This is a genomic window from Shewanella sp. NKUCC01_JLK, assembly GCF_019345615.1.
Lineage (GTDB): Bacteria > Pseudomonadota > Gammaproteobacteria > Enterobacterales > Shewanellaceae > Shewanella > Shewanella oncorhynchi.
Genome location: NZ_JAHKRD010000008.1, coordinates 1 through 115,343 on the forward strand (window position 1 = coordinate 1; position 115,343 = coordinate 115,343).

The 115,343-nt window shown below is 44.9% G+C and carries 91 protein-coding genes, 1 pseudogene and 1 riboswitch (1 of these 93 running past the window's edge); of the genes and pseudogenes, 40 read left to right on the forward strand and 52 right to left on the reverse strand.

Translation table 11 applies throughout. From position 1 onward, the window contains the following. Positions 1-562 precede the first annotated feature (562 nt). The 3 genes from KO537_RS09900 to gbpA form a co-directional block, all read right to left on the reverse strand. Positions 563-2,719: a S46 family peptidase gene (locus KO537_RS09900; protein WP_168824932.1), complete on the reverse strand. Its 2,157-nt coding sequence runs from the start codon at positions 2,717-2,719 to the stop codon at positions 563-565. A gap of 268 nt (positions 2,720-2,987) precedes the next feature. After that, complete coding sequence (locus KO537_RS09905; protein WP_219234465.1) at positions 2,988-4,163, reverse strand: aromatic amino acid transport family protein; 1,176 nt, start codon at positions 4,161-4,163, stop codon at positions 2,988-2,990. A 564-nt stretch (positions 4,164-4,727) separates the two neighbouring features. Further along, positions 4,728-6,173, reverse strand: a complete 1,446-nt coding sequence (gbpA, locus tag KO537_RS09910; protein WP_219234407.1) for an N-acetylglucosamine-binding protein GbpA — start codon at positions 6,171-6,173, stop codon at positions 4,728-4,730. Between the two features lie 123 nt (positions 6,174-6,296). Further along, positions 6,297-6,396, reverse strand: a riboswitch (cyclic di-GMP riboswitch). 410 nt (positions 6,397-6,806) lie between these two features. On the opposite strand from gbpA, the gene KO537_RS09915 reads away from it, so the two are divergent. After that, positions 6,807-7,361 (forward strand): TMEM165/GDT1 family protein, encoded by a 555-nt coding sequence (locus KO537_RS09915; protein WP_131524629.1) that lies wholly within the window; start codon positions 6,807-6,809, stop codon positions 7,359-7,361. A 50-nt stretch (positions 7,362-7,411) separates the two neighbouring features. On the opposite strand, the gene norR is transcribed toward KO537_RS09915, so the two are convergent. Then, on the reverse strand, positions 7,412-9,019 hold the full coding sequence (gene norR, locus KO537_RS09920) for a nitric oxide reductase transcriptional regulator NorR (protein WP_219234408.1): 1,608 nt from the start codon (positions 9,017-9,019) through the stop codon (positions 7,412-7,414). A gap of 226 nt (positions 9,020-9,245) precedes the next feature. Between norR and norV the strand changes: the two genes are divergently transcribed. Then, entirely contained in the window at positions 9,246-10,775 is a 1,530-nt protein-coding gene (gene norV, locus KO537_RS09925; RefSeq protein ID WP_028761590.1) for an anaerobic nitric oxide reductase flavorubredoxin, read from the forward strand. After that, a complete protein-coding gene (norW, locus tag KO537_RS09930; protein WP_219234409.1) occupies positions 10,768-11,934 on the forward strand; it encodes an NADH:flavorubredoxin reductase NorW in 1,167 nt (388 codons plus the stop codon). The genes norV and norW overlap by 8 nt, the downstream gene beginning before the upstream one ends. A 115-nt stretch (positions 11,935-12,049) precedes the next feature. Here norW and katB read toward each other — a convergent pair whose 3' ends face one another. The 6 genes from katB to fkpA all read right to left on the reverse strand — a co-directional run bounded on the left by katB (position 12,050) and on the right by fkpA (position 19,281). Then, a complete protein-coding gene (gene katB / locus KO537_RS09935) occupies positions 12,050-13,525 on the reverse strand; it encodes a catalase KatB (RefSeq protein WP_173246491.1) in 1,476 nt (491 codons plus the stop codon). Positions 13,526-13,848: 323 nt separating this feature from the next. Further along, a complete protein-coding gene (locus KO537_RS09940; protein ID WP_028761593.1) occupies positions 13,849-14,091 on the reverse strand; it encodes a YgjV family protein in 243 nt (80 codons plus the stop codon). 82 nt (positions 14,092-14,173) lie between these two features. Then, positions 14,174-14,611: a PaaI family thioesterase gene (locus tag KO537_RS09945; RefSeq protein ID WP_028761594.1), complete on the reverse strand. Its 438-nt coding sequence runs from the start codon at positions 14,609-14,611 to the stop codon at positions 14,174-14,176. Between the two features lie 105 nt (positions 14,612-14,716). Continuing rightward, positions 14,717-15,172, reverse strand: a complete 456-nt coding sequence (locus tag KO537_RS09950) for a hypothetical protein (RefSeq protein ID WP_168824920.1) — start codon at positions 15,170-15,172, stop codon at positions 14,717-14,719. Positions 15,173-15,282: 110 nt separating this feature from the next. Beyond that, positions 15,283-17,895 (reverse strand): extracellular exonuclease ExeM, encoded by a 2,613-nt coding sequence (gene exeM, locus KO537_RS09955; protein WP_168824918.1) that lies wholly within the window; start codon positions 17,893-17,895, stop codon positions 15,283-15,285. 618 nt (positions 17,896-18,513) lie between these two features. Next, complete coding sequence (gene fkpA / locus KO537_RS09960; protein ID WP_105250047.1) at positions 18,514-19,281, reverse strand: FKBP-type peptidyl-prolyl cis-trans isomerase; 768 nt, start codon at positions 19,279-19,281, stop codon at positions 18,514-18,516. A gap of 154 nt (positions 19,282-19,435) precedes the next feature. Between fkpA and KO537_RS09965 the strand changes: the two genes are divergently transcribed. From KO537_RS09965 to KO537_RS09995, 7 genes are all read left to right on the forward strand, one after another. Continuing rightward, positions 19,436-20,386, forward strand: a complete 951-nt coding sequence (locus KO537_RS09965) for a hypothetical protein (protein WP_219234410.1) — start codon at positions 19,436-19,438, stop codon at positions 20,384-20,386. Between the two features lie 9 nt (positions 20,387-20,395). Continuing rightward, the gene (locus KO537_RS09970) at positions 20,396-20,608 is read left to right on the forward strand and encodes a SlyX family protein (RefSeq protein ID WP_006080410.1); all 213 of its coding nucleotides are present in this window, start codon (positions 20,396-20,398) and stop codon (positions 20,606-20,608) included. 65 nt (positions 20,609-20,673) lie between these two features. Continuing rightward, positions 20,674-21,231, forward strand: a complete 558-nt coding sequence (gene def, locus KO537_RS09975; RefSeq protein WP_105252985.1) for a peptide deformylase — start codon at positions 20,674-20,676, stop codon at positions 21,229-21,231. Further along, positions 21,231-22,634 (forward strand): hypothetical protein, encoded by a 1,404-nt coding sequence (locus KO537_RS09980; RefSeq protein ID WP_113939848.1) that lies wholly within the window; start codon positions 21,231-21,233, stop codon positions 22,632-22,634. Before def ends, KO537_RS09980 begins: the two co-directional genes overlap by 1 nt. A gap of 69 nt (positions 22,635-22,703) precedes the next feature. Next, positions 22,704-23,297 carry a penicillin-binding protein activator LpoB gene (gene lpoB, locus KO537_RS09985; protein WP_173246506.1) on the forward strand — a complete coding sequence of 198 codons (594 nt, stop codon included), beginning with the start codon at positions 22,704-22,706 and terminating at the stop codon, positions 23,295-23,297. A gap of 256 nt (positions 23,298-23,553) precedes the next feature. Continuing rightward, positions 23,554-26,187: an aminopeptidase N gene (gene pepN / locus KO537_RS09990; protein ID WP_105250049.1), complete on the forward strand. Its 2,634-nt coding sequence runs from the start codon at positions 23,554-23,556 to the stop codon at positions 26,185-26,187. Between the two features lie 497 nt (positions 26,188-26,684). Further along, the gene (locus KO537_RS09995; RefSeq protein WP_173246509.1) at positions 26,685-28,577 is read left to right on the forward strand and encodes a methyl-accepting chemotaxis protein; all 1,893 of its coding nucleotides are present in this window, start codon (positions 26,685-26,687) and stop codon (positions 28,575-28,577) included. A gap of 134 nt (positions 28,578-28,711) precedes the next feature. Here the strand turns inward: KO537_RS09995 and KO537_RS10000 are convergent, their stop codons facing one another. After that, a complete protein-coding gene (locus KO537_RS10000) occupies positions 28,712-30,139 on the reverse strand; it encodes a diguanylate cyclase (RefSeq protein ID WP_219234411.1) in 1,428 nt (475 codons plus the stop codon). A gap of 291 nt (positions 30,140-30,430) precedes the next feature. Between KO537_RS10000 and KO537_RS10005 the strand changes: the two genes are divergently transcribed. Next, positions 30,431-31,384 carry a DUF72 domain-containing protein gene (locus KO537_RS10005; protein WP_219234412.1) on the forward strand — a complete coding sequence of 318 codons (954 nt, stop codon included), beginning with the start codon at positions 30,431-30,433 and terminating at the stop codon, positions 31,382-31,384. Between the two features lie 337 nt (positions 31,385-31,721). Here the strand turns inward: KO537_RS10005 and KO537_RS10010 are convergent, their stop codons facing one another. The 3 genes from KO537_RS10010 to KO537_RS10020 form a co-directional block, all read right to left on the reverse strand. After that, complete coding sequence (locus KO537_RS10010; protein WP_219234413.1) at positions 31,722-32,570, reverse strand: isocitrate lyase/phosphoenolpyruvate mutase family protein; 849 nt, start codon at positions 32,568-32,570, stop codon at positions 31,722-31,724. Positions 32,571-32,704: 134 nt separating this feature from the next. Beyond that, entirely contained in the window at positions 32,705-34,174 is a 1,470-nt protein-coding gene (locus KO537_RS10015; protein WP_219234466.1) for an inorganic phosphate transporter, read from the reverse strand. Between the two features lie 246 nt (positions 34,175-34,420). Beyond that, positions 34,421-35,236, reverse strand: a complete 816-nt coding sequence (locus tag KO537_RS10020; protein WP_105252987.1) for a helix-turn-helix transcriptional regulator — start codon at positions 35,234-35,236, stop codon at positions 34,421-34,423. Positions 35,237-35,320: 84 nt separating this feature from the next. On the opposite strand from KO537_RS10020, the gene KO537_RS10025 reads away from it, so the two are divergent. Beyond that, positions 35,321-36,037, forward strand: a complete 717-nt coding sequence (locus KO537_RS10025; protein WP_219234414.1) for a type 1 glutamine amidotransferase — start codon at positions 35,321-35,323, stop codon at positions 36,035-36,037. 77 nt (positions 36,038-36,114) lie between these two features. On the opposite strand, the gene KO537_RS10030 is transcribed toward KO537_RS10025, so the two are convergent. From KO537_RS10030 to KO537_RS10045, 4 genes are all read right to left on the reverse strand, one after another. Beyond that, a complete protein-coding gene (locus tag KO537_RS10030; RefSeq protein ID WP_219234415.1) occupies positions 36,115-37,803 on the reverse strand; it encodes a glucan biosynthesis protein D in 1,689 nt (562 codons plus the stop codon). 370 nt (positions 37,804-38,173) lie between these two features. After that, the gene (locus KO537_RS10035) at positions 38,174-38,608 is read right to left on the reverse strand and encodes a PaaI family thioesterase (RefSeq protein ID WP_028761608.1); all 435 of its coding nucleotides are present in this window, start codon (positions 38,606-38,608) and stop codon (positions 38,174-38,176) included. A 170-nt stretch (positions 38,609-38,778) separates the two neighbouring features. Next, positions 38,779-40,944 (reverse strand): catalase/peroxidase HPI, encoded by a 2,166-nt coding sequence (gene katG, locus KO537_RS10040; protein ID WP_173246531.1) that lies wholly within the window; start codon positions 40,942-40,944, stop codon positions 38,779-38,781. A gap of 311 nt (positions 40,945-41,255) precedes the next feature. After that, on the reverse strand, positions 41,256-42,728 hold the full coding sequence (locus KO537_RS10045; RefSeq protein ID WP_105250058.1) for a carbon starvation CstA family protein: 1,473 nt from the start codon (positions 42,726-42,728) through the stop codon (positions 41,256-41,258). 975 nt (positions 42,729-43,703) lie between these two features. On the opposite strand from KO537_RS10045, the gene KO537_RS10050 reads away from it, so the two are divergent. Then, entirely contained in the window at positions 43,704-44,144 is a 441-nt protein-coding gene (locus KO537_RS10050; RefSeq protein WP_105250059.1) for a DUF2846 domain-containing protein, read from the forward strand. A gap of 231 nt (positions 44,145-44,375) precedes the next feature. On the opposite strand, the gene lysS is transcribed toward KO537_RS10050, so the two are convergent. Both lysS and prfB read right to left on the reverse strand, forming a co-directional pair. Further along, positions 44,376-45,878 (reverse strand): lysine--tRNA ligase, encoded by a 1,503-nt coding sequence (gene lysS / locus KO537_RS10055; protein ID WP_168824901.1) that lies wholly within the window; start codon positions 45,876-45,878, stop codon positions 44,376-44,378. A 28-nt stretch (positions 45,879-45,906) separates the two neighbouring features. After that, positions 45,907-47,005 (reverse strand): peptide chain release factor 2 gene (prfB, locus tag KO537_RS10060; protein WP_168824900.1). Its coding sequence is split into 2 segments (ribosomal slippage): positions 45,907-46,929 and positions 46,931-47,005, totalling 1,098 coding nucleotides; the frame shifts between segments, so codons are not numbered across the junction. Positions 47,006-47,542: 537 nt separating this feature from the next. Here prfB and fdhF point away from each other — a divergent pair. Beyond that, positions 47,543-51,808 (forward strand): formate dehydrogenase subunit alpha, encoded by a 4,266-nt coding sequence (gene fdhF / locus KO537_RS10065; protein ID WP_173246534.1) that lies wholly within the window; start codon positions 47,543-47,545, stop codon positions 51,806-51,808. Between the two features lie 118 nt (positions 51,809-51,926). Here fdhF and KO537_RS10070 read toward each other — a convergent pair whose 3' ends face one another. The 5 genes from KO537_RS10070 to ohrR all read right to left on the reverse strand — a co-directional run bounded on the left by KO537_RS10070 (position 51,927) and on the right by ohrR (position 58,118). Then, entirely contained in the window at positions 51,927-53,591 is a 1,665-nt protein-coding gene (locus KO537_RS10070) for a methyl-accepting chemotaxis protein (RefSeq protein ID WP_105250062.1), read from the reverse strand. A 127-nt stretch (positions 53,592-53,718) separates the two neighbouring features. Further along, complete coding sequence (chrA, locus tag KO537_RS10075) at positions 53,719-54,867, reverse strand: chromate efflux transporter (protein ID WP_173246537.1); 1,149 nt, start codon at positions 54,865-54,867, stop codon at positions 53,719-53,721. 200 nt (positions 54,868-55,067) lie between these two features. After that, a complete protein-coding gene (gene rlmC, locus KO537_RS10080) occupies positions 55,068-56,240 on the reverse strand; it encodes a 23S rRNA (uracil(747)-C(5))-methyltransferase RlmC (protein ID WP_219234416.1) in 1,173 nt (390 codons plus the stop codon). Between the two features lie 109 nt (positions 56,241-56,349). Next, a complete protein-coding gene (locus tag KO537_RS10085; RefSeq protein ID WP_173246543.1) occupies positions 56,350-57,525 on the reverse strand; it encodes an FAD-dependent oxidoreductase in 1,176 nt (391 codons plus the stop codon). A 137-nt stretch (positions 57,526-57,662) separates the two neighbouring features. Beyond that, positions 57,663-58,118, reverse strand: coding sequence for a hydroperoxide resistance transcriptional regulator OhrR (gene ohrR, locus KO537_RS10090; protein ID WP_251071080.1), 456 nt, complete (start codon positions 58,116-58,118; stop codon positions 57,663-57,665). A gap of 181 nt (positions 58,119-58,299) precedes the next feature. Here ohrR and KO537_RS10095 point away from each other — a divergent pair, with 181 nt between their 5' ends. The 3 genes from KO537_RS10095 (at position 58,300) to KO537_RS10105 (ending at position 60,706) form a co-directional block, all read left to right on the forward strand. After that, a complete protein-coding gene (locus KO537_RS10095) occupies positions 58,300-58,725 on the forward strand; it encodes an organic hydroperoxide resistance protein (protein WP_173246549.1) in 426 nt (141 codons plus the stop codon). Positions 58,726-59,000: 275 nt separating this feature from the next. Then, a complete protein-coding gene (locus KO537_RS10100) occupies positions 59,001-60,434 on the forward strand; it encodes a cytochrome C biosynthesis protein (RefSeq protein WP_173497334.1) in 1,434 nt (477 codons plus the stop codon). An 86-nt stretch (positions 60,435-60,520) separates the two neighbouring features. Further along, positions 60,521-60,706, forward strand: coding sequence for a hypothetical protein (locus KO537_RS10105; RefSeq protein ID WP_028759392.1), 186 nt, complete (start codon positions 60,521-60,523; stop codon positions 60,704-60,706). 83 nt (positions 60,707-60,789) lie between these two features. Here KO537_RS10105 and KO537_RS10110 read toward each other — a convergent pair whose 3' ends face one another. The 3 genes from KO537_RS10110 to KO537_RS10120 are packed head-to-tail and all read right to left on the reverse strand — an operon-like array spanning position 60,790 to position 62,096. Next, positions 60,790-61,080, reverse strand: a complete 291-nt coding sequence (locus KO537_RS10110) for a hypothetical protein (RefSeq protein WP_105250069.1) — start codon at positions 61,078-61,080, stop codon at positions 60,790-60,792. Between the two features lie 30 nt (positions 61,081-61,110). Then, positions 61,111-61,680, reverse strand: coding sequence for a methyltransferase domain-containing protein (locus tag KO537_RS10115; RefSeq protein ID WP_219234417.1), 570 nt, complete (start codon positions 61,678-61,680; stop codon positions 61,111-61,113). Positions 61,681-61,685: 5 nt separating this feature from the next. Continuing rightward, entirely contained in the window at positions 61,686-62,096 is a 411-nt protein-coding gene (locus tag KO537_RS10120) for a hypothetical protein (RefSeq protein ID WP_105250071.1), read from the reverse strand. 498 nt (positions 62,097-62,594) lie between these two features. Between KO537_RS10120 and fccA the strand changes: the two genes are divergently transcribed. The 4 genes from fccA to KO537_RS10140 all read left to right on the forward strand — a co-directional run bounded on the left by fccA (position 62,595) and on the right by KO537_RS10140 (position 66,781). After that, entirely contained in the window at positions 62,595-64,388 is a 1,794-nt protein-coding gene (gene fccA, locus KO537_RS10125) for a fumarate reductase flavoprotein subunit FccA (protein WP_173246558.1), read from the forward strand. Positions 64,389-64,647: 259 nt separating this feature from the next. Then, positions 64,648-65,637, forward strand: a complete 990-nt coding sequence (locus KO537_RS10130; RefSeq protein WP_105250073.1) for a 2-hydroxyacid dehydrogenase — start codon at positions 64,648-64,650, stop codon at positions 65,635-65,637. A gap of 68 nt (positions 65,638-65,705) precedes the next feature. Continuing rightward, entirely contained in the window at positions 65,706-66,443 is a 738-nt protein-coding gene (locus KO537_RS10135) for a dienelactone hydrolase family protein (RefSeq protein WP_173246565.1), read from the forward strand. Between the two features lie 50 nt (positions 66,444-66,493). Then, positions 66,494-66,781 carry a hypothetical protein gene (locus KO537_RS10140; protein WP_173246570.1) on the forward strand — a complete coding sequence of 96 codons (288 nt, stop codon included), beginning with the start codon at positions 66,494-66,496 and terminating at the stop codon, positions 66,779-66,781. Positions 66,782-66,917: 136 nt separating this feature from the next. Here KO537_RS10140 and KO537_RS10145 read toward each other — a convergent pair whose 3' ends face one another. From KO537_RS10145 to KO537_RS10155, 3 genes are all read right to left on the reverse strand, one after another. After that, entirely contained in the window at positions 66,918-67,379 is a 462-nt protein-coding gene (locus KO537_RS10145) for a hypothetical protein (RefSeq protein ID WP_173246573.1), read from the reverse strand. Positions 67,380-67,470: 91 nt separating this feature from the next. Further along, complete coding sequence (locus KO537_RS10150) at positions 67,471-67,914, reverse strand: hypothetical protein (protein ID WP_131525118.1); 444 nt, start codon at positions 67,912-67,914, stop codon at positions 67,471-67,473. Positions 67,915-67,930: 16 nt separating this feature from the next. Next, positions 67,931-68,476: a mechanosensitive ion channel family protein gene (locus KO537_RS10155; RefSeq protein WP_106651494.1), complete on the reverse strand. Its 546-nt coding sequence runs from the start codon at positions 68,474-68,476 to the stop codon at positions 67,931-67,933. A 106-nt stretch (positions 68,477-68,582) separates the two neighbouring features. Between KO537_RS10155 and KO537_RS10160 the strand changes: the two genes are divergently transcribed. From KO537_RS10160 to ahpF, 4 genes are all read left to right on the forward strand, one after another. After that, on the forward strand, positions 68,583-69,326 hold the full coding sequence (locus tag KO537_RS10160) for a spermidine synthase (RefSeq protein WP_219234418.1): 744 nt from the start codon (positions 68,583-68,585) through the stop codon (positions 69,324-69,326). Between the two features lie 89 nt (positions 69,327-69,415). Continuing rightward, a complete protein-coding gene (locus KO537_RS10165; protein WP_173246576.1) occupies positions 69,416-70,951 on the forward strand; it encodes a leucyl aminopeptidase in 1,536 nt (511 codons plus the stop codon). A 420-nt stretch (positions 70,952-71,371) separates the two neighbouring features. Beyond that, positions 71,372-71,941, forward strand: a complete 570-nt coding sequence (gene ahpC / locus KO537_RS10170) for an alkyl hydroperoxide reductase subunit C (RefSeq protein ID WP_105250080.1) — start codon at positions 71,372-71,374, stop codon at positions 71,939-71,941. A gap of 162 nt (positions 71,942-72,103) precedes the next feature. After that, positions 72,104-73,675, forward strand: coding sequence for an alkyl hydroperoxide reductase subunit F (gene ahpF, locus KO537_RS10175; RefSeq protein WP_219234419.1), 1,572 nt, complete (start codon positions 72,104-72,106; stop codon positions 73,673-73,675). Between the two features lie 72 nt (positions 73,676-73,747). Here ahpF and KO537_RS10180 read toward each other — a convergent pair whose 3' ends face one another. From KO537_RS10180 to brnQ, 6 genes are all read right to left on the reverse strand, one after another. Next, positions 73,748-74,188 carry a GNAT family N-acetyltransferase gene (locus KO537_RS10180; protein WP_113939821.1) on the reverse strand — a complete coding sequence of 147 codons (441 nt, stop codon included), beginning with the start codon at positions 74,186-74,188 and terminating at the stop codon, positions 73,748-73,750. Between the two features lie 33 nt (positions 74,189-74,221). Continuing rightward, on the reverse strand, positions 74,222-74,551 hold the full coding sequence (locus KO537_RS10185; protein WP_219234420.1) for a hypothetical protein: 330 nt from the start codon (positions 74,549-74,551) through the stop codon (positions 74,222-74,224). 17 nt (positions 74,552-74,568) lie between these two features. Further along, positions 74,569-76,293 carry a single-stranded-DNA-specific exonuclease RecJ gene (recJ, locus tag KO537_RS10190; RefSeq protein WP_219234421.1) on the reverse strand — a complete coding sequence of 575 codons (1,725 nt, stop codon included), beginning with the start codon at positions 76,291-76,293 and terminating at the stop codon, positions 74,569-74,571. A gap of 94 nt (positions 76,294-76,387) precedes the next feature. Further along, complete coding sequence (gene dsbC / locus KO537_RS10195) at positions 76,388-77,113, reverse strand: bifunctional protein-disulfide isomerase/oxidoreductase DsbC (RefSeq protein WP_105250085.1); 726 nt, start codon at positions 77,111-77,113, stop codon at positions 76,388-76,390. Positions 77,114-77,253: 140 nt separating this feature from the next. Continuing rightward, entirely contained in the window at positions 77,254-78,156 is a 903-nt protein-coding gene (gene xerD, locus KO537_RS10200; protein WP_173497326.1) for a site-specific tyrosine recombinase XerD, read from the reverse strand. 120 nt (positions 78,157-78,276) lie between these two features. Further along, the gene (gene brnQ / locus KO537_RS10205; protein WP_219234422.1) at positions 78,277-79,689 is read right to left on the reverse strand and encodes a branched-chain amino acid transport system II carrier protein; all 1,413 of its coding nucleotides are present in this window, start codon (positions 79,687-79,689) and stop codon (positions 78,277-78,279) included. Positions 79,690-80,217: 528 nt separating this feature from the next. Here brnQ and KO537_RS10210 point away from each other — a divergent pair. From KO537_RS10210 to KO537_RS10235, 6 genes are all read left to right on the forward strand, one after another. Beyond that, on the forward strand, positions 80,218-80,934 hold the full coding sequence (locus tag KO537_RS10210) for a methyltransferase (protein ID WP_173246586.1): 717 nt from the start codon (positions 80,218-80,220) through the stop codon (positions 80,932-80,934). A gap of 236 nt (positions 80,935-81,170) precedes the next feature. Further along, positions 81,171-82,430: an ATP-dependent RNA helicase SrmB gene (srmB, locus tag KO537_RS10215; RefSeq protein WP_105250089.1), complete on the forward strand. Its 1,260-nt coding sequence runs from the start codon at positions 81,171-81,173 to the stop codon at positions 82,428-82,430. A gap of 362 nt (positions 82,431-82,792) precedes the next feature. Next, entirely contained in the window at positions 82,793-84,004 is a 1,212-nt protein-coding gene (locus tag KO537_RS10220) for an efflux RND transporter periplasmic adaptor subunit (protein WP_173246592.1), read from the forward strand. Further along, on the forward strand, positions 84,004-87,195 hold the full coding sequence (locus tag KO537_RS10225) for an efflux RND transporter permease subunit (RefSeq protein WP_028761618.1): 3,192 nt from the start codon (positions 84,004-84,006) through the stop codon (positions 87,193-87,195). Before KO537_RS10220 ends, KO537_RS10225 begins: the two co-directional genes overlap by 1 nt. A 228-nt stretch (positions 87,196-87,423) precedes the next feature. Then, positions 87,424-88,131: a TatD family nuclease-associated radical SAM protein gene (locus tag KO537_RS10230; protein ID WP_173497324.1), complete on the forward strand. Its 708-nt coding sequence runs from the start codon at positions 87,424-87,426 to the stop codon at positions 88,129-88,131. A 190-nt stretch (positions 88,132-88,321) separates the two neighbouring features. Beyond that, positions 88,322-90,559 (forward strand): PAS domain-containing protein, encoded by a 2,238-nt coding sequence (locus tag KO537_RS10235; protein ID WP_219234423.1) that lies wholly within the window; start codon positions 88,322-88,324, stop codon positions 90,557-90,559. Here the strand turns inward: KO537_RS10235 and KO537_RS10240 are convergent. From KO537_RS10240 to KO537_RS10250, 3 genes are all read right to left on the reverse strand, one after another. Beyond that, positions 90,540-91,943: a hypothetical protein gene (locus KO537_RS10240; protein ID WP_028761621.1), complete on the reverse strand. Its 1,404-nt coding sequence runs from the start codon at positions 91,941-91,943 to the stop codon at positions 90,540-90,542. The genes KO537_RS10235 and KO537_RS10240 overlap by 20 nt on opposite strands. 95 nt (positions 91,944-92,038) lie before the next feature. Then, positions 92,039-92,593 carry a hypothetical protein gene (locus KO537_RS10245; protein WP_113939813.1) on the reverse strand — a complete coding sequence of 185 codons (555 nt, stop codon included), beginning with the start codon at positions 92,591-92,593 and terminating at the stop codon, positions 92,039-92,041. After that, complete coding sequence (locus tag KO537_RS10250; RefSeq protein ID WP_105250092.1) at positions 92,586-93,335, reverse strand: helix-turn-helix domain-containing protein; 750 nt, start codon at positions 93,333-93,335, stop codon at positions 92,586-92,588. Before KO537_RS10250 ends, KO537_RS10245 begins: the two co-directional genes overlap by 8 nt. Before the next feature lie 429 nt (positions 93,336-93,764). Here KO537_RS10250 and KO537_RS10255 point away from each other — a divergent pair, with 429 nt between their 5' ends. Beyond that, the gene (locus tag KO537_RS10255) at positions 93,765-94,586 is read left to right on the forward strand and encodes a cytochrome C (RefSeq protein ID WP_168824862.1); all 822 of its coding nucleotides are present in this window, start codon (positions 93,765-93,767) and stop codon (positions 94,584-94,586) included. Positions 94,587-94,596: 10 nt separating this feature from the next. Then, positions 94,597-95,115 carry a hypothetical protein gene (locus KO537_RS10260; protein WP_219234424.1) on the forward strand — a complete coding sequence of 173 codons (519 nt, stop codon included), beginning with the start codon at positions 94,597-94,599 and terminating at the stop codon, positions 95,113-95,115. Between the two features lie 193 nt (positions 95,116-95,308). Here the strand turns inward: KO537_RS10260 and nhaD are convergent, their stop codons facing one another. From nhaD to tkt, 6 genes are all read right to left on the reverse strand, one after another. Continuing rightward, the gene (nhaD, locus tag KO537_RS10265; RefSeq protein WP_028761625.1) at positions 95,309-96,778 is read right to left on the reverse strand and encodes a sodium:proton antiporter NhaD; all 1,470 of its coding nucleotides are present in this window, start codon (positions 96,776-96,778) and stop codon (positions 95,309-95,311) included. A 231-nt stretch (positions 96,779-97,009) separates the two neighbouring features. Further along, on the reverse strand, positions 97,010-97,747 hold the full coding sequence (locus KO537_RS10270) for a DUF481 domain-containing protein (protein WP_219234425.1): 738 nt from the start codon (positions 97,745-97,747) through the stop codon (positions 97,010-97,012). 205 nt (positions 97,748-97,952) lie between these two features. Then, positions 97,953-99,020 (reverse strand): class II fructose-bisphosphate aldolase, encoded by a 1,068-nt coding sequence (gene fba, locus KO537_RS10275; protein WP_028761627.1) that lies wholly within the window; start codon positions 99,018-99,020, stop codon positions 97,953-97,955. 223 nt (positions 99,021-99,243) lie between these two features. Further along, entirely contained in the window at positions 99,244-100,419 is a 1,176-nt protein-coding gene (locus tag KO537_RS10280) for a phosphoglycerate kinase (RefSeq protein WP_131525104.1), read from the reverse strand. Between the two features lie 134 nt (positions 100,420-100,553). Then, positions 100,554-101,570, reverse strand: coding sequence for an erythrose-4-phosphate dehydrogenase (gene epd, locus KO537_RS10285; protein WP_105250098.1), 1,017 nt, complete (start codon positions 101,568-101,570; stop codon positions 100,554-100,556). Positions 101,571-101,686: 116 nt separating this feature from the next. Continuing rightward, the gene (tkt, locus tag KO537_RS10290; protein ID WP_028761630.1) at positions 101,687-103,681 is read right to left on the reverse strand and encodes a transketolase; all 1,995 of its coding nucleotides are present in this window, start codon (positions 103,679-103,681) and stop codon (positions 101,687-101,689) included. A gap of 445 nt (positions 103,682-104,126) precedes the next feature. On the opposite strand from tkt, the gene metK reads away from it, so the two are divergent. The 3 genes and pseudogenes from metK to KO537_RS10305 all read left to right on the forward strand — a co-directional run. Continuing rightward, the gene (gene metK / locus KO537_RS10295) at positions 104,127-105,278 is read left to right on the forward strand and encodes a methionine adenosyltransferase (protein ID WP_028761631.1); all 1,152 of its coding nucleotides are present in this window, start codon (positions 104,127-104,129) and stop codon (positions 105,276-105,278) included. 155 nt (positions 105,279-105,433) lie between these two features. Then, positions 105,434-105,919 (forward strand): hypothetical protein, encoded by a 486-nt coding sequence (locus tag KO537_RS10300; RefSeq protein WP_219234426.1) that lies wholly within the window; start codon positions 105,434-105,436, stop codon positions 105,917-105,919. Between the two features lie 77 nt (positions 105,920-105,996). Next, a pseudogene (locus KO537_RS10305) lies at positions 105,997-106,322 on the forward strand (transposase); the annotation flags it as partial. 116 nt (positions 106,323-106,438) lie between these two features. Here the strand turns inward: KO537_RS10305 and KO537_RS10310 are convergent. After that, positions 106,439-108,853 (reverse strand): TonB-dependent receptor, encoded by a 2,415-nt coding sequence (locus KO537_RS10310; protein WP_219234427.1) that lies wholly within the window; start codon positions 108,851-108,853, stop codon positions 106,439-106,441. 796 nt (positions 108,854-109,649) lie between these two features. Here KO537_RS10310 and KO537_RS10315 point away from each other — a divergent pair. Next, a complete protein-coding gene (locus KO537_RS10315; protein ID WP_219234428.1) occupies positions 109,650-110,054 on the forward strand; it encodes a GNAT family N-acetyltransferase in 405 nt (134 codons plus the stop codon). A gap of 38 nt (positions 110,055-110,092) precedes the next feature. Here the strand turns inward: KO537_RS10315 and KO537_RS10320 are convergent, their stop codons facing one another. Further along, positions 110,093-110,443, reverse strand: a complete 351-nt coding sequence (locus tag KO537_RS10320; protein WP_131525100.1) for a hypothetical protein — start codon at positions 110,441-110,443, stop codon at positions 110,093-110,095. Positions 110,444-110,523: 80 nt separating this feature from the next. Continuing rightward, positions 110,524-111,066, reverse strand: coding sequence for a GNAT family N-acetyltransferase (locus KO537_RS10325; protein ID WP_219234429.1), 543 nt, complete (start codon positions 111,064-111,066; stop codon positions 110,524-110,526). Between the two features lie 168 nt (positions 111,067-111,234). On the opposite strand from KO537_RS10325, the gene KO537_RS10330 reads away from it, so the two are divergent. Continuing rightward, positions 111,235-112,251 (forward strand): GGDEF domain-containing protein, encoded by a 1,017-nt coding sequence (locus KO537_RS10330; RefSeq protein ID WP_219234430.1) that lies wholly within the window; start codon positions 111,235-111,237, stop codon positions 112,249-112,251. A 36-nt stretch (positions 112,252-112,287) separates the two neighbouring features. Here KO537_RS10330 and KO537_RS10335 read toward each other — a convergent pair whose 3' ends face one another. Then, positions 112,288-112,518 (reverse strand): hypothetical protein, encoded by a 231-nt coding sequence (locus KO537_RS10335; RefSeq protein WP_219234431.1) that lies wholly within the window; start codon positions 112,516-112,518, stop codon positions 112,288-112,290. Between the two features lie 71 nt (positions 112,519-112,589). Here KO537_RS10335 and KO537_RS10340 point away from each other — a divergent pair, with 71 nt between their 5' ends. Continuing rightward, a complete protein-coding gene (locus KO537_RS10340; RefSeq protein ID WP_219234432.1) occupies positions 112,590-113,006 on the forward strand; it encodes an META domain-containing protein in 417 nt (138 codons plus the stop codon). Positions 113,007-113,080: 74 nt separating this feature from the next. Here KO537_RS10340 and KO537_RS10345 read toward each other — a convergent pair whose 3' ends face one another. Both KO537_RS10345 and KO537_RS10350 read right to left on the reverse strand, forming a co-directional pair. Next, a complete protein-coding gene (locus KO537_RS10345) occupies positions 113,081-114,415 on the reverse strand; it encodes a dicarboxylate/amino acid:cation symporter (RefSeq protein ID WP_219234433.1) in 1,335 nt (444 codons plus the stop codon). Between the two features lie 209 nt (positions 114,416-114,624). After that, entirely contained in the window at positions 114,625-114,921 is a 297-nt protein-coding gene (locus KO537_RS10350) for a hypothetical protein (RefSeq protein ID WP_105250106.1), read from the reverse strand. A 213-nt stretch (positions 114,922-115,134) separates the two neighbouring features. On the opposite strand from KO537_RS10350, the gene KO537_RS10355 reads away from it, so the two are divergent. Continuing rightward, positions 115,135-115,343, forward strand: the start of a protein-coding gene (locus KO537_RS10355) for a GNAT family N-acetyltransferase (RefSeq protein ID WP_105250107.1). The gene runs 235 nt beyond the window's last position; 209 of the gene's 444 nt are visible here — the first part of the coding sequence; the start codon lies at positions 115,135-115,137; its stop codon lies beyond the right edge, outside the window.

The following is a 115,343-nucleotide window of genomic DNA, read 5'->3' on the forward strand; positions in this document are numbered from 1 at the left end:
AGTAATCTTCATAGGTGGACCCGTCCTCTTTCTGATGAGTTTTAGCGACTACATCGTGGCCCATTGCGAGGCCGATTAAAAGTGGATGGGTCCATTCCATTATCCCTGTTTAACTGCCAGTTCGCCGTCCATGGCTCTCGTTCATAAGCTCAGAAACCCTAGGTTTCTATTCACCGTGTCGACGAGTCAATACCATGGCAAGCCTGTATGAGTGGAAATCAGCGAAAACAAAACTCCTAAATAACTGAAGTTACAGGTCCCACTAGACAACTCTCCAGCACTAACCAACATGTTCCAGCCGCAAACCGAGTTACGATGAATCCCCGCAATTAGCTCAAACCCAACCAATTAAAAATTTATATAAAACGGTTTTCTCACCACCAAATTACACAAAACGCTTTCCAACCTCCGAATACAAAAAAAGCGATAAACCCAGTGAGTTTATCGCTATTTTGCTGTCTTGTTATTTCAGCATTCTTAAAGCACTAAATCGCACTTGAATGCTGATAATCCAAATTCACTATGCCACTATAGGCCGCACCATTGCTGATGCGGCAATGGATTACTTAACGATTTCCATCTCGGCTAATAAATTGTCGGCATGATCTAAATACTTCATTACCCACAGCATATAACGGCTGTCGACATGAATAGAACGGTTAATCTCGTTATCAAATGCCCAACCGCCGATAATGCTTTCATACACACCGTCGAACAACAGGCCGACGAGTTCAGCGCGGCCGTTTAAGGTCGGTGAGCCAGAATTTCCACCAGTAGTATCTAAAGTTGATAAAAAGTTTACTGGTACAGAATCTATTGATTTCATATAGAAATCACCATATTGCTTCTGCTTAATCAGCTCTAACTCTTTCTTCGGTGCATCGAATGGGTCAACACCCGTGTCCTTTTGCACTATGCCTTCAAGGCGAGTGAATGGCACGGCCACTAAACCGTCTTTTGGCGAATAGCCTTTCACATGGCCAACTGTGACACGTAAGCTTGAGTTAGCATCAGCATACACTGGCTTACCTTGCTCTAGGTTGTAAGCAATAATGGCATCCATATATTGCGGACGCACCTTCATTAGTTCACCCGCTAATTCTTTTTCTTTCTTTTCTTCAGCCATATCTGTGTCATACATAGCGACAGCGAATTGAATGAAAGGATCTTTAGAAGCTTTAAAATCGGCAACGGATTTATCCATCCACGCCAGACGAACGTCTTTCTTACCTAACTCAGTTTTGGCGTACATTTTATCTAAGGTTTTCGAAAGCTTAGCTTCGCTAAACTTTTTATCGATACCAAAGGCTTTATCCAATGCGGGTAGGCGCTGATCTTCTGGCAGTGCGGCGTAGCGTTTTAGCATGTCGAGCAATACCGCTTTATCAACGCTTGGCGCATAACGACGGTCAATACGCTCCATGCTGGCTTTTAGACGTGTCATATCACGATCTTGGAAGCCCGGTTCACGCTGCATATCTGGCAGTTGTTTCTCGTTCGCGAGGCGATATAAGCTGCGCGCCGTCGGCAACATAGTCGTACTGCCTATGTAGCTTAAGATCATGTCACGCTCTTGATGCGTTTTGCCTTTGGCAATCAAGGCATCTAATTCCGCTAAGGTTTTACCGTATTTCGCTTCACGACTGCTGTCTTTGGCTATCCACGCCGCAAGCTTAGCTTCAAGGGCTTTACGGTCAGCCAACATGGTTGATTTACCGTAAAACTCAATCATAGAAGTGAAGTTTTTCGCGTAATTTGCAAGGCCAGCAATTTGACTCTCGTACTTAATACGCTCGTCGCTGCCCTCTGGCGCGGTTTCTTTAATGATCTCTATAAAGCGTTCACGCAGCATTTTGCCTTCGGGATAAGCCCACTCAAACTCATTTTGAACTTCAGTAGCTGTGCGATATCTGTTGGTGCGACCTGGGTAGCCTGCCACCATCACAAAATCACCCTCACTCACGCCTTTAGCCGATACTTTTAAGAAACTTTTTGGCTCGTATGGCACGTTGTCGCTGCTAAATTCTGCGGGTTTACCCGCTTTAGATACATAAGCACGGTAGAAAGAAAAATCGCCTGTGTGACGTGGCCACATCCAGTTGTCTACATCGCCGCCGTATTTACCCACGCTCGCGGCTGGGTTATAGACTAAACGCACATCACGGATTTCCAATTGCTTAACCAGATAATATTCGAGACCACCGTGAAAGCTATACACTTGGCAACGGTAACCATCTTCTTTTTCACATTCAGCAACTAACGCTTTTTCTTGGCTTTCAACGCCTTGATAGAAGGCGCTGCCCACTTTACCTTCAAGCCCGTTTTTAACTCGCTCAGTGACATTAGTTACATCTTCAGTCACATAGACACGTGAGCCAGGGGTCGCTGGTAATTCATCGGCGAAAGTCTTAGCTAAAAAACCATCCTGCAGCAGATTTTTCTCAGGAGTAGAGTTGTATTGAATCGCCCCATAGGCACAGTGATGGTTAGTCACGACTAGGCCCTTTGGCGATACAAATGATGCAGTGCAACCGCCAAGGCTTATCACGGCATTCATCGGGAATTCGGTGAGTTTAGAAATCGATTTTGCATCAATTTCAAGGCCTTTTGCTTTTAGCTCATCAGCCATTGCAGGCAGTTGATGGGGCTGCCACATACCTTCGTCAGCCTGTGCGCCAAAACTAGCGGCCACGGCAACTGTGAGTAACCATTTTTTCATTGTGTTAAGTCCGTTTTATGTGAATGAAGCCACGCGCAAGCTGGGCCATTTTCTCGTTTTAATAGCGTTGTTTTAATTTTAAATAACTGTGCTAAAACCCAGCATCACTCGCTTTAAAACCTAAAAAGCAAAAAGTCAGGCCGGGGCCTGACTTTATCACATGCGACACTCTCTATAACAGACTCTGAAAAACTCGCTTACAAAGCAAATACATTTAATCAAAGTTACCCTGACGCTTTCGCTAAAAGGCCTCACCTATCGCAATGAATTAGATCCCAACAAATAGCTGAGCACCCACAATCACGGCACCTAACAAACCTGCAATGACTAACGCAACAGATCCACCAGACACTTGATAACCACCGAGCTGCGACTGACGTTGACGCAGTGCCATAACAATGGGCAAGAAGATGATCATCATGACCAATGGTACGGCCGCAAATCCCAGTACCGCCACAAAGCCTTCAGGCAAATACAAGGCACACAAAACAGGCGGAATAAAGGTCAGTAACCAAGTTTGAATACGGCCGGCAAACGTTTCTTTGGCGCGAGTTAATTCGGCGATAAAGTCATATAAACTTAAGGTCACACCGAGGAATGAGGTCACTAAAGCTAAATCAGCGAATAATGAAATACATTTGCTGATCCAAGGTGTATGAGCAATATCCTGTAATGCCGTGACGAGTGAAGGTAGTGAACCTTCAAAACTATTCACCTCATATCCGCCGACTGTGCCTAAAGTCACCAATAACCACAGAACATAACAAGCAAGTGGGATAGTCGAGCCGATTAACAACACCTTACGCAGTGATACCGCATTGCCATCGAGATAACGCACTAAAGTGGCGATACAGACGTGGAAACCAAACGAAGTAAACACCACGGGAATTGCCGCCATCCAATTGCTGGTCATAGACTCGGCAATCGCGCCAGTTGCCATGCTAGCAATACTGACTTCGGGCAATAAAAATAATACCACCACCACGAGCAATAGAATCATTAACGAAAATAGGAAACGTGAAACTTTATCGACCCAAGCAACACCTAGCGCCGCAAAGCCACCGAGCACGAGTGTAAATAACAACACTGCGACTTGATTATCGAGCACGATATCGAACATATTCTTCGCTTTAAGCACTAATAACGAAGAGCCGCCGGTGAGATAAGCCGCGGTCAAAGCAAATAATAAACTCAGGAAAGAAGCACCTTGAATTATTTGACCTTTTTTACCCAGTAACTTACCCGTAATAGCATGCACGTTATCCCCCACGCCAGTGCGTAAGTTAATTTCGAGCATAAGTAATGAGGTATAGGCGGACACGCCCCAAATAACGACGAGTAACACTAAAGCAGGGATAATACCTAAAGCCGCTGTGGCTAAAGGTAACGCTAACATACCTGCGCCAATGGCCGTCCCGGCAACGATGGCGATCGAGCCTAACATTTTTGAATTCACACAATAGTCCTGTTCAATAATTAATTATTATTTTATTTGAGTAAGATTTGAACCGATAAAGCCTTGCGTCTTAAATCGAAATAAGCGACACATCACTTAAAGCATCCAATCAGATCTCGACCTAGCAGATCAATTGGCCCCAATAGCTTTTGAATGTTTCAACCCAGTAGCCATTGAGGCTAACTAAATCGATTATTGAAAAATGGCATGACTTTCAATTGTGATAGCCCAAATTAATGTACCGATATAAGCATCGATTAAATAGATAGTTTGGGACATTAACAGAGCCAAACCCAGTGGGCAAGCCAGTTGTGAACAAAGAAGGGTAGCAAACGGTACGGTAACAACTTAATAGCGCTGTGATAAACGAAAATATACAAGCCAACAAAATCGCTACCTTTGTTGAGAATATATGGGATGTAGCATTGAGCTTAAACCGAGGTAAAGCACATCTTTAACCATCGAGAGCGTGCAAAATATGGACTTAAACACAGCAAATATGTTTAAGCCCAATCACATCATGTTGAGAATTAATTAACTCAGAATGTTAATTTACAGCTCAGTCCACGCCATAGCCCAAGAAGCGCCAACACCTGGCTCAAATCCTGTGGCAGAAGCCGACCACTGCACGCAATAGCCGCTATAAGGGAATGGCTTACATTGATACACTTTGCCATTTTTAGGCTGTAACACTGTAGTACCTGCAACGTAACCTTTCATGCCTGCTGGGAATACAAAATCAGCTTCTGGAGCAGGAGCTTGATCCTTTAAGAAGAGATCAAAGTTCTGCTGAATAACATCACCTTGTTTAGGCTCAGCTTTTACCTGCAAATGATAATGCCCAGCTTTAGGCTCAACAACGTCTAACACTAAGCTTGCGCTGGTATTGTTAACAGTTTGGCTCACAAAACCTGCCGCTGTGCCATCATGGCTAAACAAATACGCTGACACTAGCATCTCGGCGTTACTGGTCACATCAAAGCTGACCTTCGCCGCACCATCGATAATTTGATAATCGTCAGCAAGTGAAGTGACTTCTAAGCTGTTGCCCGGAGCAGGAGCTAAATCAAATCCCACTTCGACACGCTCAATACCTGAGTTTTTCGCTGTAAAAATGTCGTTTTTGCCATACACAGGCTCAATCACACCCGATGCATTTTTTTGTCCCGCTTTTAACTGGGACTGCTGGGCATTAATCGCGCTCGCTAATAGGAAAGGCCAATTTTGTTTATCACCTTGAGTAGCATCGCTAATGGTAATGACTGTTTGCTTAGCCGCTTGCTCACCATTGGCGTCAAACACCCGGGTCATCACTTTATCGCCTGCTTTTAGATTGAGTGACGGATTGATATCCCCCACATCTTGCCATTCACTCGGCACAACAGGACCCGAGCCCAAGTTCACATCGATAGCATTGTAGAAACTATTCGTCGTATCTCCCACTTCCCACACTGCCAAGATCACTTGATAACCACTGCGACCTTCTGGCACGTAGCAGTCATGGGTCACTAACTTAGGCGGCTGTTCCATACCACCATCAACGACGCAAAAGGGGGCTAAGTCAAAGCTCGCTCGGCTCAAAGCTTGGTTTGGGTTCCAATCTTGGCGAGTTAAATAGTAACGCCAATTACGGGTGACATGATTTGCTGTGAACTGCCAACTGAACTTATTCCAGCCCGCTTTAATATCCGTCTTTGCCCAACGGCTCGGACTTTGTTCATCCAAAGGTGAAAAAGCACCATTGCCAGCACTCGCCAATTTGCCATCAGCAGGACCTGATTCAGGAAAACCCGATGGCCCCTCAACACTTTGCGGCTCCCATTGCACCGCGCCACAATTAGCATTTTTACCTGTTTTACAGGCATATGAACGCGATTCAGGTGCCACAACATAACCGTGCGCCTGCGCAGAGATACTCACAAACGCATTCGTCGCCATTACTGCCGCGGCCAATAAACTCAATTTAGAAATAGGGGAAAAAACAGTAGGATTTGCCACTTTAATGCACTCCATTGATTGCCTATCATCCTAAACATAATGATAGGCTTAGATATAAAAGTGGTATTTGGGCAAACAACAGCATTAAACAGCAGTCGTTTATCTTTCACAGAAATCGAATTCTGCGGCAACTCCGCTATCTTAGTTCACTAAAAAATCCATTTACAACCTTAGACCGGAAGCTTTGCGTCCTAACTTTTCAATTAGTTTGCCAAATACAGTCGTTATCATTGAGTCACTACGAGTTAACAGTATGTAACTAAGTAGAAATGACTTGGCTAAATTAGCAACAAAAGACAACGTTGTCAAAAAATAATTCATTTATATTCATTAAGTTACAGAATGTGGATCGGTATTTTTCTGACACCCGTCAAACATTTATCAGCACCTACTGTTATAAACTCGTGCTTGAAACTAAATCTTACCTAGGTATAATGCCCACCTCGCTTCGGGGGAGTAGCTAACTGGATTTCGAGCCATCGTCATCTAGGGTGAACATCAACATACTTGGCAACATGCCATGGTGTTCACAGCAAATCATAGATTTGCCCAGCAAGACCTGAGCACAATGACCGCACCTAGGGGTGGACGGTTTATTGTGCTTATGTCATAACCACCCCTAAAGGATCACACTTGGAAGCCCTACTTGCCTCAACCTTTACGGTTGCTATCGCCGAAATTGGTGATAAAACTCAATTACTTGCACTAATCCTCGCCGCAAGATTTAAAAATAAAACCGCCATTATTTTAGGTATTTTGCTGTCGACATTATTTAACCATTTTGCCGCAGCTTGGATTGGCCAATGGGCGATTAACTGGGTAAGCCCAGATCTGGCACGTTATTTAGTGGCTGCGTCATTCTTTGCGATCGCTCTTTGGGTGTTAATCCCCGATAAAGTCGATGCAGAAGAGAGCCGTTTCTATAAAATGGGCCCCTTTCTCGCCACCTTTATCCTGTTTTTTATCGCCGAAATGGGGGATAAAACACAAATCGCAACTGTGGTATTAGCCGCAAAATACGATTCATTAACTATGGTGGTTGCAGGCACAACCTTAGGCATGCTGCTTGCTAACGTACCCGTAGTGATCGCAGGCCACTTCAGCGCCGAAAAATTGCCTATGTTGTGGATACACCGTGGCTGCGCCGTATTGTTCGCACTCTTAGGCGTAGCAACACTGTTCTTCTAAGAATCGAGGCTGGGGTTTTGCTGCAGAATAAAATCTCTTCACGCAATATTTTATTCTTTTAAACCTAACCGTTTTGCAAGTCGGTGCAAATTACCTGTATCGATTTGCAATATTCTTGCACACGCAGCCCAATTTTGTTGATTCGCGGCTAAAACTTGACGAATAAGTTGACGCTGATATCTCTCAGTCGCAGCCTTAAGCCCCAGCATAACACTGGAATTCTCTTGCGATTGTCCCTCACGACAGGCCGACTCAGACCTAAATGCTAATTCACTGACTAGCGTTGCGGTATCTGATGGCCTATCTTCGTCGACTGTTTTGTGTGCTTGATTCATCAAAGAATCGAGCTGAAAATGTTTATTACTTAAGCTGATGTAAGCCGTTTTTAGCTCGGCTTTCGCCAACACCGCAGCCCTGTGTATCGCATGCTCTAGCTCACGCACATTACCCGGCCACGTGTATTGCTCTAATAACTGCTGCGCTGCGGGTGTGATATTGATATGGGTGAGTCCTAACTTCGCTTTACAACGTTCAAGAAAAAAACCTGTCAGCATGACAATATCTTGCCCACGCTCTCTTAATGGTGCTACGTGGATAGGAAATACGCTCAACCTATGGTAAAGGTCGAAACGAAAACGCCCTTCCGTTGCCTCTTGGTGCAAAATTCGATTAGTGGCGGCAATAATCCGAGTATTCACTTTTAGGCTCTTATCACTGCCCACTCGCTGTAATTCACCGTATTGTAAAACCCTCAATAACTTAGCTTGCAGCCCCAAGGGAAGCTCCCCGATTTCATCTAAAAACAAGGTCCCCTTGTCAGCGAGTTCAAACTTGCCTTGCCTATGACTGATAGCCCCCGTAAATGCCCCTTTTACATGTCCAAATAACTCGCTTTCGGCGACGGACTCAGGCAATGCAGCGCAGTTCAAATAGATAAGTGATTTATCGGCTCTGGTCGATTGATTATGTATCGCCGCGGCCACTAACTCCTTACCCACGCCAGTTTCGCCAGTAATTAATACCGATAAATCAGTGCCTGCCACGGCACTTATCTGCTGCTTTAGCGATTGGATCTGTTTGGATTGCCCTATGATCTCCTGCTGACTAGCAGGACGATTGAGCACCTCAGTGCCATTGGAAACTTCAACAACTTGGGATTCTAGCTGTTGCATCAATAACGCAGTATTAAGACTGGCTGCGGCCAGTGCGCTGATCACACGCAACTCGCTATCACTAAAATCATCAAACTGATGAGGGTTGAAACCATCAATGGTGAGCGCCCCAATTAAGCGATCGTTCGCGATTAGTGGTAAACCAATGCAAGCATGTACATGTAAGTTCGCACTATGATGTGGAATTAAACCATCATACGGATCAGGAAGTTCACTGTCGGCCGGGAAACGAACCACATCGCCAGCACGGGCGATAGCCTCTAATCTCGGATGTTCACTAATTTGAAAGCGCCGCCCTAACACTTCGGCAAAGAGCCCATCTATCGCCAAGGGGACAAATTGCTGCTCCCGAAATGCCAATAATGCCGCAGCATCACAATTGACACGCCGCCTGACCACTGCCAACAAACGCTCAAATCTGTCTTGCGTCGACACGCCGACAGTTAAATCTAAGGCTAACTGAGTTAAATCAGCATGGGCACTCATAGTACATCCACAGTCAAATAAAGTCATATTGACAACAGTGTAATGTCAATTTGACTAATATCAAATTGTCATTATGACATCAGCAAGTGATTTAAAATGTTGAAATACGCTAATACCAATAAAAATCAAAACCTTAAAATATTGGCATGGTGAGTGCAATAAGAGATTTAACTAAATAAGCAAGATTTACGTAGCGCATTCATTATTAATTATCACAGGTGTATTTATGACTATTCATGTAAAAAACAATATCCACTGGGTGGGTCAACGCGATTGGGAAGTGCAAGATTTTCATGGTACTGAGTACAAGATAACTAAAGGCACAAGCTACAATAGCTACCTTATCCGTGAAGAAAAAACCGTGTTAATTGATACAGTTGATCATCGGTTTAGCCAGCAATTCTTACAAAATCTTGAAGCTGAAATTAATTTAACCGACATAGACTATATTGTGATGAACCATGCAGAGGAAGACCACTCAGGCGCCCTGACTGCATTAATGGCCAAAATTCCTAACACACCAATTTACTGCAGTGAAAATGCGGTCGACTCCATTGTAGGACATCACCACCACCCAGAATGGAATTTCATTACCGTAAAGACAGGTGATAGTTTAGCAATAGGCAATGGTAAGCAACTGATATTTATCGAAGCACCTATGTTGCATTGGCCAGATAGCATGATGACATACCTCACCGAAGATGCGGTTTTATTCAGTAACGATGCCTTTGGCCAGCACTATTGCGATGAACATTTATTCAATGATGAGGTTGATCAAAATGAATTAATGGAGCAATGCCTACGGTACTACTCAAACATTTTAACGCCCTTTAGCAGCCTAGTAACGGCTAAAATTCACGAAGTATTAAGCTTTAATTTACCTGTAGATATGATCGCAACTTCACACGGCATTGTGTGGCGTGATAATCCAGCCCAAATTATTCACCAATATTTAGCTTGGGCCGACGCTTATCAAGAAGACCGCATCACGATTCTCTACGACTCTATGTCCAATAATACTCGCATGATGGCCGACGGTATTGCTCAAGGTATCCATGATATTGACCCCAATGTAGCGGTAAAAGTGTATAACGTCGCACGTCATGATAAAAACGAAATCCTTGCACAGGCATTTAGGTCAAAAGGTATTTTAGTCGGCTCATCCACCATGAATAATGTGATGATGCCTAAAATTGCCGCCATGCTTGAAGAAATCACGGGCCTGCGTTTTCGCAATAAAAAGGCGGCAGCTTTTGGTAGTTATGGCTGGAATGGCGGCGCAGTCGATAGAATTCACACTCGTTTGATGGATGCTGGTTTCGAAACTTCAGTGGGATTAAAAGTCAAATGGCGTCCCGATCGTGATGCGATGCAAGAATGCCGTCAGCACGGCCAGCGAATCGCGCGAGAATGGGCATTGCGTCCCCTCGATAGCGCTAATAGTCGCTCTATCATTAATCAAGTCATGTCAAAACCTAGCCAAGCCACCACGGCCAGTCAAACAGCTGAAAATACTGCTACTAATAACGTCCCTATGACTGCACCGATTGCAACAAAAGCGTGCGAATTAAATGATACACAATCAATGATTTGCACCGTTTGCCAATGGGTTTACGACCCTGAAAAAGGAGAACCTAATCAAGATATCATTGCTGGCACACCTTGGACTCAAGTGGCCGAAGACTTCCTCTGTCCCGAATGTGGCCTAGGTAAAAGCGTTTTCGCTGTCATAAAAAATGAGGTGACTAATGCCTAAGCCAATCGTCATTATCGGCAGTGGATTCGCGGCATATCAGCTAGTCAAAACACTGCGACGTTTAAACCGCGAACAACCGATTACAGTTATCACAGCCGACTCTGGTGACGAATACCATAAACCAGATTTAAGCCATGTGTTTAGCCTTAAAAAAATGGCGTCAGACCTCATAAAATTGACCGCGACTGAATTTGCACATGAGCAACAAATTGATGTGATAAATCACTGTGAAGTCATAAAAATAGATAAAGTTCGTCAGGTAGTATGTTGCCATCAAGGACGCGAAATTGCGTACAAAAAATTAGTGCTTGCCACAGGTGCACGGCCCTTTATTCCACCTATAGAGGGGGATGGCGTCGATATCATCCATACAGTTAACAGCTTAATGGAGTATCAGGCCTGCGAAGCAGACATCCATGGTGCGAGGAGAGTACTGGTTATCGGTGCTGGTTTGGTCGGAGTTGAACTGGCAATGGACTTAGCAACTGCAGGTAAGCAAGTATTTTTGGTCGATCCACAAGCGAGCTTAATGCCGAATATGCTACCCGAAATGTTAAGCCACAAACTGACCGCTGTACTAACGCAGCATAACGTCACAGTGCAATTGCAAACCCGAGTCAGCCAACTGCAACACCAAGATGGCAGTATCTCTGTGTGCCTAGATAATGACCAGCGGTTTATTTGTGATGCGGTTATCTGTGCAGCGGGACTTCTCCCTAACAGCCAACTTGCCCAGCATGCGGGGCTAGAGGTCAATAAAGGTATCGTCGTTAACGAATACTTACAAACCAACGATGCCCATATTTATGCGCTAGGTGATTGCGCCCAAATCAACGGCCAAAATAGGGCCTATTTGCAACCTGCGTTACTGAGCGCCAATGCGCTGGCGAACACATTACTGAACCAACCGACAGCAGTGAATTTTCCCGCCATGCTCATTAAAGTGAAAACGCCACTGTTACCTATGCAACTCAGCGGTATAACAGTGAATGGCGTCCATCGCTGGCAAGTCGATATTGATGCTCAAGGAAGCAGTATTAAAGCATTCGACGTGGATGAAACATTTATAGGATTTATCGTAACCGAGGATAAAATGCAGCAAGCATTTGGATTGTTAAAGCAGCTAAATAGCCCTAACGCGGCACTCATCGTGGCCTAAGAGCACATTAACGAGAATGTTAATATTATTGTCGCTGATAATAAAAACTGAGTAGAGGCTTTCTACTCAGTTTTATCGTTTCTACTATTATTCAAACATTCGCAACAGCAATAGTTTAAAGACCTAATGCCAGTTTAATACGTTGTCCGTAATCCGCATCGGCTTGAGTAAAATGCGCCACCATACGTTGCTGCACATCTAAACTCGCTTGACTTAATGAACCCGAAATTGTTGCCACTAGGCGCGCTTTCTCAGCTTCAGAGAAGATGCGATACAAATTACCCGCTTGGGTATAATCGTCTTGGTTATAACGACTGTAACGCGCCGCTTCACCTTCTAAACGCAATGGTGGTTCGCTAAAGTTTACTGGCTCAACCAAGGCATCAGCAGTGCTGTTCGGGCCATAGTTTGCCGAAGCGTCGCCACCAGTTTGACTGCCATGATAAGGACATTGTGTACCCGCCATCGCACCTGCACGTTGATGGTGATTTGCCTTAGCGGCATGCGGGCAATTCACTGGCAATTGGTTGTAGTTAGCACCAATGCGGTAACGCTGCGCATCGGCGTAGGCAAATAAACGCGCTTGTAACATCTTGTCTGGTGAAGCCCCGACGCCTGGGACCAAATTACTAGGTGCCAATGCCACTTGCTCAACTTCAGCAAAGTAGTTTTGTGGCAGACGATTCAGTTCTAATACACCAATCTCAAGTAATGGATAGTCGCTATGCGGCCAAACCTTAGTTAAATCAAATGGATTGATATGGTAAGTATTGGCATCTGCCTCAGGCATAATCTGCACATTAACCGTCCAACGCGGGAAGTTTCCATCAGTAATAGCAACCACCATATCGCGCTGTGATGAATCGGGATCAATCCCTTTTAATTTATCAGCCTGTTCATTAGTTAAGTTGACCACGCCTTGCTGCGATTTAAAGTGGAACTTCACCCAGAAACGCTCGCCCTTGGCATTCCACAGCGAGAAAGTGTGTGAACCATAACCATGCATTTGACGGTAGTTCGCCGGAATACCACGATCCGACATCAAAATGGTTACTTGATGCATAGCTTCAGGATTCAATGACCAAAAGTCCCACATAGCCTGCGGATCTTTTAAGTTTGTCTTAGGATTACGCTTTTGCGTATGAATAAAGTCTGGAAACTTAATCCCATCTCGCAAGAAAAAGGTCGGCGTATTGTTACCCACGATATCGTGATTACCACGGGCAGTATAAAAACGTAAACCAAAGCCACGTGGATCGCGCTCTGCGTCGGCAGAACCCATTTCTCCACCTACGGTTGAGAAACGAATAAAGGTTTCGGTTTGCTTACCAACACCATTGAAATGGTCAGCAATGGTGTAATCGCTTAAATCTTTAGTCAGCGTAAATGTGCCGTAAACCCCTGTACCTTTGGCATGCACGATACGTTCAGGAATACGCTCACGGTTGAAATGGGCTAACTTTTCAATTAAATGCCAATCTTGTAATAGCAAAGGACCACGTTCACCCGCCGACAGTGAGTTTTGATCATCGGCCACTGGGGCACCGTTTTGGCTCGTTAAGTACTGACTTGTTTGATGTTGTTGACTCATGCCCTGCTCCTTAGTCTTGATTGCTGGTTAACCAGGTTTCAATTAAATCGTAAATGGTGGCCATGGTTTATCTCCTTGGCTGCGACGTGTTGTCGATGGAGCAAGAATAGAGAATTACCACTTTAGAATAAAACGATTAAACTAGATTTTCATAATCTAAAAAAAAGATTAAGAATGGGTTTGGCAAGACAGTTAATGAATTACACGGACTCACAGCCAATGGTCCGCTCACATCACTTAAGATGCTGTTGAAAAACCAAATAGCTGCTCAGGACAATGGAGCGAAGTGCGGTGCGAGAAAGCGGAGTTAAGCTGATACACCATTAACTGCTGGATAAGTCAGCTTCACGATAAAGCTTAACCAAATAATAAGTATCAATCAGCACGATAAAAAAGTTAACTAAGGCAACAGGATAAGCCCCAATTGCCACACCGTAGGCCACAAATAAAGCCGCACCAATGAGATTCCACCAGCGCAGTTTCTTAATGTTTGACATCATCAGTGATATTGCAACGACCACTGAAGCTAAATAACCAACCCATTCCCAAATTGTAGCGTTATCCATATCCAATCCTTATCTATATATTATTTAAATCAAACGATTGATACGCCAATCACACCACAGGTAATAAGCTGGCTCATTGCATTTAGCGTTTAACGACAGCCGCCGTCATCCGTGAAATACAAGTCAGTTCACCCGCACTGTTGTGGATTAAAATCTCCCATACAGAGCTGCGCTTCCCTAAGTGGATAGGCTTAGCCGTGGCGGTTAATACCCCATTACGGGAAGCCCGTAAGTGGTTAGCGTTAATTTCTTGACCGACACAATAGTACTGCTCAAAATCCACCGCGAAATTTGCCGCATAGCTAGCAACGGTTTCAGCAAGCGCGACATTCGCGCCACCATGCACTATGCCCAAAGGGTTATGCACCGCCGGACTGGCTGGCATAGTGGCCTTCATGTAATCGTCGCCAATCTCACTGATCTCAATTCCTAAAGTCTGCATCAAGGTGCCTTTGCCACCCATACCGGCGTCTAAACGCGCGCAATCCTCTAACGTTACAGCTCTAAACCAAATACTCATTGCAGCTTCCTAGTCAATAAAACCAATCAGCAGTTTACTGTGAAGTGGATGAAGTTCAACTAGTTTACTCTCAGCTAGTCACATCTATATCGGCAAAAATAAGGCTCAAACTAACCAAGATTTAGTGGTACTTAGCTGACTAAACCAGACAAGAAATAATCCCCACACCACGACTACACTTGGCATAATTAACGCGTCGGCTCCTAGCACCACAGCCGCTTGCTGAATGCAAAATACATAGGTCATTTGCAACAAAATAGCGATAAGCGAGGCGACCAACACTTTATAAGCAATTAATTTTCTGAATAACAATAATAGACATCCTAGAACCCCTGAAACTACGGCAAAGCCAAACACAGCATCAATCCAAATTGGCGTTGTTTCATAGAGTGTAATTTGATCTGGGCTCATCTGTGCCAGTGCATCTGGCGTCATAGTCATTTGCATAACAAAAGCCATCAGCCCCATGATATTCCACAACAAACTGAGCGTTGCGACAAAGTAAAACCACAGTGGCGCCTTGATATTCATGGTTTTCAGCGGATTTGAGGTGGTATCCATACTCACTCCTAATAAAAACTGAAAAAAAGAGATAAAAAAGGGATGGTTAACCATCCCTTTGTTTCAGTCTAGCTCACAAATTGCACTTGTGAGTTAACCCCATATACAGGTTAACGGCGACGACGCTGCAAACCAAACAAGGACATCAGTGCTAAACCTAAATAACCTAAAGCACCGCCATCATCTTTAGGCTTTGGCTCAGGTTTTGGCGGCACTACTGGCGCAGGATAACTTAAAGCAACAATCACAGGATCATGATCCGATGCAGAAAAAGCATTTTCAGATTTAGCCAGATCACCAGAGAACTTCTTACCGTATTCAAACAGGCTAGATTCCACTGAGTTGATATGCCAATCTTCAATATCCACTAAACGTTTGGCTAAGCTAGCATTGGCTAAAGCATGATCTAAGTTACCTAACTCGCCGTTATAGCTATAAGAGAAAGTGCTTGCACCGTGGGCTTTCGTGTTCAAGTTGATAAAGCCATAACCTTTTTCAATCTTGCTGCCTTGGCGTTCAAACACTTTGCCGTCGAGCGTCGTCCACGAAGCGGTCAGGATGTCACGCTCTGACTTGCTCGCATCGAAGTCGGTTAGTACACGGATAGGATCCTCCATACCATAGGCATTCATATCACCGATGATCAGTAAGTCGCCTTTCACGTCTTTTAGCGTTTCACCCAAGACTTTGGCTGCAGATACGCGGAAAGCATTACACTTGCCCTGTTGATCGGCCGGATCAACTGACTCTTCGAAGTTAGCCCAATCTTCTAAACAGCCTGAGCCTTTAGATTTCAAATGGTTAACGACTACGGTCAGAGACTCATCATGGATTTTAAAGGTTTGCGCTAAGCTGTGACGTTGATAAGCATCATTGCCAGGGTTAGTCTCAGTTTTGCCATCTTTTGTGCGAGTCACGCTGCCAGCACTGGCGTGCTGTTCTGGAGTACCGATAACTTGTGCTGCCCCCGCTAAAGCCACTTTACCACCACGGTATAACATGCCGACAGTAATCGCATCTGTGCCAAAGTACTTGCCGTCATACTTATCAGCATCGGTGATTTCAACAAAGCTATAGGCGTTTTCAGGCGTCTGCTTGTCATTTAGTGCATCGACTAAATCCTTAATCGCACTCTTCTCACCAAAACCGTTGTTAGCAATTTCCATCAAACCGACGATATCGGCGTTCATGGCGGTAATAGCGCTAACGATTTTAGTACGTTGTAGCACCATTTCTTCCAGCGTTAGGGCGCCACGGTTACTGCCTGATGGATTGGTATCGCCACCATCAACATCGTTAAAGAAGTTCAGCACGTTAAAGCTAGCCACGCGCAGATCTCCCTTAGTTGCAACACTTGGGGCTTCGGTTCTATCGTCACCACGGATAAAATCACCCGCTGTAATAGTATTAGTCGCCACTAAACGATAAGCGCCGTAGCTGTAACCAATCACACCTTGCAGGTTAGTCAGTTGATCGCCAACACGGATGTAACCCGTTTCCACATTGAAATCAGGGAAGTATGGAATAACACCATTGGCAGGCTTGTAATCGGATTCGATAAAGAGTTGGTTTTCGCGGTTAGATTTAACTAATGCCGTTGCTTCAGCAGAAAGCGCTGGATACAGCTGTGTCGGCTTCATCAAAGGTGCTTGATATGACACTAGCATGTTATTGCGACTACCCGCATAGTCGAAGCTGAAGGTGCGGCTGATTTTAAGATCGCTGCCCGCATCTAAGGCCACATTCATGCCTTCATAGCGCTCTAATGCTTGCGCTAAGGTTTCGCCATCGGCCACATAGAAAGGTGCGGCAACAGGGACTTCACCCTTAGCGCCAACATCAAATTTCTTATCGGCTTTAATATCGATTTGAGTTAGGCCAAAGTATTCTTTCACTTTACCCTGCACACACACTTCAACCCCTGGTTGAATCGCTTCAGGTGCAGCTTCACCTAAGAATACAAATACACCATCAGAGGTATACGGTGAGTTATCACCCTTAACTTCTTGTAAGTAAAAACCTTTAAACAAGCTTTCACCACGGGCAGTCACTACGCCACGCACAGTCACTTCGGCTTCAGATTCGAATGCCCCTGCTGGTACAAATGGGCTCGACTCGCCCGCACCTTGTACTTGATAAATAGGCACAATTTTAGCGCCAGTACAGCTAAAGAGCGGCACTTCTGGCTCAGCAGGCGTTTCTAGAGAACCTAAACCAGAGAAGGTATCTTTAGGTAATTGTTCCCACTGGGCGGCATTAAATACTGTATTCGCCACTAACGCATCTAATTTACGTTTTAAGGTAACGTCTAATCCCCAACCCGTTGGCGTCGGCACATCACCAATAATATCGATGACTGCATCATCTTTCATTAAGGCAACCGCATCACCGCCATTAAAACTTAAACTACCAGAGTAACTATCAACCCCTTGAGCAACAGTAATAGTACCGCTAGTATTTAAAATAACTTTTGTCGATTTTGCCGCAATAGTTTGACCACCTAAAGCCACCATATCCGACGCAACAGTAGCACCATCTTTATAACGAACCAGTTTATAACCCGCGAGATCAATTGCCGTATCGCCGCTGTTATACAGTTCAATCGCTTTATTATTTGAGCTACCTTCAACATATTCGGTGATCATCACATCTGCGCTTGCCATCATAGGCAAAGCCGCTGCAACAGCTAAAGAAATAGCCGTTAATTTATTAACATTATCCATATCATCAACCCCATTATTATAATATTGCCGCTAACTTCTATTAACGTGCGAGCGGATTATTTCAGAGTTGAATGCGTAAAAAAAGAGGGCAAGATCGCACATTGCCAATGTAACACATTGATGAGTAACTAATTATAGACTTCTCACTGTTCACCTAACAGAACAGGATGGTAAATCAAAAGTATTAGCCATGTAAAAACAAACAGTAAGAACAATACACATAAGCTCAAAGCATTTGGCATCCTGCTTAAATAACAATCAATATTTTAATGTGATATTTTGATGATATTATTCAGTATGCAATACCCAATAAAATATAAGGAACACGGGTCCTTAAAAGGTAATGGATATAATTAAAACTTAATTTAGCATTCATTATTTTGAAATAAACATAACAGTCAAACTGCTAAAGTGGATGATTTATACCCTTGGTTATTGCAGCAGATTAATGTTGATGATGGGTATAAAAATGAAACACAGAGCCAGTCTGAGAACCAACGGCTGTAAGATAGTGAGCTAAATATTAAAACAATAATGCGAATTTTACAGACAAAAAAATACCGCTCATTTAGGAGCGGTATTTTCAATTGCGGCGTATTACACGTCGCAGCTAATCAATTACTTTTTAGCAGGTTCAGCTACTGGCGCCGCAGAAGCTTTCTCGATTGATTTCAACTCAACTTCGAAAATCAACGTAGAGTTTGGTGGAATAGTACCAGTATCACGTACGCCATAGGCTAATTCTGATGGGATCACAAACTTGTACTTAGCGCCAACAGGCATTAATTGCACGCCTTCAGTCCAACCTGGAATAACGCGATTCAAAGGGAACTTAGCCGCTTCGCCGCGTTTATAAGAACTATCAAACTCAGTACCATCAAGTAAAGTACCGACATAATCCACTTCTACAGTGTCTTCTGCGGCAGGCTTTTCACCCGTGCCTGGAGTTAATACTTCATATTGTAAGCCAGACTCAGTTGTCACTACACCAGGCTTAACCTTGTTTTCTTCAAGGAATTTTTTACCATCTTCGATATTTTTCGCAGAAATCGCTGTTGCTTGTTCCTGACGTTTATCGTTTAACTTTTTATCTAGACCTTGAAGAATGGTTTGCATTTCTTCTTCGGTTAAACTTAATTGGTCATTCAGACCATTAGTGAAACCAGTGACGATCAGAGTGCGATCAACTGGCAGGCCTAATTCTTCTTGCTCTTTGATATGGCCAGACATATAACGACCGATTGAAGCGCCTACACTGTAAGCTTCTTTTTGAGCTTCAGTCGTTAATTCAACATTTGTACTCGTAGCTGCTTTTTCTTCTTGATTACAAGCAGATAGGCCAATAATAGCCAATGCAACTAACGATAATTTATAAATCGATTTCATTAAAGCTTCCTCAGCATCCTCAAGCGGTTACAATAACCTAAGCGTGACAACTTTATACTAGTTATCTCGGTTATACCAACTAGATTCTTTATGGGTTAACAGTGATTAATGTCACTTGATCAAGTCTAAAGACAACAACTTAGGGAGCAAGTTCATGAAGAAAAATCTACTGCTGGTAATTTGCACAGTTTTTCTAATCGCTTGCCACCCCAAAGCAGAAGATATCAGTGTTCTCACAACAGAGCCCAGCTATAGCGCGAGCCTATCAAGTAATGGGCAATTCGCCTTAGTTGCCACTCAAAGTAGTGGAGTTCAATGCTGGGATCTCAGTACCCACACCCTCAAATACCAATGGATACATGGCGATATTAATACTGGCGTCACAGGTACAGCGATTTCTCCCAACGGGATATTTGCAGCATCGTTAAGCCGAGATTCAGTTGCTATGTGGAAAATAGCCGACGGTAAGCCTTTGGGCTGGTGGTCCTTACCTTCATCCGGTGAAAGTGTCGCGGTAGCCGATAATGGCACACTACTTATTGGTTTAAATGATGGTTCAGTCATGTCGCTTAATGCCGAAAAATCTGCCTTAATCAAATTTCTTGGACATAAAGAGCGCGTCAATAGTGTTGCCCTCTCTGCTGATGGCCGATTAGCATTAACGGGGTCAAATGATATGCAGGCGATTCTCTGGCAGGCACAAACTGGCCAACCGCTTCATACGTGGACACTCGGCAGCCGTATAACCAAAGTGGCACTCAACGACAGTGGTAGTTTAAGTTTTACCAATGGCAGCACAGATGAAGCAAAAATCTGGGATAACACAAGCGGTAAGCTGTTAAATAAGCTGGATATTACCCGTCGCCAAATGAACTTTTCAGCGGTGAGGTTTATCAAACAAGACAGCCAGATATTAACAGGTACGCCAGCGCGGGAAGTTATACTCTGGCAACGTGACTCGGGTAAACAAATTGAAAAATGGCAGGTTGCACTCACTAAAAACAGCCAAAATCGAGGAGCCGTTGTATACTCTGTGGCAATTCGAGATACCAATAAAGTCGTTAGTATCAGTAGCCAAGGCTTAGTTGAAACTTGGCAGAAATAGAGGTTAGCCATGCAAGGCGTACAAGCACAGATTGAAGATCTAGAAACCAAATTGGCTTTTCAAGAGCTCACAGTCGAAGAATTAAACCAAGAGGTCATCAAATTAAATCGACTGGTGGCTCACCAGCAACACCAAATTCACATGTTAATTGGTAAGTTGCAGGACATGGAACCAAGTAATATGGCGACTCAGGCTGAAGAAACGCCACCACCACATTATTAACACTGACGCTTTAGATGTTAACTTTGATTAAAAAAACAGTTACTGCAAAATATCCAGGGAATGCGATGTTTAAACATTTAATGCCAAAAGAAACCCCAACTCTATTACCCATAGCGTTAGTGGATGAACCCATTCTAAGGCAGACTGCAATCACAGTGCACCATTTCGATGCAGAGCTCGTGCATCTTGCCGAGCAAATGTCTGCCAGCATGGACGCTGCCAATGGCGTTGGTATCGCAGCCCCCCAAGTTCACAGCCCTTTAGCCTTATTTATTATGGCTTCTCGCCCTAATGAGCGTTATCCCGACGCGCCTAATATGGCGCCTGTGGTCGTGGTTAATCCGCAAATCATTAATGCATCAAGCGAGTTGGTCAGCGGAGAAGAAGGCTGCTTATCTGTACCGGGGCAAAGATTTACGATACAAAGACATCAAGCCATTGAAGTACGCTATCAAAATTTACAAGGCGAGTGGCAACAAACCGAATTAACGGGCTTTATTGCACGGATTTTTCAACATGAATTTGATCACCTTCAAGGGATCACATTACTCGAGCGTTCACTTATGCCAGAACAGACTCAGGCGATTTCAGCCCAATCCATCAAAAAAGGTGAAGCGCAATAATGAAACTGTCCTTCGTTACACCTTTTTCTCGCGCATTTATTGCACCAACCTTGGCAATGGGATTGGTTTTAAACTTATCGGGCTGCGCTTATAACAGTATTTTCATTAATTATCCTGCGCAGATCGAACCACTCAAACAAGAGCTTAATAGTGCGACTCCCATGGCCGATATCGACAAACTTGCCAGTAATATCAATGGCAATGACGGCTTACTCTATGCCCAAGAAGCGGGACGTATTGCTCAAGTCGCCGGCGATTTTGCTGCCAGTAAAAAATATTATCAGCAAGCAGTAGATGCTTATACCGCCTTTGATGATAAGGCCAAAGTCAGCGTTAGTGACATTGGCGCAACAGCCAGCAGCTTAGTGTTAAACGACAATGCGATTCCGTACAGAGGCCCTGGGTATGAACGCATTATGCTGCACCAATACCAAGCTCTTAACTATTTGTTTAGTGGCGACTATCAGGGGGCTCTCGTCGAAGTTCGTCGCAGTAACGAACTACAGAGCAGCGAGCAAGAACGCTATCAAAAATCACAAAAGTCAGTTCAAGCCATGGCAAACGGCACCATAGATGCCGAGGTTAACAAACTAGGACAAGCCGCGGGCACAGTCACCAGTTCTTTCTTAAACGCTTACAGTTATTACACCACTGGCGTACTGCACGAAGTGCTGGGTGAGCCGAACGATGCCTATATCGATTATCGTAAAGCAGCACAAATCACTCCAGATAACACCTATTTACAGCAAGATCTGGTCCGCCTCGCCAAGCAACTCGGCATGCCACAGTATGATGAGTTTAAGCGCCGTTGGGGCGATGCTAAATTGCCCAACCCCAAAGATGGCCAAGTAATTTTGATGGTCGAGCGCGGCTTTGTGCCAGCAAAACAAGCTCTCACGGTACCTTTTACTATCCATGGTAACTGGCAGACAGTGTCACTCGCTACCTACATGCCAAACAATACTTTTGTGCCAGAGACGCAAGTGCAAGGTTTAGGTACAGTGCTGAAAACTGAACCTATTGCCAATATCGATGCCTTAGCCATCACAGCACTCAAGGAAGATCTGCCCGCGACGCTAGTTCGCCAAGTCGCTAGGGTCTATGCTAAATCTGAGATGGCCTATCAGATTGAGAAGAGTGGTAAACCAGGGAACAATGCTGCCGATATTGGCAGTATAGCGATGCAGATTTTTAACGTAGTAACAGAACAAGCGGATCGTCGTAGTTGGCTGACGCTCCCTAAACAAGCACAGATCGGGCGGCGTTATTTGAGTGCAGGTGAATACACTTTGCAGTTAGACAAAGCGCCACCGGCTAAAATTGATGTTGCAGCAGGCAAAACCACCTTAGTCTGGGCAATTGATACTGGTAATTACACCCGAATTTATTCAATAATCATTTAGCCTAGCGGTTGTGGTATTTGAATAAGACGTGTGTCATTAAGTTTATACAATCACAAAATGGAACTGACTATGAAACAATTTAAACTGATTTTTGTACTGGCTGCCGTTATGGGTCTAGCTGCATGTCAATCTAAAGTCGAATATGGCGATGCCACAGAAGTTGAAACCGTCAATGAGAACTTTGGCTCGACGGATCTACAAGCTATTGCAGCCAAGATGGTGGATAGCATGATGACTTTCCCTCCTATCGTGGCAATAACAGCCAATGACCGCCCGATTTTATTTGTTGATAGCATCAAAAACAAAACCTCAGAACATATCGACACTGAGTCTGTCACTGACTCTATCAGTAACAAATTATTGCGCTCAGGCAAGTTCCGTTTTATCGACATGACTAAAGTAGATTCAGTCCGTAAACAACTGGATTACCAAAACAACACTGGCATGGTTGACCCATCAACCGCCATCAAGTTTGGTCGTCAAATTGGCGCTCAATACATGTTATATGGCAATTTATCTAGCATAGTGAAGCAAGACGGTAGCACTAAAGACGTCTACTATAAGATGACAATGCGTTTAATGGATTTAGAAACAGGCCTTATCGAATGGTCTGATGAAAAAGAAATCCGTAAGATGAAGTCTAAGTCTTTCTTAGGCATGTAATTGTCCTATTGGCACTTAATTCTGCCAAACAGTAATCTCAAGAAGCCAGCGTTAACGCTGGCTTTTTTTTACATTTTTAACATTGGTAATCCAAGGTAAATAAGGTAGTGTACTCGGCCAAAATACACTGCGATGATGATGCTCAAAATTGGCGCTGGCGCGAGGGATAATTTGCCACAAAGGCAAACCTACACACACGATATTGAATGCAAACATCCAAGCAGAAAACAAAACAAATCGTTGAAGGATTTAAGTTGTGAACTTGTTTAAAGCCAGTCTCGTTGCCCTTACCTGCGGCACATTAATGTCGTGTGCAACCCAAAGTACACTCAATACGGGTCCACGTGATGCTAGCGCTTATATTAGCCAATATCAGGCTGCGCTTCGCTCGCAGGTCATCTCCGATATTCACTATGACTTGGATTTTCAGCTCACAGGGGACGCCGAGTTTTCCGCCACCTCCAAAGTGACATTTCAATTAAGTGAAGTGCCAAAACAACTGAGCTTAGATTTAAACAAGGCGCAGATAAAACGCTTTATCATCAACGGTACCGCCGTATACCCCAATTACAATGGCGCTTACATCAGCTTAAATACGCGTTTGCTCACCTCAGGTGAAAATACCATAGAAGTGCAATTTAGCCGTGCCCACAGCACCAATGGTGAAGGTTTACACCGTTTTAAAGATCCAATCGATGGCAAGGTCTACCTCTACTCTCATTTTGAACCCGCTGCAGCTCAGCAGATGTTCGCAGTGTTCGACCAACCGGATCTCAAGGCTAACTATCAAATTACGGTAACAGCGCCCAAAGACTGGCAAGTCATTAGCTCGATGCGTGAAAGCCAAATCACCCCAGCGGGTGCTTACAATCGTTGGACTTTTCCACAAACACCTAAGCTAAGCCCATATAACTTTTCGATGCACGCGGGCCCTTATCACATGTGGCAAGACAACTCAGGCCGCTATCCTATGCGCCTGTTCGCCCGTCAATCCGTTGCTAACCAAGTCACGGAGCAGGATTGGTTTACCTATACAAAACAAGGGTTAACTTTTTTCGATAATTACTTTGGTATTCCTTACCCCTTTAAGAAATACGATCAAATTCTAGTGCCAGACTTCCTTTATGGCGCGATGGAAAACGCGGGCGCAGTGACCTTTTCCGAAGATATCTTCCTTCATAAAGCAGCTATGACAGCAGATCAGAAGCAAAATCTTGCGGGCGTGATCATGCACGAAATGGCGCACCAGTGGTTTGGCGATCTCGTCACCATGAAATGGTGGAATGGCTTGTGGTTAAATGAAAGTTTTGCTTCATTTATGGGCACACTTGCGACTCAAGAAGCCACAGAGTTCACCAATGCTTGGCGTACCTTCTACGCTAAAGGCAAGCAAAAAGCCTATGAGCAAGACAGCTTAGTCACCACGCACCCCATTGAAGTACCAGTAGCAACAACCCAGAACGCCTTCGACAATATCGATGCTATCACTTACCAAAAAGGCGCATCAACGCTGAAACAATTACGCCATTTACTCGGGGACATGGTGTTTCGTCGTGGCGTCAGTAACTATTTAAAACAATACAGTTATCAAAACGCTGAGTTAGACGATTTTATCAATAGCCTAGGGAAAGCCGCTGGCCGCGATTTAAGTGCATGGACTCAAGAATGGCTCTACAGCGCGGGCGTTAACACCATCAAGGCGGAATATCGTTGTGAGGGCAACCGAATCAGCGAATTTAGCCTACGACAGCTCCCTGCAAGCGCAGAGCTACCCACATTACGTGAACAAAAAGTCCAAGTGGCTTTATTTACCCAAGGTCGCTTTGATCTGCGAAATGACATTACAGTGCCAGTGACTTACAAAGGCGAGCGTACTGAAGTTAAACAACTGATTGGTGAGCGCTGCCCTGACCTAGTCTATCCAAACTTTGATGATTGGGGCTTTGTGAAAGTCGAGCTTGATGACAAGTCATTTAATACCGCAAAACAACAACTGAGTAATATTTCCGATCCACTACTGCGATCTATGCTGTGGCAAAGTCTGTGGGACAGCGTCCGCGAAGGTAAATTGAGCTTAGATCAATACCTAAGCACAGTGTTTGTTAACGCGCCTGCTGAGACGGACTACACGATTGTTGGTCAGATCATCGATAGCATGTTGCGCTCGAAGGAATATCTCGCGCAGATCGCCCCTATTCAGCAAAACTACGCTGAAAATGCAATTAAAGGCTTAAGCCAAATGAGTCTGAGAAAAGCAATGGAAAATAAAGGCGATAATGATTTCCAACGGATCTGGTTCAATGCCTATGTCAGTTTAGCAAGCGACAGAGATTCACTGCGTCATTTAGCACAACTCATTGATGGTGAAACAAAAATTAAGGGGTTAACTTTAGATCAAGATTTACGATGGGCAATCATCACCCAGCTTAATCGCTATGATTTTCCTAACGCGCTGCAGCGCTTAACCAAAGAAGCTGCCAAGGATAATTCAGACTCTGGTGAAAAAGCGGCACTTGCGGCACAAGTGATCCGCCCTGAAGCGGCCGCAAAACGTCGTTGGTTAAGTAAAGTACATCTAGACAGCCTACCTTTCTCCAAACAGCGGATTATTATGCAAAATCTTTATCCTGCTGAGCAAAAACTATTAAGCGCGGCTACAGCGGAAGAGCGTCTGGCGAGCTTAATGGATATGGACAAAAAAGGGCCTGTATTTATGCGTAATTATAGCCATTTCCTCATCCCAACCGATTGTAATTACACTAGCATAGCGGCATTGGACAAAGTACTTGATCGCCAAACTGGGCTATCTAACCTTACCCGCCGTAATCTACTGGAAACCCGTCAAATAGAGCAGCGTTGTGTGCTGATCAAAAATAAGATGACCCACTAATATTTAGGTCATTTTAAAATTAACAAGGGGCTCCTAGGAGTCCCTTTTTTATGTTCTATTACAGATGAGTCTTAAACTTGAACCAGCACACAAGATGCTACCTGCGCAAAATTAAGCTCACTAACCTTTGATATAAACAAGCCAGCATTCTGAATAATGAATTAATCACACTCACAACCAGTGACATATTTAATTAAATTGTTAGCTTGAGCTTATGTATTTTAACGGCTTACTGACGATAACTAATGTTATTTATCACCTGTAAAATATTATTCATCTCTTCAGTTTAGTCTGCTAAGTTCCATCAGCTCATCAAATAAACAACCGCTGACGCAATCGTTATTGATATAAAAATCATGTAATTATTAAATTCATAAATTATGGGCGTCACTTCTAAATTTATTACTATAATTCTTCAATGATTTAATGTTTTGCCCCGTACTGCCGCTATACTAAAACAACGTTAGAGAGCTAACGGAATATAAAGGATATAGATTATGCGATCGACACTCAAAACGCGGCTGCTGTTTAGCAGTCTTTCCGCTGTACTGATCACTATTGCTGTACTCGTGAGTATCTCTAGTTATTTCATTAGAAATAATGCGTTAGAAAACACCCAACATGAAATTGACCAACTGGCGAAGACTTTTTCATCCGGCATAGGTCAGTGGATACAAGACAGAAAAATGGCCATTACGAGCCTAAAGCAAACCATTGAAGCCGATCCTAGTACCAACGTTACCCCTCATTTGTTGCAAGCGCATACTGCGGTTGACTTTGCCCTCACCTACTATGGTGACGAGCAAGGCAACATGTATCGTCAAGATCCGTCGCTGAATACCGCAAATTATGATCCCCGCGTTCGCCCTTGGTATATGGATGCTAAAACGGCGGGTAAAATGATCATGACGGCGCCCTACGTCAGCGCCACATTGAAAAAACAAGTCGTAACTATAGCAGAACCTGTGATGAGCTCAGGCCAGCTCATAGGCGTAGCGGCTGCGAACTTAACCATAGATCAGTTAACAGATGCAGTGCAGCGCCTCCAAGTACCAGGCAAAGGTTACACTCTGATGGTCGATAATGCAGGGCTCATTATTAGTCATCCCAATAGCCAGCTAAATACTCAACAACTCACTAAAATCGATAGTAATTTTAGTAATAACTGGTTATCACAGCGCACTAATGCCAATACGATGGAAGAGCGAAACCTCGATGGTGCCACTAAGTTAGTCTATGTTGCGGCAATACCCTCAACAGACTGGGCGCTGATTTTCGTAATGGATAAGCAAGAAATCATGTCACAGGCAACCGATCTCGCTTGGTGGATGTCTGCCGTAGGTGTTGCACTATTGGTGCTGTTTGGTTTGATTTTAATCGCCATCTTTAAAATTCAATTCAAAGATCTCGAACGCGTTGCCCAAGCACTCAATGATATTGCCGAGGGAGATGGCGATCTCACTGTGCGCATTCATACTGCCAACAGTCACGATGAAATTGGTATGTTAGCTTCGGGTTTTAACCGCTTTGTAGAACGTCTACACGGTATGATTTCCCGCATGCACAAAATTGCGGGTCAATTGGAATATCAAGCCAAAGGAAGTAGTGCGTCGGCAACGGATAACAGCCAACGCATTGAAGTACAGCAAGATGAAGTGACTATGGTTGCCACTGCGGTGACCGAAATGGCCAGCGCCACCGAGGAAATTGCCAGTAATGCTGAGCATACAGCGCAGACAGCTCAAAATGCGGTCGGACTTTCAAACCATGGCCATAAACAGGTAATGCAAAGCCAGCAATCTATCCGTAATTTAGCCAGTGAAGTCGAAACTGCAGGGCGAATTATCGGTGAACTGAACGAGCACTCACAAAAGATCAACAGCATTTTGTTGACCATTAGTGGCATCGCAGAGCAAACCAACTTACTTGCACTCAATGCAGCCATTGAGGCGGCACGTGCCGGAGAACAAGGTCGCGGCTTCGCTGTAGTTGCTGACGAGGTGCGTGTACTGTCACAACGTACGCATTCATCGACACAAGAAATTCAAGCGATGATCGAAACCCTACAACAAACCGCAGGCAAAGCCGTTAAGTCTATGACTCAAAGTCATGAAATGGCAGAAACCAGTGTGGCCGATGCTAATTCAGCCAGCGAAAGTCTGTTGCAAATCAGCAAAGCCATTAATGATATTTCAGATATGGCGAGCCAAATTGCCACAGCAGCCGAGGAGCAAACCTCAGTCACCAGCGAAATCAACCGTAATACAGAGTCGATTCGTGAAGTGTCAGAGAATCTCTCGATTGAGGCACAAACGTCTATGGTCCAAGCTCAAGAGCTCGCCCATTTAGCCGCATCATTGCAGCAGGAAGTTAATCGCTTCAAACTGTAATCAAAAGCCTTATTTTATATAAAGATTACATCAACAATTCCATACAATAATGCCCGCAAGTGTCAGTGACATTTGCGGGCATTTCTTTACATATTATTTCTTCAAAGACTTACAATGGCTTACCTAAAGCAAGCTTAAATAATCTTCATCGCTTTATTTTCAGGAATATTGGCCTCAGGCCGAAGCTCAGCATGTAAGTTTCTTAATCCTTGATAACCCATTTCAATTCGATTTCCGCCATTCTTTTTAGCTTTATACATAGCAGTATCGGCACAGGAAATAAGCTGTTTCTCATCTTCACCGTGCTCTGGATACAGAGCAATACCGATACTCGGCAGAATATAGATCTGCTGTTCGGCAAGCTCGAAGGGTTGCTCGAATACTTGCAATATTTTTTGTGCGGCCAGCAGGGTATTATGTGCTGAATCGACTCGTTCAAGTAAGATGACAAACTCATCCCCCCCAAAACGCGCAACGGTATCTGAGCCCCTCACACAACTGACTATTCGCTGCGCTGTCACTTGCAGTAATAAATCGCCCACGCTATGACCAAAAGTATCGTTAACCCACTTAAATTTATCTAAATCTAAATAAAGCAAAGAGAAATAACTTGATTCCCTATGGGCTCGAGATAGCGCCTTTTGAAATCTATCGTAAAAAAGCTCACGATTGGGTAACAAGGTTAACTGATCATAAAGTGCAATATGCTCTAATCGCGCGAGCATTTGTCGGCGCTCAATCGCAAAGGCTATTTGCGTAGAAACAAACTCCAATAACTCACGGTCTTGGTGTGTATATGAAGCCGAAGTGGGCAAGCTATGCATAATCAAAGCGCCGATAACGCCTTTCTGTAGCTTTAGCGGCACACCCAGCCAACTTAAACTACCATTACCCAAATCTTCACGAATCGCTTGGGGATAATCAGTTAAGGTCACGGGACACAGGAGTAAAGACTCAGCACTGCGGATCACTTGGTCAGTGAACACACTGAAACTTGCGGTATCGATAAGCGAATCCTCGCCAGTAGCGGCTTTATAAGGAAAACTTAATTCATTTAAATCTTGATCGTACAATGCAATAGCAAAGTTTGCTGCAGGCAATAATTTAGCAATAATTTCATGAATTCGACGATATAGGGCTAGCAAGTCCTCAGCGACATGCACAGCCTCTGAAATCTCATATAAGGCTGCTTGTCTACGTTCGGCATTTTTGCTCTTAGAAATATCTCTAGCGACTGCGACACGCTGTTGATAAGCATCGGACCAACGTGCAGACCAAAGAATATCGACGATAACACCATCTTTACGCACATAACGGTTTTCAAAATCGACTTTAAAGCGACCTGCCATAATTTCATTGGCCGTTGCGAGAGTGCGTTCCCTATCCTCTGGAATGACAAGATCTAGCATCTGCATACCCATCATTTCTTCTGGGGTATAGCCAAAAATACGTTCTGCCCCAGCACTGACAAATTCAAACCTCCCCGCTTTATCGACGACACAAATAGCATCCAAGAGAAGGTCGATAAAATTGCTTAAGGAAGTGTAGCCATCATTATTCACGTAATTCTCCAATAAACGTCCGTCTTTGGCTAAGTCCTAAGTTTGATCATAAGCATAAAAATAATAATAACGCACTATTAGAGTAGGTTAATTTTCAATGTCATTCCAGAGTTGGCTCAGTTAAGTCCGACTTTTGCAGAGTTAAATTCAAACAAAATCAAACACAATACTTAAGGCCATCGGTGGCACTATTTGACTCTGGACGACAGATATCGGCACAATGCCCTAAAATGTTGGTCAACATCAGGGCGCTGCTTTGGTACGCGCAAATCGCATTAAAGGAATTTATTTTTGGACCGATTGTGCTCTCCGTTACATCAACCCAAGCATTTTCGCCTTGGGCTTGCCATGTGGTCGCACTCGAATTGGCAAGAAAGTGTGTATGGTCACGGAACTAAACGAGCGGAGCGACTCGCCCGTTACGCGACAATATTCAATACTGTCGAAGGGAACACCAGCTTCTACGCAACGCCTGCACAGCAAACAGTAATGAATTGGCACAGTGCCACGCCCGATAGCTTTCGTTTTACCTTCAAACTACCGCAAACCATCACTCACCAAAGATTATTGCAACACTGCGGCCAAGAATTGAAAGATTTTTTCCAGATAATGGCACCATTAATCGATAAAACAGGGATCTGGAAAATTCAACTGCCCGCCCATTTCGGCCCAGAAAACTTGCCTGCGTTAGCGCAATTTCTAGATCAAATCCCCCAAGGGTTAACCTATGGCGTCGAAGCCAGGCATGCAGCGTTTTTTGCTAAAGGAGATGCCGAGCGTGCGCTTAATCGATTACTCATCGATAAAAAAGTGAATCGCATCATCATGGACAGTAGGCCCTTGTTTGCACTGCCGCCCTGCAATGTCGCGATTATCGACGCTCACAAGAAAAAACCTCGAGTGCCAGTGCATGCAATTGCCACCGCCAATAATCCAGTGGTGCGCTTTATCGGCCAACCAGACGATGCCGTCGCACAACTCGCACAGCAAGGCGTTGCTGTTTTACCTAAGGATAACGATACCTTTTTTGATAATTGGCTCACCCAACTCCCGCAGTGGCTCGCAGAAGGTCGAGAACCCTATCTGTTTATCCATACTCCCGACAATGAAGCCGCGCCTGAACTAGCCATCCGTCTCTATCAAAAATTGCGCAGCCAAATTGCAGCGCACATTCAACTCGCCGAGCTACGCCTGCTTGATAAGAAACCTGAGGAGACAAGCACGCAGATGGGACTTTCTTGGTAAAACGGGCGCTAAGTAAAACGGACGTAAGAAGAAACCCACGGCAAACTCGCCGTGGGTATATACCCAAACAACCTGAAGATGCAGGATTCAGCGGGAATTTAACGCACTTTAGGCAAGGCGGCTATTTGCAGACCTAGTGGACTAAGTTAAAAATAGCCAACACGGCATAGAGTGCGTTAAAACCCGCCGGGACGGAGCGCTTAGGGCACTCCACTTCCGTGTTGCATCAATTCAGAAGGTGGCCGACATTCTGTCATTGATGCGCCTTGAATTGAAGCACCCTAAGCGCTCTGAAACTCGTATCTTCAGGTAGCTTGGGTATAGATGAAAAACAGCTTTAACTCGGGATAAATAAGTTATTCATTTGCTCAAAACCAAGGGAAATGGCTTTAGGTATTGAATCCTTATCAACGGCAATAACCGCATCATTTGACTCTCGCTGAAACGGTTTTGCCTTAATTGAATTTAACAAAATTGGATTAAGCAAAGTGCTATAGGCCTGTAAAAATGAAGCTGGGCCAGTGGAAAAACGCTGCACACCTGCGGCAAATAACTCGCCGATATCCATCTGCTCATTCAATAGCATAAAATTCAGTGGCATATCCACAGCGGCAGACAAGCGCTTAGCGGTCTCGACCTGATTCGCGCCAGGGATAAAGCCACCATCCGCACCCGCAGCCTGATATTGAGTTAACCTATCGATAGTCATAACAACAGCGGCCTCACCACTGGCTAAACCCAGTAAATACACATCAGTTCGCGCATTAATAAATAATCCTTGGCAACGAGGATGGGCGCGAATAGCTTTAATTTTTGCCACCATCTCAGCAACACCTGCACTGCCATCCTCAATATTAATTCCTGCTACGCCAAGCTCAGCGAGCTTCGCAACAAAAGCAGCAACCTCATAGGGATCTTGGCTATAACCAGATTCAATATCTATCGTCACGGGCACTCGGCTCAGTCGTAGGATATTGTTCACTACGTCCAATAAAGCCGCTTTAGGTAGCGCTTGCCCATCGGGATAACCAAGCGACCAAGCCAATGCCGCGCTACTGGTCGCAATCGCACGGGCGCCCGATGCTTGGATGATGGCCGCACTGGCGGCATCCCAAACGTTAGTTAATATCAGCGGCTCTGATTGTTGATGTAGTGCTTTGAAAAGTATTCTAGATTGCTCAGCCATCTTATGTCCTTGTTGGTGTTGAAGGCTCAACTCTAACAAGATGGCTTAGGTAATTATCGCGGGAAACGGCACTGAACCGAAAAGCCAAGCCCTCAAGGCTTGGCTATGTGAGCATTCAACTTGAGTATTCTTGGCTAACCCCAAAGTGCATTGGCAAGGATAAACACACTCGCGGAGAGCAACATAGTAATAGGTAGTGTCAGCAGCCAAGCGAGCATGATCTGCTTAATGGTTTGGATCTGAAGCCCTGAACGATTAGCCACCATAGTACCCGCTACAGCGGAAGACAAAATATGAGTCGTCGATACCGGCATCCCCGTCATACTGGCAATCCCAATAGAGACGGCAGCGGTGACCTGCGCGGCAATGCCTTGGCTGTAAGTCATACTCGATGAACCAATTTTTTCCCCCACTGTATATACAATCCGCCGCCAACCCACCAACGTGCCGCAACCCAGCGCAGTAGCAATGGCAATAATCACCCAAATGGGCGCATACTCAGTAGTTCTAGTGAGATCTTTTCGCCATTTAGCCAATGAACTCAAATCCTTAGCAGGAAGATCCAATTTAGCCACTTGGCGAGCAGTATCATCGATGCACAACAATAAACGTCGCACCTCGCGTCGCTCTTCTACATCCATATCTTTGTAAGTTGAGACTTTTGCTAAGCGACGGTCAAGCAACGACATCGCCGGTAATACATTGGCAGATGAGCAATGGGCCAGCATATATTCGGGAACGTTGACCAAGGCTTTAAAGTCGATAACATCCGCAATAACGGCTTGGTTACGGTCATAAATCGCCATAATGCGACGATTAGCATCTTGAGTTCTTTCTAAATCATAGGGTTGACTGCCCATGTCCAAGGCAAAATAAGCCGGTACCATACAAATCAGCACTAGCATCACTAAACCTATCCCCTTCTGTCCATCGTTAGAACCATGGGCGAAACTCACCCCCATAGCGGAGATAATTAAACTCGCCCTTGCCCAAAATGGAGGGTGTTTTTTACCATTAATCTGCATCTGCTCATCTGGGGTACGGTGAATTTTATGTTTCTGCCAAACGTATTTCATGATGAGCAAAAAAATCCCTGCCATCACAAACCCTAAGGTCGGCGAAATAATCAAGGACAGCATGATCTGCGTTGCTTTAGAGACATTAATGCCCTGTAGGATAGGCTGATGATTTATCCAAGCGAACGCGCCACCCACGCCCATTATCGAACCAATCAAGGTATGGGAACTCGATGCCGGAATACCAAAATACCAAGTACCTAAGTTCCAGATAATTGCCGAAAATAGCAGGGAAAACACCATCAGCAAGCCTTGGATTGAGTCCATACCGAGCAAGGAGTCTACGGGTAATAAATGCACTATCGCATAGGCCACCCCTAACCCCCCTAACAGCACACCCGCAAAATTAAATAGTGCAGAGGTAACGACCGCCAGATTTGCCGGCATAGCCTTGGTATAGATCACCGTCGCCACCGCATTTGCCGTGTCGTGGAAGCCATTAATAAATTCGTATGCCAGTACAAAAAGTACGGCAAGGACTAAACCCACCGACCACGCAAAGCCTAACGTTGTGAACATTTCAAACATAAAATACTTACCCATGGCGAGAACGCCCACAGATTACGCCCAAGTTTGGGGTCTTTTACAGTGAAAAATTGTTTAGATTGTCAAAAAGTGAATTAGCCCCCAATAACTCAGTAGCATGCTTGCAATTACAACTGGCTTGATTTTATTCGGCTAAATGAATATCTGTGCTGCGAAAAGGGCAAACATTGATTCAATGTTAAATAATTCAACTAAAAGCAGTGTTAAACGCCATAAACCGTAACAGGGTTATATCCCATGATCGCCTAACCGAAATCGCTGTGGCGTCATCCCAAAACGCTCCTTGAAGGCTTTGATATAGGATGAATCATTTTGATAACCAATTTGGTGGGCCACATTCTGTATTGATAGGTCAGTGGCCAATAACGACAGCGAATAGATCAGCCGTAAATGTTGACGCCATAATACGAATGAAGAACTAAACTCCCTCACAAATAGCCTCGACAATGTTCGTTCCGATGCTCCAACCATCTCACCCCATTTCACTAAAGAGAAATCTAAAGCTGGCGTTTGGGTTAAATGCTCAAAAATCAATTTTAGGCGCCTATCTTGCGGTATCAGTAACTTGAAAGTCTGTCCTTCCGCACTATTAATTTGATCATATAACACCTCAAGCAAACGCAGTATTGACGCCTGAACCATTGGTTCAACATTCGTTGGGGTATTAAAAGCACATTGTTTTCTGAGCGTTAACACTAACTCCCTTATAAAAGCACTCATAGCGACGGGCTTAACCATGGCACCATAATCTCGGCCATACATAGGATTCAAATAGACACCAATAAAGCAGGTATCTGTAATCGCAACAGACTCATGCATGACACCTGCAGGCACAAAAAGCGCTGTGGTATGGGGGACCAAAAAAAGTGCCTCATTTGCCTCTGTCTGTAACAGGCCTTGAAGCGGAAAAATAAGCTGATGCCAACAGTGCTGGTGTAAAACATCCACATAACCCTTCTGCATCTCAATCGTTTTGATAAAAGAAGGCATATTAGGCGCTTGCTCAATAATGGCGTTAATCGAATCGAGTTGGCGACTTAGCATCATTACTTGTCCATATAACGTTATTCAGCCAAATAAAAAGGATTGTAGCATAGCGTTATCCCATAAAAGACACAGGAAAACTCGATGCGCATTCATTGCATTATCCATGAAAGCTATGAAGGTCCAGGCTATTTTAGCGATTGGGCTGCAAGCAAAAACTACAGTATGAGCTTTAGCAGAATCTATCTAGATGAAGCTTTACCCGACAATAGTGATGGTTTTGATCTATTAATTATCCTCGGTGGCCCTCAGTCTCCAGCGACATGCCAAAGTGATTGTCCATATTTTGATAGCCAAGCAGAACAAAGGTTTATCAGACAAGCTATCCAAAAAAATAAAGCCGTTGTGGGGGTTTGTCTTGGGGCACAGTTAATCGGAGAGGCATTAGGTGCCCGTTATCAAAAGAGCCCGCATACCGAGATTGGTTACTTCCCCATTGAACTGACTGCGGCAGGAAAAAGTGATGTTAACCTTAAGACATTTTCGACAACTGAAGTGGTCGGCCACTGGCATAACGACATGCCTGGCCTCACTCCCGATTGCGAAGTGCTCGCCACAAGTGCAGCCTGCCCGCGGCAAATTGTACGTTACACAAATTTAGTTTTTGGATTTCAATGCCATCTTGAATTTATTAGTAGCCAATTAGCGCCATTAATTGCTCAAGAAAATGCTTTTTCTAGCATACAGAAAATGCCATATATTCAAAGCCCTGAATTCATACTGGGGCAATCAACGGCTAGGATGAATCAGTTACTGGGGCATTTTTTAGATAATCTAGTCCTAACCTATCAAGCCGTATAAAGTAAAAAGTGGCTCAAGCTAAAACAAAAACGCCAGCTAAGTTAGCTGGCGTTTTAGATTAATGAATCACGAATCGCTTATTGCAGATGACCTGCATTGTGCAATTCACGATCATCCTTTGCAGGCGGATTCCACTGATACATCCAAGTCTCAGACAATGGCTGACCATCGACCTCCAAATAGACTCTCAGGTTAATCGGCTCAGTACCATCTCCCGGGGGCACTACGTCAAACATAGCGCGGTAACCATTAATCGAGGCTAGAGGACGGGCAGATTCAATTTCCACTTTGCCTTCAGATGCTGTGATCACGGCTTTAACTTGGGTGTCTTTACCTATCATAGGTAAAGTTCCGCCCGCGAAATCAACCACAAAACGCTTACTGTAGTATTTGCGTTTCTGGCCAACTACGCCGCCAATCCCGGTGAAGGTATCGACAACCCGAGCACGGGGTGATTGAACCGGTGGAATGCCACCCCAGTACATATTGTAGCTGTACAGCAGCTCTTGACCAGGAACAATCGGCTCAGCAGGATTCCAGAAAGCCACTATGTTATCAAAGGTTTCATCCAGTGTTGGAATTTCAACCAACTGCACTGAACCTTTACCCCAACTGCTGGTTGGTTCAATCCATAGGCTTGGGCGTTTATCATAAAACACGCCGTCGTCCTGATAATGATCAAAGTTACGATCACGTTGCAGTAAGCCAAAACCTTTTGGATTTTCATCGCTATAGGCGTTGAATCGCAGGTTTTCAGGGTTACCTAGCGGACGCCAAATCCATTCACCATTCCCCGTGTGCATGGCTAAACCATCGGTATCATGGATTTCTGGACGCCAGTCATAACCGGTGCGGCGATCGTTCTCACCCACCATAAACATACTGGTCAGTGGCGCAACGCCTAAACGTTCAATCGCTTTACGTGGATAAACAGCCACATCCACCTTCATTTTTAAACGTTCACCCGGTTCGATATCAAAACGATAAGCCCCCGTGACACTCGGAGAGTCTAGCAAGGCATACACAGTGGTGATATTCGATCCTGGTTTAGGTTTTTCTAACCAGAAATTGGTGAACATTGGAAACTCTTCGGGTTTTGGCAGTGCAGTATCAACCGCTAAGCCGCGAGCCGACAAACCGTACTGCATTTCTTGACCCACTGCGCGGAAATAACTAGCGCCAAGGAAGGCAACAATGTCACGCTGCCAATCGGTATGAAATTGCATACGGAAACCCGCAAAACCAAGATCCTTAGGCAACTGACTACCTTTGACCTTTGACTTGCCGTAATCGAACATTGAAGGTGAATATTCGATTAACTTAGCCTTACCCTCATTTAGCTCATAAATATGGATAGGGGTATCAAAAAACAGCCCAAGATGGAACAGTTCGGCACGAAACTCCGAATCTTGATCACGCCATAGCGCGGCTTTCTTCTTAAAGTGGAATTGTTGGTAATCATCCCAACTCATGCCCTGAAGGCTTTTAGGTAATTCGCCTTTATGACTCTCATAGGGTTGTGCAGCCATAGTACGGGCATAACCCTTAAGCCAAGCGTAACTAAACTCTTCACCTTCTTGTGGTGACGCCTGCTTACCTGCCGCACATGCTGAAAGACTCAGCAATACGCTACAGGTTAACAATACGCCACCGACCATACGCTGCAAACGGCCGCGACGAGAGGAAGATTGGGCTTCAATCGAGGGTTGTGTCGCCCTCGATTCTTGATAAACGTTTCTTTGTTCGGGAAATAAATTGGGTTGCATAAGCAGACTCTGAATTGGTGTAACTTCCTGACACTTCCCTGCAAATCTGACTCAATTGCAGCGATGGCCCTGTGGAGAACTGTTGATGACAGAGGTAACAATACAGCGATCAGCAACAATTCGCCAGAATCTAGCATACTTTCTGTCGAATGGAATATGGCATGCTAGCTATTTTCAATCTTGAGGCCTATTTATGAAAATATGATTAAAAAATTCCGTTATTTACTGAATTCACGCCCATAAAAACTTCACTGCCAGCAAGAAGGCCGTCGACTTAATATCTGAAGATAAAGTGCACCTTCGGCATAGGTTAATTATCTGCTCAGCGTGTTAACTCGAAGAGATAATATCGCCAGCCCGCAAAATCGGTTTATGGCCTTAAAATCATACAAGTCGCCGTAGCAGTGGCGAGCAGTTTTCCATCTTGCGTTTTTAGCGTACCTTCCGAAATACCTAAAGACTTAGATAAATTGATCACCTTACCCTCAGCCACTAACACTTGATGTTTAGGCACAGGTCGAATCATTTTAATATTCAAGTCGATAGTGCCGTAACCGACACCCGCTTCAAGCAATGTATGCACGGCGCAACCTGTAACAGAATCCAATACAGTCGCGGCAAAACCACCATGAACGCCGCCCAATGGGTTGAGGTGCTTATCATCGGCAGTCGCATGGAATGTCACCGTTCCTTCGTCGGCTTGAACCAGCGACATTGGCATAGTGAGAGAGATAGAAGGTGCGGGTAATTCACCCCTTGCCATCGCCTGTAAAATGGCTAAACCCGACATTTGCTGAATATTCATATTCCACCTAAATTGATGAGCGTCAAAGCACATGAATAAAAATGACCGCTTAACCACTTTGGATTAGGCGATCATTTAACTGAAAATCAACTTAAACGCTCAGTCTGCATTAACCCCATCGGCGTCTAAATTGGATCCATCTACTACTAAAAAGACTAATAAATATAAGCTCAGCGAAGATCGAATCTATCTAAGTTCATCACCTTAGTCCAAGCGTCGATAAAATCATCGACAAATCGTAGCTGTGCATCACTGCTCGCGTACACTTCTGCGAGTGCACGCAGCTGCGAATTAGAGCCAAAGATCAAATCAACACGACTTGCTGTCCACTTTTGCTGGCCGCTGACACGATCAACACCCACAAACATATCCTCCGCTTTAGAAGTGGGTTTCCACGTCGTCCCCATATCGAGCAAGTTAACAAAAAAGTCATTGGTCAAAAACTCAGGACGCGCAGTCAATACACCCGTTTTTGACTGATCAGAGTTCGTATCTAACACCCGCAGACCACCAATAAGCACTGTCATTTCCGGCGCAGTTAAGGTCAGCAATTGTGCCCTATCGACCAATAACTCCTCCGCCGAAACAGAAAACGGAGTGGGATGATAATTTCTAAAGCCATCTGCGACAGGTTCAAGTACCGCAAAAGATTCCACATCAGTTTGTGCTTGCGTGGCATCCATACGACCCGGCGTAAATGGAATCGTCACTTCAACCCCCGCATTTCTAGCCGCTTGGTCAATACCTACGCAACCTGCTAGCACAATCAAGTCAGCAAGGGAGATTTTCTTACCTCCTTGATTGAACTCAGACTGAATACTCTCAAGCACTTTCAGCACCTTAGCGAGCTGCTCAGGCTGATTCACTGGCCAATCTTTTTGCGGCGCGAGTCGAATTCGCGCACCGTTCGCACCACCGCGCATATCGGAACCCCGGAAGGTCGACGCCGAGGCCCAAGCGGTTGATACAACTTCTGAAATCGTTAATCCAGAACCAATAATTTTCAGTTTCAGATCAGTAACATCCTGCTCATTAACCAGGGGATGATCAACCGCTGGAATTGGGTCTTGCCAAAGAAACGTTTCTGCAGGCACTTCAGGACCCAAATAGCGCGTGCATGGCCCCATATCTCTGTGTGTCAGCTTGTACCAAGCTTTTGCAAATACATCGGCAAACTCATCGGGATTTTCAAAGAATCGACGTGATATTTTCTCGTAATCAGGATCGAAGATCAGTGCAAGGTCAGTGGTCAACATAGTCGGCACATGACGTTTTGAGGCGTCGTGCGCATCGGGGATCACCCCTTTACCCGCGCCATTTTTAGGTATCCACTGATGGGCCCCCGCAGGGCTCTTAGTCAGTTCCCATTCATATCCGAATAGATTTTCAAAAAAATTGTTACTCCATTGGGTTGGTGTTGAGGTCCAAGTCACTTCGAGGCCACTGGAAATAGTATCGCCACCTTTACCGCTTTTATAGCGACTCTGCCAACCTAGCCCTTGCTGCTCAATACCTGCGGCTTCTGGCTCAGGTCCGACTAATGCTGCGTCACCTGCACCATGGGTTTTACCAAAAGTATGACCACCAGCAATCAAGGCTACGGTTTCTTCATCATTCATCGCCATGCGGGCAAAGGTTTCGCGGATATCAACGGCGGCAGCGAAAGGATCAGGGTCGCCATTGGGTCCCTCAGGGTTAACATAAATCAACCCCATTTGGACTGCGGCGAGGGGATCTTCAAGATCTCGCTCTCCCGAGTAACGCTTATCATCTAACCATTTATTTTCCGCACCCCAGTAAATATCAGCTTCGGGTTCCCAAATATCGACTCGCCCACCAGCGAAACCTAAGGTTTTGAATCCCATAGATTCCAGCGCAACATTACCCGTAAGGATCATCAAATCGGCCCAAGAGATTTTATTGCCATATTTTTGTTTAATCGGCCAAAGGAGCCGGCGTGCTTTATCGAGGTTTACGTTATCTGGCCAGCTGTTTAACGGTGCAAAACGTTGATTACCGCTCCCCGCTCCGCCACGTCCATCACCGGTACGATAGGTGCCAGCACTGTGCCATGCCATACGAATAAATAGCGGCCCATAGTGGCCAAAATCTGCTGGCCACCAGTCCTGTGAATCCGTCATTAATGCGAGGAGATCTTGCTTTACAGCAGCTAAATTGAGGGATTTAAAGGCTTCAGCATAATTGAAGTCATCACCCAAAGGATTAGATAAGGAAGAGTGTTGGTGCAGAATATCGAGCCGGAGCTGTTTAGGCCACCAATCTCGATTCGAGGTGCCACCAGCAGAATGGTGCATAGGACATTTGTTCTCAGACATAACGTGCTCTCCTTCTGTTCGCAAAAAATATTCAAGTAAATAAAATCTAAATGACTTTTGCCGCAAGTTTGTACTGCTTAACGCTCTCTACCACAGACTAATCGTTTCAATAGAGAAATAAAAACCAGTCTAACGACCTTACCTTACCTCTAGATGAAACGCGATGAATCTGCTCATTAAAAAATATTCAGCAAAAATTACCCTTTCTAAAATAAGCCATTAAAGGATAGTAGAATGATACCAATCATAAAAAACAAGGGCTGCAAAATGCAGCCCTTGTTTTTTATTGGGTAAAACTATGGGATAACTGACTATTTGACTTCTGCCACAGGTTTACGTCTATTGTGCGCAATGATCAGGGCAACTAAACAGATAACCCCGACAGCGATACCTACTGGCTGGCTCAAAGGTTGCGGTAAACCTAGGCCAATGCCCGCAGTCATAATATAAGACACAGTAACGCTGGTGCCGCCAATCGCTGGTAAGCTAACAATCCAATGGAAGGTCCCACGATCGAACAAATACTTAGTCGCTAACCACAATACACTGGTTGATAGCAGCATATTTGAGAAGGCAAAGTAACGCCAAATCAAAGAGAAATCGATCTTCGTCATAAAGTACGCAATGGTCAGAATAGGCACTGCAACCAATAAGCGATTACGCATACTTTGCGGAATATGGAAGGCATCGATAATCGTCAAACGCAGCGAACGAAATGCGGTATCGCCAGAGGTGATAGGGAAGATAGCCACGGCCACAATCGCCATAATACCGCCCGCAACACCTAAATACGTAGTTGCCACTTGGTTAACCACTAAACCTGGGCCACCTTGGTCGAGCAAACTCTTAAGCTCAACATAACCGCCAGGGAAAGCTGCAATACCCGCCGTTGCCCATACACAAGCAACGATACCTTCAGCAACCATAGCGCCATAATACACAGGGCGAACATATTTCTCATTCGTCAAGCAACGAGCCATGATAGGCGCTTGAGTTGAATGGAAACCGCTAATCGCACCACAGGTAATAGTCACAAATAACAGTGGCCAAACAGGTAGCCCATCAGGGTTTGGTTCGAGTAACTCATTGTTGTAATGGCTGTGGTCGAAATAGGCAAACACATCACCCATTTCAGGTAACTGCGGCGCATTGATCATTAGAGCAACGGCGATAGAAACTGTCATGACTATCATCAACAAACCAAATGCGGGATATAATTTAGTGATGATTTTATCAATCGGCAGCATAGTCGCTAAAAAGTAATAGACTAAAATCACTAACACCCAGAAGGTATTATTGCCAAAGATGGTGTCTTTAAAATAATCGAGATTACTCAGCAAACCTGCGGGGCTCATGATGAAGACCACGCCCACAAAAAACAGCAGCATAGCCGTAAACAGCAACATCACGCCTTTAAAGTAAATATTAAAGTAGTGGCCCGCAATCTCTGGCAGACTCTTACCGTCTTCTTTTATGCTGAGCACGCCAGAAAAATAATCATGTACTGCGCCGCCAATAATATTCCCCAGTACAATCCACACTAAGGCTATTGGGCCGTAAAGTGCACCGAGGATCGGGCCAAATATCGGCCCCACACCCGCGACATTGAGGAACTGGATCAAAAACGCTTTAGCCGGATGAACCGGAACGTAATCGACGCCATCTTCGAATCTCGCCTGTGGTGTTATCGCTTTAGGATCTATACCCGCTTGCCGCTCAACAAAGGGACTATAGAACTTGTATGCAAGCACTAAGAGTGCGATACAAATAAAGAAAATTAACATTATTTAATTATCCATACTTTAGTAGGAGGTGATTTAATGGAGAGTTTCATTGAGTTAGCGACTGAGGTCAAGCAACACACTATTAGACTAATGTCGGGTTGATTATCTGAAACAGCCGTACGAGTGGGTATAGATGAACAAACGCGTTTAAAAATAATCCCTATGAAGTATTCAATTTATCTGCAACAGTACTTATCATACTAAAACTGAGTTCCTCTCATCGTCCTTATTCCATTCCACTATTTAGTAGTACTAAGCTAGTCAGTCAACACCTACTAAGTTAACCATGGACATACAAGTAACCTTAAGTAGAATACTTAAATCATTGCTGATTTAAAACTTCTTTATAAATTGAGCTAAATATCAGACCACTTAACCCCTACCCAAGTAATAAACCTAATCCATTCTATAACTTCATATTACAATAGAGTCTAATTTAGTTAATCAGCAACATAAACAAAACTACCTTAAGCGCTAGCGACTTATTACTTAATCATTTTACGATTTATAAAAATCGTAAAACTGCAAGAAAAAACCAAAGACCAAAGACCAAAGACCAAAGACCAAAAATAAAATAATCACTCGCTTTTAAAAATAACAGCAAACAAAGCAGACTACTATTTGACATCACAAAATTTAAAATAAATCATTAGTAAACCAATAAAACTTAAGTTATATTTAGCAAAAATAAAAACACCATTAATCTGCCTCTTAATGACTTTATAATAACTTATTTTTGGCCGAGTGCTCTTGCGCAAAAATGATAATAGCTGACTTTACCAACATGACATTCCATACATTCTGCCAATGTTATGGCGTTCATGTTGAATGTTCAAACGAGCCCAAAGGAGATAACACATTTAAAAACTTTAAAAGCTCAATAAACTAAAGCGTTATAAATCAAGATAAATTTATCTAAATAACAAAAGCTTGTATTTTTACAATCAAAATAAGACACTTATTTAAGGACAAATCATGTTAAAAAAACTTCTAACGCCTATGCTGGCCATTTTCCTTCTACTCTCAGGTTGTGCCACAGTACCAATGGCTTCACAAGAGGAAGATGCAAAGCTTAAGACATTCCAGAAGCCAGCTGACAATAAAACAGGGATTTATATATACCGCAATAGTTTTGCGGGTCAGGCTCTAAAGAAAAATATCTATATTAATGGTGAGATGATTGGCGAATCTGCTAATAAAGTCTACTTCTACAAGGAAGTAGAACCAGGTGAGCAAACACTTTCTACCGAATCAGAATTCAGTGAAAATAATTTAAAACTATCGACAGAAGGTGGTAAAAACTACTTTATCGAGCAATATATAAAAATAGGTGTTTTTGTTGGCGGTGCGGGGTTGCAGTCAGTAACTGACGGTGAAGGCATGAAGAATGTTAAAGAATGTAAACTTGCCAAATAGTTTATAGCTAATTTTTGCTTTTATAAAAATTCAGCTGTAACAACATAGCTTATCCAGTTGTATCTTTAATAATCACACCTTTTAAAAAGTTCTAGAAAACAAAAAACCAGCCAAATGGCTGGTTTTTATCACTATGATTGTCAGCTAATGAGTAAACCTTTTACTGTTTAGCCAATTCCCACTCATTCATCGTCGATAAAATGACTAACCGAAATATCTTGTTCGACTGCATTACGCCTGTGGGCGCATAGCAGGGAACAGGATCACGTCACGGATAGTATGAGTGTTAGTGAACAACATCACTAAACGGTCGATACCAATACCTTGACCTGCCGTTGGTGGCAAACCGTGTTCCAGTGCAGTGATATAGTCTGCATCGTAGAACATAGCTTCATCGTCACCTGCATCTTTCGCGTCAACCTGTGCTTTAAAGCGGTTGTCTTGATCTTCAGCATCGTTCAGCTCGCTAAAGCCGTTAGCCACTTCGCGGCCACCGATGAAGAATTCGAAACGGTCAGTGATGAAATGGTTGTCATCATTACGACGTGCCAATGGTGAAATGTCCGCTGGGTAGCCAGTGATGAACGTTGGTTGCATCAATTGCCATTCAGCAGTTTCACCGAAGATTTCTTCAAGCAGCTGACCACAAGTCCAGAATTTCTCAATCTTCATACCTAAGCTTTTCGCCAAATCGCGCATGAATTCAACATCTTTCACTTGCTCATAGGTCATAGCTTGGATAGTGGCGTTATCAGGATTGTACTTCTGAATCGCTTCTAACATGCTTAAACGTGCGTATGGGCCACCGAAATCGACTGTGTGCTCACCGTAGGGCATTTGCGCACTGCCAAGCAGTTCGATAGCAATCGAGCTGAGCATTTCTTCGGTAAGGTCCATCAGATCTTTGTAGTCAGCATAAGCCATATAGAATTCCATCATAGTGAATTCTGGGTTATGACGTGGCGACAGACCTTCGTTACGGAAGTTACGGTTGATTTCGAACACACGCTCAAAACCACCCACCACTAAACGCTTCAGATATAATTCTGGCGCGATACGCAGGTACATTGGCATGTCTAAGGCGTTGTGATGGGTGATAAAAGGACGCGCCGAAGCACCACCTGGGATCACATGCATCATAGGGGTTTCAACTTCCATGAACTCTTTTTTGATCATGAAGTTACGAATTGCAGAAACCACTTTAGAACGCATGATAAAGGCATTGCGCGAATCTTCGTTAACGATGAGATCCACGTAACGTTGACGGTAGCGCATTTCTTGATCGGCTAGACCATAATAGTCCGCAGGCAATGGACGCAGCGCCTTGGTCAGTAGCTCGTACTGTTCCATGTTGACGTATAAGTCGCCTTTGCCAGACAAATGCAGCTGACCGGTTACACCGATAATGTCACCGATATCCAGACCTTGAAAACGCTCTTTCAAATCAGCTTGTACGCTTTTTTCAGCATAGGCTTGAATACGGCCAGACACGTCTTGGATCACTAAGAAAGGACCACGTTTTGCCATGATGCGGCCAGCGATGCTGGTCTTAAAACCTAAGGCTTCGAGTTCTTCTTTAGTGCTTTGACCATACTGTGCTTGTAATTCAGCCGCTTTATGGGTGCGACGGAAGGTATTTGGATGGGCATTAGCACTACAATTTGGGCGGATGCTTTCTAGCTTGGCACGGCGCTCGGCGATCAGTTTGTTCTCATCAATTACTTGTTCAGTCATCTTATTTCTCGTCTATACCTTGAATTAATTACAGCCCAGATTTCAAACTGGCTTCGATAAACTTATCCAGATCGCCATCGAGTACCGCTTGAGTATTGCGGGTTTCAACGCCTGTGCGTAAGTCTTTAATGCGGGCATCGTCTAATACATAAGAGCGAATTTGACTGCCCCAGCCGATATCAGACTTAGCGTCTTCTGCGGCCTGTTTGTCGGCATTTTGCTTGAGCATTTCTAACTCAAACAGTTTTGCTTTCAGCTGCTTCATCGCAGCATCTTTATTTTTATGCTGTGAACGGTCGTTCTGGCACTGCACGACGGTATTCGTCGGTAAGTGGGTAATACGAATCGCCGATTCCGTTTTGTTAACGTGCTGACCACCCGCGCCCGATGCGCGATAAGTGTCAATACGCAGATCCGATGGGTTGATATCAATCGTGATATCGTCATCGATTTCTGGATAAACGAACACAGAGCAGAATGACGTATGACGACGACCCGATGAATCAAATGGCGACTTACGTACTAAACGGTGCACGCCAGTCTCAGTGCGTAACCAACCGAACGCATATTCGCCAGTAAACTTAATGGTCGCGCCTTTAATACCGGCCACGTCACCATCGGTCACTTCCATCAACTCAGGGCTAAAGCCATGGGCTTCGCCCCAACGTAGGTACATACGCAGCACCATGTTGGCCCAATCTTGGGCTTCGGTACCACCACTACCAGACTGAATGTCTAAATAACAGTTTGACGCATCTTGCGGGCCGGAGAACATACGACGGAATTCAAGATCGGCAAGGCGGCTTTCGAGATAATCCAGCTCTTTACTGGTTTCATTGAAGGTATCTTCGTCTTCCTCTTCAATAGCCAGCTCGAGTAAGCCTTCAACATCTTCAAGACCTGAGTCCATATCGTCTATGGTTTTGACCACAGCTTCTAGGCTGGCGCGCTCTTTGCCTAAGGCTTGGGCGCGCTCTGGGTCGTTCCACACTTCTGAACTTTCAAGCTCACGGGTAACTTCTTCTAGACGCTCATTTTTGGCATCGTAGTCAAAGATACCCCCTAAGAAGCTCCGTGCGCTCGGCAAGCTCCTTAATTTTGAATTTTACTGGATTAACTTCAAACATGAGTTTTCAACTTTCTTTATTTGGCCGCTTTAATTGATCTTCCACTAAAAGGGGCGGTGATTAACAGTATTTGCAACCGCTCATTTTAACCTAACCAGACTGGTAAACCTAGGGGTGCACTGTTCATTAAATGGGATAACAAGGATTATTTTCCAAGCTAAAAGACCACAGCACTAAAGCCGAGACTAACAAAAAGCAATGAGTTAAGACTGTGATCTTACTTAAATTTAGCCAAGATAGTGCTATGCGCGAGGCCAATGGCTGACACACAAGCGCTCTCCTGCCTAAAAAATCCCCATAATATCAAAGGAAACACGACTAAAAAGGCCTGATAACGCCAACCCCATCACGACTAAATCAGAACAAACATTCACCAGCGCACGGTCTGGGCGGGTTTGTGATTCAAGCTGCAATTTTGCAGCAAACTTCACTCGCCCATAAGCGTCTTCTAAAGCTGTCTAGGTATACTCGAAACAACCTAAGCCTGCAGCCCCGCGCTATAGCAGCTAAGCACCCTACATATAAAAAGGCCATGGGATGATAGAACTTCGAATTAATGACCAAGTGTTGTCGGTTAATCCGACCGATAACCTACTGCAAGTGGCGCATGCTGCTGGCATAGCAATACCCAGCTTATGTGATCCCAGCGCAGCCTCGCAGCAATTAGGCAATCACGAACATGCAGACAAGCAAGCCTGCAATTTGTGTGTCGTCCAAATTGAGAATTCCGACGCCAGTTTGCGCTGCGTACGCGCCTGTGAAACGTCCGCCACAGTCGGCATGCGAGTCATAACTCAGTCTGAATTATTAAGTCAAAAACGCAAACAAGCGCTGACTGAGATCTTGAGCGATCATTTTGCCGATTGCGAAGCCCCCTGCCAACAAGCATGCCCTGCGGGCGTCGATGTGCAGAGTTACCTGTATCACATAGCCCAAGGCAACCATACTGAAGCCGTTAAAGTCATTAAACAAACTTTGCCGCTGCCACTCTCCATTGGCCGTGTCTGCCCTGCTTTTTGTGAAGCACAATGTCGCCGCGGACTCGTCGATGAGCCCATTGCCATACGCCAATTAAAACGTCACGCCGCCGATCTCGACTTAGCTGATGGCGAAAATGGGGGCATGAGTTATGTGCCACCACGCCAAGCCGACACGGGCAAAAAAGTCGCGATTATTGGTGCGGGTCCAGCAGGGTTAAGTGCCGGATATTACTTATCAAACCAAGGCCATAGCGTTGAGATATTCGAATCTATGCCACAGGCGGGTGGCTGGCTGCGCTATGGCATTCCTGAATATCGCTTACCTAAGGCGATACTCGATAAAGAAATCGAACTCTTGTGCCATAACGGGTTAACCATCCACACAGAAACGCGTCTCGGTCACGAGATACATTTAAATCAATTAGTTGAAGATTTCGATGCCGTTTGTCTTGCCATTGGCGCCCAAAAAGCTGTGCCAATGGATTATCCAGGTAGCACACTCGCAGGTTGCTACTTAGGTGTCGATTACTTAAAAGATCATTGTCTCGAAAAGACACTTATTTTAGGTAAGAAAGTCGCCGTCATTGGTGGTGGCAATACCGCTATTGATTGCGCCCGCACAGCGGTGCGTGAAGGCTGTGATGTCACCCTAATTTACCGTCGTACCCGCGCAGAAATGCCCGCCGAAGCTTACGAGGTACACGAGGCCGAAGTCGAAGGGGTGAAGTTTCATTTTTTAACCAATCCGCTTGAAAACCATAGCGATGCGCAAGGTAGAGTACATTCTGTCACCTTCGCTAAGATGGCACTCGGCGAAGCCGATGCCTCTGGCAGACGCGCTCCCGTTGATACTGGTGAAACCTTTACCCAAGATTTTGATACTGTGATAGCCGCAGTATCACAAACTCCCGATATGAGTTTTATGCAAGATCCCGCGAGCCACTTAAGTAATGGTGAACTCGCTCTCAGCCGCTGGAATACCTTTATTGGCTGCGAGCACACTATGTCATCAGGGGTTGAAAAACTCTTCGTGGTGGGGGATGCGCGCCGCGGTCCTGCCACCGCAGTCGCCGCCATAGGCGATGGCCATAAAGCCGCCATCGCCATAGATAAATTACTCAAACAAGGCCTAAGCTGTGAGCTGCATGCCACTGAATTTAATTCATCAAAAGCAGTCGGTAACACAATAAAACAAGGCTTGCCAACTACCGAGCTCTACCCCTCTGTCGCACGTAAAGCCCGTTTAACCATGCCCGAATTGAACGCGGTGCAACGTTTACTCAATTACGGCGAAGTCGAGCTAGGCTTTGCTCCCGATGCCGCCATGCAAGAAGCGGCTCGCTGCCTCGAATGCGCCTGCCAAGCCAATACTGATTGTAAATTAAGGGACTATGCGACCGACTACCATGTCGAACCTAAGTCACTCAGCACTCAAAGCGTGCGTAAGTTTTCGGTCGATAAATCGAGTCCGTTCATTCAATTTGATGCAAATCGTTGTATTAGCTGTGGTAAGTGCGTCGATGTGTGCCAGTTGCAGAGTGGCCATTGTGCGATTCAATTTGCCCATGATTCCTATCAAGCACTGCCGCAAGATATAAGCGAAACCGCCACGCGCCGCGCACCGAGAGTCGGCTTTAGCGCTAGCATGGCCGACAGCAAATGTGTGCAATGCGGCAACTGTGTGCAGGTTTGCCCAACGGGTGCACTCGTCGATGCGCGGGATAAACGCCAAGGCGATGAAACGCCACTCAAAACCGCCTCAACGATTTGTACCTATTGCGGCGTAGGCTGTCGGCTTGACCTTAAAATCGATACCAACACGAATCAGATCCGTCATATTGAGGGCAATAAAGAGTCTGTGGTTAACCAAGGCATGCTCTGCGTCAAAGGGCGATTTGGTTTCGATTTTATTCACAGTGAAAAACGCCTCACCACGCCACTCATTCGTAAACATGGCCAGCTCACGCCAAGTAGTTGGCCTGAAGCCATCGCCTATGTGGCCGAACATTTACAGCAAATAAAACAGCAACATGGCAGCAATGCACTGGCAAGCTTGGCCTCGGCAAAAGCCACCAATGAAGAAAACTTCCTCCTGCAAAAATTTGTCAGAAGCATACTCGGCACCAATAACATCGACCATTGCGCCCGTCTGTGCCATTCATCCACAGTCACTGGGCTACAGCAAAGTATCGGCAGTGGTGCCATGACCAATGACATTCCGAGCATTCAAGCATCGGATGTGATTTTTATCATAGGCTCAGACACCAGCAGTGCTCACCCGATCATCGCCTCGAAAATTAAGCAAGCCGTGGCTTTGCATGGCGCAAGATTAATGGTGGCCGATCCTAAACGTGTCGCCATTGCCGACAGTGCACAGCTTTATGTCGCCCACAGACCCGGCACTGACGTCATGCTACTCAATGCGATTATGGCGGAAATCATCCGTAATGACTGGCAGGATAAAAGCTATATTGCAGCGCGCACCGAAGGCGTGGATGCTCTCTATGCTGAACTCAAAAAAGTAGATTACAGCCTAGAAAATGCAGCCTTGATAACAGGTGTTAAAGCCGAAGATATCGCCCGCATCGCCCGTACCATAGGCACGGCCGACAAAACCGCAGTCTACTATGCCATGGGCATTACCCAGCACACGACGGGACACGACAATGTCACCGCCATATCTAATCTACAACTTCTATGCGGCAATATTGGAGTTGAAGGAGCGGGGATTAACCCACTACGGGGACAAAGTAATGTGCAAGGTGCCTGTGACATGGGCGCACTGCCTAACTTCTTCAGTGGTTATCAAAAAGTCACCGACATTCACGCCAGAATGCGTTTCGAGGCACATTGGCAAACGCCGTTATCGGGAGAAATTGGCGTAACCGCCACCCATATGATGCATGATATTTCCAAAGGGAAAATCAAGGCGTTGTATGTGATGGGCGAAAACCCCGTATTAAGCGACCCAGATCAAGCCCATGTGCTTAGGGCGCTTAATGCAATCGACTTTTTAGTGGTGCAGGATATCTTTCTCACCGAAACCGCCGAGCTTGCCGACGTGGTTCTGCCCGCCGCAGCCTTTGTCGAAAAACGCGGTCATTTCACTAATACTGAACGACGAGTGCAGCGACTCGAACAGGCCCTGCTACCGCCAGGTGAAGCCCTGCCCGATTGGCAAATTGTCCAAGCCATTGCCAATGCGATGGGTGCCGCTTGGGATTACCCTAATGAAGAAGCGATTTGGCAGGAAATCAATGAGCTGATACCACAATATCGCGGCATTACTTGGCAGCGATTAAGCACTGGAGTTGACGGTAAAATTCCCCAAGGTATTCAATGGCCTTGCCCAGATGAAGCTCATCCAGGTACTCCCATTATGCACCAAGGCCAATTCACCCGCGGCTTAGGTAAGTTCACGCCAGTGAGTTATCGCTTACCCGCAGAAATGCCCTGCAGTGAGTACCCGCTCACCCTCTCAACCGGACGTTTACTGGAACAGTTCCACACAGGCACCTTAACCCGTAAAACGGCCGGACTCGACTTACTCGGCTCGCCTAAAGTAATGATTTCAGTCTATGACGCCGAGCAACTCGGCATAGGCAATGGCGATAAAATCAAACTCACAACCCGTCGCGGTGAAATTGAAATCGACGCCTTTGTGACGAAAAGAGCCCAAGCTGGCGTGTTATTCCTGCCCTTCCACTTTGTGGAAGCTGCGGCGAATAAACTTACCATCAATGCGCTCGATCCTGTCGCTTTTATCCCTGAATATAAGGTCTGCTCGGTAAGGGTTGAGCGGGTTGCCGAGAAAATTGATTAGAATGAACTGACTAGGCTGGATTGACTAAAGTAAATGGATTAAGTGCTCTTCAAAAAGATAAATAAGCCAAATAAAACGGGAGACCTTAAGTCTCCCGTTTTAATCAAGATTGCTGCAATTAAATCTTAAACTGGCCCACTAACTTGCCCAAGTTAATGCCTTCTTCCGAGACTGTCATACTGATCCTAGCGGCATCTTCGCTGGAATGAAGCAGCTCGTTTACAATCTCTTGGATGGCATACACGTTACGGTTAATTTCTTCGGTTACTGAGCTTTGCTCTGTCGCCGCGGCCGCAATTTGGGTACTCATATCATTAATCGCCGTTACCGCTGAAGTGACTGAGCCTAAACTATCGGAAATCGTACGAGAAGAATCCACCGAACGTACACAGCTTTGCTGACTCTCTTCCATGGCTTTCACGGCTTGGGTCACTAGCTTATGCAGTGCCGATAACATCTCGTTGATTTCTAACGTGCTGGCTTGAGTTCGACTGGCTAAATTACGCACCTCGTCGGCGACCACAGCAAATCCACGACCCTGTTCACCAGCACGGGCCGCTTCGATGGCGGCGTTCAATGCCAATAGGTTAGTTTGCTCGGCAATACCGCCAATGACAGAAAGCACGCTGTTGATCTTCTGTGATTGCTCGCTGAGTGATTTTATACTGCCTGCCGCATTGTTAATTTGCGACATTAAAGACGCAATCTCCTCAAGCGAAGCATCAACACAACGCTGTGCATTCGCCACATCACCAGTAGCAGCGTGAGTCGCTTCGGCTACTTGAGTGGTATTCTTAGCCACTTCGTTCGCAGTGGAGGACATCTCAGTGATTGCAGTCACCACCTGATCGGTTTCATTGTTATGACTCACCAACTGGCTCGACATGACTTTAGTTTGATCATGAATCGCATTGGCTGCCGTTTTTACTTTAGCCGTCGCAGTCGCAACATCGCCGATAATATGCTGAAGTTTATCGACAAAGAGGTTAAAGGAGCGCCCAAGTTGGGCAATTTCGTCTTCACCTTTTACGGTAAGTCGTTTGGTTAAATCCCCTTCGCCCTTAGCAATATCATTTAAGTTATCGGCCATATTCTTGATTGGCACGACCATACGGTGGGCGGCAATCATAATGATAAAGCCAGTAATACCCGTAAGGAAAAGCGCTATCAGCAAAATCGCGAAGGATTTTTCTGCCATTTGCTCAGTCACTGTCTCACGATAATCTTCAACAACAGCTTCAATATCATCGATATATGCCCCAGTACCTAACATCCAGTCAGTACCTGGGATCATCATGGCGTAACTGATTTTTTCAATCTGTTCATTAGTATTAGGTTTTTGATAGTAATAGGAGAAACTACCATCGCCACGTTTAGCGGCATCGAGCAGACCGACGATAATTTTAGTGCCGCGAGGATCTGTCATATCCATTTTATTTTGCCCTTCTAAACTCGGTATGAGGGCATGGAAAATATTTTTCCCTTGAGAGTCATACATGAAGAAATAACCCGCACTGCCAAAACGTATGTCTCTTAGCGCTTGATTCACATTCCCTTGTTCTTTTAACGATAATTGGTAATTCACTATACCAGCGGCAATTTCGGTAGCTTCTTTGATTTGTTGTTTACGTTCACCGACGAGCTTAGATCTAAAGGTAACCACCTCATCGGCAAGCGCATCTTGCTCAACATAATAAGAAACCGACATCAACACCAATAATGCGAGGATCAAAGGAAACAGCGATAGCAATAATAATTTATTGCGCAAACTCAACTTAGACATACTTGAATGCTCCAAAGGATTACAACTTGTATCTTCGGAGTATAGCTAAGATTGTTGTATTTCTATGCGCTTAAAGTAACAAAATCTTAATCTTGCTCAATAAACATTCGATTAATAACGACTCAGTTCAAAGCATATTAAGCAGCACACCACATACACTAAAGCCTAATACCAGTTGTAGCATAGTTGGTTTAAATAACTTTAATGCACCAAAACCGAGCAATACCAAGGCCATATCTTTACCTGAGAATACCGCCTGAGAAAACACGGGTTGATAAAGTGCTGCGGCAAGTAAGCCAACAACACAGGCATTCACTCCCGCTATTGCGCCAGCAATTTTTGGTCTTGCGGCAATCGTATGCCAACTTTTCAACCCCACCAGCATGAGTAAAAAACCGGGTAAGAAAATGGCTGCGGTTGCGATGCAAGCTCCCATGAAGGGCTTATCTAACATCACTTCAGCGCCTAAAAAGGTCGCAAAGGTAAACATAGGTCCTGGCACTGCTTGGGCAAAGGCATAACCTGTCAGAAAACGATCGCCACCTATAGTATCACCCACCGCAGTTTCCAACAGAGGTAGCACAACATGACCACCACCAAATACTAAGCTCCCTACACGATAAAACTCACCGAAGATCCAAGCTTCAGAGCCTAAATCCACGATAAAAAAACTGCCGATGAGCAACACGAAAAAGAGCAACAAATAGAAGTAATTCAATCGAATCGGTGCCAGCGCTACTGTGTCATCTTGGCTCGCAGTCAATTTATAGATGCCGATAGTGGCGGCGCCAAGTAACAAAAGGATTTGCGTCCACATAGATGGCGCAATCAAAATTGCAGCAGTACTGACTAACATTAATAGGCGTGCGGATTTGCGTTGGCAGAACTGTTTAAACATGGCGAGAACGGCATCGGCAACCACAACGACGGCCATTAATTTAAGCCCGTAAATCATCCCTTGAACATAATGATTAGCGAGCCAAGCCGACGTTGTTACTGCCAGTAAGTACATCAAAATAAAGGAAGGTAGTGTAAAACCGGCAAAAGCAGCAAGCGCGCCAACAAACCCGCCTCTTTGATAACCAATGGCAAAGCCCACTTGGCTCGACCCTGGCCCCGGCATAAATTGGCTTAAGGCAACCAGACTGGCGTAACGCTTATCATCGAGCCAACCGAGTTCATTTACGAAGGTCTGGCGAAAATAACCAATGTGCGCCGCAGGCCCGCCAAAACTCATCAAGCCCAAGGTAAAAAAGCGTAGGAAAATCTGTAGCATAAATCGCCGTCCATCAATGCATAAAGTGCTGAAGATTATGCCACTAAAAAGACACTTTGATGAAGTTTCACGCGAGCAGCGCAGATAAAAGTATTGCAAAGACTCCACATGGTAGAGTCCTTATGATTGTTTGAGCGGACTTCAAGAGTCGTAAAGCGATTGAACACAAATGCTTAGTGATAAATTGATGAGCTAAAAAATTAATCCTTCACCAACATGACTAGTACTTCGAAGTGATCCGTGTGGGGGAATAAATCAAATAGCTGCACTTTGGTTAAGTGATAGCCTTGAATATGTTCGAGATCTTTCGCTAAGGTTTTGGGATTACAGCTTGAATAGAGAATGGCCTTAGGGGAAAACTCGCTTAATGACTGGCATAGCGCCTCGCCAATACCGCGCCTCGGCGGATTAACTATGATCAAATCCGGCTTATCAGCAGCGCTTTTACCCTTAGCAAAGTCGGTGGAATCGAGCGCCATAAATTGCACGTTTTCGAGCCCCATCATTTGCGCTGACATTTGCGCGCAGGCAATCGCTTCAGCTTCAATTTCAATCCCTGTGAGGGTAATGTCTTTGGATGCACAGTGCAGTCCGAAACCGCCTACACCACAGAAGAGATCCCATAACGAATGAGGTGAAAACTCGGCAACCCATTCACGGGCCGTTTGATATAACTGCGCCGCAACGTGTGGATTGGTTTGGAAAAAGCTCTTAGGCCGAATAAACAAAGGCACATGATTAAAACGTTCTTCAAGCCTAGTATTCTCAGTTAAGAAAATCTCTTCATCACCCTCAAGTATTGCCATATGAACCGGTTGGATATTGACTGACACCACTTTTATTTGCGGATATTCAGCTAATAATGCAGGTAATTCACGTTCGATACGTTCGATACTATTGGTGGACCGCAGTACAAACCGCAGTAGATATTCACCACGCACTTGACTGCGGGTCAGCAGAATAAATTTAAGTTCACCCTTGGCTCTATCTACCCGATAAGGAGGAAGTCCAGCCTGCTGCACAAAGCGTGTTAAGCGATGTAATAAATCTTGCATATCAGATGGATATAAAAGGCAGTCGCAAAGATCTACCGCCTCGCCACTTGGGCCCACAATCCCCAACACAGGCGCATGGGCGGCGCCTAAGGCCACCATTTTAGCTTTATTACGAAAGCCGCTGTCCTCGCCAATTACCGGCGGCTGAAAAATATCGGGCAAATTAGCTGGGATAAAAGGCGCGAGTAGTTGCTGTAAAGTTTGAGTCTTAACCGCCACTTGCTGCACCATAGGCTGTTGTATATGCCGGCAAGAAAGGCACTGACCTTGGTTAAAATAACCACATTGCTTGACGGTATTTACAATAGCAGCATTCACGGCAGATCCTAGATATCAGTAAAAAAGCGCCACACTGTAGCGGTTTTACAGGTAAAAATCACCTTGAAGCATATTCAAATCAGCATCAAGTGCATAATTCACGGCGCACTCAAGATAGGGTGAGTTTATCAACATCAGCAATAGACTGCCGCTTACCTATGGCCTTTTCAATCCATTCAAGCACTTCGGCTGAGGTACTGCGAAACGTCGTTAACTTACCGCCATATAAACTGAGTATTCGCGGATGGGAAATCGATGTTTGCATTAAGGTATCTCGCGGTCGCTCAAAGGCTTGGCTATTTTGCTTAGGCAAGACCCGAATACCACAGAAAGTTTTGGTTATTAGCGCCTTGAGCTCATCAATATCCGGCGTTAGTGGGAAATAATGTTTGTAGATCCCCAGCAGATAATTAATTTCAGATTCGGTCGCCTCAGGCGGCTTATCTAAAGAAGTTAATTCAGTTTCTGTGGTGCCGACTAAGGTTTGACCATACCAAGGCATCACAAATATTACCCGTTTATCGAAGCATGACTCTAAGTACAAGATGCCATCGGGCGCAGGAATATCCAGTAACACATGGGCGCCTTGTACCCAATCGAGTTCAACACCCGCAAGTGGGGGCAAGACTTTGCTTAAAACAGCATTTACCCAAGGACCTGCAGCATTAATCACAAGCTTCGCTTCGGCTTTATGGATTTCGCCCCTGTGGCTAAAACTCAGCTCACAGGTCTCGCGCTTGTGTTCCAGCTCAAGAAATTCAGCCTCGGCATACACTTCAGCGCCCAGTGCCTGCGCGCTGCGCGCCACCGCTTGAGTGAGCAATTTATCGTCGGTCTGCGCATCCCAGTACTGAAATACGGCTTTTAATCCAGAGAGTTTTAATCCCTTGAAACGATGCCAATGCACGGCAGGCACTGACACAAATTGGCCTAAAGGATCAAATTCACTCAGCAGTGCATACATACTCAGTCCAGCGCGAATGGTCCAAGGACTGCGCTGACCGTTGTCGTACACGGGAATATAAAAGGGCACAGCTTTCACAAGTGATGGCGCAAGATTGAGTAAATGTCGCCTTTCAAGCAATGATTTGCGAACTAAATTAATTTGTCCGGTTTCTAAATAGCGTAAACCACCGTGGATAAGCTTGCTGGAATTCGCTGAGGTTTGGCCGCCAATTTCGCCCTTTTCAATCAGCAAGGTGGAATAGCCCGCTGCTGCTGCATATTGGGCAATGCCGACACCGCTGATCCCACCGCCAATAATGGCTACATCGAAACAGGCCATAACTTACTCTCGCTAACCTTCAATAGACAACTGACCCGCTGAGCCTCAAGCATACAACCCATTACACTCAGTCGAACCGCTAATAAGCGTTAATATGTCAATAAGTTAATCTTAGATCAAATCTCGACGATAAGAGTTTAATCAATACTGGCATGCAATTGCTTAAGTGCTTGATCGCACATGGCCTTTAAGGCTTTTAGTTCGCTCGCCTCGCCGCCGACTTTACAACGCATCAAATGAGGAATTTCACTTGCCTGTGTTTTGAGGGAAAGTCCTGTAGGCGTTAAGGCCAGCACTCTCACGCGTTCATCCTGCTCGCTACGACCACGAGTCACTAATCCTTTAGATTCTAGCCGCTTCAGCAATGGCGTTAACGTGCCTGAATCGAGGAAAAGTTTATCGCCTAAGGTTTTGACACTAATCCCCTGCTCTTCCCATAGCACTAGCATGACTAAGTACTGCGGATAGGTTAGATCTAATTTGTCCAACAAAGGGCGATAGGCACGCACCATAGCATTTGCAGCACTATAAAGTGAGAAGCACACTTGATTCTCAAGACATAAGGCATTCTCTGTGCTGGCATTTTCGGCCATATCAACAGGATTAATACGGGTATTGGGTTGAAGCGTTGCCATAGGAAGATCCGACAAATTAAATATATTGTGCACAATATACTTGCATTCACACCAAAGATCGAATTATAGTTTACCACAATTGAATTGTGCGCAATTTAAATTATTTTACTTAATCCTTAACCTCAGAAGGTCTGATACTATGAAAACACTTTATGAAACACGTGCCACAGCAAAAGCGGGTCGTCAAGGTCAAGTCAGCACTGATGATGGTTTACTGGATGTCGCTTTAGCCTATCCAAAAGCCATGGGCGGTAGCGGTCTCGCCACGAATCCCGAACAACTGTTTGCCGCAGGTTATGCCGCCTGTTTCTCAAACGCCGTTTTGCACGTCGCAAAAATCGGCAAAGTGGATATTACCGAAGCGCCAGTCAGTGCGGTTGTTGGCATAAGTGCCAATGACGCCGGTGGTTTTGCATTAGCGGTTGCCTTAGAAGTCAGCTTAGATTTACCGCAAGAAGCCGCAGAAGCCCTCGTGCGTCATGCACATCAAGTTTGTCCATACTCGAACGCCACGCGCAATAATATCGACGTGAAACTTAGCGTAAATGGCGTAACGCTAGGCTAACCATAACCCATCATCGACACCTGTTGATAACGTCAGAAATAGAGCACCCTCGGGTGCTTTATTCTTTATTAGCCAATAACGACTCAAGCTGAGAGTGAGTGTGCATCACCCCATTTCACAGGGAGATAAACTGGTTTCAGTTCCCAAAAAATTATTATTCGCGAGTTAACTAACACTTCTTAATATCTAATTTAATCAAAATGATTGATTTAAGTAGAGTAAGAGATAATCGAACCGTTTGACGATACTTAAACCCACTCTCTGTGGGAGGCGCTATGACAAAATATCTATCGAAATTATCTCTCTTTTGCTCGCTATTATTCCTCTTTGCCTTTTCTATCCCGAGCTGGGCCGAGACAACACCCTCAAGCTCAGCGGATCGAACCTGGCATTATGTGAATGATCAGGGTGAGCTCAAAATTAAGCTGTATTTCTTTTGGTCAAAAACCTGTCCGCACTGTGCAGAGGCCCATCCCTTCATTGATTCATTACCGCAAAAATACCCTTGGATAGAACTCGAATCCCATAGGGTGTCAGATCCCGGCGTGCAGGATATTTGGCAAAATATCGCCTCCAAAACCAGTACAGAAGCACGCTCAGTGCCCTATATGGCAAGTTGTGAAAAAGCCATTGTGGGATATTCAAGTGAAGCGGTAACGGGTGAATTTTTAGTCAATCGACTGAAGAATTGTTATTTATCCCTTGGCGGTAAACTGAGCGACGCTGACCTCCCCACCAAAGGAGCCACCAGCACAACCACAAGCGCTCAAACAGATGCACCGCTCTTTGGCACTTGTGGCACAGATACTGGCGAAGGTACCTGTGATGCCACCAGCTTAAGCGAGCCCGTTGCAGAGCCAGAAGTTCAACCCGTTGAATTACCTTTAGTGGGAGTAGTGACACCTGAGACTATGTCTCTGCCGTTACTCACCTTAGTGCTCGCAGGTGTCGATGCTTTTAACCCTTGTGCCTTCTTTGTGTTGCTATTTTTACTGTCGATAATGGTTAATGCCAAGAGTCGCAGCCGCATGTTACTCGTCGGCGGGATTTTCGTATTCTTCTCCGGCTTTATCTATTTCCTGTTTATGACGGCATGGCTAAACATCTTCCAACTGCTGGGGGCAGGCAGTGATGGCGGTATGATCATTTTAGCAGCGGGTTGTTTAGCTTTGATCGCAGGAGTCATCAATATCAAAGATTACTTCTTTACTAAGGGAGAAGTGACACTATCGATGTCGGCAGAAAATCGTACGAGTCTAATAAAACGCATGGGGAAACTATCCAATTCCAGTAACTTAGGCGCGTTACTCATAGGTTCTACCGTATTAGCTATCCTCGCCAACGCCTATGAATTACTTTGCACCGCAGGCTTCCCAATGATCTACACCAGTGTGCTATCTATGCACAATCTGCCAGACATTGAACGCTATATGTATTTGGTTTTATACAATATTGTTTATGTGATCCCGCTGGCTATTATTGTTATCGTTTTCAGTGCGACCTTAGGCAAACGTAAGTTGACCGAAAAAGAAGGCCAAACCCTGAAACTTATGTCAGGCGTGATGATGTTAGGTATGGGTATCGCACTAGTTATTGACCCAACAGCACTGCAAAATGTGAGCCTGGCACTCGGATTGATTTTAGGCTCGCTAGGCGTTACAGCAATAATTGTTATCGGCCGCAAACTGCTCACGGCCAAGGCAAAATAATTGCAAATTGGCAAATTCATGTGTAACGACTAAAGTTAACCGTGGGTTTGCCGATAAAGGGATCCAGCTTACAATCGAGGTTAGTTATGTCAATTTCACTGAATACCCAAGCTATCGCACCAAATCTAGAAAATGGTGCAATTGGCGTTAAGGTTGCTCAGTTAGCCAAAGAGCAGCAAAAAGCCGAAGGTAAAATCGCGGTAGATTTAATTGCAGCTGCGGCGCCAAAACCCGTAGGCAATGCAGGCCACAACATCAACACCACGGCCTAATTGTTAGCAATACAAAATCAAAAAAAGCGCTCTGATTATCAGGGCGCTTTTTTTTGTTATTTTCTCTAAAACGTCAGGCGAATTTAAGAAAAAGCGTTACCATTCACGTGCATAATAGTAAATGTCCACACCACAAATGCCAGTGGGATATGCACTAAGGCATAGAAACACTGATCGAGTCGCCCCATTCCTTTTGCTAACAAAATCAAATATAAGTGTAATCCAATCACCAAGGGAAATAGCGCTAACAACGGATAGAGTGCGACAGGATTTGCATCGGAAAATAAGCTGTGACTGAATAAAGCCCACGCCACCATAAAGGCGGTCGTCAACGGCGGCGTTGCAATGCGATATTGCTCTGGATAGGGAAACATCCTACGACCTCTGAGTCTCAATCAATAAATTTACGTTGTAGGTTTTCGCGCAATCAACTGGGCTTTATAACTGCTTTGAGTGGACTGCGGATCACATAATCGACCTTCAAAGTAATGTAAAGATTGCCAGTTAGCAAACACTGATTTGAGTTCATTTTCAGTAAGTAAGAAATCTGGGTTGCGTGGCCGACCTATCTGCGCCTGTTGCGTTGTAAAGGTTTCATAGACAATAAGGCCTGTGCTCTTAACCGCCTTAGCAATTTGTGGCAGTAATGGGCGATGCAGATAATTAAATACTAAGACAATATCGTACTCTTCAACCAGCAATAATGGTCCTACCTCAGCTTCTAAATCCCTTTGTAATTTGTAAGCATTAGCCTGATCAATGTGTGACATGGCTGACAAATCTCGATCGATAAAAGTCACTTCAGCCCCTCGCGCTAAAAACCACAAACCATTACGCCCAGAACCGCAAGCGAGATCGAGCACCTTAAGTCCACCAAAACAACTCAAGGCTAAGTTAGACACAAATGGATTAGGCCAAGCGAACTCTGTGATTAACGCAGCAGGCGTTAAAGTTGACGTATGGGTTACAGACATATCAATTAGCCCTTAATTTCTTTTTTCGAGTCAATTTGCCGACGATGCACAATAGAATAATGCCTGAGCCCTGCAGGACCATGGGACACGATAACTGACAAAAAAAGTATCACGATTAACAGCTCAGGTTTGTAATGAGCCAGCGGCACAAACAGGCCAAGCAAGCCTATTTTTACTAAAGTTAACACTCCCTTAAGCTGGATCAGCCAGCGCCAATCCCGTGCGATTTCCCACAACATTAATATGCTGCCCGTCGTCATCGCGAGATACCAATAACTCAACCATTGCACTTTATTTACATCTAATAAAATGCCACCACCGACACCTACTATCCCTAAAATATGTAATGCCCTTAAACTGGTTTTACTCAAACGTTGAAACCAAAAACGTTTTTCAGATATGCCTTGTTTGTGCATTACAACCCCTTAAGAATCAATTGCGTAACATTTAATTAAAATGATAATATAATTTTATACAATAAAGGCTTTTGAAATAACATTATTTATAGAAGACATAAAAATAAATAAGCCATCACCTCAATATACAAGATTAAATTATAATATCTATAAAATACAAATAGATAAAACACGCTACCAAAACCATAATTCATACCATTTTTATTTTATAAAGTTAAAATCAATCCATTCAATATGTTAACTAACGCATGTTATACCGTATTGAAGCAGTGATTAGTCTCAACTTCATTAATATTTCCCATCCGATTGCACATTTTAAATATGTTATTTTCGCTGTAACAAAGGTTATGTGATCTGAGCACACATATACCTCTTTAGATAGTGCTAAATTTGCAAATGGAGAATGCTCTAACAGTGCGTGAGCTGCGTAAAAAATAAATATCACGCCACGATGAATAACCCTTATTAAGTAGATGAATGTACGGCGGAGGAACTATCATGTTCACAAGAAAGATTCAAAAAACAGCACTAGCCATGCTGATCTCTGGCGCTATGGCAGGTACTGCCTATGCAGCACCAGAAGTGCTAGCCGATTTTCACGGTGAAATGGGTAGCTGCGACAGCTGCCACGTATCAGACAAAGGTGGCGTCACCAACGACAACCTTACCCATGAAAATGCTCAGTGTGTTAGCTGCCACGGTGATTTAAAAGAACTGGCCGCCGCTGCACCTAAAGATAAAGTATCACCCCATAAATCTCACCTAATTGGCGAAATTGCTTGTACTAGCTGCCATAAAGGTCATGAAAAATCAGTCACCTATTGCGATGCTTGTCACAGCTTCGGCTTCGATATGCCTTACGGTGGCAAGTGGGAACGTAAGTTTGTGCCTGTTGATGCAGACAAAGCTGCTCAAGATAAAGCCATTGCCGCTGGCGCAAAAGAAACCACTGATGTCGTGATCATAGGTTCAGGTGGTGCAGGTCTTGCTGCAGCCGTTTCAGCCCGTGATGCAGGCGCTAAAGTTATCCTGCTTGAAAAAGAACCTATCCCAGGCGGAAACACTAAACTTGCTGCTGGCGGTATGAACGCTGCAGAAACTAAGCCACAGGCTAAACTAGGTATCGCAGACAAGAAACAAATCATGATCGACGACACCATGAAAGGTGGTCGCAATATTAACGATCCTGAATTAGTCAAAACCTTAGCCAACAACTCATCAGACTCTATCGATTGGTTAACCTCTATGGGTGCCGATATGACTGACGTAGGTCGTATGGGTGGCGCAAGTGTTAACCGTAGTCACCGTCCAACAGGCGGCGCAGGCGTGGGTGCACACGTAGCACAAGTTCTATGGGACAATGCAGTGAAACGTGGTACTGACATCCGCTTAAACAGCCGTGTAGTACGTATTCTTGAAGATGCGAGCGGTAAAATTACCGGCGTATTGGTGAAGGGTGAATACACAGGTTATTACGTTGTCAAAGCTGACGCTGTCGTTATCGCAGCGGGTGGTTTTGCGAAAAATAACGATCGTGTAGCTAAGTACGATCCTAAGTTAAAAGGCTTTAAAGCGACTAACCACCCAGGTGCTACAGGTGATGGCTTAGACGTGGCATTGCAAGCGGGTGCTGCAACTCGTGACTTAGAATTTATTCAAGCTCACCCAACTTATTCACCTGCTGGTGGTGTAATGATCACCGAAGCGGTACGTGGTAACGGTGCGATCGTGGTTAACCGTGAAGGTAACCGCTTTATGAACGAAATCACCACCCGTGACAAAGCGTCTGCCGCGATTCTGCAACAAAAAGGCGAAAGTGCTTATTTGGTATTCGATGACTCTATCCGTAAGAGCTTAAAAGCTATCGAAGGCTATGTGCACTTGAAAATTGTTAAAGAAGGCAAAACAATTGAAGATCTGGCTAAACAGTTAGATATTCCAGCAGCCGAACTCGCTAAAACAGTGAAAGCTTATAATGGCTTTGTTAAATCAGGTAAAGATGCTCAATTTGAACGTCCTGATTTACCACGTGAATTAGTTGTTGCACCTTTCTACGCTCTCGAAATCGCGCCAGCAGTTCACCACACTATGGGTGGTGTTGTGATCGATACTAAAGCCGAAGTGAAGAGTGAAAAAACGGGCAAGCCTATTGATGGTTTATATGCAGCAGGTGAAGTCACAGGTGGCGTTCACGGTGCTAACCGCTTAGGTGGTAATGCTATTTCCGATATCGTTACTTATGGCCGTATCGCGGGTGCATCTGCAGCTAAATACGCTAAAGACAAAAAGTAAAATGCAATAACGGAGGGTTAAAGGACTAACCCTCAGCTCATAATAGTACGACTTTCAATATGAGAGCCCTAGCTTGAACACTTCAAGTAAAAGCAGTCAATCAATAAGCGAGCCGTCAGGGGCTCGCTTTTTTTATTCCCAATTGATGATAAAGCTCACTCTTTTAACGGGGAATTTTCTAAGGCTAAGGACAAAAAGCCCTAACTCACTTACACTCTTTGCCAGATAATTACATCAGCAAACCCGTTAGGTGACTGAAATGAGAATTGGATTTTTTAGCGCAAAACATTACGACATGCAGCACTTTAACCGCACAAATGCTGCGTTTGGTGCACAAATTGAGTACTTCGATTATCGCCTCTGCATGCAAACAGTGAAGCTTGCCGAAGGTTTTGAAATTGTCTGCGCCTTCGTCAACGATTCACTCTGTGAAGAAGTTCTGGTCGAACTCGCTAAGGGTGGCACAAAAATTATCGCCATGCGCTGCGCTGGATTTAACAACGTCGATTTAGTTGCCGCTAAACGCTTAGGCATGCAAGTCGTTAACGTACCAGCTTATTCTCCTGAATCCGTGGCCGAACATACAGTCGCACTGATGTTGACACTGAATCGAAAAATCCACAAAGCTTACCAACGCACCCGCGATGCCAACTTCTCCCTCGAAGGCTTAGTCGGCTTTAACATGTTCGGCAAAACCGTCGGCGTGATTGGTACAGGTAAAATCGGCGTAGCAACCATCAAGGTATTGCTCGGTTTTGGTTGTAAAGTCATTGCCTTCGATCCCTTTATCAATCCGGCTGTCATCGCGCTGAATGTTGAATATCAAGATCTCGACTCTATTTATGCCAACAGCGATATCATCAGCTTGCATTGCCCGTTGACCGCGGATAACCGTCACTTACTAAACCAAGCCAGCTTCGCCAAGATGAAACCCGGTGTCATGGTGATCAACACCAGCCGCGGTGGTTTACTCAATGCTTTCGACGCAATGGAAGCATTAAAACTGGGACAAATCGGCTCGCTTGGGCTAGATGTATATGAAAACGAAAAGGGCCTGTTCTTCGAAGACAAATCGAATGAAATTATTCAAGACGATGTATTCCGTCGTTTATCAGCCTGCCATAACGTGATTTTCACGGGTCACCAAGCCTTCCTCACCGAAGAAGCCCTAGGCGCCATTGCCAAAACGACCTTGAGCAATATAAAAGCACTATGTGCAGGTGAGCTATCTGGTAACGAATTGTTTTAACTGACAGATAAAATCCTGACTGCTAAAGTGAGGCTTCAACGTTTGAAGCCTCATAGAGGAATATAAATATGTTAGTGACTCAGGAAATTCAGGATATCTCCACACCTTCAGGGCTAATGCGCACCTATATCTATCGCCCAGAAGCACAGGGAATATTCCCAAGTATCATCTTTTATTCCGAGATATTTCAGCAAACTGCGCCCATCGCCCGCACCGCTACTATTCTTGCTGGCCACGGTTTTGTGGTGTTAGTACCCGAAGTGTTCCATGAGCTCAATCCTTTAGGCACAGTGCTCGCCTACGATGAACCGGGTAAAGACAAAGGTAACGCTGATAAATTTGCCAAACCCCTAGAACACCACGATAGCGATACCCAAGCACTGATCGATTTTGCCACTCAACAAACTTACTGCAATGGCAAAGTTGGCTCTATGGGCGTGTGTATCGGCGGCCACTTAGCCTACCGCGCCGCACTCAACCCCGCTATTTTAGGTGCATTTTGCCTTTATCCTACCGACATTCATTCCAACACCTTACCCTGCGCTTACGGCAATGACTCATTGAGCCGCAGCGGTGATATTCAAGGGGAATTAGTGTTAGTGTTCGGCAAGCAAGATCCCCACGTATCCGCGGAAGGCCGTGTTCTAATCCACCAGCAATTAATGGCGCTGAACCGTAACTTCACTTGGCTTGAGGTCAACGCCCAACACGCCTTTATGCGTGATGAAGGCGAACGCTATGATCCCGCACTCGCACTGCAAATGTACCTGCAAGCGGTAGCGTTTTTTCAAAGAGTGCTTCACTAGTTTATAAATTAAACATACAAGATATTAAATACTTAAGGAAAGAGTAAAAAATGAAACCCTATAAAAATTTATCCTCAAAAAACTTAGCATTACTATTAATGATTACCCGAGTAACAACCGTTGTTTCGTTATTAGCCGTCGTGCTTTCATTAATTGGCCTAGCGAGTCAGTTTTGGATGACACGTGGATTTAGCCTTAACTTTTGGTCGACAGTGGGCATAGCTACTCTTATCCCCTCTCTACAAGTGCTTTTGGGCTCTGGTATCATAGCTGCTATCATTGCATTTGAAGAATCCTACCGCCAAAAGTCTGAAGCCTTTATCGCCTCGTTAAAATAGCGTTTAGGGTTGCCAAAAATACACCTAACGATCTAACTTTTTAAAATCAAATGAATCACTAAAACCTTAACTAATATTATGGTTTTAGTGATTCATCCTTTCATATATTAAACTGCTAGTAAAAAGCAGATAATCACTATTCGGAATATATTTCATCGATAAAGCCATCTAAAACACCTATCTGTAAAAGGGGAAAACCTTCACCCCAAGAAATATCATATCCAATAGTAATGGCATTTGAACCTAGCTTACCAACACCAAGGCTGTATTCATTATTTGCATGAACTTCGATCAAGCATGGCAACAAAAATGCCCAAACATTGGATGAGGAGAGTTGGATTTCTGCAGGAACAATGTCAGAAGAGGTAAGGAAATAAATAATCCTAGCAGTTGCATCTTTTCTAATCTGCTCTGCATTATTGATGAGTTTATCGAATGCCTCACATTGGGATACTGTTGGTCCCTCTTTTGTCCCCCAAATACGTATGAGAAAGCCATCCCCTAAATAAGGTATATCTAACTTCCTTTCCCAGATTTTTGATTGACCTTTTCCTGAAATATCACCAAAAGGAAAAATGGTTATTGACTTTGCAAACATGCGAACTCCAAATAACTAAGGTTGCCAACCATGGTCAGATCTATCAAGTTTTTTCAAAATTATATACACGTATTACTCTGACTGTTCTCAATTACAAAGCAGTCATTATCTCCTTTAATTTTCGTGAATATTTTTTGCTGCCTGGTACTCTTATTTTTTTAAGATAACGTTCTAGTTCATCTTGCTTTTCAATTAAGAGGCAGAACTCAATAATGTATATCACCAAGAAATTTTTATAAAAAGGCAGTGTTGCGATAACATCATCATTGCTCTCTTGCTCATCTGGTGCATCAATAAAAGTATCTATTTTTTTATCGAAGAAACGAGTAAATAGTGGCATGTTCGATGACACTATCTTCTCCATCTCTAAAATAGAAAACTCGGCGGCGTTTATTTTTTGTGCATCATAGGCTAATAACACTTTAGGTAGATCACATTCATTCACATTTACTTTGCTATTCTTTTTTGCATAGACGAGTAATGAACTATAAAGTTCAGTATCAATCAATTTGCCAACATCTTCTTCAATGACCATGTATCTATATCCTTTGTTACTCAGGATCAAACTTCTTTTTGCCTTCGAGTAACGCCTGACGTTCGGCTAAGGGGGTTTGATCGGCCAGCTTTAACACTGCCTTTTGCAGCATGAGGTTATTAGGATAAGTGATGGTATCGCCGTTATCGCGATGGATCAGCACATGGAATAAAGCGATTTCGATGATCACGCCGCTAATATCTTCATCCTTATCGACCACTCTAATACGTTCACCGATACGGTAGGGAAACACGAAAAAGATCAGCACGCCAGCGGTTAAATTACTCAATATCGACCATTGAGCAACCAATGCTACGCCCATTACTGCAAAGGCGGATGACACAAATAGCGACACATCCTGATAGCCCAGTCCGAGCGAGACCGCCATCAGTGACAAGGTAATAAAAAACATCACATAGGAAATAAAACGGGTCACTAAACTGGTCCGTGCAACACTCACTTGCTTCATTTGCGCGAGTTTTCTAACCCAATGGGTTAAGGCGCGCTGTAAAAAGATAAACACTGCAAGATAAATACAGGCAAGCAGGATTTGATTTGTCATAATAGCGGCTCAATTAACTAAAACTGTCTGAATTCTAACTTTTTTGCGCGAGCAGTTATAGCCCGAGCAAACAAGCCAAACAGCTAAACCGAGTAATTAATCCAATATGGCCGATTCTACCCTCTTACATGAAACCCAAGACGCACTAGGCCCGATTCGTGTAATCGATTACGACGACTCACGGATCCTGTCCTTTGGGGATAACGATGAGCAGAGTAAGATCCTCAAGGCGGCGCCCCATATTCCCCAGCACACTTATGTGCAAGCCATGTTGTTGGTTTTACTGTTTTGTAAGCCCAAGAGCGCTATTGTTTTAGGTTTAGGCGGCGGCTCGATTATTCACTCACTGCGCAATTTCGACGCGGCAATAAAGTTAACAGCGGTGGAATTACGCCCCGTGGTGATTGAGTTAGCTAAGCGCTATTTTCAGCTGCCGATAGGTAAAAAGCTCAATCTTATCAATGATGATGCTATTGCCTTTTTAGCTGCTGGCGATCATAAAAAAGTGGATGTAATTTTTGCCGATATTTATACAGCCAAAGGCGTTGAAACAGGGCAGCTTTCACCAATATTCCTTGAGCAGTGCACTAACCTCATCAAACCAAATGGGTATTTAGTGCTGAACTGCTGGAAAGAACATAGCCAAAATCGCGAGTTGTTAGCCGACTTACAACAACACTTTGCCCATGTGAACGCTTGTCTCACAGGCGGCGGTAATTGGGTGATTTTTGCGAGCCAATCGCCACAGCTTTTAGGCACCTCGGCCCTTAAAAGTAGTGCTCAATCTTTATCGCAACAATTGGGTTTTGCCCTTGATCGATCATTGACACGCTTTGGCCCTTGGATTTAATACTAATATCAGCAAAATAGCGTAAATTAGTTAACCCTAAGGCTGAGCTTTGATATTCTTCTCACACTTCCATGATATGAGCTGTCACCATGAAAAATAATAATAAATTGATGTTAAGCGTTATGGCTCTGGCGTGCCTTAACTCTCTCAATGCTAACGCCGAAAGTTTTAGTTTTGACACTCGTAGCTCACTGAATTCAGATACATTAGTGCTATTCCAAAGTGCTGACTCCACTACCTATGGGATCGACTTTTTACCTCAGTCGACCCAAGATCAATTAAACCTAGCAACGGCGGATAATATTTTTTCCGGCAAACGGGGGGAAATCCTCGAGATTTTGGTACCCAGCGAAATTGATGCTAAACGGGTCTTACTGGTCGGCATTGGCGATGCAAAAAACTTAACGCCCGGTGACATTAATACCATCGGTGGCAATGTTGCGGCCAAACTCGATACGGTTCCCCAAGCTACAGTGCGTGTACTCACCCAAGGCTTAACTGCCGCGCCGCTATTTGCCTCTGAGCTTGCACACGGAATTGAACTACGCAGTTATCGCTACACTCAGTTCAAAGCGAGCCCCCGTGCCGAGAAGAATTACCAAATCGCTGTCGATGATTTAAGTCGCAACCAAAAACACCATAAAAATCTGCAAGCGGTTGAAGCAGGTGTGTTTTTAGCGCGCGATCTGACAAACGCACCTGCAGACATTATGTATCCCGACAGCTTTGCTAACGAAGCCAGAAAGCTCAAATCCCTCGGCGTTAAAGTCACGGTATTAGAAGCCAAAGATATCGAACGTCTACAACTGGGCGCCTTAGCTGCTGTAGGTAAAGGCAGCGAGCGCCCACCTAAGTTAGTGGTCGCCCATTGGCCTGGTAGCAAAGACGTGCCAATCGCACTGGTCGGTAAAGGCATCACCTTCGACTCGGGTGGTTACAATATTAAGGCGACAGGTACTTCAATCGCGCGGATGAAGTCAGATATGGCAGGTGCAGCCACTGTGCTTGGCACTATTAAAGCCATGGCGATTCAAAAAGCGCCAGTCAACGTAGTGGCGATTATGCCCATGGCGGAGAACATGGTATCGGGTCATGCAATGATCCCAGGTGATGTGATTAAAACCGCCCAAGGTCTCACCGTTGAAGTGCTCAATACCGATGCCGAAGGTCGCCTAGTGCTGGCCGATGGCCTCTGGTATGCCAGAGAAAATTATAAGCCATCAGTGATTATCGATGTTGCGACACTGACAGGCTCAAAAGTGAGTGCGTTAGGCAATGTTTACGCAGGCTTGTTTACCGATTCTGAGCCTTTAGTGCAGCAGCTAACTTATGCTGGTCAACAGGTTGGCGAAAAGGTCTGGCGCTTACCGTTAGATCAAGCCTATGCGGATGAGCTTAAATCCACTATCGCGGATCTCACAAACACAGGTAAAGAAGGCAGCGCGGGGGCTTCCTCTGCGGCCATGTTCTTAAAACGCTTTGCGGGCGAACAGCCTTGGGCACATCTCGATATCGCAGGTAATGCCTTAACCGCCACTGATACCGCTGTTGTGCCTGCGGGCGCAACAGGTTACGGCGTGCGCTTACTCAGCACTTGGTTAACTCAACCCAAAGCACAGAACTAGAAACTAGAAACTAGAACCTAGAACCTAGAACCTAGAACCTAGAACCTAGAACCTAGAACCTAGAACCTCAGTATCTTGTTTTAATTGTATTTACACTTTAAGGGATATCATTGATATCCCTTTTTTATGCTCGAAATTTATCTTATCTCAATCACCAAAGACCAAAGACCAAAGACCAAAGACCAAAGACCAGCAGGCTAAACCCAAACTACACCCAGTCACGCCAAACCCGCAGCAGTCGCAGAAAAACCGATTGAGTCCGACCTAATCGCATCGTCATTCGACTAAACCGATTAAGATAATAGTTTTTATCCGTTATCTTAATTTTAATCGAGTCGGTAATATGCTTCACATCGACAGGACGCAAGCAAATGTCCTCGTTATGAACTTAAGCCATCATCAACTAAATGGAAGCATAAAATGACTCAATCAATTATCAACAGCACAATCAAACCATTCAAAGCCACTGCATTCCACAATGGTGAGTTCGTTCCAGTAACTGAACAAGACCTGTTAGGTAAATGGTCTGTTGTCTTCTTCTACCCAGCAGATTTTACCTTTGTTTGCCCAACTGAATTAGGCGACATGGCTGATCACTACGAAAAACTGCAAGGAATGGGTGTTGAAGTTTACTCAGTATCAACTGACACTCACTTCACTCACAAAGCATGGCATGACACGTCAGACACCATCAAGAAGATCAACTTCCCAATGCTGGCTGACCCAACAGGCACTATCAGCCGTAACTTCGGCGTGATGATTGAAGAAGACGGTTTAGCACTACGTGGTACTTTCGTGATTAACCCAGAAGGCCAAATCAAGGTCAGCGAAGTTCACGATTTAGGCATCGGCCGTAGCGCTCAAGAGCTAGTTCGTAAAATTCAAGCAGCTCAATATGTTGCTACTCACGATGGCGAAGTTTGCCCAGCTAAATGGCAACCAGGTGACGAAACATTAGCACCGTCTTTAGACCTAGTTGGCAAAATCTAATTTAGCCTGCAAAGCGTCAACCCCGCCAGTCTAGCGTCCCAAGCTGATTGGCGTTACAGCCGACACAGTTGTAGCGCCACGCAGCAAAGGATTAAGCCCGCCCCTGCAAGGGCCTAGACTGGCCCCCTCTTTCTCCCTTTTAAGCGATTTTGGAGTCATCACATGTTAGATGCGAATTTAAAAAATCAACTGCAAACCTATCTGCAAAACCTCAAGAGACCAGTTGAACTTGTCGTGTCTGCAGATGAAAGTAGAAAGTCTCAAGAATTAAAAAGCTTAGCGCAAGACATTGTCAGCCTATCTTCTCTGGTGAGCCTGAAAGAAGTTCAGGGCGAACGCATCCCAGCGATGACAGTGATTAACCCAGAGCTTAATACGCAAATCAGCTTTGCTGGTCTGCCTATGGGTCACGAATTTACCTCACTCGTGCTGGCATTACTGCACACGGGTGGACACCCAATCAAACTCAGCGATGATATTATTGAGCAGATCCGCAATCTGCCAGGCAAATATGCCTTTGAAACTTACGTCTCACTGACCTGCCAAAACTGCCCAGACGTAGTACAGGCACTGAACATGATGGCGGCTATTAACCCGAATATCACCAACGTGATGATCGACGGTGCCCTGTTCCAAGAAGAAGTAACCAGCAAAAACATTATGGCTGTGCCTTCTGTCTACTTAAATGGCGAAGTGTTTGCAGCCGGCCGTATCAGCATTGGCGAGATCCTCAATAAACTGGATACCAATGCCGCAAGCCGTAAGGCCGATGAAATTAATGAAAAAGCGCCATTCGAAGTCTTAGTCGTTGGCGGTGGCCCAGCCGGCGCAGCAGCAGCCATTTATGCAGCACGTAAAGGACTTCGCACCGGTATTGTTGCCGACAAGTTTGGCGGACAAGTCGCTGAAACCGTCGGTATCGAGAATTTTATTTCGGTCAAAGCGACCGAAGGTCCAAAACTAGTAGCAAACCTTGAAGCCCATGTAAGAGACTACGAAGTCGACATCATGGACAACCAAAAAGCTGTGTCGTTAGGCACCGATGGCTTGTTCGAGCTTGAATTGGCAAGCGGCGCGAAATTACGTAGCCGTACCGTATTGTTAGCCACAGGTGCACGCTGGCGTGAAATGAACGTCCCCGGCGAGAAAGAATACCGCGGCAAAGGTGTCGCATACTGCCCGCATTGCGACGGCCCGTTATTTAAGGGCAAGCGTGTGGCGGTGATTGGCGGCGGTAACTCAGGTATCGAAGCGGCTATCGATCTTGCGAACATAGTAGAACATGTGACTGTGCTGGAATTTGATAAAACCCTGCGCGCCGACGATGTACTGCAACGTAAAGCGGCTTCTATGGGTAACATTAAAATCATTACCCAAGCCATGACCACTGAAGTGACAGGCGATGGTACTCGGGTTAATGGCCTGAACTACACAGACAGAGCCACTGGCGAGAGTCACCATGTCGCACTTGCAGGTATCTTCGTGCAGATTGGGCTAGTACCGAATGCGGAATGGTTGAAGGGCACGATCGATTTAACCCCAAGGGGCGAGATCATAGTCGATGAGCGCGGACAAACCTCAGTCTCAGGTATTTTTGCCGCAGGTGATGTCACTAACTCACCTTTCAAACAAATTATCATTGCCATGGGCAGCGGCGCGACCGCATCACTGGGCGCATTTGATTACTTAATTCGCCACAGCGATGAAGAAACCGCCGCGACCAAAGCCGCTTAAGGCTTAACTCGTCAACAGACATCAAAGCTAACGCACAAAAATAGCCAGCATTTGCTGGCTATTTTTTTGATGTTAACTAAGGCATTGATAAGGCTTAGCAGGCCTAATTTGCATTAGCATTTCAGGCGTATCGACCGCTTTAAATCCAAACTGGGCGTAGAGTCCATGGGCATCGCGGGTGGCTAACATTATCCGTCTTAAACCTTGTAATTCAGGATGTTCAAGAATCGCTGTTATCATCAACTTGCTTAAACCTAAGCCGCGGTGCGACTCAAGTACAAACACATCGGCAAGATAGGCAAAAGTGGCTTTATCTGTGATTAAGCGGCCAAAAGCCACTTGTTGATTGTCCTTATCAAATACCCCAAAACACAGGCTATTGGCTAACGCTTTTTGTAGCAGCGCCTTTGGCATGCCCTGCGCCCAATAGCTATTACTAATAAAGCCATGGATAACCTCAAGATTCATTTCAGCCTGATCTGTACTGACTCTGTATCCTGTTTCCTGCTGCATTTCCTTTCTCCGAAATTTTCCGTTAACGTCAGTTCAGGTGTTATTGGCACTCATAAATATCATAAATGCCATCGCCAATAACACCACTTTAGCTAACGAATACAAAGCCCCCGCTAAAGTGCCACCGCCATGATAACTAAAGGCTAAGTGGCGATTGATTTCATACTTAAAGGATTTAGCTAAATAACGGTAAGTGAGAAAGTAAAACAAGGAGGCTGCGGGCCAAATCCCCATAAGTAGCATTTGCCCCTGAGCCTTAGTAGTGAGTAAGGTTGAGATAAACGGAATGCTTAAGCAGACAACATATATCCAAGCAAAACGCTTAAGTAGCTGGCGGATTTTTTTATCGGATAATGATTTCAACTTAACTCCTTGTCATCTTACATAGCTTCGATTTGCTCAACCATAAGTTGCAGCGAAAAATTGCCGCGATACTCATTCACATCGAGTTTATACACAACACGAGCATGATTAATCGTCGCATCTGGCCAAGTGTGCAAATCCACATTAAAGGCAATGGCATCGAGCATCACAGTGCCGCATTGGGTTTCGAGTACGAGCTTAAGGTGGCGCTCACCGACAAGACGTTGTTGCACTATCGTAAAGTAACCATCGAATAACGGCTCTTCGAAAGCTTGTCCCCAAGGTCCCGCATTACGCAGTAACTGAGCCATTTCAAGATTCAACTCTGCTGGAGTGAGTTCGCCATCGGACCAAAGCTCGCCCGTTAACAACTCAGGTTTAAGCTGCTCACGCACTGCATCATCATAGGCTTTAGCAAATATCGCAAAACTGCCCGCTTTGAGCGATAAACCCGCCGCCATTGCATGACCACCAAATTTAATAATCAGTCCAGGATGGCGAGTGTTCACTAACTCCAATAAGTCGCGCATATGCAAGCCTTTGATCGAACGCGCCGAGCCTTTAATTTCACCATTGCCCGCATCGGCAAAGGCAATCACGGGTCTATGGTATTTGTCTTTAATGCGCGAGGCCAAAATCCCGATCACGCCCTGATGCCAATCCTCTTGAAATAAGGCAATCCCCCAAGGCAACTCGGCTTCGTTAAGCTTTAAGTGCTCTAGGCTTTTTAAGGCTTCCTGCTGCATGCCGACTTCCAGCTCACGGCGTTCTTGATTCAATCCGTCAAGCTCTGCCGCCATACGCCGCGCATACATCATGTCTTCGCAGAGTAAGGTTTCAACCCCAAGTGCCATTTCATCCAACCGGCCTGCGGCATTAAGCCTTGGGCCGACGGCAAAACCAAAGTCAGATGCGACAATGCGCGCCGGATTTCGCTTCGCCACTTCAAGCAACGCAGTAATCCCTACACGGCAGCGCCCGGCTCGCACGCGCTGTAAACCTGCTTCAACCAAAATACGATTATTGGCATCGAGTGACACCACATCGGCAACAGTGCCAAGGGCAACGATATCGAGTAGTGTGCCTAAATTGGGCTCAGCAATACCATGGGTTTGATACCAGTTTCGCGTCCGCAATTCAGCCCTTAATGCCGTCATCAAATAAAAGGCCACGCCGACACCCGCTATCGATTTGCTGGCAAATGGACAGCCAGGTTGGTTAGGGTTCACTATCGCATCGGCAGCGGGTAACTCATGGCCGGGTAAATGATGGTCGGTAATCACCACTTGCATACCAAAGGCTTTGGCCGCCGCAACACCGTCAATTGATGAAATACCATTATCAACTGTGATGAGTAGCTCAGCCTGTTTGGAAGCCGCAACTGCAACAATTTCAGGGCTTAAGCCGTAGCCGTAATCGAAGCGATTGGGGATCAAATAATCCACTTTCACCGCGCCCATCATCCGCAGCGCCAACATACACACACTAGTCGATGTGGCGCCGTCCGCGTCAAAGTCACCCACGATCAAAATCGACTTATTCGCCTGCATTGCATCGGCAATAAGCGCCGCAGCTTCAGGCAGGCCCTTCATGGTTTCAGGTCTTAATAGACCCTTAAGGACAAGCTCGCATTCGTGGGTTAGCGCACCACGGCGAGCGTAAAGCTGTTTCAATAGCGGCGAAAGATGAGCGGGTAAATGGCTATCATCAACGGTTGGGCGACGGACTATCTTATGGATCAAGGGACTCAAACTCTCATGAAATCGTGGCAATAAGATAACAAAAAGGTGAGCCTTAAGCTCACCTTTCGTGGGATAAATTTTACATTTTAGGCTGTTACTGACGTGCCTCTAAGGTGCGTAATAAGTCTTCAGGCGGTTGATAACCAGGGATCATATTACCATCTTCTAATACGATTGCAGGCGTACCATTAACACCAAAGGTTGTGCCTAAAGCATATTGCTCAGCAATTTTAGCATCACATGTTGCCGCGGCAACTTTGCTGCCCGCTTTAGCATCAGTCATAGCTTTTAATGGATCTTTAGCACACCAGATAGCTTGCATCTCGTCGGCATTAGCTGACGGCACACCCGCGCGCGGGAAGGCTAAGTAACGCACTGTAATACCAAGTTTATTGTAGTCAGACATTTGGCTATGCAGTTTACGACAATAACCACAGCTAACATCGGTAAATACAGTGACCACGTGTTTTTCGTTTTTCGCTTTATAGACAAGCATATTCTCTTCAAGCGGCTTCATCATTTCTAAACGCGGACCCGCTAATGCGGCTTCGGTTAAGTTTTTCATGCCCTTATCGATATCATACACACTACCGTGGAATAGTTTTGAACCATCACGGCTAATATAGAGCACGCCGCGGTTGGTCATGGCTTGATACAAGCCCTCAATTGGTGAGTCCTGCATAGAAATGACTTCAACATCTAACATCTCACCGAGTTTTTGCTTAATCGCAGCGGTATCGGGAGACGTCGCAGTGGCAGCGCTGGCAAGTGGTGCAACTAGGAGGGCAAAAACTAATGATAATGCTGGGGTCAACTTCATGGGACATCCTATAAATTGTGTCGCTACAACGAGATATTGGGGCCGTTCTAACTCGAGATATTCAATAGACCCTGTATAGGGGCAAAAAGTTACAGACAAGCCGCGCGGAAAGCAAATTTATGCTGTAACTAAATCCTTTTTTAGCCTCTAGGATGATGCTGTTGATGCAATTCCTGCAATCTTGCCCGTGCTACATGGGTATAAATCTGTGTCGTCGATAAGTCGCTGTGACCTAATAACAGTTGGACAACCCGCAGATCGGCACCGTGATTGAGCAAATGAGTGGCAAAAGCATGGCGCAATGTGTGCGGTGATAATGCGGTTTCAATCCCCGCACGCAGAGCATAAAGTTTAATCCGATGCCAAAAAGTTTGCCGCGTCATCATCTGCCCGCGTTTCGACGGAAATACCACATCAGATTGTTTATTACCGAGCAACTCTTGGCGAGCAAATTTCATGTAGCCCTCCACTTCGGTAATAGCCAATTCCCCCAGCGGCACAAGACGCTCTTTGCCACCCTTGCCCACAATACGTACTAAGCCTTGGCGCAAACTCATTTGCTCCATGGTCAAGCCGACAAGTTCACTCACCCTGAGGCCAGTTGCATACAAAAGCTCTAGCATTGCCTTGTCACGGCATTCGACGGCATCATCCACATTGGGCTCAGACAGTAAACGGTCAACCTGCGACTCACTCAGAGAATCCGGCAAATGACGCGTTAACTTAGGCGACTCGACTAAGGCCATAGGATCGGCTGAAATCTGCTTGGTCTGCACCAGATAAGTATAGAAACGCCGTAAGCTGCTGAGCAGCCGAGCGCTACTGGTACGCGCAAAATTCTGCTCAACTCTAAAGGCCAGATATGCCCTAACATCGGTCTGAGAAACCGCGAGTAACGTCACGCCTTGCTGACCTTGATAACGATCAAAATGGCGTAGATCGGTACGATAGGCCGATAGCGTGTTATCACTCAGTCCTTTGCTTGACCAAAGATCATCAAGAAAAGCATCGATAAGTGGATCTGGCATATAGGTTTTAGGCACAAATACTCCATAAAAAAACGGCGTAATCAAATGATACGCCGTTGATATTAATTTAAATATGTCTAAGCCTGCATAAGCTTAACTGAGTTAAGCATAAAGACGAGAACTAGAATGCAAAGCCTAGGCTGCAGCCGTTTGACCACGGCCACGACCGAATACTAAACACAGTGCAATCGTCGCAATGGTCGGCAATAACCAAGCCATACCTTCTTCATAGAGTGGCAGCTTAGATAACACTGGAGACATAACATTCACTATATGGATAAAAACCTGTGCTAAGCCATTCATGGCTTGACCATCAGCGTCAGTCAAACTTTTCGCTGCCACTTTAAGACCATCGAAGATGCCGAAAAACAGTGCCACGCTCAGTACTGCACGATGTGCAAACTGTGGATTCGCAAAATAAGCGGTCAGGAAAGTCACAACCACAAGAGCAATAGCCACAGGATAAATCGTCATTAATACGGGAATACTAATAGCAATCAACTGACTTAGGCCCACGTTCGCAATCACAGCGCATATCAAGCTTAAAAAGATCACCAGGAAACGGTAAGACAGTTTAGGCATTAGCTCATTAAAGAACTCAGAACACGCACTCACCAGTCCAACCGCAGTGGTCAAACAAGCTAAAGTCACGACTGATGACAACAAGACTGAGCCTAGTTCCCCAAACTCGCGGGTCACGTAATTTGTTAATATTTCGCCACCATTTTTAGTGCCGATAGCGATATCGCCGGCGGTTGCACCTAAAAAGAACAAGGACACATACACAAAAGTTAAACCAGCGGCGGCGATAAAGGCTGCACGAATGAGATACTTAGTTTGATCACTGGGTTGGTCAATGCCCTTTTTACGCAGGATATCAATAATCAACATACCAAACATCAAGGATGCTAACGTATCCATAGTGTTATAGCCTTCCAAAATACCTTTGGTCAGCGGATGCTGTTGGTAATCCCCCACTGCTTGGCCCACTTCGGATGCAGGTAAAAACAGCACGGAGACTGCTAGTCCGACCAACAAAATCAATAAAATAGGCGTTAATACTTTACCTACGCTATCGAGCAACTTACCAGGGAAAAGCGCAAGCAACATAGTGACAGCGAAGAAACCTAATGTGTATAGCAGTTGCGTCAGGTTTAATTCTAAACTGCCCAGCAAAAACGTTGCCGTGGTGTCATCGATAAATGGCTTAGCGCCAATCTCGTAAGCCACTAATCCCGTACGAGGCGCAGCAAAAGCAGGGCCGATAATAATGTAAATCGCGACGGCCAATGTCGTTGCTGCAAATACTGGCAGCATAGCCATAACCTTACCTTGAGCCTTAGCGACAGCAATCAGTCCAACTAAAGGTAAACCTACGGCGGTAATCAAAAAACCCAACATGGCGAGGGGCATATTTTCGCCCGCTAACATACCCGCGAATGGTGGAAAAATTAGGTTTCCCGCACCTAAAAAGAACGCAAAGGTCATAAAACCTAAGCCTAATGTATCTCCGATAGTCATCTGATTGTCTTGCACTGGAAGCCCCATCTTGTCTTATTGTTTTTTTACAAACTTAAGTGATTATGTGTCGATTAGCCATAGCTAAAACAAAGCCCATCCGGAGTGCAAATCTATGTTTACACAATTCCGTGGTAAATATGTTCGATATCTGCCGAGTTTATAAACGATGGCGAACGTTTATGTAGCCTAACTGACGACTAATTCACCAACAAACTCGTTTACCTATCCGTTAATCTTAAAAGTGATTAAAAATGGGGGCGAAACTAATACCAGACTTAAAGCATCAATACAAGACAACAAGTCCGTTCAGGCAAAAAAAGCTAAATAATGCTAATTAACTGCTAATAAAAGGTTTCTAAGGCAATAAATTAAAGCGTTAATTAAGTGAAATAAGTATTGCCACGTAAAATAGTAAATGATTTGGCGACACAAATTCATACAGCTAGGACAGATGCGACTGTTTAAAAACATTAGCTAAAAACGAAGGCTAGAATTAGAATATTGCGCGCCCAATATTGGGCCTAAATCACTTTAGAACGGCAAAATTAACTCCCCATGGCATTCACTTTTAAACAATTTCATATCGATGACATGAATTGCGGCATGGCCGTAGGCACAGACAGCGTCGTCCTTGGGGCATGGGCACAACTGACCACCGCGAAATCAATCTTAGATATAGGCGCAGGCAGCGGCTTACTCAGTTTAATGGCAGCTCAGCGCAGTCAAGCACATATCACCAGTGTCGAATTAGACACCAATGCCGCCCATGCTTGCCAACATAACTTCCACAATAGTCCTTGGGCCAATCGACTGACCTTAGTTAATTGCAGCATCCAAGACTTTTGCCAACAAACTGAGTATCAAGGGTATTTTGATCACATAATTTGTAATCCCCCCTATTTTGAGCAAGGCACGCAAGCGATACAATCCCAGCGCGCTATGGCCCGTCACACAGATAGCTTAAGCTTTACCGCACTACTCGATGCCATTCATGTGTGCCTAGCACCGCAAGGAAAGGCAAGTCTCATATTACCAATGCAGAGTATGGCCCGTTTCGACGAAATATTAACGCACTCTCAGCTCAATTTGATTGAAATAACCAACCTTATCAGCATTGTAGGGAAAAGCGCTAATCGAGTACTCTGCGTACTCGCCCACAAGACTCATCCACAAATGGCTCCAAAGCTCAGTGATATCACTATTCGTGAACGTTCTGGCCAATACACACAAACCATGGTGCAATTGATCCAAGATTTTTACCTTAAATACTGATATCGAGTCCAATCCTGACAAGTTAAGTAAAGCTCGCTAAGTTTGGCAAATTTAACGAAAGGTCCAATTTCCCACAAATTAAATGCTAATACATTGACCTAAAAGTAATTAACTTATGCCAATTACCATAAAACTTTACTGACACAGAAGATAAACACAGGAGATCTAGATAAGTTATTTAAGTTAACCGCCATAACCTTTATAATGCTTCGCTATTATCCGTCGAGACGCTGCGCATGCAATTTGAAGATTTCCAGCTTGACCCTAGCTTATTAGAGTCGCTTAATGCCATGGGGCATCATTCACCCACTACGATTCAGCAAGAAACGATTCCTTACGCCCTAGAGCAAAGAGATATTCTTGCGCGCGCCCCGACAGGAACAGGTAAAACAGCGAGCTTTTTACTGCCCTCGCTACAACATTTGATCGATTTTCCCCGTCGTTTTGCTGGACAAGCAAGAGTGCTAATCCTCACGCCAACCCGTGAGTTAGCCAGCCAAATCCACCGTTATGCGAGTCACCTAGCCACGGGCCAAGGTTTAGATATTGCTATCGTTACTGGTGGCGTTCCTTATGGACCACAGGAAGAAGCCTTAGCAGGCAACGTCGATATTCTGGTCGCGACCCCAGGCCGCCTGATGGAATATTTAGACAAAGGCAATTTCAACGCACAAGAAGTCGATATCTTAATTATCGACGAAGCCGATCGCATGTTAGACATGGGCTTCTCTTCTGTGGTGCAAGCCATTGCTATTGAGGCCCAAGGCCGCAAACAGAACATGCTGTTTTCTGCCACCTTAGAAGGCGGCGGTGTACAACGTTTTGCCCGTGAAGTGTTAAACGACCCGATTGAAATCGATGTTGAAGCCCCTCGCAGTGAAAAAGCCAAGATCCACCAATGGATCCACTTAGCCGATGATAAAGAGCATAAATTTGCGCTGTTGTGTCATCTGCTACGCCAAGAGGATGTCAAACGGACTATCGTATTTGTGAAAACCCGCGACATCGTTTCTAGCCTAGAAGGCCAGTTACTTAAAGTCGGTATTCCCTGCGCCTTTATGCGTGGCGATATGGAACAGAAGAAACGCTTCCAAGCCTTAAGTCGCTTTACTAAAGGTGAAGTCAATGTCTTGTTGGCGACCGATGTGGCTGCACGCGGTATCGATATCGACGATATCACCCATGTGATCAACTTCGATATGCCACGTTCTGCCGACACTTATATCCACCGCATTGGCCGTACTGGCCGCGCTGGCGCAAAAGGTACCGCGATTTCGCTTGCCGAAGCCCACGACATGCGTATCGTTGGTAAAATCGAGCGTTATATCGAGCAACCGTTGAAACGCCGCGTGATCGAAGAGCTGCGTCCAAAGAATAAAGAAGCGCGCACACCGGGTAAGAAAAAAGCCAAAGTGAAAGCGAAAGAAGCTGCGAAGAAAACGAGCAAGAAAGAAGCGGCAAAGAAAGCGAGTAAAATCGCCCGTAAGAAAAAGTAACACCCGCTTAAATTCACCAAACTAAAGCCGCTATATGCGGCTTTTTTATTACCAAAATATAACTTACATGGGTGATTTTACTAAAAATATCCTGCTATGTTTAATTATATAGAATGAAATGCGGCGGATTTAGAGCCGTTAACCCCAATACGTATTCATTCTTATTTCAATATATTCCAATTACCTAACTGAACCTTTCATCACCTTTCTGCTCTAATTTTCGCCCAAATATCGATGCATGATGAGCATATCTGTCGCGGCATCACTTTTAGAAACATTTAATTTACAAAAATAAATTTATTGGCGTGGCCGACTCTGCTACTTTAACCCCATTACGCGATTAGCATGGATTTAACCATTATATGATGAAGACCCTACTGAGGAGACTGTCTCCTTTTCTTATTCTGCTGCTGTTTGTATTTGGCGCAGCCTTATTAATGCAAACGAAGGAGGCGCCAGAACAAAAACCTGAAGAGATGCCCATTCCTATCGTTGATGTCACGCAAGTGACTCAGCAAACAGTATCGCTAAACTTACCTTCCTACGGCGTGGTTACCCCAAAGTATAAAACCCAACTAGTGACCGAAGTTCAAGGCAGAATGCTCACTATTTCCCCTCATTTTGTTGCAGGTGGCATAGTCAAGAAAGGCGACCAATTAGCGCAAATCGAGCCCTCAGATTACGAGGCTGACTTAATGCAAGCCGAAGCGACGCTGGCCCAAGCCACCGCCGCACTGAACGAAGAAATAGCCCGTGGTGAAGTCGCTAAAATCGAATTCAAAGGCTACGACAAGGGCTTGCCCCCTGAGTTAGGTCTACGTATCCCGCAACTCAAAAAAGAACAAGCTAACGTAAAATATGCACAAGCAGCACTGGCGCGCGCCCAACGTAATCTTGAGCGCACAGTTATTCGTGCGCCCTTTGACGGCATAATCAAAGTTAGAAATGTCGATTTAGGTCAATACGTTAGCTTAGGCACTAATCTAGGTGAACTCTACGATACTCGCGTTGCCGAAATCCGCTTACCCATTTCTAATGATGATTTAGCCTATTTAGAGTCTGTCGATAATCCCGATACCCAAGTCACGCTTAGCGCCTCTTTGGCGGGCAAAGAAAATACTTGGGAAGGCAATATTATCCGCAGTGAAGGTGTTATCGATGCCGAAAATCGCATGGTGTATTTAGTCGCAGAAATCAAAGATCCCTATCTGCGCGCGAATAAAGTGCCAGGTAGCTTACCACTTAAATACGGCAGCTTCGTCAATGCAGTCATCAAGGGCCGCACTGTCGATGGCATAGTTAAATTACCCCGCCATGTGGTTCGTAACGACCAAGTCGCCCTAGTCAGCGACAAAAATATCATTGAAATGCGCCAAGTAAATGTGGTTCGTAGTGATTTAGAAAATGTGTTCATCAAAGACAGTCTAAAAACGGGCGAACGCGTCGCTACGACCCACTTTAACAGTATGGCAAATGGGCAAATGGTCAAAATCTTAGGTGAAGCGGCATTGCCCACTGAGACACCAAAAGAAAATACTCCTGAATCGAGTCTTGCGACCGCTGGAGTCAAATAATGGACACTCAAAAAGGGATCTTAGCTTGGTTCGCCCGCAACAGTGTGGCCGCGAACTTATTAATGTGTGTTCTGCTCATCGGCGGCCTGTTCAGCAGTATTTTGATTAATAAAGAAGTTTTTCCTTCTTTCGAACTCAATTTATTAAATATTTCCGTCGCCTATCCAGGTGCGGCGCCACAGGAAATCGAAGAAGGCATCAATATCAAGATTGAAGAAGCCATCCAAGATATCAACGGCATCAAGAAAGTGACTTCTGTGGCTAGCGAAGGCGTTGGCTCGATTACCGTTGAAGTTGAAGACGGTTACGAAGTGCAGACCATTCTCGATGAAGCCAAACTGCGGTTAGATGCAATTTCAACCTTCCCAGTGAACATCGAAAAACCGAATATCTCTCAAATCAAGCCAGAGAATAACGTCATTTGGGTGTCTGTTTATGGCGATATGACACTCCACGATATGAAAGAATTGGCTAAGTCGGTGCGTGACGATTTAACCCAACTCCCCGCTGTAACCCGTGCGAAAGTCACAGGGGTGCGCGATTATGAAATCGGTATTGAAGTTTCTGAGAATAAGTTAAGAGAATACGGTTTGACCTTCTCGCAGGTCGCATTAGCAGTGCAAAACTCCTCCTTAGACTTACCAGGTGGCTCTATTCGTGCTCAAGATGGCGATATCCTATTGCGCACCAAAGGCCAAGCCTACACGGGCGATGACTTTGCCAATATAGTCGTCACAACTCGCGCCGACGGTAGCCGCGTGATGCTGCCACAAGTGGCGACCATCAAAGATGATTTTGAAGAACGTTTGGAATATACCCGCTTTAACGGCAAACCCGCTGCGATTATTGAAGTCACCAGCATTGATGATCAAAACGCCTTAGACATTGCAGACCAAGTCAAACAGTACGTCGAGCAGCGCCGCGCCACACTGCCTGCTAACGCTCAACTCGATACTTGGGGTGATATGACCCACTATCTCCAGGGCCGCTTAGACATGATGATGTCGAACATGTTTTACGGTGCCTTGTTGGTGTTTATCATCTTAGCCATGTTCCTCGATCTGAAGTTAGCATTTTGGGTCATGATGGGGATACCCGTGTGTTTCCTCGGCACTATGTTGGTCATGCCACTCGAACCTTTCTCCATGACGATCAACATGTTGACCCTATTCGCTTTTATCTTGGTGCTCGGAATAGTGGTGGATGATGCCATTGTCATCGGCGAGAGTGCCTACACAGAGGTCGAACGCCACGGTCACTCGGTTGAGAACGTGATCCGCGGCGCGCAAAAAGTGGCGATGCCCGCGACCTTCGGGGTCTTAACCACAATTGCGGCATTTATTCCCATGTTAATGGTTTCTGGCCCTATGGGGATTATCTGGAAATCCATCGGTATGGTGGTCATCCTCTGTTTAGCCTTCTCACTGGTAGAGTCTAAGTTCATTCTGCCAGCGCATTTAGCGCACATGAAGTTTAAAAAACCTGGCGCACCAAAGGGATTCTTTGGCCACCTAAAAGCCAATTTTAACGACAGAGTGCAATACTTTATTCACCACAGTTATCGCAACTTTCTCGAGCGCTGTATCAAACACAGATACAACGTGGTCGCGGCCTTTATCGGTGTATTGATTCTGTCGATTGCCTTAGTCGCCAGTGGCAAAGTGCGCTGGGTATTTTTCCCTGACATTCCCTCAGACTTTATTCAAGTTGAACTTGAGATGGATGAAGGCAGCTCCGAAGGTAACACCTTAAAAGTGGTACAGAGCATAGAAGAAGCCCTGTACAAGATGAACGAAAAAATGGAGAAAGATAACGGTTATCAAGTGGTGAAGCACAGCTTTATCAATATGAGCTCCCGTACCTCCGCCTTCATTTTTGCCGAACTGACGAAAGGGGAAGACCGTGAAGTCGATGGAGTGACGATTGCTGCCGCGTGGCGTGAACAATTGCCCGAGCTTTTGTCGGTCAAAAAACTCAGCTTTAACGCGAGCACCAACGATGCCGGCGGCGATATTTCCTTCAGACTGACCTCGAGTGACCTCGATGAACTGTCCGCAGCCTCTAAAGAGTTGAAGCAAAAACTTGCCAGCTATGAAGGCGTGTACGATATTGCCGACAACTTCTCCTCGGGCAGTCATGAAATTCGCCTCAAGATACGTCCAGAGGCTGAAGCCCTTGGCCTGACCCTTTCCGATTTAGCCCGCCAAGTACGCTATGGCTTCTACGGTTACGAAGCCCAACGGATTTTGCGTAATAAAGAAGAAATCAAGGTGATGGTGCGCTACCCATTAGAGCAACGTCGTACTGTGGGTTATCTTGAAAATATGCTGATCCGCACGCCAACGGGCACCTCGGTTCCCTTCTCGACCGTGGCACAAATTGAGAAAGGCGAATCCTACGCCTCAATTACCCGTGTTGACGGTAAGCGAGCAATCACCATCACGGCAAATGCCAACAAAAACATCGTTGAACCTTCAAAAGTGGTACAGGAAATCCAAAAAGATTACCTGCCACAATTGCAGGCCAAGTACCCTAAAATCCAAACTGCACTGGACGGTGGCAGCTTGGATGAACAGAATGCCATGGTCGGTTTGATGCAAGGCTTCTTCTTTGCGCTGTTCACCATTTATGCTTTGATGGCCGTGCCACTTAAATCCTACAGTCAGCCGTTAATCATCATGTCAGTGATCCCCTTCGGGATTATCGGCGCTCTGTTTGGTCACTTGATTCAGGGACTCGCAATGAGCGTGTTAAGTCTCTGCGGCATAGTGGCATTAGCGGGAGTGGTGGTGAACGACTCCTTGATTTTGGTGGACTTTGTGAACCGTGCGCGGGAGCAAGGGCAGTCGGTCAGGCAGGCGGCGGTCGATTCAGGCTGTTATCGTTTTAGGGCGATCATCCTGACGTCACTCACCACCTTCGTCGGCTTAGTGCCTATTATTCTCGAACGTAGTTTGCAGGCGCAAATAGTGATCCCTATGGCGACATCCCTCGCCTTCGGTATCCTGTTCTCGACCGTTGTGACGCTAATTTTAGTACCCTTGCTGTACATCATACTCGACGACGTTAAGCGCACTAGCAGCCGCTTCTTCCATTGGTGGTGGCAGCCTAAAAAAGACCATGAAGTGGACTTTACACCTGAGCATTTAGAGCCGCCGGTCCCCACTGACTATAAAAAAGACTATCTATAGGAAGTTAACTAGAAGCAGTTAATCAATGTCTTGAACCTTAAAAAGAGAGCTTAGGCTCTCTTTTTAATCCTCAGTGCGAGTCAATAACCTCTCAATCATCTATGTCATTTTCAGTCTGCCGCGAGTGGCTTGAGCTTTCAAGTTGCGATCTAGTTGACAGTTATCGCATCAGGCTTTCGCTACACTGTGTTTAAGTCGTCAGCTATCGTTAGAATGAAACCCATCATTATGTCTGAGCATCTGCACAAGCAAAATATTGATAAACCACAAGTTGTCACCACAGAAACCCTAGCGAACGGTCACATAACAGATGAAGTTTGCACAAATGAAACCTGTGCGACTGAAACGCTTGTCTATGATATTCGTCGCAGTCGCTACCTTAATATTACGGGCCGCTGCACCCTGCGCTGCGCGTTTTGTCCAAAACATAATGGCAGTAAACAGATCCACGAATATCAACTGGCACTGTGTCACCAACCTAAGCCCGAAGAAATTATTCCACTGCTTGGCGATGTTAAAGACTTCGAAGAATATGTGTTTTGTGGCTATGGCGAACCAACCTTAAATCTTCCAACCTTGCTGGCGGTGGCGAAAGAAATTAAACAAAGAGGCGGGCGAGTACGCATTAATACCGATGGTTTAGGTAATTTAGTCCATAGGCGCAATATTTTGCCGGAACTAGCCAACTGCGTTGATAGTTTATCCATTTCCCTCAATGCGGATAATGAAGCCGCCTATATGGAACATTGTCGCCCCAAACTCGCTGGTTCCTATTCTGCCGTACATGCCTTCATCGCATTAGCGCCACACTATATTGAAACGGTACAAGTTTCGGCCATCGAAGGATTAGCGGGGGTTGATATCGACATCTGTCGTGAACAAGTTGAGTCCTACGGCTGCGAATTCAAGCATCGCATATTAGGCGCCTTAGGCTAAACGGCATTCTAATACAGCCAAAATCGACTCAAACACCCAAGCAGATAACACTGTCGATTACGTGAGTGGTACATGTGTGAATCGTCTTAACTTTTACTCAAGGAATCTTGCTGAGTAACTTGGCACTGTCGTAACAATTCTTTCGTGTTAACATAGCGAAATTAACAGTTCACCCACTCATAATCGGTTCATGCTGAAGAATAACCCAAGCACGTATCCCGCTGCGCCACTGCTCTCTTTAACTCAAGGGATCTATTGGTCGCATCAACGCTTACTCGCTATTGCAAGCCAGCTTTCTATGCTGGTGATTGGCATGATTATTTTAACTCACTTAATCATTACTTTAGGTGAACGACGCCTGCAAGAAGAGTGGGCAACGCAAAGATACAGTGAACTGCAAACCATAGGCTCATTGATCGCAGATAAAGTGTCTTTTCAGCAATTTCGAACCCAAATTTTCGCCAATGGGGAACTGCTAAAACAATACTTAAGCAATCCTACCGCCAAGCAACAACTTAAATTGCAGGAAAACTGGCAAGATCTAGTAAAACATATTCCTGAGTTACTCGGCATTGCACTGTACGATCCCCAAGGTAACTATAAATTCTCAACTCCCCCTAATTTCAATAAAGATGCCTTACCACCGACCTTACTTGGAGCGAGTCGGAGCATGGGTGGCAAAGAAGTTTATACCTCACCGCTGGAATTTGTTCCGATAGACGGCATGCTTGAACCTTATATGTATCAAATGGCGTGGCTCGAGAAGCCCGATCAGAGTTCTATCGGTTATCTGGTGACGTACAACTCTATGGTAAAAATGCTGGAGGCCATAAAACCAGCCTTTTCGAGCAATAAGTCCCCTATGTTAGTGCTTGATACTCAAGGATTACTCTATGCTGGCGCGAGCGATCTCGCCCCTCTAAGCAATATGCCAGAGACCTTAGGAGCAAGTTTAAGACAGAGCTATCCGGCCCTGTGGCGCGATATGTCCATGAGCAACTTTGGACAATTCCACGGTGAAGAAGCCACTTATGTTTACCTTAAAATCGAACTCACTGCCCAACCTGAGACTCACAGAGAATATTTTTTACTCTCCTATGTGCGCAACTCAGACATAGCTGCTCGTTTCTCACAATGGCAAAACATTGTCATTGTGGCATCGTTAATATTAACGGTTTTAGCCGCTTGGGTTGTACTACTCAGCCACATGTATCGCTTACAACAGCGTTCACGCCAATACAGTATTGATGTTGCTAATGGCTTATTTAATAGTGACATTGGCTTTATGATGGTAAACGAAAATGCCAGAGTCATCAGTGCCAATACTAAAGCGGCACAAGCGACCTTAGTACCATTAGATGAACTGACAGACCGAAGCCTACAGCGTACCTTATGCCTCGATGATAAAACCTACACGGAGTTAATGGAGCAGGTACATAAAACCGGTCAATGGTCTGGTGAAATCAGTCTAGACAGTATCAATGGCCCCACGCTGCGGGTTCATATCCGCCAAGCACCAAGGGCGAGCCGAGGCTCACCACATCTATTAATCACCCTTGAGGACATCAGTGAGTTAATCAGCAGCAAACAAAATGCTTTTCTCAGTGAGCTTTTATGCGATAACACAGTCGCGACAGCCCTCACAGATGCTAACGGTAAACTGATTAAAATCAATCCAGTATTCGATGCGCTAATGCAACTCAATGGCGATTTAAATCAAGATTTAGCGTCATTACTCGCAAATGATTTAGGCAATCAATGGCAGAGGATCAGCGCCCAAATTGCCATGCAAGGTCAGTGGCAAGGGCAAATTCTATGCTCACCTAAACAGGCGCATTCCAATTGTTTGCAAGCCACCTTGAAGGGCCATGTGGCCGCCGATGGTGAGATTGATTATATCGTCTGCACTTTAGAACAAGCCGCCGAGCGTGGTCGAGGCACAGAGAAGCGTAACCTTGTGCCCCATCGCAGTACTATTCTGCTGAATTTGGCAGATTTAGAACGTTACTTTAACTCTCTGCCGCCGCCAAGCCGTCTCAGCTCAAGCTTACTGTTAATGGATATCAATCCAGAGGGCATGCTAAGCCACATGAGTGATATCGACCAACTGGCAAATCGTCAGCAAGAAATAGAAGTGCAATTATTGCTTGAAATTCCAGCTAATTATCAAATTCTGCATTGGCAGCTAGGGAAGCTCATTGTGATGTTACCTGACACAGACGCCACCCATGCGCACAACTTTGCCCTCAATATGATGGAAAAGCTCAATGGTAATGGCTTAGGGGAAGGTATTAGTATTGGTATTGCGGGTTATCAAGAAGGCCAGACATTAGAGCAATATTTGAATAATGCCGAAATCGCCCTAAAACGGGCGAAGCAAAATAACGATCAGAATATCGGTCAGGCCTTTACTCGTCATCAATCGTAGATTCGGGTGCATTAACTGAGTCAGGCAACTGACTCTGGGTAATTTCTATGATTGCCGAGCGGTTCATGGTGATTTTATAGCGAATATACTGCGGGGCTTCGCGCCCATCACGCAACACTAAAATCAGATTGACTTGATAGCGCCGCTCAACCGATTCATAACTAATTTTGCCTTCAACTTCCTTATAAATCTTCGCTTTACCCCGTTCTAAATAACGGGCAAAAGGCACTAAGCTAAAGCTCACTTGCTCTTGAATAGTCGAATATCCCGCTTGAAATTCACTCTGATTCACCTTAGTGGCGATTTTATAGTGCAGAATTTCCGCATCGACCTTATTTTGGCTATGTCTGTGCTTTAGAATGTCACTGACTTTTTCGGGTAGATCTTGTTGACGCATAAACTCAAGCCATACCAACTGCTTAGCGATAACCGCCTGACTCGTAGTATCCCGTAAAATGCGGCTCCAACGTGGTCGACCCCGCTGAATAAATCGCCACATGGCATTGCGCACATCGTCCTTAAAGATTTCCCTGAAACCGTAGATCACGGCCAAGGTCAGCACTAGCGCAATAGTAAAACCACTAAAGGCACCCTGTGCTTGAATTATCAACGCAGACACCACCAACATCACTAACGCGGTCGCCAGTCCTGTCGTAAACTTTTTAAGGCCAATCCCTAAAGGCTTTAACTCTTCTTTGAGTACCACACCTTGTTGAATTAAACGGCGCAATAACAACATCTTATTAGAGATACGGTTAGGATCTTGCTTAGTTTGCGCTGAGTTGTACTTATGCTCATCACGATAGGCACATTCATTACGGCAGAGCGTGAGTACCCGCTCTAAAATATCGTTGAAATCACTGGTACGAGTGGCATAAGCGAGCACTTTGAGTAACTGCTGCTCACAAAACCAAGACAAGTAGTTATCAGCATTTTCAAAGTAAGATTTCCATTTGGGATCACCTGGTTCGTTACGACGAAACTTTTTCAGCAACTGGGCAATTTGTTCGCGTAATTCGTCGAGGGCAAAATAAAAATGGGTTACATCTGTGATTTGATTGAGTTCTTTAACATCGTTTTCAACCGCAACCGCAAACTGATAGGCGAAGAGATTTAGGTACAATCTGAACTCTTCAACAGTACGGCGATTTAAACTGGCAAAACGCCCCTGCACCAGAGGTAAGTGCAAGCCTTCTGAATAGTATGAGCGACGTCCAACTATTGAGCTGTAGTAGTACTCTTCTTCATTGAGCGTGCGCGAGCCTATGCCCATTTCCTTAGGTAAAAAGAAATAGAGATCGAGCTGACGATTATCGCCCTTTTCCATCTGATGGCTGAACTTAATCGACAGGGATTCTTCTTGCTTTACACGTATCTTAGACACAACACCCTTTTCATGAATCCCTCACAGGAGACTCACCACAGTAATCACAAATCAATGAGCACTAATCTTAACTGAAATAAACTCAAATTCACTGATTAAATTCGACTATTTACGATTCTGCATCCACAAATAGTATTGCTAGGCTGAAAAAGGACCACGGCATAATCTTTGGTGTCATCCATATCTAACACCTCGATACTGAGATTGTGCATTTCCGAGTCATTAAAATGTAAGCTGCTGATATAGGATAGATATTTCATATGTTCTGGCCAATTTTTTTGCTTTTCAATTTCAGATTCCGTTTTCGTTTTAACGGTAACTTTATAGGTCATGCTATTGGCCTCAATACTGTCGACTTTGCCTTGCATTAAAATATTGCCCGCACTCGTACCGTCAATATTAAAGTAACGATAATTGATCTGCGTATTGTCAGCGGCAATCAAAACATCCACGAGTAGGTAAAATTTACCGTCACTGCTAACACTCGAGCTGCCGCTAGGATTGGCACTAGAATGGCGGTCGAATAATTCAGAGCTGCAATTTAAAATCATCGTCTGATTGGTAGCCGACTGTTTGTATATCACACCGCAGGCCATAATCAATGCCGACAAGATAACAATATTAATCGTCCACTTTAGCCATTTAGCCACAGATATTAACCTCCTGCAGCCAAGCAGCATCGATGAAGGTTTTCGGTCGAGTGAAATCACTGATTTTAATATTACGGATCACTGACTGACCGAGTTTTTCGCCTCGAAAAGTAATATTAAGCACTTGTTTATCATGGGACAAAGAAGCATAGACATCAGCCCAATCACTTTGACCGCAGGCGATTAATCCTGCACTTAAGCGCTCACCTAACTCGAAGAGTAAAGTGTTATTAGTATTGGAATCAGCAAATAAGTGTAATCGTACTTGCTGGCCAGAAGCCAAAGGTAATATTGAGGTCATAAGTGCTTGGGTTGGCTTGCTGTGATCCGTATGATTCAAATAAAACACCGAAAACGCTAACATAAACCCGAATAACACTAAGGCACTCCACAAAGGCACTGTGTGCAATCTGAGGTAATTAACACCTCTAAACTCAGTCCCATTAGATGGTTGGAGTAAATAACCTTGGCCTTTCACGGTTTCAATCAAGCCCTCATATTGAGGTCCAAGAAAGCTGCGAAGCATAAAAACAGCACGGGCCACAGAGGTATCAGTTAGCGGCGGATGCTTTCCATCCCCCGTCTTCAGCATGTGCTTAGAAACCAACTTACCTTGATGCTCAACAAGCAAATTAAGCACTTGTAACTCGGCTCGAGGAAGATGCCAAGATTCATCGCGAGACAACTCAATCAGTATGCCTCGTTCCCGATCAAACCTGCAGTCTCCCAATTGCATCAACATCCACTCAACTCCATAAAAACACAAAGTTAAGTCTATGCAAACTAACTAATGATTAATGTGATCTTGCTAACCCAAGTCAGCAAATAGTTAATTTTCGTGAGACGACCCCCAAGTTCAGCGCTATTAGGCAAAAACATGCGTTAACTCACAGGAATAAATGCCATTTAGCACATGGGAAATTCGGCATAAATTTACATAAATATAACAAATATCGGGACAATGAGCACCTTGCAATCTGTTTAGTTAATTAAAATGCAGAATTTAAGTCGGTTAATTCTATTTTAGTGACGCTATTTACCGCTCATGTAAAAGGCAAATATCCTCCGGCATAAATCACAATATTTATCTCAAGCATGCTTAGAATTTACGCCATCAATTTATCTTTAGCATTTGATAAATAGAAGTAATCCTACATAGAGGAAATACATAATGAGCATAAATAGACGTCAAGCATTAACCCGTATTATTGGTATTAGCACCGCTGCGGCAGGTGCAACACTCATGGGAACATCGGTTCTCGCGGCAACGAATGCCGATGGTCAATATCAATTAGCGATAGGAGAGAAACTTAAATACGTTCCACTTGATGCAATGGCAACAGCAAAACTGGCCTATGAAACGGGTGGTGGTTGTATGCACCAAGTTTTTCATGCCGTTGTGACTATGCTAGCCCAATCTAATAGTGCCGATGCAGACAAGTTCAAAACAATTCCAACGGCATTAGCCGCCTATGGTTTTGCAGGGGTAACGGGTCAAGGCACACTCTGCGGTAATCTTAATGCGATAGGCATGTTAGTGAATATTTTAGATGACATTAATGGTCACAATAACGCCGTGATAGCCAATACCTTCCGCTACTACGAAAATACAACGCTCCCTTTATCTTCACCTGAATTTGTTACTGGTATTGGCTCGACAGCAGAAAAAACGGCTCTTGTGGGCAGTTCATCAAAAGCCAAGAGCGTGTTATGTCACTCATCTATCAGTAACTGGTCAAAGGCTTCTGGCTTACCATTCGCGAAAAAAGGTGAACGCTGTTACCGCTTATCCGCGTCTATGGCTTATTACTTAGTCGATGTATTGAATCGTGCCTATCAAGGGGAGAATATCGGCGCCCTTGTTGGTAGTAAGCCAACACCAGATGCACAAGATTGCCAAACGTGTCACGGTAGTACTAGCACACTAGGCTCAGCGGCAAGTGTAAAAACAGACATGGAATGCACCACTTGCCATACAGGGCATTTCAATTAAGGAGACTGTGATGAAATACCCATTACTCACATTGACCCTCGCAACATTAATGCTCGTAGGATGTGGCAGTGACAGCAATAACACTGAGCCTGAAACTCCGCAGCCACCTCCCGTCGAAAATGCAATAAACATTGATGAAGCAACGCAGATAAATCTCAAGCTTGAGCAATTTGACTCGAGTACAGGGACAATTCAATTTTCACTGACGGATGCGCAACAAGAGGCGATCACTGCGGCTAAAACCTATGATATTTACTATTTTGGGTTCCCCGACAAAGCCAAGGAATCCTCGAATCCGAAGGCATGGAAACACTGGCATGTTACCCAAAATTATCGTTGCCAAAGTCTTGGAGAATGCAGCGGTAAATTAACCGAAGTCACAAGCGGTCAATATCAATTTGAGATAGCAGGCTTAGATTGGGCTCAGCAGGATCCAAGTGGTTCAGTGGCACAAATTAAAGTCGCGATTCAGATCTACGGTGCAAAAGCCAATAACGAGCTGGATTTAATCCAAGTTCTACCGCAATAATCCTTCCCATGACATATCCAAACAAATAGAGGCATCCATCGGATGCCTCTATTTTATTCATTGATATCTAGACGTTATGCGATTGAATTTTGTTAGATCGATGTTGTTCGCTAAATAATTCGCGATATTATCCGCTACAAAACGACTCACAAACGTCAATACAGCCCAAATGATGAATGCTCAGTACTTTTATTTAGAACATCGCGGCATTGAGCCACATATGTACTAAAATGCTCGCGATATAACCCAGCGCAATGACAGGTGTCCAACGCAAATGGGCACCAAAGGTGTAAATCCCCCTAGCTTGTCCCATTAACGCGACCCCTGCAGCACTGCCAATTGACAATAAACTGCCCCCAACTCCTGCGGTTAACGTTACCAGTAACCATTGGCCTAAGGCCATCTCAGGGTTCATCGTCAACACAGCAAACATCACCGGAATATTATCAACAACCGAAGACAACAGACCGATAGCCACGTTGGCATAGGTCGTATCCCAATTGGAATACAAAGCCTCAGATACTAAGCTCAAGTACCCCATAAAGCCAAGGCCACCCACACATAGCACTACACCATAAAAGAACAACAGGGTATCCCATTCAGCGCGGGAGATCCTGCTAAACACATCGAAGGGCACCACACTACCAAGTTGCTGCAGACGCTGCTCGTCCTGACGCAATTCAGCCTTTGCACGTTCGCGGGCAACGGAACGATTGAAGGTTTTACGCAGATAAAAACCAAAAAATTGTAAGAAACCTAATCCCGTCATCATACCCAATACAGGCGGCATACCTAAGAAGGAATGAGCACACACTGCCGTAGCGATTGTGAGTAAAAACAACGCAACAATTCGCTTAGCACCCGGCTTAGTATAAACATGCTCTTTTTCTGGCTCTGGCACAAAATGTGGAATAAACACACTCATAATGGCAGCGGGTAATGCAAAGTTCACTAAAGCAGGAATAAACAGATGGAAGAAATCGCTAAAGTGCACTAATCCTTTTTGCCACACCATTAAGGTCGTGATATCACCAAACGGACTAAACGCACCACCCGCATTAGCCGCAACAACAATGTTGATACAGGCTAGGGTGATAAACTTGCGTTGCCCTGCCCCCACCTTCATCACCACGGCACACATCAATAGCGCAGTCGTTAAATTATCTGCCACGGGTGAGATAAAGAACGCCATAAACCCCGTCAACCAAAATACGGTTCTTAGACTAAACCCACGGCCGACAAGCCAACCACGAATGGCATCAAACAAATTTCGCTCTTCCATAGCATTGATATAAGTCATCGCCACGAGTAAGAAGAGTAGAAGCTCAGCATATTCAAGCAAGTTATGTTTGAATGCAGTTTCCGACACTTCAGACATACCATTTTGTACATACACAAAACCTATCATGCCCCAGATAATCCCTGCCGCGACCAGCACAGGTTTCGACTTGCGTAAATGTAACGACTCCTCAGCCATCACCATTATGTATGCAAGTACAAACACAAAGACGGCAACATAACCCACACTCGAGGCGGTTAAATTAAGCCGTTCTATCCCTTCTGTCATAGCCCATGCTGCAGGTGAGAATCCGCTCAATATTGCAACGCAGAATAGACTCCATAACGCCATTCCACTGCCTTTAAACAACCGCTGTAATTTCATTAAAGTTCATCTCTACGTAGGAAATTAGTCGAAAATTACCATAGCTTCGGCATAGTAAATGTTGATAAAACGCAACTTTCTATGCATTACCCTATAACCAAAGGCATTTAAAACATTAATTTTTGTATAACTACAGCGATAACTAATAAAGAAACATTTAACTTAGTCTAAAAAGAGCCAATAAAAAAGCACCTCAAAGGTGCTTTTTAGTTTCTAATCAGCGTCACAGCATTAGAAGGAATATAACAAGGTCATATTGGTTTCTGTATCTGTACTTTTCTTATTATCCAACGGCTCGCTGTTGTAACGCACAATAATGGCAAACTTCATTGCTAATGCGCCGATAATATTCGCCGTTAACGAAGTTTCAGAACGGGCATCGAGCTTATCACCGTAATCGGCAACGAAACGTTGTTGGAATTTAGAGGTGTCAGTGATTTCGGTTTCAAAGTTGATCACGCCGTGAGCGACGACGCTGTCATTGGTGTCATGGCCTTCGATAAGTGCTTGCTCTGTATCAAGACGCTGATAGATATAACCTGGACCGACTTCGACATCTAAAAAGGTCTTACTAGTATCATAGAATCTATAACCATAACCCGCTGCGCCAGATAGCGTGTAATCATAACCTGTGAACGGATCAACTTCATAATTACCGTTAGCAAACAAGTAGCTACGATCTGTCATCTTGTAGTTACCTTGTGCGCCCGCTAAATAGCGTTTCGCGGTAACAGAACCTGTATCCTCTTTATATAAACCTTCGAGTAAGTACTGATTCTCCCAATCGCCAAGCTCATGCTTAAGATTTAAACGTCCTTTGAATGATGAGGTTTCAGTGTTACCTGTGGTTAAGGTTGCACCAAGCTCAGCTTCACCTGCGAATGTCTCATCGCCTTTTACAAAATCGGCCCCAGCTGTCGCCATAAAAGGTGCAGCCATTAATAGTGCTGCGGTCAGTACTTTCTTCATGTTTATCCGTTCCTGTTCCGTTAAATCCAATCCCTATAAATATCTGTTCGTCCCAGCGATGCTGAATAAGCACATATTAATAAGGGTTAGTATTTTCCCCTGAAAATCTGCGCGATATTAACATTTACGATTAAAAAATGAAAATTGCAGCTATTTTAAGTATAAAAAAACCCGCTTTAGCGGGTTTTTATCTCAGCGATAACGCTTACATATTGATCTTAGGATCTAACGCGCCAGACTGATACGCTTTATACATTGCTTGTAAAGACAATGGCTTAATCTTAGATGCTTGACCTGCACAGCCGAAAGCTTCATAGCGAACCGTACAAATATCGGCCATGGCTTCCATTGATGCTTTCAGGAATTTACGTGGATCAAATTCACTCGGGTGTTCAGCTAAGAATTTACGAACAGCACCCGTTGATGCTAAACGTAAGTCGGTATCAATGTTGACTTTACGTACACCGTGTTTGATACCTTCTACGATTTCTTCTAATGGCACACCGTAGGTTTCTGGGATCTGACCACCATATTGGTTGATGATCTTTAGCCACTCTTGTGGCACAGAAGATGAACCGTGCATCACTAAGTGAGTGTTAGGAATACGCGCATGAATTTCTTTGATGCGGTCGATACGCAGTACATCGCCCGTCGGTTTACGACTGAACTTATATGCACCATGGCTAGTACCGATAGCAATCGCGAGTGCATCAACATGGGTATCGGCAACGAAACGCGCCGCTTCTTCAGGGCTAGTCAACATTTGATCGTGACTTAAAATACCTGATGCACCAACACCATCTTCTTCGCCAGCTTGGCCAGTTTCTAAGCTGCCTAAACAGCCAATTTCACCTTCAACTGACACACCACACGCATGGGCAAATGCCACTGTACGACGGGTAACATCAACGTTGTACTCGTACGATGCAGGCGTTTTGCCGTCAGCCATCAAAGAGCCGTCCATCATGACTGATGACATGCCTAATTGGATAGAACGCTGACAAATATCAGGATCGGTACCGTGGTCTTGGTGAATACACACAGGGATATCTGGGTACTGCTCAAGAGCCGCTGCCATCAAATATTTTAAGAACTGTGGGCGAGCGTATTTACGCGCGCCAGCAGAAGCTTGCACTATCACAGGGCTGTCTGTTGCTTCAGCGGCCTGCATGATGGCACGCATCTGCTCTAAGTTGTTAACGTTAAACGCAGGCACACCGTATCCATGTTCTGCTGCGTGATCAAGTAGTTGTCGTAGGGAAATTAACGCCATTTTTTAACTCCAATAATAGGGTGATATCTATCACCGAGGTCGCTATCGTTTGGATGGATTTTTATACCCGCATTCAACTCTGTACCTTAAATAAACAACTTAAATTAAGCACCTTAGATGAATACGGGCGGTTTTTTTATAATTTTTTACTTTTTATCAAAGCTTTGATGTTATCAGAGCTTATCGCGGCGTCTTATGCGCCGCGTTTTTTAAAACTTAATGATTAAGCGCCGCGTTTTTCTAACATAGCAACAGCCGGTAATTCTTTACCTTCGAGGAACTCGAGGAAAGCACCGCCGCCAGTCGAAATGTAAGACACTTTATCGGCAATACCGTACTTATCAACCGCAGCCAAAGTGTCACCACCGCCTGCGATAGAGAACGCTTTTGAATCAGCAATCGCTTGGGCGATACGCTTAGTACCTTCACCGAATTGGTCGAATTCGAACACGCCCACAGGGCCGTTCCACACGATAGTACCAGCAGATTCGATGATTTTAGCCAGTGCTTCAGCGCTATCTGGACCAATATCGAAAATCATTTCGCCATCAGCGACTTCGCTAACCGATTTTAACGTCGCTGTCGCAGTTGGGCTAAACTCGCCCGCAACGACCACATCAGTCGGCACAGGAATATCGGCGCCACGGCTCTTAGCATTAGCCACTAAACGCTTAGCTTCGTCGATCAAATCCGCTTCATACAGTGATTTACCAACATTGTAGCCCGCCGCCGCGATGAAAGTATTGGCAATACCACCGCCAACCACTAACTGATCAACGATACCCGAAAGGCTTTCTAGCACGGTCAGCTTAGTTGACACTTTAGAGCCACCGACAATCGCCACCATAGGACGCGCAGGATTATCTAATGCCTTGCCTAAGGCATCTAATTCTTGTGCCAGTAATGGACCGGCACAGGCGATTGGGGCAAACATGCCCACGCCATGGGTCGATGCTTGGGCACGATGTGCAGTACCGAAGGCGTCCATCACATAGACATCACACAGCGCCGCCATTTTTTTCGATAAGGCTTCGTTGTTCTTACCTTCACCCACGTTGAAACGCACGTTTTCGAACACAACCACTTCACCCACGGCAACGTCAACGCCATCTAAATAGTCGGTCGCTAAACGCACAGGACAAGACAGGGCTTTTGCCAAATAATCGACCACAGGTTGCATAGAATATTCAGCATTGTATTCGCCTTCGGTCGGACGACCTAAATGCGACATCACCATCACAGCCGCACCTTTTTCAAGGGCCAACTCGATAGTCGGTAGAGAGGCGCGCAGACGTGCGTCACTGGTGACGACGCCGTTGCTGACAGGGACATTGAGATCTTCGCGGATAAGCACGCGCTTACCTTGTAGATCCAGATCTGACATATTGATAATTGCCATGGTAACGCTTCCTTTTATAATCAAAAAACAAACTGTTTCACACATAGCCGGTATGAATTGACTGCCGCTCGGCGCTCGACATCCCGTCGAATTGGCATAAATTCAGTGACCCACAAGTGAATAATCTACTTTTATCAGCCTCGCTTGGCCGCGATCATCGCCAAACTCGTATCTAACATACGATTGGCAAAACCCCACTCGTTATCGCACCACAGGAGTAACTTCACCAACTGACCGGCGCTCACGCGGGTCTGGGTACCATCGACAATACTGGAGCGCGGATCATGGTTGAAATCACATGAGACTAAGGGCTCATCAGTATAGCCTAAGATGCCGTTAAATCGCCCATTGGCGGCTGATTCCAGCACCTGATTGACTGTGGCAATATCGACGGTTTTTTCTAAGGTCACGGACAAATCGATGGCGGTCACGTTGATGGTGGGCACGCGCACCGAAATCGCTTCAAACTTATTTTTCATGTGCGGCAAGATCCGCTCAATACCGCGGGCAAGCTTAGTGTCGACAGGGATAATCGATTGACCAGCAGCGCGGGTTCGACGCAAATCATCATGGTAAGCATCAATCACTTGCTGATCGTTCATCGCCGAATGGATAGTGGTAATCGCACCGCTTTTAACGCCAAAGTGGCGATCGAGCACATCGATCACAGGCACGATACAGTTTGTGGTGCAAGAAGCGTTGGAAACCACTGTGTGTTCGGCGCGGAGTAAATCGTGATTCACACCATAGACAATCGTGCCATCGACATCCGCTGAGGATGGATGGCTTATCAGCACTTGTTTAGCGCCAGCATGAATATGGGCTTCGCAGCTTTGACGATCAACTAATACGCCTGTGGCTTCATAGACAATATCTATGTCCATCTCGTGCCAAGGGAGTTTTGCCGGATCGGGCTCGTGGAGGATTTTTATCGCATCGTCGCCAATCAGCATATGATCATCAACAAGCTTCACTTTGTGCGCAAACCGACCGTGGGTGGTGTCGTACTGGGTCAGATGAATAATGGCTTCAGGTTTAGCTAATTCATTAATCGCGACAATCTGCATTTGCTGCCGTTTTCCAGACTCATATAAAGCTCGGAGAATAGAGCGGCCGATACGGCCATAACCATTGATAGCGACTCGGATCATTGAGGTCTCAATTTCCTCTTAATACAAAAACGGCCTGCAAACGATTGCAGGCCGCATTATACAGATTAACACTTAAAAAGTTTAACCTTTTGTATTGAATCTAATCCCTTGAGCCATTAGCCCAATGATTTTGCAGCATTCAGCACATTTTCAACGGTGAAACCGAAGTGATTCAATAGCACGTTACCCGGCGCAGACTCACCAAATGTGGTCATGCCTACAACTGTGCCTTCAAACCCGACGTACTTGTACCAGAAATCGGTATGCGCTGCTTCAATAGCCACACGTTTAGTCACAGCACGTGGTAATACAGATTCTTTATACGCGGCATCTTGCTTATCGAACTCAGTTGTCGATGGCATAGAGACCACGCGAACGTGTTTACCTTGCTCAGTCAGTGCAGCGGCTGCATCCATTGCCAATTGTACTTCGCTACCAGTTGCGATCAGGATCAGTTCTGGTGTACCCGCACAGTCTTGCAGTACATAAGCACCTTTAGCCACGTTGGCTAATTGCTCAGCGGTACGCGCTTGCGCTTTCAGGTTTTGACGGCTGAAGATCAGTGACGTAGGTGCATTACGGCGCTCAATCGCAGCTTTCCAAGAAACTGCCGTTTCTGCCGCATCACATGGACGCCATACGGCCATATTTGGCGTCATACGCAGGTTAGCTAATTGCTCAACTGGTTGATGCGTTGGGCCATCTTCACCTTGACCGATAGAGTCATGGGTATAAACGAAGATGTTTTGAATACCCATCAGCGCCGACATACGGACTGCGTTACGAGCATATTCCATGAACATCATGAAAGTTGCGCCGTAGTTGATGAAACCACCATGCAGCGAAGCACCGTTCATAATGCCGCTCATGCCGAATTCACGCACGCCGTAGTAAATGTAGTTACCAGCTGGATCGTCTTGAATACCTTTAGAACCTGACCACAGTGTCAAGTTAGAACCCGCTAAGTCAGCAGAGCCGCCTAACAGTTCAGGCAACATAGCGCCAAATGCACCGATGGCATTTTGTGAGGCTTTACGGCTCGCAATACCTTCGGCTTTGTCCTGTGATGCTTGCACGAATGCCTGCGCTTTTTCTTCGAAATCAGCCGGTAATTCACCTTTCAGAACGCGACGCTCATATTCAGCAGCCAGTTCTGGGTGAGCTGCGCGATAAGCTGCAAACTTCTCGTTCCACGCTGCTTCACGGGCAGCACCGGCTTCTTTGGCATCCCAACCCGCATAAACGTCAGCAGGGATTTCGAATGGCGCATGTGGCCAGCCAAGGAATTCACGGGCTGCTGCGATTTCCGCATCGCCTAGTGGCGCGCCGTGGCAATCGTGGCTGCCTGATTTGTTAGGTGAACCAAAACCGATAATGGTTTTGCAGCAAATCATGGTTGGTTTATCAGTCACCGCTTTCGCCGCTTCGATAGCAGCACGGATTGCCGCACTATCGTGACCGTCAACACCGGCAATCACATGCCAGCCGTAAGCTTCAAAACGTTTTGGCGTATCATCGGTGAACCAGCCTTCAACATGGCCATCGATAGAAATACCGTTATCATCCCAAAATGCGACCAGTTTACCTAAACCTAAAGTACCGGCTAATGAACAGGCTTCGTGGGAAATACCTTCCATCAAACAGCCATCGCCGAGGAAGCAGTAAGTATAGTGATCAACGATATCGTGACCATCACGGTTAAACTGTGCCGCTAAGGTTTTCTCAGCAATCGCCATACCGACAGCGTTGCTGATGCCCGCACCGAGTGGACCCGTTGTGGTTTCAACACCTGGGGTGTAACCGTATTCTGGGTGACCCGGGGTTTTAGAATGCAATTGACGGAACTGTTTAAGCTCTTCAATTGGTAATTCATAACCAGTCAGGTGAAGTAAAGAGTAAATCAGCATTGAACCGTGACCGTTAGAGAGGATAAAACGATCTCTATCTACCCATTTCGGATTGTTCGGGTTGTGCTTAAGGAAATCATTCCACAGCACTTCAGCAATATCTGCCATACCCATTGGGGCGCCGGGATGGCCTGAATTTGCTTTTTGAACTGCATCCATACTTAACGCACGGATTGCGTTTGCGAGTACTTTACGGGAAGACATGCTCTCTCCTGCTTGTTTGTGGGGTCTAGCGGGCAATTTGGATGCATATTTTCCCCTACATGCCAGTGTGACGCAAACTAAAATTGCCATTCACTCAGCAAAAGATGGGCGAATATATACCCAAACAACCTGAAGATGCAGGATTCAGGTCGCTTGGGTATACAAGTCGCAGAAACAAGCCGGTCACTTTGCTAGCGTTTACTTGAGAGGGCATAGCAAGGATCACTTGTAATGGAGAAATAAATTTCTCAAAAACATAGCAAACTTAATACTATGAAATATAAGAAAAATAACCTATTTATGACTGAGCGTAGTCGTTTTCAGGTCACAATCTGAGAGGATTTTTTATTATCGGGGGTGATCGGCAATCGGATTTAAACTAAAATAGCCGTCTAGATGTAGATGCTTCTACACGTTTGAATGCTAACGACGAGATTTTCCTACTATGGCAAAGCACTTGTTTACTTCTGAGTCGGTCTCAGAAGGTCATCCCGATAAGATTGCAGATCAGATTTCTGATGCTGTGCTAGATGCAATTCTGGCTCAAGATCCAAAAGCACGCGTAGCGTGTGAAACTTATGTCAAAACCGGCATGGTATTAGTCGGTGGTGAAGTCACTACCTCTGCCTGGGTTGATATTGAAGAAATCACCCGTAAAACGGTGCGTGAAATTGGTTATACCCATTCAGATATGGGATTTGATGCAGACTCGTGCGCAGTATTAAACGCCATTGGTAAGCAATCACCCGACATCAATCAAGGTGTAGACCGCGCAGACCCTGCAGAGCAAGGTGCTGGCGATCAAGGGTTAATGTTTGGTTATGCCAACAACGAAACTGACATTCTGATGCCTGCACCTATCACCTATGCTCACGCATTAGTGAAACGTCAGTCTGAAGTGCGTAAAAATGGCACGCTACCTTGGTTACGCCCAGATGCGAAAAGCCAAGTCACTTTTGCCTATGATGATGGCAAAATTGTCGGTATCGATGCAGTTGTGTTATCGACTCAACACAGAGATGACGTTTCACAAGCCGACTTAATTGAAGGCGTGATGGAAACCATCATCAAGCCTGTATTACCGGCTCAATGGTTAAACAAAGACACTAAGTTCTTTATCAACCCAACTGGCCGTTTTGTTATCGGTGGTCCAGTAGGCGATTGCGGCTTAACGGGTCGTAAGATCATCGTTGACACCTACGGCGGCATGGCCCGTCATGGTGGTGGCGCATTCTCTGGTAAAGATCCATCAAAAGTGGATCGTAGCGCGGCATATGCTGCACGTTATGTGGCAAAAAACATAGTTGCAGCAGGTCTTGCTGATCGCTGTGAAATCCAAGTGTCTTACGCTATTGGTGTGGCAGAGCCTACCTCTATCAGCATCGAGACCTTCGGTACCGGTAAGGTGTCTGAAGAAGTGCTGATCAAGTTAGTACGTCAACACTTTGAACTGCGCCCATACGGTTTAACGGCCATGCTAGATTTAGCACGTCCAATTTATCAAGCGACCGCCGCTTATGGCCACTTTGGCCGCAGCGAATTCCCATGGGAAGCAACTGATAAAGCCGAAATATTGCGCGCTGACGCGGGTCTATAGTCTTAATTCATTTCAATTTTTACACTTAAGACCCATGAAAAACCGCTACCCAGCGGTTTTTTTATGTCTGACATTTAGTTAGATTAATAGTGCTAAGACAAATATGGCAAGATAAAAAGCAGCATATACACAGACCATTAGAGTGCACTGACCCCATGACCGATAACGCCATCTTATTACAGCAACTTCAATCTTGTGCATGGGCAGCCAATGTAGGTCTGCCAGAAGAAACAGCAAAGACATACGGTACATTAGAGGAGATCGCCGCTTTTCTTGAATCCGATCCTGAAGCCTTTTTTGAAACACCTTACGAAATCCACTATGAAAGCCTGTGTGTAACAGATCATGACTTGGCAAATTCGTTAAAAACAAAGGCAGTAATAAATGGTGTGCATACTTGGATTTCTGATAACGAAGTCGATGAAATTTCTAAGTCAGCTTACCTCGCCACTTGGAAAATTATTCCCGTTGCAGAAATATGCGCGCTGACATCCGATGACGCTAATACGCTCGCAACACTGCTCCTAGCTGACGTTAAACTTTCAGCCTTTACGAGTGAACGCCTATTTTGGTATCTCTGTGGAAGAATCCCCTTTGGTTATATTGGTACTTACCCAAACGGGCAATGGTTGATACTTTAGACTTATACGCTAGCACCTTTAATTTTTCTGACTTCATCTAGGGTCTATTGAGCTTTCGAGGATGATTTTTAGACAGCATGCCAATACTGATGCTAACCAATGCACGCTGGGAAACACTATTTCATTTAATGAAAAGCACAGGCCGTGTTTATGATAAACCTGAACATAGACAAACATTCGAAGGCATTCTTTACCACCTTCTAACAGGTATCCCTTGGCAAGATTTACCCAAAGAGTTGAGCCATTGGAGTACGGTTTTTAGAGGGTTTCATTTATGGTCTAAAAAGACATTCAGGCCTATTTACTCAAAGCTTTAGTGAAAATGGCCGACACGGAATGGGTCTTTATTGATGGCTCGATAGTGCGGACTCACCAGCACAGTGCAGGTGCACTGAGTAATGAGTAATGAGAGTTACCCTATTGTTTAATTGATAGTGGATACCTTTATCAAACGGGTAACTCTCAGTTTTATCTATCGCCCATGAATATCAAATAATGGCTAATGCACAGGGTATTCGTTTAGAAACGTACATTCATACCAACCCAGAAGTTACGGGCCTTATCTTTGTTATTAAAATCATCAACGTAAGATGCTGTGTATCCGTTTTGGCCATTATCGTCAGAGACACAAGTGGTGCTAGTGTCACTACATTCGGTGAAGACAATATCGTATGAAGTAAAATCTTTATCAAACAAGTTATTTACTCGCATGTTGAAGGTGACAAACTCACTCGCCTGATAAGAACCACCAAGATGGAACACGTTATAACCCTTATAGTAGAGTGGAGCATCATTAATGATATCCCAAGAGCGATAACGTTTAGCACGGTATTCTGAGGTCAAGAATACGTTAAATGAGTCGGTCAACTCCCATTTTAATGTCGCGTTTGCCATATGCTTGGCACTGTTGCCGAGTGGACGGCCTTGCTCTGCACCGCTTTTCTGCTCGCTATCTGTGTAGGTATAATTAGCATTTAACGTTAAGGCATCTAGAATTTCCCAACGTCCCGCGAGCTCAGCACCTTGAATAGTAACTTTATCTATGTTGACTGTTTTGCTACTGACTGCATAACCTAAATCAGCATATTCACCCGCATCGGAACATTCTATGCTCGTACCTTTACCACAGGGTTGTGAAGCAATCTTATCGTCAAAGTCATTTTTAAAGATAGTGACGTTAAAATTATGGCCATCTGGATGAGACCAATACAGGGCGACTTCGCTGGACACACTGGTTTCAGCTTCGAGATCTGGGTTACCAAATTGCGGTGAGGTTCCTTGGCCACCAAAGCCAACGACACCATCATACAATTGTGTGGTTTTAGGTGTTTTAAAGCCTGTGCTCACCCCACCCTTTACAGTCCACTCATTATTAATGGTGTAAACGCCGTATAGACGTGGGCTGAGTTGGTTGCCAAATATTTCATGATCATCATGACGTAAACCCGCAGTAACAGATAAATCAGAAGTCATGCTCCATGTATCTTCAACAAAAACAGACCACATATTGTGTTCTTGTACTGCGCCCGGCGTACCTTCTTCCATACCAAATACACCGTCTTTCAACTCACCACGAATCACCTGCGCCCCCGTCACTGCGACATGATTTCCTGCAGCTTCAAATGGAATATCGAGTTTCATATCAAGCGTATATTGATTACTTGCCATTTCGCGTTTAGGTCTAGGCAGGAAAGTGGATTCAGCAATCGCTTTACGTTCGGCTTCAGTCATGCCGGTGTAATCCCCTTTACCATCAATCATCTGCAGTAGTAATACTCTTTCAGCAGTGGTAAATGGAAGTGTGCGGCCATTATTTTGTGTGTCTACATAGGATAGTGACACAAAGCTTGTACCAAAATCCCAAGCACCTTCATGGGTTAACGCCCAAGCATCACGGGTAAATTTTTGAGTCTCGCTGTAACCCGCTCGCGGATTTGATCGTCTTGCCCATTCACCACCGCTGGCTAGACAAGCAGCCTCACGGGAACCTACGCCGCCTTTACAGAAGTTACTGGCAATCCAGAGACTATCGATATTATCAACAGTACCAAGCGGATACTCGCGTTCACCGTTATCATTGATCAGTGGCGTATTATCATAATCTTGAGATGAGGAATCTAAATCAAACCAAATTTTGTGATGTTCATTTAGCGTCCAACTTAAACTCCCACCTAACATATGATTTTCGTTATCGACGGTTTTACCGCCACCACCAAAACCGAGTGAACGAGTGCGTACTTCTCCATTGGGATAATCTACTGGTGCATACTCTGGTGTAGACCCCATTCGATCATAAATACTGCCATGAATCGATAACCCAAGAACGCCTTTAATGAGGGGACCCATCACGCTGAAATCGGTAGTGATATCTTCGCCATAGGCATCATTGGTTTGATGAGTTCGGCTGTGAGTGATAGAGCCAGACCATTCGTCGCCCACTTTTTTAGTGATGATGTTCACCACACCACCTAGAGCATCTGCACCGTATAACGTTGATGCTGGCCCACGAATAACTTCAATTCGATCAATAGCATCAAGTGGTGGTACATGACCAAATTGATTGCCACCAAAACTGTTTGGATAAATATCACCATGGTTGTTCTGACGCTTACCATCGACAAGGATTAAGGTATAGTCAGATCCCATACCGCGTAGACTGATGGTACCTTGCCCTGTTTTATCACGGGTTTCACCAATATCAACCCCTTCCAAGTCACGCACTGCATCTAGGAGAGTGGTATAAGGTTTTATCATCAAATCTTCTTGGGTGATAACAGAAATACTGGCAGGTGCATCAACCAATTTCTGTTCATATCCAGAGGCAGTAACAACCATAACTTCCATTTTTCTGTCGGGAGCCTCTTCGGCTTGGACAAAATTACCCGCAAATACAGCGGTAATGGCAACTGCCAAGCAAGTTTGACGAAATAACATAAACCTCTCCTGTTTAGTAAACTTAGTTTACAAATGTAACCTATAAATGATTTCGCGAATGATAATGATTAACATTAGTGAGATCAATCAAAAGTTGAATACAACAGAAATAACATTTACGTTTAGTGAAATTGATCGTAATTTGCTTACATTCATCGCTTGAATGAACTACACGACAAAGGGGGGCTAAACCCCTCCATTCACCGCAAAAAGATATTTAATCGATTGAAAAATATGAATTTAAAAGAAGTAAACACTTTGTCTAAAAGCTTTATTTAAGCCGTTTTATCTTAACCACCCATCGCATTATCTGAGCCATCGCGTTATCTGAATCATAGTTACATTTTATGCCTTACTATTTCGAACAGGGCTTAATTGCAGGTTTCCAATACAAGGGGATAACGATGCCACGGACAAGAAGATGCAAATAAAGTGAGAAGATATGCCGATGTACTACGAGTCTAGCCAAGTGGTAAAAAGAGCCTATTAGTGCTGAAAGGGTCGCTTGGAGAAAAACTTAATTTCATTATTTATCCAGCAATCTTACGGCGCTAAAATTGGGCAGTATTGATGAACATCATTTGATGATCGTCTATACCGAAGAGAATTCTTCATCCCATTTCAGAGTGGTATCAGCACTGAAAAATGTTATAGGCTAAGTATCATCTGTTTATATTACGAAATATGGCCATTTGTATAGATAACACTGGCCCCGAATTTTCATCAACCGATGTAAAATCTTAATAAATACCTTTTACGTTTATAAAGTAATCACATTCCAGAAAGAGTTTTTGACATGAACTTTGAAGTTATGAGTGAAGAAAATACCGCGATTGTGGATGAGCTGGTAGACGGCGTTCGGCAATATAATGCTGGGCTCTTAGGACCAGAGAAATCAGTACCTTTGACTGTCATTGCACGTGATGAAGCTGGCAAGTTGATTGGTGGTGTGGGTGGTCGAACTATCTATAAAAACTTCTTAATCAATGTCGTCTGGGTTGATGAGCAAACCAGAGGCGCAGGGCTTGGGCGTAAACTGATGGCACTTGCAGAAGCAGAGGCGAAACAGCGGGGTTGCTTGGTAGCTCAAGTGGATACCTTATCGATTCAAGCACCTGTGTTTTATGAAAAACAAGGGTTTGAGATCATAGGCACTGTCACCACTGACCCTCAGCGCATCTTTCTGATGAAGAAGTATTGATCAAAAAAGCGATTGAGAAACGGACTGAATTAACACTCTCAGCAATGATCGAAATGGGCGTTTTGCATGCAGAGTAGACCAATCTGCTCTTGGGATAAAATAGCGCATTCTAACGCGCTCTTGGAGTTTACACGGCTAAGTTCCTTATCGGTCAGTCGCGTAATCACCGTCGAATAGGCATTGGTTCGACCACAATCGAGCCAAATATTCCCCACTTGTACCCAATAATGCTGCACTTGCCCTGAATCGGAGATAAACTCGACTTCAAATCCCCTCGCCTCACATTCATGGTGAGCGCACTCAGATAGGACCAATCTCAAGTTGTCCCAAGCCGATAAATTGACTTCGGCATAGGCCGTTAATAGTGACTCAACAAATTGTACATTCATGTATTTATCTCCGTTATTTAACCTGAACTCGGGTTATTTACACAGTAGAGATTGAATCCTTAATTTCTATCATCGAACAACTAAGCTTGGGTCTTTGCCACCATTAAATAATAATCTCTTGCCGAAACGGTGAAAAAATCCACAACCTGCATGTGCGCTTTACCCGAGTGAGCGGCAAAGGAACGTTCATTATCTTCAGCAATAAAGGTCAACATATAGCTAAAATGCGGAGCAACTTGGCGACGAATTTCATGGACTAATGCCTCGAAAATCCCTTGCCCACGGTAGGCTTGCTGCACCCATATCGGCCCGTATTGGCAAGAATTGACCTTAGTTAATTTAGGTCCATCCCAATCGAGTTGCCCTAAACGATTCAACAAAGTGCGGTAAATGGGCCAATGTTCGAAAAATCCCCAACGGCCTGCAATCACATAACCGACGATCTGCTGCTCAACCTGCGCCACCACGACCCAATGGTGCTGCACTAATGCGCTCAATTCACTGTGGGAAAAAGCTTGCCCTTGTAACCCCATACTGGCGGAGGCTAATTCATCATTGAGATGTTTTTTCTCTAGCATCGCTAATAAATCAACATCTTGGGGTAAGGCTAATCTAATCTTCACAATGTTCTCACAGCATAATGTTGGCTTTGGGCCCAATTTCAGCCCGCCAGTATACTCGGTTGGCTTAGTAGGCACAGCTAGAACAAGGTGCTATTTAGTGCCTTGATTTGCTAAATCCCCTTTTATTTCCCAAACTTAATGGATATCTAGCCCTAGTTAGGCGTTTGTATGTTGCCCGAGACCATCAATCCCAACCTGAGTTTACTTGATAGCGACAATCAGCAAGTGAATCTCACTCGCTGGATGCACCAATGTGAGCTCATCAAAAGCTATTACAACGCTAACACGGTTTTTATATTCCAAAAGACCAGCGCAGGATTTGAGATCATTGTCAGCGCAATCACTGAAACACCACAATTTACCGCGGGCACTTTATATCCACCAGAACTCGAACTCTTCAAACAGATACAAAACAGCCAACCTGATGGTTTATATCAAAACCTCGGCAGCTTTATGTTAGAGGATTTACCAAGGGATTTTGATGGTATTCAGCATATTCTCTCACGTCCTATCGCTTGGCCGGATGGTAGCCAATTTGGTGCCCTGTGTGTACTCAACCCGCATATAACAGAGCCACTAGTCAATGCCGCTATGCTCGAACCGTTTCAGATATTGCTGCAACAGGAATTATCTCTGCTGTGTCAGAACCATAGAATTGAATCCCTTTCGATGCGCGACCAAGAAACCGGCATGCTCAATAATTATGGTTTTTTGATGATGGCGCCAAGACAGCTCAATTTAGGCCGCCGCTTTGGTGCCCATGCAGGCATCATCTTCTTTGAATTACTGAGTCCGGATAACACGCCCATCCCCCTCGAAGATAATCACCACAGGCTGTTAGGCAAGTTGATCCAAGATACGATAAGAACCGCTGACGTTGCCGCCCATTACAACAGCACTCAATTTGTGGTACTTGCTTTTGTGGATGGTGAACGGGATGTTCTACATATTATGAAGCGGGTGGAAAAACAGCTAGAACAACAAAACCATCAGCTAAAACTCGATGTGAGTTACAGTTTTTTTACCCCAGAATCCAGCGCCAAACTTGCACCTATGATGGAACTCGCACGGAGTAAACTCGATTCAATGCGCCCACCTGTACCACAAGCCGCAGACACGCCAGTAGAACCCGCCATTGACTCAAGCTTGTACGATAATCCCGCCGCAGATTCGGCAGAGCTTTGATTTAATGAAATTTAGGCTTAATTAGGCAGTACAAAATTACTTGGAATGCTCATCTTGGTGCTTCGCCCATTGGATAAACAGCACCACAGGATAGGGCGACATTAAGACTAATCCTAAACCAATCAGACTTGAGATCAATAACATGCCGCTTATCTCTAGACTCCATTGCGTCAACATATAAAACCCAAGTCCACAAACTAGCATCAATACACCTAACCAATGTAAAAACTTCAACAAATTCAGAGTACTTTTAAATGAGCCTGTCATATAAACCCCTTTAGATCTTACGAAAAACTTGTCACACTATGGCCATAATCATGGAAAAAGGAACCGCAACGATGTTAAAACAAACATTCATCTTAGGTGCATTACTCTTAGGCATCACCGCCTGCCAAAGTGCCGATATCACCCAAAATGAGACCATTCCATTAGAAGGCAACTGGCACATTGAAATGGTTCAAGGCCAACCGATTATCGATTACAGCCCAGCGCAAATCACCTTTGAGGCCGAAGGTAAATTACATGGCAACAACAGCTGCAATAACTTTTTCGGTCAATATACTCAGCAAGGCGAAGAGCTTAAGCTATCTCCTGCCGGTAGCACAATGAAAGCCTGTGTGGATGCCCTAATGCAGCAAGAGCACAAAGTGATGCAAGCTATGCCATTAGTTACCAAAGCAAAATTAGTGCAAGGCCGACTTACCTTACTTAACAGCGACGACAAGCCAGTGTTAGTGTTAAGCCAAATGAAGTAACCATAAAACTTGTCAGCATAAAAAAAACCGCCAATGGCGGTTTTTTTAGTTAACGAACCAGCAATAAAAGCTCCCTATGCTTTGACACTCTTAGCCGCTGCAATTTCGAGGGCGATATTCTGTTCGGCGATTACGGCGCTTTGATCTGTGTCGGCATTATAATGCGCCATATCCAACTCATCTTCAGACTTTGCAATGACAGTCGTCGCCACTAAGTCACCGGAGACGTTTACCACAGTACGCACCATATCTAAAATACGGTCAATTCCCGCAATCAATGCCACCCCTTCTAAGGGAAGCCCTACGGTTGTGAGTACTAAAGTCAACATCACTAAACCCGCACCGGGCACACCCGCAGTACCAATAGAGGCCAACGTCGCCGTTAAAATAATGGTGAGATAATCGACGACAGTCAGGTCGATACCAAACGCCTGTGCCACAAACAGCACTGTGACCCCTTGGTATAATGCTGTGCCATCCATATTGATTGTGGTGCCTAGCGGTAATACGAAGCTAGAGATCTTCTTATGAACCCCCAAATTTTCACTCGCACACTTCATACTCACAGGGAGCGTGCCTGCAGAGCTCGACGTGGTAAACGCCACTAACATTGCATTGCTAATCCCTTTAAAAAACTGCAGCGGGCTTAACTTCGCAAATCCGCGCAATAACAAACTATAGAATCCAATCACATGAATAATACAGCCAAGGTACACAGCAATAATGACTTTGATCAGTGGCCAGAGCATATCAATCCCATACTCCCCCGCTACCCAAGCCATTAGCCCAAATACACCGTAGGGTGCGAGCTTCATCACCATGTCGGCCATTTTATACATGGCCTCAGCTAAACTTTCGAACACTTTAATTGCAGGTTTTCCATGCTCGCCAATCAGCACTAAGGCGATACCTAAAACAATCGCAAATACTATAACTTGCAAAATTTGCCCGCTTGCTAAAGCCGCAATAGGGTTCGTCGGCACTATGTCGATCAAAGTATCGATTAAAGAAGGTATTTCTTTGGCAGTTTGAGTCGCGCCTTCTGCCAATGACAAACCTAAACCAGCACCGGGTTGAAGAACATAACCGACAATTAAACCGATAGTGATCGCGATAGCCGTGGTAAAGAGATAAAACGCAAAAGATTTAAAACCAATACGCCCCATCTTGTTCGTATCTTGCATCGAAGTGACGCCCACAATCAGTGAGCAAAACACCAATGGCACAATCAGCATCTTAATGGAATTAACAAACAAGGTGCCTATCGGCTTTAAGTGAGTCGCTTGCTCGCCGAAGATGATGCCCACTAAAATACCTAGCACCATACCGATAACAATTTGCAGCCACAGCGGCACTGACATCCAGCGAGACCAAACACGGCCTAATGCTGACGACTTTTGTTTTGTCATATTGATAACCTTGAATTCGAAACTATGATGGGGCAAAGACCAAAACTAGCGCGCTAGTTTCTCAGTCTAAATGGGGCAATCGCCGAGTCTAGCAGAGGGGTTTTAATCGAGGGATGATCTGGGTCACGTTGAGCTAAACCGCCTTAAAATCAGTAATATTAGCCACACAAACTTTGTTAAATTAGCCGCTGAGATGTTAGTTTTCCTGCTTAAGCATCAAAATATTCTGTGACTTTTTTTGGTGCTATTTGCTGACGATAAAGCGACGCAGGCGGTTGCTCACGCTCAATCAAATAACTCCAATAATCGTCATCAAAACCACTGAAAATAAAGTCGGACTTACCGTTAGCTTTTAAGACCAACCACCACCAAACTAAACCCCATAAACCGAAGCTCAACAGCGTTAAAATAAAATGCAGAAGATGATTTATCTGTTCATCAGCAGCAATATCATAGACGGGTAAAATTTTAAGTTTATAGCGGCGAGTAGACTTAATAAATCCCATCATTAACTCACTTAGTTCAGCGAAAGGACACTAAAGATAAGCCTAGCAGATAAGACTTTAGTCGTACAAATATCCACAGTAATAAATAATATCAGTGCCTAACCTGCCACTGCCAAACTCGTTATCCCTTGTCGTTCCATGATAAAGTGAACCACAAAATGTTGTTTACTAAACAAGAGCGGTATTGCCAAATAACCGCCTAGGAGTTGTAGTATGTTGATTCGTAAAGCTAAGGCTCAAGACCTAATCGCCTTAGTGCAGTTTAATCAGGCCATGGCCCAAGAAACCGAAGGCCTAGCCTTAGATGAAGCGACACTGACTCGAGGTGTGGGCACGCTACTTGAGAGCCCGCAAAAAGGGTTTTACCTGGTCGCTGAAATCGCAGGTGAGCTAGTCGGCTCGCTCATGGTGACATTTGAATG

Excerpts from the sequence above, each read along its gene's own strand:
- srmB (WP_105250089.1), top strand. The coding sequence starts at position 81,171 with ATGCAATTTGAAGATTTCCAGCTTGACCCTAGCTTATTAGAGTCGCTT.
- fba (WP_028761627.1), bottom strand. The coding sequence starts at position 99,020 with ATGGCGTTAATTTCCCTACGACAACTACTTGATCACGCAGCAGAACAT.
- KO537_RS10225 (WP_028761618.1), top strand. The coding sequence starts at position 84,004 with ATGGACACTCAAAAAGGGATCTTAGCTTGGTTCGCCCGCAACAGTGTG.
- KO537_RS10155 (WP_106651494.1), bottom strand. The coding sequence starts at position 68,476 with ATGACAAATCAAATCCTGCTTGCCTGTATTTATCTTGCAGTGTTTATC.
- tkt (WP_028761630.1), bottom strand. The coding sequence starts at position 103,681 with ATGTCTTCCCGTAAAGTACTCGCAAACGCAATCCGTGCGTTAAGTATG.
- KO537_RS10335 (WP_219234431.1), bottom strand. The coding sequence starts at position 112,518 with ATGACAGGCTCATTTAAAAGTACTCTGAATTTGTTGAAGTTTTTACAT.
- KO537_RS10085 (WP_173246543.1), bottom strand. The coding sequence starts at position 57,525 with ATGGCCTGTTTCGATGTAGCCATTATTGGCGGTGGGATCAGCGGTGTC.
- KO537_RS10230 (WP_173497324.1), top strand. The coding sequence starts at position 87,424 with ATGTCTGAGCATCTGCACAAGCAAAATATTGATAAACCACAAGTTGTC.
- KO537_RS10220 (WP_173246592.1), top strand. The coding sequence starts at position 82,793 with ATGATGAAGACCCTACTGAGGAGACTGTCTCCTTTTCTTATTCTGCTG.
- KO537_RS10340 (WP_219234432.1), top strand. The coding sequence starts at position 112,590 with ATGTTAAAACAAACATTCATCTTAGGTGCATTACTCTTAGGCATCACC.
- KO537_RS09970 (WP_006080410.1), top strand. The coding sequence starts at position 20,396 with ATGCAAGGCGTACAAGCACAGATTGAAGATCTAGAAACCAAATTGGCT.
- KO537_RS09940 (WP_028761593.1), bottom strand. The coding sequence starts at position 14,091 with ATGGATAACGCTACAATTTGGGAATGGGTTGGTTATTTAGCTTCAGTG.
- KO537_RS10015 (WP_219234466.1), bottom strand. The coding sequence starts at position 34,174 with ATGTTTGAAATGTTCACAACGTTAGGCTTTGCGTGGTCGGTGGGTTTA.
- dsbC (WP_105250085.1), bottom strand. The coding sequence starts at position 77,113 with ATGAAGTTGACCCCAGCATTATCATTAGTTTTTGCCCTCCTAGTTGCA.
- KO537_RS10020 (WP_105252987.1), bottom strand. The coding sequence starts at position 35,236 with ATGCTAAGTCGCCAACTCGATTCGATTAACGCCATTATTGAGCAAGCG.
- KO537_RS10130 (WP_105250073.1), top strand. The coding sequence starts at position 64,648 with ATGAGAATTGGATTTTTTAGCGCAAAACATTACGACATGCAGCACTTT.
- chrA (WP_173246537.1), bottom strand. The coding sequence starts at position 54,867 with ATGCTACAGATTTTCCTACGCTTTTTTACCTTGGGCTTGATGAGTTTT.
- ahpC (WP_105250080.1), top strand. The coding sequence starts at position 71,372 with ATGACTCAATCAATTATCAACAGCACAATCAAACCATTCAAAGCCACT.
- KO537_RS10270 (WP_219234425.1), bottom strand. The coding sequence starts at position 97,747 with ATGAAGAAAGTACTGACCGCAGCACTATTAATGGCTGCACCTTTTATG.
- KO537_RS10110 (WP_105250069.1), bottom strand. The coding sequence starts at position 61,080 with ATGTTTCCCTATCCAGAGCAATATCGCATTGCAACGCCGCCGTTGACG.
- KO537_RS09950 (WP_168824920.1), bottom strand. The coding sequence starts at position 15,172 with ATGGATACCACCTCAAATCCGCTGAAAACCATGAATATCAAGGCGCCA.
- KO537_RS10135 (WP_173246565.1), top strand. The coding sequence starts at position 65,706 with ATGTTAGTGACTCAGGAAATTCAGGATATCTCCACACCTTCAGGGCTA.
- KO537_RS09980 (WP_113939848.1), top strand. The coding sequence starts at position 21,231 with ATGAAACTGTCCTTCGTTACACCTTTTTCTCGCGCATTTATTGCACCA.
- KO537_RS10330 (WP_219234430.1), top strand. The coding sequence starts at position 111,235 with ATGTTGCCCGAGACCATCAATCCCAACCTGAGTTTACTTGATAGCGAC.
- KO537_RS09900 (WP_168824932.1), bottom strand. The coding sequence starts at position 2,719 with ATGAAAAAATGGTTACTCACAGTTGCCGTGGCCGCTAGTTTTGGCGCA.
- KO537_RS10160 (WP_219234418.1), top strand. The coding sequence starts at position 68,583 with ATGGCCGATTCTACCCTCTTACATGAAACCCAAGACGCACTAGGCCCG.
- KO537_RS10045 (WP_105250058.1), bottom strand. The coding sequence starts at position 42,728 with ATGTTAATTTTCTTTATTTGTATCGCACTCTTAGTGCTTGCATACAAG.
- fdhF (WP_173246534.1), top strand. The coding sequence starts at position 47,543 with ATGATAGAACTTCGAATTAATGACCAAGTGTTGTCGGTTAATCCGACC.
- nhaD (WP_028761625.1), bottom strand. The coding sequence starts at position 96,778 with ATGAAATTACAGCGGTTGTTTAAAGGCAGTGGAATGGCGTTATGGAGT.
- norV (WP_028761590.1), top strand. The coding sequence starts at position 9,246 with ATGACTATTCATGTAAAAAACAATATCCACTGGGTGGGTCAACGCGAT.
- KO537_RS10165 (WP_173246576.1), top strand. The coding sequence starts at position 69,416 with ATGAAAAATAATAATAAATTGATGTTAAGCGTTATGGCTCTGGCGTGC.
- lysS (WP_168824901.1), bottom strand. The coding sequence starts at position 45,878 with ATGACTGAACAAGTAATTGATGAGAACAAACTGATCGCCGAGCGCCGT.
- fccA (WP_173246558.1), top strand. The coding sequence starts at position 62,595 with ATGTTCACAAGAAAGATTCAAAAAACAGCACTAGCCATGCTGATCTCT.
- KO537_RS09905 (WP_219234465.1), bottom strand. The coding sequence starts at position 4,163 with ATGTTAGGCTCGATCGCCATCGTTGCCGGGACGGCCATTGGCGCAGGT.
- KO537_RS10115 (WP_219234417.1), bottom strand. The coding sequence starts at position 61,680 with ATGTCTGTAACCCATACGTCAACTTTAACGCCTGCTGCGTTAATCACA.
- KO537_RS10095 (WP_173246549.1), top strand. The coding sequence starts at position 58,300 with ATGAAAACACTTTATGAAACACGTGCCACAGCAAAAGCGGGTCGTCAA.
- ahpF (WP_219234419.1), top strand. The coding sequence starts at position 72,104 with ATGTTAGATGCGAATTTAAAAAATCAACTGCAAACCTATCTGCAAAAC.
- katG (WP_173246531.1), bottom strand. The coding sequence starts at position 40,944 with ATGTCTGAGAACAAATGTCCTATGCACCATTCTGCTGGTGGCACCTCG.
- KO537_RS10320 (WP_131525100.1), bottom strand. The coding sequence starts at position 110,443 with ATGAATGTACAATTTGTTGAGTCACTATTAACGGCCTATGCCGAAGTC.
- katB (WP_173246491.1), bottom strand. The coding sequence starts at position 13,525 with ATGAGTCAACAACATCAAACAAGTCAGTACTTAACGAGCCAAAACGGT.
- KO537_RS10315 (WP_219234428.1), top strand. The coding sequence starts at position 109,650 with ATGAACTTTGAAGTTATGAGTGAAGAAAATACCGCGATTGTGGATGAG.
- KO537_RS10035 (WP_028761608.1), bottom strand. The coding sequence starts at position 38,608 with ATGAATATTCAGCAAATGTCGGGTTTAGCCATTTTACAGGCGATGGCA.
- KO537_RS10180 (WP_113939821.1), bottom strand. The coding sequence starts at position 74,188 with ATGCAGCAGGAAACAGGATACAGAGTCAGTACAGATCAGGCTGAAATG.
- KO537_RS10260 (WP_219234424.1), top strand. The coding sequence starts at position 94,597 with ATGAAATACCCATTACTCACATTGACCCTCGCAACATTAATGCTCGTA.
- KO537_RS10310 (WP_219234427.1), bottom strand. The coding sequence starts at position 108,853 with ATGTTATTTCGTCAAACTTGCTTGGCAGTTGCCATTACCGCTGTATTT.
- brnQ (WP_219234422.1), bottom strand. The coding sequence starts at position 79,689 with ATGGGGCTTCCAGTGCAAGACAATCAGATGACTATCGGAGATACATTA.
- KO537_RS10070 (WP_105250062.1), bottom strand. The coding sequence starts at position 53,591 with ATGTCTAAGTTGAGTTTGCGCAATAAATTATTATTGCTATCGCTGTTT.
- norW (WP_219234409.1), top strand. The coding sequence starts at position 10,768 with ATGCCTAAGCCAATCGTCATTATCGGCAGTGGATTCGCGGCATATCAG.
- KO537_RS10255 (WP_168824862.1), top strand. The coding sequence starts at position 93,765 with ATGAGCATAAATAGACGTCAAGCATTAACCCGTATTATTGGTATTAGC.
- epd (WP_105250098.1), bottom strand. The coding sequence starts at position 101,570 with ATGATCCGAGTCGCTATCAATGGTTATGGCCGTATCGGCCGCTCTATT.
- KO537_RS10345 (WP_219234433.1), bottom strand. The coding sequence starts at position 114,415 with ATGACAAAACAAAAGTCGTCAGCATTAGGCCGTGTTTGGTCTCGCTGG.
- lpoB (WP_173246506.1), top strand. The coding sequence starts at position 22,704 with ATGAAACAATTTAAACTGATTTTTGTACTGGCTGCCGTTATGGGTCTA.
- exeM (WP_168824918.1), bottom strand. The coding sequence starts at position 17,895 with ATGGATAATGTTAATAAATTAACGGCTATTTCTTTAGCTGTTGCAGCG.
- KO537_RS10210 (WP_173246586.1), top strand. The coding sequence starts at position 80,218 with ATGGCATTCACTTTTAAACAATTTCATATCGATGACATGAATTGCGGC.
- KO537_RS10350 (WP_105250106.1), bottom strand. The coding sequence starts at position 114,921 with ATGGGATTTATTAAGTCTACTCGCCGCTATAAACTTAAAATTTTACCC.
- norR (WP_219234408.1), bottom strand. The coding sequence starts at position 9,019 with ATGAGTGCCCATGCTGATTTAACTCAGTTAGCCTTAGATTTAACTGTC.
- KO537_RS09995 (WP_173246509.1), top strand. The coding sequence starts at position 26,685 with ATGCGATCGACACTCAAAACGCGGCTGCTGTTTAGCAGTCTTTCCGCT.
- def (WP_105252985.1), top strand. The coding sequence starts at position 20,674 with ATGTTTAAACATTTAATGCCAAAAGAAACCCCAACTCTATTACCCATA.
- KO537_RS10050 (WP_105250059.1), top strand. The coding sequence starts at position 43,704 with ATGTTAAAAAAACTTCTAACGCCTATGCTGGCCATTTTCCTTCTACTC.
- KO537_RS10100 (WP_173497334.1), top strand. The coding sequence starts at position 59,001 with ATGACAAAATATCTATCGAAATTATCTCTCTTTTGCTCGCTATTATTC.
- KO537_RS10250 (WP_105250092.1), bottom strand. The coding sequence starts at position 93,335 with ATGTTGATGCAATTGGGAGACTGCAGGTTTGATCGGGAACGAGGCATA.
- KO537_RS10025 (WP_219234414.1), top strand. The coding sequence starts at position 35,321 with ATGCGCATTCATTGCATTATCCATGAAAGCTATGAAGGTCCAGGCTAT.
- KO537_RS10280 (WP_131525104.1), bottom strand. The coding sequence starts at position 100,419 with ATGGCAATTATCAATATGTCAGATCTGGATCTACAAGGTAAGCGCGTG.
- metK (WP_028761631.1), top strand. The coding sequence starts at position 104,127 with ATGGCAAAGCACTTGTTTACTTCTGAGTCGGTCTCAGAAGGTCATCCC.
- fkpA (WP_105250047.1), bottom strand. The coding sequence starts at position 19,281 with ATGAAATCGATTTATAAATTATCGTTAGTTGCATTGGCTATTATTGGC.
- KO537_RS10235 (WP_219234423.1), top strand. The coding sequence starts at position 88,322 with ATGCTGAAGAATAACCCAAGCACGTATCCCGCTGCGCCACTGCTCTCT.
- KO537_RS09945 (WP_028761594.1), bottom strand. The coding sequence starts at position 14,611 with ATGAGTATTTGGTTTAGAGCTGTAACGTTAGAGGATTGCGCGCGTTTA.
- KO537_RS10030 (WP_219234415.1), bottom strand. The coding sequence starts at position 37,803 with ATGCAACCCAATTTATTTCCCGAACAAAGAAACGTTTATCAAGAATCG.
- KO537_RS10120 (WP_105250071.1), bottom strand. The coding sequence starts at position 62,096 with ATGCACAAACAAGGCATATCTGAAAAACGTTTTTGGTTTCAACGTTTG.
- KO537_RS10300 (WP_219234426.1), top strand. The coding sequence starts at position 105,434 with ATGACCGATAACGCCATCTTATTACAGCAACTTCAATCTTGTGCATGG.
- KO537_RS09965 (WP_219234410.1), top strand. The coding sequence starts at position 19,436 with ATGAAGAAAAATCTACTGCTGGTAATTTGCACAGTTTTTCTAATCGCT.
- KO537_RS10145 (WP_173246573.1), bottom strand. The coding sequence starts at position 67,379 with ATGTTTGCAAAGTCAATAACCATTTTTCCTTTTGGTGATATTTCAGGA.
- KO537_RS10150 (WP_131525118.1), bottom strand. The coding sequence starts at position 67,914 with ATGGTCATTGAAGAAGATGTTGGCAAATTGATTGATACTGAACTTTAT.
- KO537_RS10105 (WP_028759392.1), top strand. The coding sequence starts at position 60,521 with ATGTCAATTTCACTGAATACCCAAGCTATCGCACCAAATCTAGAAAAT.
- KO537_RS10010 (WP_219234413.1), bottom strand. The coding sequence starts at position 32,570 with ATGGCTGAGCAATCTAGAATACTTTTCAAAGCACTACATCAACAATCA.
- KO537_RS10140 (WP_173246570.1), top strand. The coding sequence starts at position 66,494 with ATGAAACCCTATAAAAATTTATCCTCAAAAAACTTAGCATTACTATTA.
- ohrR (WP_251071080.1), bottom strand. The coding sequence starts at position 58,118 with ATGGCCGAAAATGCCAGCACAGAGAATGCCTTATGTCTTGAGAATCAA.